The sequence below is a fragment of the Parabacteroides sp. AF19-14 genome, assembly GCF_003635485.1.
Classification (GTDB): domain Bacteria; phylum Bacteroidota; class Bacteroidia; order Bacteroidales; family Tannerellaceae; genus Parabacteroides; species Parabacteroides distasonis.
In genome coordinates this window covers 1-101,262 of record NZ_QTMJ01000019.1, presented here as the reverse complement: position 1 = coordinate 101,262, position 101,262 = coordinate 1, and the positions used below count along the sequence as shown (strand labels likewise).

77 protein-coding genes, 2 tRNA genes and 2 pseudogenes are annotated in these 101,262 nt (G+C 44.4%); 34 read left to right on the top strand and 47 right to left on the bottom strand.

Annotation, left to right across the window (positions count from 1 at the left end):
* Positions 1-98 precede the first annotated feature (98 nt).
* Positions 99-224, bottom strand: coding sequence for a LytTR family transcriptional regulator DNA-binding domain-containing protein (locus DWX33_RS23180; protein ID WP_122144066.1), 126 nt, complete (start codon positions 222-224; stop codon positions 99-101).
* 379 nt (positions 225-603) lie between these two features.
* Between DWX33_RS23180 and DWX33_RS17100 the strand changes: the two are divergent.
* Positions 604-1,188 (top strand): annotated as a pseudogene (locus DWX33_RS17100) (tyrosine-type recombinase/integrase); the annotation flags it as partial.
* A gap of 73 nt (positions 1,189-1,261) precedes the next feature.
* A complete protein-coding gene (locus DWX33_RS17095) occupies positions 1,262-2,278 on the top strand; it encodes a PDDEXK nuclease domain-containing protein (RefSeq protein WP_122380738.1) in 1,017 nt (338 codons plus the stop codon).
* A gap of 61 nt (positions 2,279-2,339) precedes the next feature.
* Here DWX33_RS17095 and DWX33_RS17090 read toward each other — a convergent pair whose 3' ends face one another.
* From DWX33_RS17090 to DWX33_RS17080, 3 genes and pseudogenes are all read right to left on the bottom strand, one after another.
* Positions 2,340-3,140, bottom strand: coding sequence for a GNAT family N-acetyltransferase (locus tag DWX33_RS17090; RefSeq protein ID WP_087880423.1), 801 nt, complete (start codon positions 3,138-3,140; stop codon positions 2,340-2,342).
* An 11-nt stretch (positions 3,141-3,151) separates the two neighbouring features.
* Positions 3,152-3,766 (bottom strand): annotated as a pseudogene (locus DWX33_RS17085) (class I SAM-dependent methyltransferase); the annotation flags it as partial.
* Between the two features lie 272 nt (positions 3,767-4,038).
* A tRNA-Leu gene (locus DWX33_RS17080) sits at positions 4,039-4,122 on the bottom strand.
* A gap of 203 nt (positions 4,123-4,325) precedes the next feature.
* Between DWX33_RS17080 and DWX33_RS17075 the strand changes: the two genes are divergently transcribed.
* On the top strand, positions 4,326-5,408 hold the full coding sequence (locus DWX33_RS17075; protein ID WP_009016577.1) for a mannose-1-phosphate guanylyltransferase: 1,083 nt from the start codon (positions 4,326-4,328) through the stop codon (positions 5,406-5,408).
* 44 nt (positions 5,409-5,452) lie between these two features.
* Here the strand turns inward: DWX33_RS17075 and DWX33_RS17070 are convergent, their stop codons facing one another.
* From DWX33_RS17070 to aroQ, 5 genes are read right to left on the bottom strand one after another with little or no spacing between them, the layout of a single operon-like run.
* On the bottom strand, positions 5,453-6,682 hold the full coding sequence (locus DWX33_RS17070; RefSeq protein ID WP_008778805.1) for an FtsX-like permease family protein: 1,230 nt from the start codon (positions 6,680-6,682) through the stop codon (positions 5,453-5,455).
* Positions 6,683-6,693: 11 nt separating this feature from the next.
* Entirely contained in the window at positions 6,694-7,029 is a 336-nt protein-coding gene (gene rbfA / locus DWX33_RS17065; protein ID WP_005859883.1) for a 30S ribosome-binding factor RbfA, read from the bottom strand.
* 12 nt (positions 7,030-7,041) lie between these two features.
* Positions 7,042-7,677: an O-methyltransferase gene (locus tag DWX33_RS17060; RefSeq protein WP_005859885.1), complete on the bottom strand. Its 636-nt coding sequence runs from the start codon at positions 7,675-7,677 to the stop codon at positions 7,042-7,044.
* Positions 7,678-7,682: 5 nt separating this feature from the next.
* On the bottom strand, positions 7,683-9,140 hold the full coding sequence (gene pyk, locus DWX33_RS17055; protein ID WP_005859887.1) for a pyruvate kinase: 1,458 nt from the start codon (positions 9,138-9,140) through the stop codon (positions 7,683-7,685).
* A gap of 60 nt (positions 9,141-9,200) precedes the next feature.
* Positions 9,201-9,617 carry a type II 3-dehydroquinate dehydratase gene (gene aroQ, locus DWX33_RS17050; protein WP_005859889.1) on the bottom strand — a complete coding sequence of 139 codons (417 nt, stop codon included), beginning with the start codon at positions 9,615-9,617 and terminating at the stop codon, positions 9,201-9,203.
* Between the two features lie 100 nt (positions 9,618-9,717).
* Here aroQ and xerD point away from each other — a divergent pair, with 100 nt between their 5' ends.
* Complete coding sequence (gene xerD / locus DWX33_RS17045) at positions 9,718-10,623, top strand: site-specific tyrosine recombinase XerD (protein WP_122380737.1); 906 nt, start codon at positions 9,718-9,720, stop codon at positions 10,621-10,623.
* 40 nt (positions 10,624-10,663) lie between these two features.
* Here the strand turns inward: xerD and DWX33_RS17040 are convergent, their stop codons facing one another.
* From DWX33_RS17040 to hflX, 12 genes are all read right to left on the bottom strand, one after another.
* Positions 10,664-11,620, bottom strand: a complete 957-nt coding sequence (locus DWX33_RS17040) for an Rpn family recombination-promoting nuclease/putative transposase (RefSeq protein ID WP_122380736.1) — start codon at positions 11,618-11,620, stop codon at positions 10,664-10,666.
* 332 nt (positions 11,621-11,952) lie between these two features.
* Positions 11,953-13,458, bottom strand: a complete 1,506-nt coding sequence (locus DWX33_RS17035; RefSeq protein ID WP_121962426.1) for a RagB/SusD family nutrient uptake outer membrane protein — start codon at positions 13,456-13,458, stop codon at positions 11,953-11,955.
* A 17-nt stretch (positions 13,459-13,475) separates the two neighbouring features.
* The gene (locus DWX33_RS17030) at positions 13,476-16,673 is read right to left on the bottom strand and encodes a TonB-dependent receptor (RefSeq protein ID WP_122380735.1); all 3,198 of its coding nucleotides are present in this window, start codon (positions 16,671-16,673) and stop codon (positions 13,476-13,478) included.
* A 151-nt stretch (positions 16,674-16,824) separates the two neighbouring features.
* On the bottom strand, positions 16,825-19,065 hold the full coding sequence (locus DWX33_RS17025) for a glycoside hydrolase family 2 protein (RefSeq protein WP_122380734.1): 2,241 nt from the start codon (positions 19,063-19,065) through the stop codon (positions 16,825-16,827).
* 134 nt (positions 19,066-19,199) lie between these two features.
* Positions 19,200-20,459: a cellulase-like family protein gene (locus DWX33_RS17020; RefSeq protein WP_122380733.1), complete on the bottom strand. Its 1,260-nt coding sequence runs from the start codon at positions 20,457-20,459 to the stop codon at positions 19,200-19,202.
* Position 20,460: 1 nt separating this feature from the next.
* Positions 20,461-21,897 (bottom strand): sugar porter family MFS transporter, encoded by a 1,437-nt coding sequence (locus DWX33_RS17015; protein ID WP_008772978.1) that lies wholly within the window; start codon positions 21,895-21,897, stop codon positions 20,461-20,463.
* A 32-nt stretch (positions 21,898-21,929) separates the two neighbouring features.
* The gene (locus DWX33_RS17010) at positions 21,930-22,718 is read right to left on the bottom strand and encodes a glucose-6-phosphate isomerase family protein (protein ID WP_044545435.1); all 789 of its coding nucleotides are present in this window, start codon (positions 22,716-22,718) and stop codon (positions 21,930-21,932) included.
* Complete coding sequence (locus DWX33_RS17005) at positions 22,699-23,658, bottom strand: ROK family protein (RefSeq protein ID WP_005863328.1); 960 nt, start codon at positions 23,656-23,658, stop codon at positions 22,699-22,701. The genes DWX33_RS17010 and DWX33_RS17005 overlap by 20 nt, the downstream gene beginning before the upstream one ends.
* 3 nt (positions 23,659-23,661) lie before the next feature.
* Positions 23,662-24,219 carry a glucose-6-phosphate isomerase gene (locus DWX33_RS17000; protein WP_005863330.1) on the bottom strand — a complete coding sequence of 186 codons (558 nt, stop codon included), beginning with the start codon at positions 24,217-24,219 and terminating at the stop codon, positions 23,662-23,664.
* 97 nt (positions 24,220-24,316) lie between these two features.
* Entirely contained in the window at positions 24,317-25,198 is an 882-nt protein-coding gene (locus DWX33_RS16995; RefSeq protein ID WP_005863332.1) for an AraC family transcriptional regulator, read from the bottom strand.
* A gap of 5 nt (positions 25,199-25,203) precedes the next feature.
* Positions 25,204-27,192, bottom strand: a complete 1,989-nt coding sequence (locus DWX33_RS16990) for a DUF4954 family protein (protein ID WP_122380732.1) — start codon at positions 27,190-27,192, stop codon at positions 25,204-25,206.
* A 21-nt stretch (positions 27,193-27,213) separates the two neighbouring features.
* Positions 27,214-28,425, bottom strand: coding sequence for a GTPase HflX (gene hflX / locus DWX33_RS16985; RefSeq protein WP_005859898.1), 1,212 nt, complete (start codon positions 28,423-28,425; stop codon positions 27,214-27,216).
* A 73-nt stretch (positions 28,426-28,498) separates the two neighbouring features.
* Between hflX and DWX33_RS16980 the strand changes: the two genes are divergently transcribed.
* The 4 genes from DWX33_RS16980 to DWX33_RS16965 all read left to right on the top strand — a co-directional run bounded on the left by DWX33_RS16980 (position 28,499) and on the right by DWX33_RS16965 (position 35,851).
* Positions 28,499-30,301, top strand: a complete 1,803-nt coding sequence (locus DWX33_RS16980) for a T9SS type A sorting domain-containing protein (protein ID WP_122380731.1) — start codon at positions 28,499-28,501, stop codon at positions 30,299-30,301.
* 49 nt (positions 30,302-30,350) lie between these two features.
* Positions 30,351-30,569 (top strand): hypothetical protein, encoded by a 219-nt coding sequence (locus tag DWX33_RS16975; RefSeq protein WP_005863339.1) that lies wholly within the window; start codon positions 30,351-30,353, stop codon positions 30,567-30,569.
* Positions 30,570-31,005: 436 nt separating this feature from the next.
* A complete protein-coding gene (locus DWX33_RS16970; RefSeq protein WP_122380730.1) occupies positions 31,006-34,194 on the top strand; it encodes a TonB-dependent receptor in 3,189 nt (1,062 codons plus the stop codon).
* Between the two features lie 25 nt (positions 34,195-34,219).
* Positions 34,220-35,851, top strand: a complete 1,632-nt coding sequence (locus tag DWX33_RS16965; protein ID WP_005863343.1) for a RagB/SusD family nutrient uptake outer membrane protein — start codon at positions 34,220-34,222, stop codon at positions 35,849-35,851.
* Between the two features lie 88 nt (positions 35,852-35,939).
* On the opposite strand, the gene uvrA is transcribed toward DWX33_RS16965, so the two are convergent.
* A complete protein-coding gene (uvrA, locus tag DWX33_RS16960; RefSeq protein ID WP_122380729.1) occupies positions 35,940-38,723 on the bottom strand; it encodes an excinuclease ABC subunit UvrA in 2,784 nt (927 codons plus the stop codon).
* Positions 38,724-38,929: 206 nt separating this feature from the next.
* On the opposite strand from uvrA, the gene DWX33_RS16955 reads away from it, so the two are divergent.
* From DWX33_RS16955 to DWX33_RS16935, 5 genes are all read left to right on the top strand, one after another.
* A complete protein-coding gene (locus DWX33_RS16955) occupies positions 38,930-40,459 on the top strand; it encodes a glycoside hydrolase family 10 protein (RefSeq protein ID WP_122380728.1) in 1,530 nt (509 codons plus the stop codon).
* Between the two features lie 11 nt (positions 40,460-40,470).
* Positions 40,471-41,325, top strand: coding sequence for a helix-turn-helix transcriptional regulator (locus DWX33_RS16950; RefSeq protein WP_036651698.1), 855 nt, complete (start codon positions 40,471-40,473; stop codon positions 41,323-41,325).
* 132 nt (positions 41,326-41,457) lie between these two features.
* Entirely contained in the window at positions 41,458-42,033 is a 576-nt protein-coding gene (locus DWX33_RS16945; RefSeq protein WP_122380727.1) for a DUF5119 domain-containing protein, read from the top strand.
* Positions 42,030-43,061: a DUF5119 domain-containing protein gene (locus DWX33_RS16940; RefSeq protein ID WP_122380726.1), complete on the top strand. Its 1,032-nt coding sequence runs from the start codon at positions 42,030-42,032 to the stop codon at positions 43,059-43,061. Before DWX33_RS16945 ends, DWX33_RS16940 begins: the two co-directional genes overlap by 4 nt.
* A gap of 53 nt (positions 43,062-43,114) precedes the next feature.
* On the top strand, positions 43,115-44,152 hold the full coding sequence (locus tag DWX33_RS16935) for a fimbrillin family protein (protein WP_122380725.1): 1,038 nt from the start codon (positions 43,115-43,117) through the stop codon (positions 44,150-44,152).
* A gap of 1,300 nt (positions 44,153-45,452) precedes the next feature.
* Here DWX33_RS16935 and DWX33_RS16930 read toward each other — a convergent pair.
* Complete coding sequence (locus DWX33_RS16930) at positions 45,453-46,370, bottom strand: Rpn family recombination-promoting nuclease/putative transposase (protein WP_122380742.1); 918 nt, start codon at positions 46,368-46,370, stop codon at positions 45,453-45,455.
* A 258-nt stretch (positions 46,371-46,628) separates the two neighbouring features.
* On the opposite strand from DWX33_RS16930, the gene DWX33_RS16925 reads away from it, so the two are divergent.
* On the top strand, positions 46,629-47,624 hold the full coding sequence (locus DWX33_RS16925; RefSeq protein WP_122380724.1) for an AAA family ATPase: 996 nt from the start codon (positions 46,629-46,631) through the stop codon (positions 47,622-47,624).
* Positions 47,624-48,103, top strand: a complete 480-nt coding sequence (locus tag DWX33_RS16920) for a hypothetical protein (protein WP_122380723.1) — start codon at positions 47,624-47,626, stop codon at positions 48,101-48,103. Before DWX33_RS16925 ends, DWX33_RS16920 begins: the two co-directional genes overlap by 1 nt.
* Positions 48,104-48,240: 137 nt before the next feature.
* Here DWX33_RS16920 and DWX33_RS16915 read toward each other — a convergent pair whose 3' ends face one another.
* Both DWX33_RS16915 and DWX33_RS16910 read right to left on the bottom strand, forming a co-directional pair.
* On the bottom strand, positions 48,241-48,747 hold the full coding sequence (locus DWX33_RS16915) for a DUF3868 domain-containing protein (protein ID WP_008772995.1): 507 nt from the start codon (positions 48,745-48,747) through the stop codon (positions 48,241-48,243).
* Between the two features lie 12 nt (positions 48,748-48,759).
* On the bottom strand, positions 48,760-49,320 hold the full coding sequence (locus tag DWX33_RS16910; protein WP_005863367.1) for a DUF3575 domain-containing protein: 561 nt from the start codon (positions 49,318-49,320) through the stop codon (positions 48,760-48,762).
* 151 nt (positions 49,321-49,471) lie between these two features.
* Between DWX33_RS16910 and DWX33_RS16905 the strand changes: the two genes are divergently transcribed.
* Complete coding sequence (locus tag DWX33_RS16905) at positions 49,472-50,602, top strand: clostripain-related cysteine peptidase (protein WP_048927035.1); 1,131 nt, start codon at positions 49,472-49,474, stop codon at positions 50,600-50,602.
* A 102-nt stretch (positions 50,603-50,704) separates the two neighbouring features.
* Here DWX33_RS16905 and DWX33_RS16900 read toward each other — a convergent pair whose 3' ends face one another.
* Entirely contained in the window at positions 50,705-50,983 is a 279-nt protein-coding gene (locus DWX33_RS16900; protein ID WP_048927034.1) for a hypothetical protein, read from the bottom strand.
* A gap of 33 nt (positions 50,984-51,016) precedes the next feature.
* Positions 51,017-53,377, bottom strand: coding sequence for a lamin tail domain-containing protein (locus DWX33_RS16895; RefSeq protein ID WP_122380722.1), 2,361 nt, complete (start codon positions 53,375-53,377; stop codon positions 51,017-51,019).
* 153 nt (positions 53,378-53,530) lie between these two features.
* Between DWX33_RS16895 and DWX33_RS16890 the strand changes: the two genes are divergently transcribed.
* Positions 53,531-54,541 carry an aspartate-semialdehyde dehydrogenase gene (locus tag DWX33_RS16890; protein WP_005859941.1) on the top strand — a complete coding sequence of 337 codons (1,011 nt, stop codon included), beginning with the start codon at positions 53,531-53,533 and terminating at the stop codon, positions 54,539-54,541.
* 96 nt (positions 54,542-54,637) lie between these two features.
* On the opposite strand, the gene DWX33_RS16885 is transcribed toward DWX33_RS16890, so the two are convergent.
* Complete coding sequence (locus DWX33_RS16885) at positions 54,638-55,858, bottom strand: DcaP family trimeric outer membrane transporter (protein WP_057326164.1); 1,221 nt, start codon at positions 55,856-55,858, stop codon at positions 54,638-54,640.
* A 22-nt stretch (positions 55,859-55,880) separates the two neighbouring features.
* The gene (locus tag DWX33_RS16880) at positions 55,881-57,110 is read right to left on the bottom strand and encodes a DcaP family trimeric outer membrane transporter (RefSeq protein ID WP_122380721.1); all 1,230 of its coding nucleotides are present in this window, start codon (positions 57,108-57,110) and stop codon (positions 55,881-55,883) included.
* 159 nt (positions 57,111-57,269) lie between these two features.
* Between DWX33_RS16880 and DWX33_RS16875 the strand changes: the two genes are divergently transcribed.
* Positions 57,270-58,631: a TrpB-like pyridoxal phosphate-dependent enzyme gene (locus DWX33_RS16875; RefSeq protein ID WP_005859947.1), complete on the top strand. Its 1,362-nt coding sequence runs from the start codon at positions 57,270-57,272 to the stop codon at positions 58,629-58,631.
* Between the two features lie 77 nt (positions 58,632-58,708).
* On the opposite strand, the gene DWX33_RS16870 is transcribed toward DWX33_RS16875, so the two are convergent.
* Positions 58,709-59,119: a DUF3836 domain-containing protein gene (locus tag DWX33_RS16870; RefSeq protein ID WP_005863376.1), complete on the bottom strand. Its 411-nt coding sequence runs from the start codon at positions 59,117-59,119 to the stop codon at positions 58,709-58,711.
* A gap of 332 nt (positions 59,120-59,451) precedes the next feature.
* On the opposite strand from DWX33_RS16870, the gene DWX33_RS16865 reads away from it, so the two are divergent.
* Positions 59,452-60,651 (top strand): LruC domain-containing protein, encoded by a 1,200-nt coding sequence (locus tag DWX33_RS16865; RefSeq protein WP_121961181.1) that lies wholly within the window; start codon positions 59,452-59,454, stop codon positions 60,649-60,651.
* A gap of 21 nt (positions 60,652-60,672) precedes the next feature.
* Positions 60,673-61,821: a BPL-N domain-containing protein gene (locus DWX33_RS16860; protein ID WP_005863380.1), complete on the top strand. Its 1,149-nt coding sequence runs from the start codon at positions 60,673-60,675 to the stop codon at positions 61,819-61,821.
* 11 nt (positions 61,822-61,832) lie between these two features.
* Here DWX33_RS16860 and DWX33_RS16855 read toward each other — a convergent pair whose 3' ends face one another.
* The 9 genes from DWX33_RS16855 to DWX33_RS16815 all read right to left on the bottom strand — a co-directional run bounded on the left by DWX33_RS16855 (position 61,833) and on the right by DWX33_RS16815 (position 74,262).
* The gene (locus tag DWX33_RS16855) at positions 61,833-62,504 is read right to left on the bottom strand and encodes a DUF2461 domain-containing protein (RefSeq protein WP_005863382.1); all 672 of its coding nucleotides are present in this window, start codon (positions 62,502-62,504) and stop codon (positions 61,833-61,835) included.
* 37 nt (positions 62,505-62,541) lie between these two features.
* Entirely contained in the window at positions 62,542-64,746 is a 2,205-nt protein-coding gene (locus DWX33_RS16850; RefSeq protein WP_122380720.1) for a patatin-like phospholipase family protein, read from the bottom strand.
* 445 nt (positions 64,747-65,191) lie between these two features.
* On the bottom strand, positions 65,192-66,349 hold the full coding sequence (locus DWX33_RS16845; protein WP_057326100.1) for a 6-bladed beta-propeller: 1,158 nt from the start codon (positions 66,347-66,349) through the stop codon (positions 65,192-65,194).
* Positions 66,350-66,380: 31 nt separating this feature from the next.
* On the bottom strand, positions 66,381-68,243 hold the full coding sequence (locus DWX33_RS16840) for a tetratricopeptide repeat protein (protein ID WP_057326099.1): 1,863 nt from the start codon (positions 68,241-68,243) through the stop codon (positions 66,381-66,383).
* Positions 68,244-68,299: 56 nt separating this feature from the next.
* Positions 68,300-70,123, bottom strand: a complete 1,824-nt coding sequence (locus DWX33_RS16835) for a TonB family protein (protein WP_122380719.1) — start codon at positions 70,121-70,123, stop codon at positions 68,300-68,302.
* 17 nt (positions 70,124-70,140) lie between these two features.
* The gene (locus DWX33_RS16830) at positions 70,141-70,503 is read right to left on the bottom strand and encodes a BlaI/MecI/CopY family transcriptional regulator (RefSeq protein WP_005859967.1); all 363 of its coding nucleotides are present in this window, start codon (positions 70,501-70,503) and stop codon (positions 70,141-70,143) included.
* A 114-nt stretch (positions 70,504-70,617) separates the two neighbouring features.
* Complete coding sequence (locus DWX33_RS16825) at positions 70,618-71,103, bottom strand: energy transducer TonB (RefSeq protein WP_122380718.1); 486 nt, start codon at positions 71,101-71,103, stop codon at positions 70,618-70,620.
* A gap of 410 nt (positions 71,104-71,513) precedes the next feature.
* Positions 71,514-72,737, bottom strand: coding sequence for a 6-bladed beta-propeller (locus DWX33_RS16820; RefSeq protein WP_122380741.1), 1,224 nt, complete (start codon positions 72,735-72,737; stop codon positions 71,514-71,516).
* A gap of 109 nt (positions 72,738-72,846) precedes the next feature.
* Positions 72,847-74,262 carry a tetratricopeptide repeat protein gene (locus DWX33_RS16815; protein ID WP_122380740.1) on the bottom strand — a complete coding sequence of 472 codons (1,416 nt, stop codon included), beginning with the start codon at positions 74,260-74,262 and terminating at the stop codon, positions 72,847-72,849.
* Positions 74,263-74,447: 185 nt separating this feature from the next.
* On the opposite strand from DWX33_RS16815, the gene DWX33_RS16810 reads away from it, so the two are divergent.
* The 5 genes from DWX33_RS16810 (at position 74,448) to DWX33_RS16790 (ending at position 80,818) form a co-directional block, all read left to right on the top strand.
* On the top strand, positions 74,448-75,140 hold the full coding sequence (locus tag DWX33_RS16810) for a succinate dehydrogenase cytochrome b subunit (RefSeq protein WP_005859976.1): 693 nt from the start codon (positions 74,448-74,450) through the stop codon (positions 75,138-75,140).
* A 48-nt stretch (positions 75,141-75,188) separates the two neighbouring features.
* Complete coding sequence (locus tag DWX33_RS16805) at positions 75,189-77,132, top strand: fumarate reductase/succinate dehydrogenase flavoprotein subunit (RefSeq protein WP_005859978.1); 1,944 nt, start codon at positions 75,189-75,191, stop codon at positions 77,130-77,132.
* 30 nt (positions 77,133-77,162) lie between these two features.
* Positions 77,163-77,918, top strand: a complete 756-nt coding sequence (locus DWX33_RS16800) for a succinate dehydrogenase/fumarate reductase iron-sulfur subunit (RefSeq protein WP_005859980.1) — start codon at positions 77,163-77,165, stop codon at positions 77,916-77,918.
* A 422-nt stretch (positions 77,919-78,340) separates the two neighbouring features.
* Positions 78,341-79,552: a radical SAM protein gene (locus tag DWX33_RS16795; RefSeq protein ID WP_122380717.1), complete on the top strand. Its 1,212-nt coding sequence runs from the start codon at positions 78,341-78,343 to the stop codon at positions 79,550-79,552.
* A gap of 33 nt (positions 79,553-79,585) precedes the next feature.
* Positions 79,586-80,818, top strand: coding sequence for a glycosyltransferase (locus tag DWX33_RS16790; protein ID WP_122380716.1), 1,233 nt, complete (start codon positions 79,586-79,588; stop codon positions 80,816-80,818).
* 205 nt (positions 80,819-81,023) lie between these two features.
* On the opposite strand, the gene DWX33_RS16785 is transcribed toward DWX33_RS16790, so the two are convergent.
* Positions 81,024-84,161, bottom strand: a complete 3,138-nt coding sequence (locus DWX33_RS16785; protein ID WP_122380715.1) for an ATP-binding protein — start codon at positions 84,159-84,161, stop codon at positions 81,024-81,026.
* 239 nt (positions 84,162-84,400) lie between these two features.
* Here DWX33_RS16785 and DWX33_RS16780 point away from each other — a divergent pair, with 239 nt between their 5' ends.
* Positions 84,401-85,168, top strand: coding sequence for a LiaI-LiaF-like domain-containing protein (locus DWX33_RS16780; RefSeq protein WP_034531861.1), 768 nt, complete (start codon positions 84,401-84,403; stop codon positions 85,166-85,168).
* A gap of 7 nt (positions 85,169-85,175) precedes the next feature.
* A complete protein-coding gene (locus tag DWX33_RS16775; RefSeq protein ID WP_087344704.1) occupies positions 85,176-85,970 on the top strand; it encodes a LytTR family DNA-binding domain-containing protein in 795 nt (264 codons plus the stop codon).
* A gap of 336 nt (positions 85,971-86,306) precedes the next feature.
* On the opposite strand, the gene DWX33_RS16770 is transcribed toward DWX33_RS16775, so the two are convergent.
* Positions 86,307-86,825: an FKBP-type peptidyl-prolyl cis-trans isomerase gene (locus DWX33_RS16770; RefSeq protein WP_005859990.1), complete on the bottom strand. Its 519-nt coding sequence runs from the start codon at positions 86,823-86,825 to the stop codon at positions 86,307-86,309.
* 4 nt (positions 86,826-86,829) lie between these two features.
* Positions 86,830-88,374 carry a glycine--tRNA ligase gene (locus tag DWX33_RS16765; RefSeq protein WP_057326092.1) on the bottom strand — a complete coding sequence of 515 codons (1,545 nt, stop codon included), beginning with the start codon at positions 88,372-88,374 and terminating at the stop codon, positions 86,830-86,832.
* Positions 88,375-88,581: 207 nt separating this feature from the next.
* Here DWX33_RS16765 and DWX33_RS16760 point away from each other — a divergent pair, with 207 nt between their 5' ends.
* Complete coding sequence (locus tag DWX33_RS16760) at positions 88,582-90,018, top strand: Gfo/Idh/MocA family oxidoreductase (protein WP_122115123.1); 1,437 nt, start codon at positions 88,582-88,584, stop codon at positions 90,016-90,018.
* A 697-nt stretch (positions 90,019-90,715) separates the two neighbouring features.
* Here DWX33_RS16760 and DWX33_RS22930 read toward each other — a convergent pair.
* A complete protein-coding gene (locus DWX33_RS22930; protein ID WP_233570201.1) occupies positions 90,716-91,516 on the bottom strand; it encodes a hypothetical protein in 801 nt (266 codons plus the stop codon).
* Positions 91,517-91,637: 121 nt separating this feature from the next.
* Entirely contained in the window at positions 91,638-92,405 is a 768-nt protein-coding gene (locus DWX33_RS16750; RefSeq protein WP_005859999.1) for a porin family protein, read from the bottom strand.
* 157 nt (positions 92,406-92,562) lie between these two features.
* Here DWX33_RS16750 and DWX33_RS16745 point away from each other — a divergent pair, with 157 nt between their 5' ends.
* The 6 genes from DWX33_RS16745 (at position 92,563) to DWX33_RS16720 (ending at position 98,075) form a co-directional block, all read left to right on the top strand.
* Entirely contained in the window at positions 92,563-92,856 is a 294-nt protein-coding gene (locus DWX33_RS16745; RefSeq protein ID WP_048927214.1) for a nucleotidyltransferase family protein, read from the top strand.
* On the top strand, positions 92,840-93,217 hold the full coding sequence (locus DWX33_RS16740) for a DUF86 domain-containing protein (protein ID WP_122380714.1): 378 nt from the start codon (positions 92,840-92,842) through the stop codon (positions 93,215-93,217). Before DWX33_RS16745 ends, DWX33_RS16740 begins: the two co-directional genes overlap by 17 nt.
* 67 nt (positions 93,218-93,284) lie before the next feature.
* Positions 93,285-96,020 carry a DNA gyrase/topoisomerase IV subunit A gene (locus DWX33_RS16735; protein WP_009016618.1) on the top strand — a complete coding sequence of 912 codons (2,736 nt, stop codon included), beginning with the start codon at positions 93,285-93,287 and terminating at the stop codon, positions 96,018-96,020.
* Between the two features lie 3 nt (positions 96,021-96,023).
* Positions 96,024-96,893 carry a DUF3316 domain-containing protein gene (locus DWX33_RS16730; RefSeq protein WP_122380713.1) on the top strand — a complete coding sequence of 290 codons (870 nt, stop codon included), beginning with the start codon at positions 96,024-96,026 and terminating at the stop codon, positions 96,891-96,893.
* An 11-nt stretch (positions 96,894-96,904) separates the two neighbouring features.
* Positions 96,905-97,921, top strand: a complete 1,017-nt coding sequence (locus tag DWX33_RS16725; RefSeq protein ID WP_122144081.1) for a S41 family peptidase — start codon at positions 96,905-96,907, stop codon at positions 97,919-97,921.
* Between the two features lie 72 nt (positions 97,922-97,993).
* Positions 97,994-98,075: transfer RNA gene (locus DWX33_RS16720), tRNA-Leu, on the top strand.
* Between the two features lie 328 nt (positions 98,076-98,403).
* Here DWX33_RS16720 and dprA read toward each other — a convergent pair.
* From dprA to DWX33_RS16705, 3 genes are read right to left on the bottom strand one after another with little or no spacing between them, the layout of a single operon-like run.
* Positions 98,404-99,522 (bottom strand): DNA-processing protein DprA, encoded by a 1,119-nt coding sequence (gene dprA, locus DWX33_RS16715; RefSeq protein WP_122380712.1) that lies wholly within the window; start codon positions 99,520-99,522, stop codon positions 98,404-98,406.
* Entirely contained in the window at positions 99,523-99,936 is a 414-nt protein-coding gene (locus tag DWX33_RS16710; protein WP_122380711.1) for a thioesterase family protein, read from the bottom strand.
* Positions 99,936-101,195: a peptidase U32 family protein gene (locus DWX33_RS16705; RefSeq protein WP_122380710.1), complete on the bottom strand. Its 1,260-nt coding sequence runs from the start codon at positions 101,193-101,195 to the stop codon at positions 99,936-99,938. Before DWX33_RS16705 ends, DWX33_RS16710 begins: the two co-directional genes overlap by 1 nt.
* Positions 101,196-101,262 lie beyond the last annotated feature (67 nt).

Here is a 101,262-nt window from a genome sequence, read left to right as displayed (position 1 = left end):
TTGGCTTTTATAGCCAGAGAGCCGTGTCGTGAAAAAGAAGGTATTTCAATCAAAAAGATACCATTCATCGCATTAAGCTGACATCCACGATTCTTGTTTTATCCCTTTGAATTAAGTCTGTCCCCAATAAATATCGGGTGAGCGTTTATTTGATTAATATTGGTAATATATGAACGATGAATCTGCAGAAAAATATCTTGAGGCAACGATTCGTCAGCAACCACGTCACTGGCTCATAGACAAAAAACGAAACGGCAGACATCTCCGCCGTCCCGCCCAAAAGAGATAGCCTTATCTCTGTTTGTACACATGTCAAGGTTGGTTATTTACTGATATCAGGGCCTATATAAACCCTGTTTTTCATATCGTGCGTAAACATAAGACTTTTTTTCGACAAAAGAGCAGATTCCTTCTTCTTTTTGGGAATACATGTTCTAAACATGCCACACTACCTCTTGGCTACTAGCGTGAGCTTCTATTATAGAGGAACTATGAAAAAGCATTTTACATCAAAACATAAAGCTAAATCCTTTCTTCTGCGAAGCATTGAACCGTTCAATCTCCAAAGAAAGGGATTTCTTTAACTGATTAGCCATAAATATTAAGAAAGACCTGCGTATGATGCAAATTGCCTTCAGTCGTTTTAAGGATTTTCTGAAAGAACAGTAGCCATTATATGAATGTAACATCAAGCCCGAACTTATTACTAAAGATATGATGGTTCTGTTTGTAGACTATTTGCAATCCCGTAGCGTTGGCGAGGGAGCAAAAAGTATCTATCAGCGTTTCAAGAAAGTGATACGCTATGCCATCGAACACGGTGTGATACTGAAAGACCTTACATATAAGAATGTAGACTACTCAAACAAGCTATTGAAGTTTGAACAGAATAAGACCAAAGGGCATTCTTCTGCTAGTGGAGTAGTCATTCCTTTGAATGACGGTTTGGTCTCTATTATTGGTGAACCTCTTGCGGATGGCAACAAAGATGTGCTTATATTTAATCTACCATCCTATGAAAGCTGCTGTAAATCAGTGAAGCGTTGGGTGAAAAGAGCCGGAATAGACAAGCACATAAGCTAGCATTGCGGCCGTCACTCATTTGCAGTGAATATCCTTAACAATGGTGCTAATATTAAAACAGTAGCCAGTTTGCTCGGACATAGCGGGCTGAAACATACGGAGAAGTGCCATTCAAGACACGCTGTAAGCACAAGCAGCACACTTTGTAAACCTTGCACTAACTTCCCGTAACTGGCTTATGGGCTGTTATATCGTGGAATTTGAACAAAACGGAGAAGACCGTGCAGCCTATGGTGAGCAGCTTTTGAAGAAGTTGGAAAAACAACTAAATACCAAAGGACTTAACGAACGTAGATTCCGGGAGTTCAGACGTTTATATCTTGTTTATCCACAGTTGAAAGAAGAGGTTTTAGGCTATGTTATGTCGGGTTCGGGAATTCGGCGGTTGCCGACCGCCGAATTTGAAACAGAGATTCGGCGGTCAGTAACCGCCAAATTGCAAATGGTTTCAGAAATTGCAAATAATGACTGGAAATTGGCTGCTGAAAAGCTATTTAACAGATTATCTTCTACGCATTTGAATGCAATATCTGCTATTGACAATCCTATTAAACGTGCCTTTTATGAAATGGAAACGATTAGGGGATGCTGGACTGTAAAAGAACTGGAACGGCAGATTGATTCATTGTACTACGAGCGTAGTGGATTATCTAAAAACAAAGAAGCTCTTTCTGCATTAGTACAGCAACAGGCAGTTCAACTACAGCCTGCGAATGTAATAAATACTCCCTTGACCTTAGAGTTCTTAGGGTTAAATGAACGGGCATTAGTTACAGAGAATGATTTAGAGCAAGCCATCCTTGATAATTTACAAAAGTTCCTTCTGGAAATGGGACACGGCTTCTGCTTTGAAGCTCGCCAAAAACGCATACTGATAGATGAAGATTACTTCTTTGCTGACCTCGTTTTCTATCACCGCATACTGAAATGCCATGTCATAGTGGATTTAAAAATTGACAAATTCCACCATGAATATGCATCCCAACTGAATATGTATCTAAACTACTTCAAAGCAGAAGTAATGCAGCCCGATGATAATCCACCAATCGGTATTTTGCTTTGTACTGAAAAAGGAGATACTTTAGTTCGTTATGCCACAGCAGGATTAGACCCAAATATTTTTGTACAAAAGTATAAAATCCAGTTGCCCAGTGAGGAAGAAATCAAGAAATTTCTTTCAAAGGAGATAGGCTAACAACTTTCAATAAAAACAAAGGTTTAGTTCATTTTAGATATACAAGAGAAATGGACTAAACTTAATCTGTAACCTTTTCATTATAAAACCTCAAAAATTCCATTTCACCCACCTGCTTTAAAAATTTCTGATTTTCAATAAAGTCTTGTCCATACTTTAACCAACGTTTTGTAAAACCTTTGAACTTAGTACAAGGAAATAGATGACATTGGTAGCAGTGTGTTATTCCTTTCTCAACGCAACACAGGTAAAATGTTCTACATTTTTCACAGCGGGTTTTGTTTTCCTCTGCTCCCTGACAAATTTTTTCATCTCGTGTGTAGCTTGGACAACCGCCACAGAACACACCACAAGCAGGAATACGACCATGATATGGTTTTATTACAGATAAGGTTTTTGCCATCCAAAAATTAGTCAAATTCAATTTATTTGCCTGTCGTTTTTGTTCCTTCTTCACCACGTATTTTTGCTTCTCAAAGAATGGACGAGCAGTTAGACTCACTTCTGATGTGATTTGTATAATACCTTCTGTAATAGCATATCGTTCTATTTCTTCCAAAAGCATAGTTGCAATGCCTTTGCCTTGAAAGTCTGCGTGAATGAACATAGAGTGCAGATAGCCTTGCGGCGTAATGGATGAAAAACCTACAATCTGAGACAGTTGATTAACAGCCACAATAAAATAGTGAGTCTTTATCATTTCCTCTATATTGGAAAGATCATCTCCGCATGATGCCCAATCTTCAACTTCATCCTGTGAATAATCACGCCTGTTTACTACAAGCACGGTATTCTTATATAAATCTCTCAGTTCAGCACTATCAGATTGTTGCGCTATTCTGATTTTAAAGTCCATTTTCATCTTTGGTTTTGTATCTTTTCGTATGAATGAAACTCGCCATTGATAAAATAGTGCCATTCTATACGATTGATTTGGGTTGTACTCTCATAACGCATTGTTTGTTTTATCAACACATCCCGTCCATCATCCGTTGTATATTCGGCAATTACTGCCTGCACTTTTTCGCTCTCGACAATATACTGGATGTTGGGATTAAAGCAATCTAACAGAAATAAGCCTCCTGCTTTGAGATGATTTCTAACGCATCCTAACGCATTGAATAAATCTTCGTTTCTGTATAAATGGTGGATTGAATTAAATGGAATAAAGATTAGGTCGAATTTTTCTTGCAAGTCGAGCATTCTAATATCTGCTTCTATGAAATCAATCACTAATTCTGCTTCGATAGCCTTCATCTTTGCTTGTTCGAGCATTGAGGGTGTGTAATCTACTCCGCAAATGCTGTATCCATCTTTGGCAATGGGGATCGTAAGTCTGCCTGTACCACAGCACAGTTCAAGTATTTCAGCCTCCTTATTTTTCGGTAGCCACTTTTTGTAGAATTGCAAATCAGATAGAAAGGTATTTAATCCATCATATATATTTGCATCATAAATCAACTCACCAACCTTGTAACCTATATTCATTTATATTCTCCAATATTCATTGTTTCATATTTATATACCAAACTTATTTCTATTCTCTTTCGTGTCCGGATGGATATGCCATAGATTAACCTTATTTTCCTTTATTTCTGCAACCCAAATAGCATGAACATTATTTAGAACCTGATCTGATTTAACATACCCACAGGGTTTTTGGACTGACCCAAAAAATTGTCTAGCCGTGGATAGTCCTGCCGAATAATTACATACAAAAAAAGCTTGACTAATTACTCAATCAAGCTTTTCAACTTCAGTACCCAGAGCCGGGATCGAACCGGCATGGAAGTGAATCCACTGGTGTTTGAGACCAGCGCGTCTACCAATTCCGCCATCTGGGCATTTTTGATTAACCTTTTAGCTTTAGCAGTAGGTTTGTTTCTCAAATGCGTTGCAAAGGTACAGCTTTTTTTTAAACCCGCAAGCGTTTGGGTAAAAATTTTCAAATATTTTTTTCACAGTGGGAATATGTATGGGATTGTTTCGCATAGAAAGATTATTTCGTTACATTTGTAAACGTATAATCATAATAACAGCCAATATCATGAAAGATAATTATTGCGTCATCATGGGAGGCGGAATCGGTAGCCGTTTCTGGCCTTTCAGTAGAGAAAGTTACCCAAAGCAATTCCTTGATTTTTTTGGGAGCGGACGGTCTTTACTGCAAATGACATTTGATCGCTTCGCAAAAATCATCCCTACTGAAAATATATACATCGTTACCAACGAATCTTATGCGGACTTAATCAAGGAGCAGTTGCCGGAATTAGCGGAAGAACAAATCCTTTTGGAACCGGCTCGTCGCAATACAGCTCCTTGTATCGCTTATGCGGCTTATCATATTAAGGCATGCAATCCGGAAGCCAATATTGTCGTAGCCCCTTCCGACCATCTGATCTTAAAAGAGGATGTTTTCTTGAGGGACGTTCAAAAGGCGTTGGATTTCGTGAAGAGAAACCGTGCGTTGGTCACCTTGGGCATCAAGCCTAGCCGCCCGGAAACAGGATACGGATATATCCAAAGCAGTGATACGGTAGTAGATGATTTCACCAAGGTGAAGACCTTTACTGAAAAACCGAACCTCGAGTTGGCAAAGGTATTTATGGAAAGTGGAGAATTCTTCTGGAATTCTGGCTTGTTCGTCTGGAACGTGAATACGATCTTGGAAGCGTTCTCTAAATATCTCCCGGATATCAGCAGCCGTTTCGATCTAGGTAAGGATAAATTTAATACCCCGGAAGAAAAAGCGTTCATCCAAGAGAATTTCCCTTATTGCCTAAATATATCCATCGACTACGGTATCATGGAGAAAGCGCACAACGTATATATGCTATGTGTAGATTTCGGTTGGGCCGACCTCGGTAGCTGGGGATCTTTGTTCGACCTAGCGAATAAAGACGAAAATGAGAACGCAGTATTGAAAAATAACGAGGCAATGCTATACGAATGCTCCGGCAATGTGATCGCATTAAATAACCCGAAACGTCTAGCCGTTATCCAAGGGCTAAAAGATTGCATCGTGGCTGAGTCCGGAAACGTATTATTGATTTGTAAGAAGGATGACGAACAACGTATCAAACAATTCGTAGCCGACGCTAAAATCAAATACGGAAAAGAATACAACTAATTAAGAATTGAGAATTGAGAATTATCGGCAAGCGGTATTCATTCTCAATTCTCAATTTTCAACTTCTTAGCAAGATATCGTACAGGATACCACGCAGCCAAAAAGCCTATCGTTAATACCGTTACAAAGACTGTTATTATATCCACCGTGACTACACGTACTGGATAAGCCTCTATAATAAACGCTCCGGCAGCTTCCCCTAGTTTTATAAAGCCAAACTCTTGTTGTAGCAAGCAAAGTACAACCCCGATCAAGACTCCGATCAAAGCTCCAAAACCGGAGATCATCCAGCCTTCAAACAAGAAAATCCGACGGATCAGACTGTCATCAGCCCCCATATTACGCAGTGTACTCACATCCTCCTGTTTCTCGATCATCAACATGGATAAAGAACCCACCACGTTGAATAAGGCGATCGCCAATATAAAAGTAAGGATCAAGAAGGTCATCCATTTCTCGACTTGCATCATCTTGAAAGAAGCCTCTTGTTGCTCAAAACGGTCTTGCACGATATATTGATCACCTAGGATACGTTGAATCTCTTTCTTTACCGGAGCGATATCTCCGCTATCTTTCACCTTCAATTCCACCGCTGTCACTTCTTTATCATAATTAAATAAAGAACGGGCCAATGACAAAGGCACGATCATATATGAATCATCGTAAACCTGTTGGTCCGTACGAAAGACAGCACCGATATAAGCATATTCCAAATTGAAAGAAGAAGCCGGATTCGCCATGTTCACCTTCTCCTCCCGCTTCGGAGCGTAGATCTCCAGCGGAGAGACAAAGCCTGCGTTTATTCCTAGCGAGAAAGCCAATCCGATCCCCATATTCGCGTAATTCGCTACCTCGTCATTCAGAAGGAACTTTCCATCGATCAAGATACTATCGATCTGCGCCAGTTTCTCATATTGCTCGTCTACACCTTTCAAGGTAGCTACACCCTGACGATCTCGATAACGGACCAAGGCATTGTCCTGCAATACCTCACTAAAACAAACAATGCCGGGCAATTCCCTCACCTTACGTATCTCTTCCGAGGTCGGGTCGAAAACCTTCCCTTTCCGGGGCATGATCTTCAACTCCGGATCAAAATTGCTGAAGAGAGAAGATACCAAATCGTTGAAACCATTATAGACCGACAAGGCGCATACTAAGGCGATCGTGGCGACAACAACCCCGCATACCGATACCATCGATATGATATTTATGGCATTGTGCGACTTCTTCGAAAAGAGATATCGCCGGGCTATATAGAACGGAAGATTCAAGGCTCCTCTGATTACTTATGCAAAAGATTGTCGATATTCTCGATATAATCCAATGAATCGTCTATAAAGAAGCTCAATTCAGGAATCTTACGAACCTGCAAACGAATACGTTGCCCCAAATCAAAACGGATCGCTTTCGTATTGCTCCGTATAGCCTCCAATAGCTCTTGCGATTTATCCGACGGGAAAATGCTTAAATAAGCTCTCGCCACACTTAAATCCGGACTTACACGAACTACGCTGACAGAGACCAATACGCCATGCATTCCTTGCGTCTGCTTCTGAAATATATCACTCAACTCCTTCTGAAGAAGGCGTTCGATCTTTTGTAATCTAGTACTTTCCATACGCTTTATTATTTACTTTTTCCAGATCATCGTCAAGCCGTCACGTAAAGGGAGGATCACCTTCTCTACCCGATCGTCTTGCTTAACCTTTTCATTAAAAACCAGTATTCCCTTCGTTTGTTTATCGGAAGGATGCACTTCTTCTACCACTTTACCGTCCCAAAGCGTATTATCCGCGAGAATCAAGCCGCCCGGACGGACCATCGGGAATACCAAATCATAATACTCGGAATACAGGCGTTTGTCGGCATCGATAAAAACCATATCGAACGTCTCATCCAAACGGGGGATAATCTCCATCGCATCCCCAAAATGGACTTTTATCTTGTCCTTATGTAGCGAGCGGGAAAGATATTTCATGATAAAATCCTCCATCTCGTCATTGATCTCGATCGTATGGATCAATGCCCCCTCTTCCATGCCTTCCGCCATACACAAAGTGGCATAAGACGTATAAGTCCCGATCTCCAAGACTCTTCTCGGACGAATCATCCGGCAAAACATCTTCAATATCCTACCCTGCAAATGCCCGGATAGCATACGCGGACGGAGAAGGTTCACATTGGCGTCGCGATTCAACGCCGACAGCAAATCCCCTTCTTCATCTATATGAGAAAGAATATACGCATCAATCTCGCCCGTAAACATTCCTCTTACTCTTTAAAAGTAGGCAACTGATATTGCGTGCCGGCATCCAGCACCTTTCCTACGTTGTTAATCTCCAAAAAGCTGGTACCGCCACCTTCGCCGAAACTACCGCTCAAATACGCTACCATATCGTTGCGAGTGATACGTCCGCTATGGATCAGCTGGTTCAACGCATCATAGAAATATCCCCTACGACTGTCGTTGTACGGCTGATGAACCGCCCATACCCCATAAGAAAGACCCAACATACGCATCACACGAGGATTATAGCATATAGCGAACACAGTAGAGGTTCCGCGGAAAGCGGCCAGATAACGTGCCGTACGACCCGTGTAACTATCCGTGATAATCGCCTTCACATGTAATTTAGAAGAAGACTTAACAGCTTGTTTCGCCAAGAAAGAAGTTACGTCTAAATCATTCCCCTCGATCGGCACACGGATATCATTCGCGGAAAGCTTAGTCTTCTCGGCTTCACGAGCCACTTTCGTCATGGTCTGTACCGCCTCGATCGGATATTTTCCATAAGCCGTCTCACCGCTTAACATCAAAGCATCCGTACGATAATAAATAGCGTTGGCGATATCCGTAACCTCGGCACGAGTAGGACGAGGATTATTAATCATGGAATGAAGCATTTGCGTAGCCACGATAACCGGCTTCTTCACCTCCACGCATTTACGGATCAGCATACGCTGGATACCCGGGATCTTCTCGGCCGGAACCTCGATACCCAAGTCACCACGAGCGATCATGACGCCATAAGCCACTTCCAAAATCTCCTCGATATTGTCTACACCCTCTTGATTCTCTATCTTAGCGATAATCTTGATAGGGCTGTTACGCTCGTCCAAGATACGTTGGATATCCAATACGTCCTGTTTGTTGCGAACAAATGAGTGAGCGATAAAATCGAGATCATGATCGATCGCCCAAAGGATATTATTACGGTCTTTCTCAGTCAACGAAGGCAAATTGATACGTACGCCCGGCACATTCACGCTCTTGCGGCTACCTAGCGTAGCGTCATTCTGGATCTCGCAAAGCAAACAATCGCCGGATTTCCCGGTAACCTTCATTTCCAGATCACCATCATCGATAAGGATGTCGCTGCCAATCGCCAAGTCGTTCACGAAATTCTTATATGACACACAAATACAATCATGCGAAGTTTCCTGATCGGGATTACCGATTACCTTCACGATCTCTCCAGTCTTGAAAGGGATCGGTTCCTTGTTTACCGTCGTCGTGGTACGTACTTCCGGCCCCTTTGTATCCATCAAGATACCGATACGGTCGGATACGGTACGGACGTTATTTACCACACGGGTCAACCCCTCTTCCATCATGTGAGCCGTATTCAGGCGCACCACATTCATTCCCGCTTTATATAACGCCTCAACGAACGCAACGTCGCAGCGCTGGTCGGAAACTGTAGCAACAATCTTCGTATGCTTTAACATATACCTTAAATTATTATAACCTAATTATTAATTCTATTTGATAACCTTCTAAACCTTCTATCACATAAACGATTCGATCGCCAACCGATACGAATCCAGCCCAAACCCAAGAATCACTCCCCTGCATGCCGCCGATATCATCGACACATGACGAAACGATTCACGGGCATGCACATTCGAGATATGCACTTCCACGACTGGCGTAGTAACCGCCTTGATAGCATCGTGCAACGCAATGGAAGTATGCGTATAAGCGCCGGCGTTCAACACGATACCGTCATATTCAAAACCCACCTCATGGATCTTGTTAATTATCTCTCCTTCCACATTACTTTGATAATAAGATATCTCACACTGAGGAAAGCGGGCACGTAACTCGCTCAAATAGTCCTCGAACGAGGCATTTCCGTATACTGTCGGTTCTCGCTTGCCCAACAGATTCAAATTAGGGCCATTGATGATCTGAATCTTCTTCATTCTTATTGTAAGTTTATTACCTTTGTACCGCCCGTTGAGGCCGGAATTATCCGGCAAAGGTAAGGATTTTATTTGACACATTCATAACGACATACCGACAATGCGACAAGGAAAAGATATAATAAACCGATATAACACCTATTTACGATTAGAAAAATCGCTCTCAGCCAACTCCATCGACGCCTATTTGACAGATCTTGACAAATTGCTACGTTTCGCAGAGGATGAGAAAAAGGACGTTAAGGAGATCAGCTACGACGACTTGCAACAGTTCATCGCCCAATTACGTGACATCGGTATCCATCCCCGATCGCAAGCACGCATCATCTCTGGTATCAAATCGTTCTATCGTTTCTTATTGCTTGACAATTATATAACAAATGATCCGACCGAATTGTTAGAGTCTCCCAAGATCGGATTGAAGCTGCCGGAAGTATTAACCGTCAATGAGATAAATAGCATTCTCGACACGATAGACCTCACGCTTCCCGAGGGACAGCGGAACCGTGCGATGCTGGAGGTTTTATATAGTTGTGGACTGCGCGTATCGGAGCTTACTGGCCTGCGTTATTCGGATATATATCCCAAGGAAGGTTTCATCCGGGTAGAGGGTAAAGGAAGCAAACAACGGCTTGTTCCTATCTCCGAAGTTGCTTTGCGGGAAATTAAAAACTATCTGTATGACCGGAATTCGGTCGTGGTTAAAAAAGGCTTCGAGGATATTTTATTTCTAAGCCGGCGAGGAACGGCCCTCTCCCGTATCATGGTATTTCATATCATCAAGCAACAGACGGAGGCCGCCGGTATCCATAAAAACGTAAGTCCCCATACCTTCCGTCATTCTTTCGCCACCCACTTGCTGGAAGGCGGCGCCAACTTACGCGCTATCCAAGAGATGCTGGGGCATGAGAAAATCACCACCACCGAGATATATACACATATCGACCGGGGATTCCTTCGCAAAGAGATACTGGAACATCATCCGAGGAGCAGGCCAAGAACTTAAAAAGAACCGATCCTGCTCCGCTAGCAAAGCCCCAAGGATGTCATAGATTATTTATTTCCTCCTCTGACAAACCAGTATAACGTACGACCATTTCCATCGAAAGCCCATCAGACCGCATACGCCGAGCTGTTTCTAGACGTTCTTCCACACGGCCTTCTTCTCGACCTTCTATTAGTCCTTCTTCTCTGCCTTCTGCTAATCCTTCTGCTAATCCTTCTTCCAGTCCTTCAAACTTAGCAGTGTTCAACACGTCATTCTGGATCATAATCGCATTCAGATGTTCGTCATAAGCATAACGTTCCTCGGGAGACATTGAGTAATAGCGTAATTTCTCTCGTGCCTCTTTCAAGCCAGGGGCTGTCGTTTCGGAAGTTATGATCGCATCTTTCAAGTATCGCACCCATTCCTCCAAGGGGGTCACGGCCACCTTATCAAACTCATTCACCCGGACCAATATATACTCCGGAAAGATCTCCGAGGGAAGACGCTTGACGATCGCACCCCTCTCCTTGGTATTTACCTGTAAATGATCATGGGTATGCACGCCGACAAATTGGTTCTGCCCGTGATACAGATAATCGGTTCCTACGCCTATATCAAAATAAAGGATACTGATGGAATAGACCTTTTTCACCCCGGAATAATCCTGTCCCAAATGAAGATGCTCGGTGACGGCCTTCGCCACGCCATAAAGCACACGTTCCAAATAATAAAGCTCGCGGGTATTCTGGATCTCGATAAGGATGATATCTCCCTTTGTGTTCTTAGCCTTGATATCCACCCGATTGAATTTATCATCGGCCATTTGCTGGTTTCCCTCACTCTCCAATATCTCCTCAATCTTGATCTGCTCGCCCAAGAACACGGTAAGAAAGCCTTCTAGCACCCCGAAATTCGCTTTTTGCCGGAGTAGGCGTTTGATGGCCCAGTCGAAACGGATATATCGATCTTGTAATTCCTTCATATACTTCTCCTCTTTTTCTGTTTTCTTTTCCATAGTCATATCATGTTTTAGTTACCCCACTATTGGGTGGCTTCAAATGTACATAAAAAGATCTGGAATACAAGCCTATCCCATCTAAAAAGAAATGTCCTTCTTTTTGGATCCGTAAGTGAATAGCCAACGAACGGGATCGTAAGCGGTCGCAAATGGGTATTCGTATACCGTTATTACTCTATTTTAATCTCATATTTTATCGATTTAAACTATTTACTTAAAGACAAAAAACATGGATGTGGACAAATGATCACACATCCATATCTAATTATCAACAAATTAAAAGCTATCAGGTTCTCCTAAAATGAACAAATGTAAATACAGCTCAATTCTTAGAAATGAGGATTCTGTACCAAATGGCCATCCGACTTATCAATCTCCGACTGAGGAATCGGCAAGTATTTCTTTGTATCATCCCAGCCTTTGATAAAATCTTTTGCTTGGTTCGTACGTACTAAATCCCAATAACGAATACCTTCCATCGCAAACTCATAACGGCGTTCCTTATAGATATTATCCAATGAAACCGCCGGAACCTTATAATCATCCCCCATCGCACGTTTAACGACTCTCGCATAATAATCCTGTGCCTCGCCTACGCTACCTCCACTTCTCAACAAAGCTTCCGATGCCATCAATAATACGTCGGAGAAACGAATTACACGGTAATTGTTCTTATAATTCAGCGCTTCCGTGCCAACCGTAGAAGAATACCCCGCACGAGGATGATATTTGCGTACGCTATATCCTGTATATTGATTCACATCCGAGCTAACCGTCCCGCCTTCCGCTCTAAACTCCTCATGATCTATGATTGTTGTCCACTTTCTAGGATCATTTGATAAAAACGCATCATTCAATGCTTTTGTTACAGGCGCAAAACCCCAACCTTCCACATATACATTATTAGGATCTTTCAAACCTCTGGCTCCTAGCATTATTATATCGGAGTTACCTTGATTAGCCTTGCCTGCCCAATCATTCGAGTTCCCGATTTCCGTATAATTGACTTCAAAAACAGATTCTTTGCACCATTCATACTCATCATCAAAAAGAACTTTATAATCCGGGATCAAATCATATTGATAGGCAGGATCGGTAATTAGTTCTTTCAATTGGCTGGCGATCTCCTTCATTTTAGTATCATCATTCTGATATAGAACGATACGTGCTTTCATCGCGATAGCGGCACCATTCGTAGCTCGTCCTTTCTCATTAGCCGGGACTATCTTAGGTAACTTCCCAATAACATTATTATCTAAATCCTCGATTAATTTCGCATAGACCTCATCCGGCTGTAACTGAGGGACAGTTGTTATATCATCCAACCCCAAATTCGTCTCGTAATACGGTATGTATCCAAAGAAACGCCACAACTGGAAATAATAAAATACACGCAAGAAATGAGCCTCAGCCACATAACGATCACGAAGCTCCTCCGACATCGTCCCCTCCGGAAGAAGAGGGCATTTCTCTATCACGATATTCGCACGGTTCACACCCTCATACGAACGCCCCCATAAACCCTCGGGTAAGTTTGTCGGTGTCACCCAATTGGTAAAATCATTCACTCGCTGCAACTGCGGTTGATCCGAGACCGTCGATCCACCGGTCTCCGCATCATCCGACATGATATTACTTACCAGTTCATAAGAGCTATACGCATTATAAGCGTTCCATTTCAACGGGTCATAGGCAGCGACCAATGCCTCGGTCAAATCCTCCTGTGTCTTGTAATAATCCGTTTCGATAACCTTATTCGTCGGAGACAACTCTAAAAAATCATTGCAGCCACTTAGTCCGAATACAACGGCTAGCAGATAAATATATTTATTCATAACACTAATTTTAATGATTAAAATGTCAAATTCAATCCAAATGTATAAACCCGGGCTTGAGGATATACACCCTTATCTATACCCATTGTCGAACCGATTTCCGGATCCATTCCCTTGTATCCCGTAATAGTCAACAAATTATCGAACGACGCATAAAACCTCAAGCGTTGTATATAAGCTTTTCGGGTCAACTGGGCCGGCAGCGTATAACCTACCTGTAAATTACGTAAGCGCAAGAAAGAAGCATCGTGAACCAACAAAGTAGACGGACGGAAGTTCTTAGGCGTATCACCCAAGACAATCCTTGGCATCGAATTGGAGGTGCCCGGTCCTGTCCATCTTTCCAAAGCATCCGACGTATAATTGACCGCCGCCAGCTCATAACGGCGTAACGCATCGAAAACATCCGCCCCGAAAGAACCTTGGAAAAAGGCACTTAAATCAAAGCCATTCCAATCAGCCGCAACAGTAAGTCCAACTATCCAATCCGGATTAGGTTTGCCTATCATCGTACGGTCCTCGTTATCATCGCTGATCACACCGTCTCCATTCAAATCCTCAAATTTCGTATCACCGGGTACCGCATTCGGTTGTATAGGCTTACCGGTAGCAGGACTGATATAGCTATCGATCTCCTCTTGTGTCTGGAAAACCCCAATTGCCTTGTATCCGAAGAAATAACCGATTGGATAACCATTTTCGTTCCTTGATACCGTACCTAAAGTTGGTAAACTCTCTTTATCAATATATCCCGTCTGATTTCCCAGATTCTTGATCTCATTCTTCACATAAGAAGCATTCGCCAAGAAAGATAGATTCACTTTATCTACACTTAATTTATAACCGACTTCAAGCTCGATACCTTGGTTTGTCAATGTCCCGACATTCGATAAAGGCGAGCCACTTCCCACATATAGGGGTATCGGACGCTCCATCAACATGTCTTTTGTATCTTTCTTGAACCAATCAAAACTAAAAGAAAGGGAGTTATTAAAGAAGCGAGAATCAAATCCAAAGTCCAATTGCTCCGATGTTTCCCAACGCAAATCAGGATTAGCCAAAGAAGTAGGCTTTGTTCCGCTATGAATGACACCGTTCGAGCTTGCCCCGAAACTATAGTTATTTCCTCCGGTCATTGTCGTAGTATATCCAAACGATCCGATTTTCTCATTTCCGTTCTGTCCCCAGCTTCCGCGCACTTTCAAGAAGTCGAACCATCCCGGTTTATTTTCCATGAAAGGCTCGTTAGTCAACGTCCAGCCCGCAGAGACGGACGGGAAATAGGCATATTGATTATTCCGGCCGAAGTTAGAGGAACCGTCCCGACGAAGGGTTAACTCAAGCATATACCTTTCGTCATAATTATAGTTCAATCGTCCGAAAACGGAGGCCATCCGATGCTCCGTCGCCCCACCTTCCGAATGCTGATCGCCGGGAGAGGCACTATTGGTGAAATCGATCCACGCTTTATGATCATCTTCCGCTCGTAAGTTCAAGGCCGTTCCCTTTACCTTTTTACTATCATACCGTTCCATAGAGGTTCCCAGTAAAACCGCGAAATTATGTTTATCGATCGAACGTTTATAACTCAACGTATTCTCCCAAAGAAGTTTCATGCCACGATTCATCGTTTGCTCCACCCTCGATTTCTCATTCTTGACCATATAACACAAATAACTAACAGGGAACCAATTCCTTTCGCCCCAAAAAGCCATATCCGTAGAGAGAGAGGTCTTAAACGTAAGATTCTCGAATACTTCCAATTCACCCCAAACAGATCCTACAAATTTATCCCAGTCCTTGTTATTGTTTAAGGTCTGCATCATAGCGACCGGATTCACGATCTCTTGATTTTCGATCACGTTATAAATACGGCCTTCGTCATCCTTGACATAACCGGGATAATTTTTTTCGTAATAAGCGAGATCTTCCGCCGAAGGATTCTCCAGATAGACCGATTCGTTCGGTGGAGTCATCACCGCACTTGCCAGCGGGCCGGAGAAGTTGTCATTCTCCGAAATACCTTTGGATATGATCCGTGTATATCCTAGGTTCGTACCGACCTTGAAACTACGGAAGAATTTATTCGTCTTATTCTCAAACACATTATAGGTATTGTTGAAACGTAAGCTATATCGTTTATAATCCGACTTATCTTTTCCTCCAACAATTCCTTCTTGATCTAAATAACCAAAAGAAAGGAAATAGCTTCCCTTATCACCACCACCACTGATGCTCGCTTGATGATTCATGATCGGGGCATTCTCGTTATAAATCTCATTCTGCCAGTTCGTCCCTACACCAGCTTTCGAAGGATCATCGTAAATAGGGTCCATCCCGGCATTCACGTAAGCCTCATTCATTATTGTCTCATATTCGGTGGCATTCAAGACCGACATTTTTCGCCAAGGATTTTGCCAACCGATGGAGAAATCATAGTTGACAACCGCTTTTCCTTTTTTCCCGCTCTTTGTCGTAACCAGAATAACACCATTAGCCGCACGTGAACCGTAGATAGCGGCTGAAGCGGCATCTTTTAAGACCTCGATAGACTGTATATCCTGCGGATTCAGATAATCGACACCTCCTTCAAGTGGCATTCCGTCCACAATATACAAAGGGTTACTATCATTGATAGTTCCTGTACCACGGATACGGACTCTCGACTCGGCTCCCGGTTGTCCGGAATTCTGCATAATGCTTACTCCCGAGACTTTTCCTCGTAACACATCCTCTACCCGGGTCGGCGTCAGCTTCTCCAAGTCATCGGAGGTGACACGACTGATGGCCGCTGTCATCACGCTCTTCTTCTGAACGCCATAACCAACCACTACCACCTCATCCAAGGCTTGCGTGTCCTCTTTCAAGACAATCTGTAAATCAGTCTGCGTACCGACCTTAACCGTATGGGAGAGATAGCCTATAAACGAGATTTCCAATATATCGCCATTTTTCACATCTAGCGTAAATACGCCATTCATGTCAGAGATCGTACCGGTAGTAGTTCCTTTTACGGAAATACTCGCACCGATAACCGGAGTTCCATTTGTATCCAAGATCGTTCCTCTCAATTTTCTTGTCGCTTGAGAAACTTCCATCGGATTTACATCAGGATGGGAAAGGCCGCTTGCCTCCAGATTGCCATTTAAGGAAGCGAGCAATAATGACCCGACACATATCCAACGCCATCGCTGATCCTTACTTTTCTTTTTCATAAACTATTTGAATTTAAAGGTTTAAACAATATTCCTAACATTACTTTTTGGTTATTCGGACTCTGAGTATTTTCAAAAAGGGGTAGCATTCCCCTCGACAGCACTCACGAGGAGTGCCGCCGTAGGAAATCAGATATAAAAGCTAACCTAACTAATTTAGTGTATACTCGAAGTAATCCTTGAAAGAGGTTACCGCATCGCCTACTTTTAGGTAACGGCGACTAAGCACTGGTTTCGAAGCCCCCTCCTCATGATACTCGGCTATCAAAAGATAACCTCCTGCTTTTGAGGGCAATTTCAGAAGGCAAGGCTGAAGCCGCTTGCCAAAAGGTTCAATCACAATAGACTCTTCTTGTGTCGAAATAATAGTTCCTTTCTCGTCTAGTAGTTTCAAGAGAACTTTTCCAGACGACTCCTTATTCAAGTCGTTCACCCCTACCAAGTTGAATACTAAATCACTACCCGGTTTCAAAGGTTCGAGATGTTTGGTATAACGACGATCCGCTAAATCGATAAAGACTGCCGAAGGGGCGAAACAATGCTTGAACCAGCGGAAAGCCGGTGAAGGTTCCAAATCCTTGATATCATTGATGAACCAATCTCCCGTGAAACCATAATTATTTGTCAAATGACAAAAAGCCAAGATTCCGCCTACCGAACGTTCCGAACGCAGCCATTCCGTCTCAAGTTCCAACCAATATGCCTGCAATTCACGACATTGTTCCGGAGTGGCATTCTCGCCAAGATAGTAATTGTAATTGTTAAGTGTCAATTTCGAGGGCCGTCCATCACGCCATAACCAAATCCATCCGTACTCATTCACCAACTGAGGAACGCCCGCATCTAGTATAGAAGAGAAACCTACCCAATTCTCATGCAATGCACCTAAGTTATAGGGATTGTTTTTGAAGTAGTCGTTCAGTTCGCTGGAATGCATCAACGTAAGCGCACGATAAGGGTGTGGCTCATCCATCTCATCGTTCGTCCCCATCTGATCTGATGTCATGTAACCGGCATCCCAGATCCGGGTCGGGTCTAATTCCTTTAGTTCGGGAATCAGCGTATTTCCTATATAACTGTCCCAGTTCTCATTGATCGCATCCCAGATCACGATACTGGGATGATTCCCATCGCTCCATACCCAATTCGTATACTCCTTACGTACCTGTTCATCCCATCCATGATTTTGCCAATATAGCCACTCATTCTGTAATACGATACCATACTCGTCGCAAAGGTCATACCAGAAGTCAGGTACAATTCCTACACATATTCGCATAGCGTTCCAATCGATTGACTTTGGCAGGTCTACCATCAGTTTCTTCACCCATTCCCGATCCCAAGCCAACGCTTGACAATCCGGGTCCTCAAAGAAACGTTGAAGCGTGATATTGGAGCCTCGTAAGTAGAATTTATCCCCATTAAGCGTAAAGAATTTGCCTTTTCTCGAAAAATCACGCATACCGAAGTTCACGGAATAACGATCTACAAGCTCATTTTGGTCATACACCGAGACCTCGCCTTCGTACAAGAAAGGGGAATCAGGAGTCCAAGCCTTCGGATTATCCAAAGAGATACTCGTTTCGAAATAAGTCCTATTATCCCGCTTAGCCTCACCTTCAATCATTTTCTTTCCTACTATCCTCCCTGTAGTCTTCTCCTTGACACAGTACTCAATCTTACAAGAATCCTTCATTTTATCCCCATACAACATTTGGGGTGGATACAAACTTCTCACCAAGGTCTTAACTGTCACCAATCCTTTAGCCAGAGAAGGCAGGAACAAAACTTTATCGACCCGCATCTTTCCAGTAGCCGTAATGAACACGTCATCCCAGATTCCGGGTAGGTAATGGACTTTCTCCTTATCCGTTCCGCCGGCGGCCTCGCTAGGCAACCACGCCCGGTCGCCCACCTGAATCAATATCTCATTGTCCGAGCCATATTTTACGGCACTCGTAATATTAAAATCCATTGGAGTATAGCATTCCATAGAAGCCCCCACTTCATGCCCATTCACGAAGACTCGTGTAACGTATTGGCTTTTCTTTATCGTAAGGAATAATTGCTCATCCTTGAATTTCTCGTCGATAAATACTTTCCGCTTATACCAATTATACATCGGCGTATAATCTCTCTCTAAGAAATTAAACTGTTCCACCAGCTCCACGCCGTCAGGTTTCTTAAAGAATTTCTCGTATTGAGAGATTTTAGGCCTCGCTAAATGCACCAATCCCGGAACCGGTATCTTACGGGTATATTTCCGTGGAGGAAAAGCCAGTTCCGTTTGATCGAAATCCCATTCCCCATTTAATGAGATCGTTGTCCTCCCATCATCGGCCCAAGCGAATACAGATAGGAAACAACACATAATTAAAATTATTCTTTTCATGACATCCGATTTATTTAACTCTTTCACGAAGGCAAGTTACAATTATTAAAGACATAAACTTTATAGAAATTTACCTCCTGCTTTTAGAATCTTATCAAAATATAAGAATGATCGTAATACATACCATCCCAAGATTAAAGTCGTTTCAACAATTTGGCCGCTACCTCATTATTCTTCATGAGAGACGCATCAATCGGAGAAGAACGGATGATGGAAGTCAAGCGTTTATGCCATTCCACATCCCGCCACATCCCAACAAACTGAGGTCCGCAAAAATTACTGGTCGCTACACCGACCCACATACCCGTACGGGCAGCCGTAATAGCTCCTAACTCGCAAAGATCCTTTATCCAATCCCATTTCAATAAAGGCCAATCCTTATAATCCACCAATCCCCAACATTCTGTCGTAACGAGAGGACGGCGATTCTTCCGGGCCACGGAAGCCATAAGCTCGATCTTATCAGTCAACAATTTCTGCCAATATTCAGGTCTTTCCCGATAAACCCGTTCCGCGTTTTTCACCACATTCTTATAATCATCCGGTGAAAAACGATTGTAGCCATATCCCACCAGCTTATAAAATTCTCCACCATTCTGTTGGGCCATCCAAATATGATGCTCATACAAATCAAGAAAAGAGCAATCCACCTCTTCATATTTCTTGACATCCCCATGATCAAAAGAATATAAGAATGGCATATCCGGATATACTTGTCGCATCTTCTCCAACGAGGTTTTCATCCATCGTAAGGATTCCTCCTTATACCAATTCCCCCAACCGACATTCGGATATGTCTTAGCGAAAAAAGGAGCCCACGAATCACCGGGCCACTCATTGCAAAGATCTACATAAAGGATCGTATCCAATAACCCATCCTCCTCGATCGAACGAAGGGTTGTCAGCCAGCAATCCGCCAATTTCTCCGGTGTATCCAATTTCAGGCAAACCTCATCCACATCGAGACGATACCAAGAAGAAAGCCCGACCTTAATATCCCGCTCCTTACATTTCGACAAGAACAAGTTCAAATTCGGTTGAACTTGTACCTCATTCATATCCGGGCTTCCCCAATCTTGCTGATTCCAAACTTCTTTAAGTAACCATTTCTTCATTGGATTCTCCGCTATTAAATGAGGATAAGCATCAATACGTATCGCATTATACCCCCGTTCCGAGAGCTCGTCCAATACTTGGTCCCAGTCCTCATAACCGGCTCCGGCCCAACGCCTCTCCAACCAAGAAAAATCCCACATGGTGATTGCCCGGGGCGAGATTTCTCCTTTCCCGGCAAAAGCCATTTCACTTTTAGCTGATGCCTTTGATAAATCAAAAGCCACTAAGCCGCCTAATGCCGCAACTGCTGTTTGTCTAATAAATACTCTTCTATCCATATTATATTATTTTATCTTTCGGGTGTCCTCCTTTTCTCCAAAAAGCCTCGATCTTCTCCAATGAAACTCCTTTCGTTTCCGGTACATAGAAATATCCCCAAATAATCGCCACAATTCCAATGAACGCATAAAATAAGAACGCTCCCGCCGGATTCCCTTGGCTTTCGCCATTGATCGTTAATTCGGTTCCCGATATTGAAAACACCTTCAATATCTTGAAGAAAGTAAACGATACGATCGCATTGAAAAACCATACGGACAACGAGCCGAGAGAAGTCCCCAACCCTCTTAGCTTTTGTGGAAACACTTCCGACACAATCAACCAACCTAACGGCCCGATGCTGATAGCGAAAAATCCCACATATAAGAAAATAAGGACGATGGAAAGCCATTTCCCAGAATCCCCTAATTGAGCGGCGAATATAAAAGAGGTAGCGAGTAGCAACAAGGAAATCACGATACCGCTCAACCCCAGAAAATAAAGTTTACGCCTTCCCAGCCGATCTACAAAGTAGACAGACAACAACGTGAATAATAAATTGACAACACCTACCCCGACAGAGGCCCCAATCGCAGAGACCGCACCATCGAAACCGGCCATCAAAAAGATTTTAGGGCTATAATAAATCACGGTATTGATACCTACAAATTGCTGGAAAAACATAATACCGATAGCGATAACTAACGCATTCCGTAACCAAGGCTGGGCCAGATCCTTAAAACATCCTTGTCGCTCATCATTCTTTCGCATCTCATTCCGCATCTGCTCAAACGAGGCATTTACCAAATCCGGATGCTCGACCATCTTTAAGACGGATAGGCTCTCTTCCTCCCGGCCAACAGACATCAACCACCTTGGAGATGGTGGAACCAGCAACATACCCACGAACAAAATAATAGCGGGAATCACCCCCACATAAAACATTGGCCTCCAACATGAAACAGACGTCTCATCCGCAAAATACAAATCCGAAAGATAAGATACCAGAAGCCCGATCGTAATCATCAATTGGAACATGGCGACAAACATCCCCCGTGACTTCGCCGGGGAAACTTCCGCAATATAAAGAGGTACGGCAAAAGAAGAGATCCCGATAGCCACTCCCAAGAATAAACGGGCGGCAATCAAGTGGTAAATGTCCGGAGCCCAACCCGATCCTAACGCACCGAAAGCGAAAATAACAGCCGAAGTCAAAATGACTTTCCTACGCCCTATGCGATCCGTCAACTTACCACAACACAGCGCTCCCAGAATAGCTCCCAGCAAACCGGAGGAAGTAACGACCTCCACCATACTATCGTCTATGCCAAAATCTTTCTGGAAGAAAGGAATCGCCCCGGAAATCACGCCGGTATCAAAACCAAACAATAGTCCTCCCATGGCGGCGACAATCGCTATCACATAAATCATCCAATATCTATAGCTCGTGTTTCTCATGTTTTTCTTGTGTATTTAATCCATCTATAAACTCAAGGCTCGAAATCACGCCAGACCTCCGCTTTCAACGCAGGATTAGGCACATATAAGAAAATCTCCGGATTTTCCTCGAATTGTCTGTAAATAGACACCCCTTTCCGAATATCTAAAGAAATATAATCCGAAGGAGATTTACAAATCAAATGAGAGGAATCGTACATCGGATTCGCGATCCATTCTAATTCATCACGTCCATTAAACACAGGAAACCAAGCGATTCCCTTGTGCTTACGAACCCCCTCATATACAAAGCCATATTCCCTATCGCACCACGCCCCGAAAGTCAAAGGCAACCTCGGATTCGCGCTAATCGTCGCATGTACCCAATAAGGCGGTACGATTACCACATCCCCCGGAAAGGCATGCACCGCATAACACCTACCCGGCTGATCCTCCGCATACTCCTGCATATAAATAATCGCCTCTCCCGACCAAATCTCATAGATTTCCGGCGTAGACCAACCGCTATAAGGAGAAATCTTGTGAATATGCCCTTGGCTTCTGACCGGTTCCTGCCCCAACTTACCAGCGCTATATGTCACTACCCCGAATAACAAATGTAACTTATTCAGCAACGCACGATGTTCTTCTTTGCCGACATCCATAGCGATCGAGTAAACCTGCTCCGGTCCCTTGCATTGAGGATCACGCAAACTAGCCCGTATATCTTCCAGCCGGCGAATCTCGACCTCCGGACCAAATACACCCGCCCCATAGGTAAACCCCATAAGCGATTGAACCGGTGTTATATCAATTCCTTTATCAAATACAAATCCGTTCATTTTGCTGTTGTTTTACCATGAAATACTCCAAGCCGAATAAAGCGGCGTCATCGCCCAAGATTGCCGGGACAATCGGGACTTTCCCGGAAGGACACCAAGCTAATTCATCCACTCGCTTACTGATATAAGGAATGATTACCTCTTGGCTTTTTAAAATCCCCCCTCCCAGAATCACCACTTCCGGATCATAAGCATGTATATAGGTTATTATCGCCGATACCCAGATATCCATGCATTCGTTTCTAATCAATAAAGCGTCTGTATTCCCCTCCTGCGCCAACCTAAAAATGCGCTTGAAATCATAGATATCCGCATCTCGCTTAAATGATTCCGATAAAAGGGCATGCTCCCGGATAATGGTCGGCAAGAAGAAAGAGGAAGACAGAGCTTCTACACAGCCTTTATTCCCGCATGAACATCGACGGCCCTTATAATCCAACACAAAATGTCCTCCCAAAGAACCCGCTTGAAAATGCTGTCCATACAGAAGCCGTCCATCAATCACGACTCCCGTACCGATACCGGTTCCGATTGTCATCATGACTACATTGTTCTTTCCCCGGGCCGCACCCTGCCACCATTCTCCAGCTACGGCCAAACGAGCGTCATTATCCATGCAGAAAGGAACTTCCCAATTCTCCCATGCCCATTTATCCAGACTAATCGAACAGGCATCATCATACTTCTCATTCGTAGAGATTACCCGGTTATGAATTGGATCTACCAGCCCGGGAAAAGCCAGGCCGATACAACGAAGCGCCGCCACATCAATACGCCAAGCGGCCAACAACCGATCGATCGCCTCCTTTATCTTAGGTAAGTTCGGAGCTAATCCCAGAGCCAGACGGGAAGGTAATCTCACACAGTCTACGATCTCACCATCAGACAATAGTCCGATCTTTACGACCGTCCCCCCTAAATCTATCGCTATCGTATACATAAGCTATCGCAATTTAGGGGTACCGTCCACTTCTACCAATCGGGCCGAGAAGCCCTTATTCGCGATCTCTTCATAATTATGCCCGGCATCCGAAGGCCAGCACGCGGCAAATGACAAGACGCTATTTCCAGTATTAGCTACCCGGTGCGCTACACCGCCCGGTATATAATGCAGGCTACCCGGCATCATCCTTTCCGCCCACGTATTCCGTTCCCGGTCCATCAAGATCAACATACCTTCGCCTTCCAATCCCCAATAATACTCCGAACGATCCTCTTGTTGATGAAAATGGCCTTTCGTCATGAAATACTCATCTCCCACCTTTCCCGGATATAATTGAGTAATACCAAAATAAAGCCCTCCCGGAGAGCCTTCCCGCTCCGGTAAATAACTATATACCTCGTATGCTAATTGATCTAATGGTAATTGGGAATAAGCATCTTGATTCTCAAAAATTCCGGCAAGCTCGCCTAAAGTTCTCCGGCTCTTTACCACACCTTCCCCCTTTAGCTCATCTTGAAAAAATGACAAGGATGGGATTACAATCTTTTTATGTTCCATGATATTCTATTTTACGATACAACTTATATCGCAAAAATAGATCGAATACCTTGGGCTTTATTTTAGTATTTTTCCAAACAACTATGAAATCCTGTCCTTATTCTCCATCCAGGCGCTCCTTATATTTTTTCTGGTACTCGGATGGAAGCATATTCGTGGTTTTCTTAAATTGGCCGATGAAGTTGGATAGATTATTGAATCCGGCCTCGGAACTAATCGTGGATATCTTCAGGTTTCCCTCTATCAATAGTTTTTTCGCGTGTCCTATGCGCATGTCATTCAGGTACTCCACGAAAGTCTTCTTGGTCCGTTTCTTGAAATAACGACAAAAAGCGGTCGGAGTCAAACCTACCAAAGCGGCGACTTCCTCCAGCTTCACTGGAGACGTGAAGTTCTTCACCAGATATTTATAGACCTTATTGAAACGCTCGAAATCATCCGAGTTGACCGTTTCCGTAAACCCCGTACTGGCTAATATCTCATATTCTTCGGAAGTCGCCATTAATTCCAGTAAAGCAATCAATTTGATCACCCTACTCGCTCCCGTCTCATTGGCGGATTGGCTGATCAGCTCGGCAATCTTCTTCCGGGACTTACCCACAAACTTAATCCCTCTACGGGAACGCTCTATCAATTCCCGGATATTATTCATCTCCGGAAGACGGATTAAATTAGGTTCAAAAATCTGACGCTTGAAGAACAAGCAAATACAAGTAGCCCGCAAGCCGGAACTCTTATCGAAATAAACAGGGTCATTTCTCCACTCATGCGGTAGTTGAGGGCCGATCATACAAACATCGCCCTCGAAATATCCTTCCACATGATCCCCGACAAAGCGAGTACCCGTACCACTTGTGATATACATTATCTCAATAGCCGGATGGTAGTGCCAAGGCACTATAAAATGCGGTAGATCCTCCACATAGAAATGAATGTGACTATCTATCGGGAATGGCAGTTCTTGAAATAATGGTTTCATAGGCTTTATACTAAAGGTTTCAACCTCTCGATCAGTTCATCCCCAAGCGCCCGTTTATTCACGATATGTTCCTGCACGGCGGTAACAAACGGATTATTCATGAAATCTCCTCGAACACCCTCGAAATCCTGTTGTTTTTCCTTGTTGGAACCATCCACACCGAAACCGATCATAGAAGTCAAAGAGAATTCCTTACGGGCATCCTCATAAAGCATCTCATCCAAGCGGATCACACATTCTTGCCAACGACGAACCAGATCAATAATCTCCGCGGCGGAAATCGAACGGAGATCCACCCCATAATAACGTTCGATCATCTCGTAGGCCCATGTCCATTCCAAGGAATAATAACGTCCGTGAACCAAACGGAAAAAACATTCCACATCCTCTAAGGAAGCGATTTCCCCCTGTTCGATATCTTGCAACAAGGCATCTAGCGGTTCCCTCGGGAGGATCAAGCCCGCCAAGTCCAGCCATTCTCCGGAGCCTTTGGATTCCGTAGGACGCAATTGCTCCCAGACCTCTTCCATAGAACAATAGGTCGTACCTTCCAAACGCTTGATTAACGAGTTACCAAAGAACTTATTAATTGCCATCCCATAAAAGTTCAACGCATTCCGGAGGGAGGAACCTTTTATACGAGTATTCTGATAATAATAAATCTCGGAAGTCTCTCCAACCAATGCCTGCAGGTTTTTCAAGATATCCACCGCTTTCAGCATCTTCTGGATCGTATAGGGACTCAATAGATTATAGTTAATCATATCCAAGCGATCCGGGTCCGTACGTTTATCACGTTTCGGCCATTTCTGGGCATCACGGATCGTACCCACGCTGCGAAGATTAATTCCCGGGACTAAGTAAGTCTCATCATCCTTCTCTATTAAATAGGAGAATGGAATATCGGAAGTATCGCTATGATGATGATGGCGGCCCATTACCAAAGAGAAAGCGCCGATACGGGCCGGCCAAAGGATATACGAGTCGCTGGTCGTCTTGGAACCACGTTCCACGATCCCTTGATGAATCGGTCCCAGCTTATACATATGATTACTCTGGTTGGAGCCACTTCCCGCATTCAAGAACGAATACATTCCCGCTATCAACAAACTACTCTTATGCATAGACACCGTAAACGGACCGGCGAAAATAGCGCAAGCCTCCCCATTCTCGAAAGCGCAGTTGCTGAACAACAAGGAATCATGGGCCGAGAAGTTATGCGTCACTTGGCAAGCCTGTCCGATAAAGCAACGGATAATCTTAGCGGCATCCGCGATCTTGGCTCCCGAAGAGACAATGAAATCTTGCGCAATCACACTATCCCCGATAAATACCGGGGCCTCTCTCTTACTATTTACGGAACCATTTTCCAGACGTGCGCTATTCTCTATGGTCGCGTAATCACCAATCTTCACGTTACGGATCGTACCGGTATTGACAATCTTGACCTTATCGCCAACCGTTCCCTCCGTAGAGGCAATACCCTCCGTATAAGCGGTAATCATATCCCGCAAGCGTTCGATCAAGGCCGGACGATGGCGGTACAAAGCGATAATATAAGCCAATGAAGCCGACAGGCCATCGTAAATCGGAACCTCACGCCCGCCGGTCTCATTCAAGACCGACACCTCGACATTATTCCCGAACGTAGCCTTGCCTTCCACCAACATAACATTTATATTCTGGATAAAGCAGTCATCACCGATCCGGTAATTAGCGATATAATTCTGTACGTTCTCGATCAGCACATTATCCCCCAACGTACAATTATGCAGGGTAACATGACGAAGCCCGCTATGCTTTACCAATCCTCCCGGCAGGGTAAACACCTTACGAAAGGCTCCTAACTTAACCACTCCTGAAAAACGTACGTGGTTCACATATTCAATATCAAACACTTCTGGAACCCAAACTTGATTCCAATCATCGGCCCGGCAAGCCTGAGATCGCAAGGTGGCGATCTCATCCGGCCGCAAATTTCTCAAATGATTCATTGGTACTAATTTTGTAAGACTCTACTCTTCATCATATTGCTGAAAGAGGAAGTCATTGTAGGGGAAACGGGTGATATGGATTTGTTTGACCCGTTCATACAACATCTCTTTCAACGCCTCTATATTCGTACGTTCCTTGGCGGAGATAAAGATGCAATTATCTTGCAATTTTCCCATCCACGTACGTTTCAGTTCATCCAGATCGATATTCTCACGACCACGAGGGGTCAAATCATCTTCCTCTTTCGGGACAAAGGTAAATGCGTCCACCTTATTGAAAACCATGATCATCGGTTTCTCGGTCTTATCGATCTCCGCCAACGTACGGTTCACGACCTCTATTTGCTCCTCAAAAGTCGGGTGTGAGATATCCACGATATGTACCAGCAAATCCGCCTCCCGTACCTCATCCAAGGTAGATTTAAAAGATTCCACCAACTCGGTCGGTAACTTACGGATAAATCCGACCGTATCAGACAGCAAGAACGGCAAGTTCTCGATAATTACCTTGCGTACGGTCGTATCTAGCGTAGCGAACAACTTATTCTCGGCAAAGACCTCACTCTTGCTCAATAAGTTCATCAAGGTAGATTTACCTACGTTCGTATATCCGACCAACGCTACACGTACCATCTTACCCCGGTTTTTCCGTTGTACGCTTTTTTGCTTGTCAATATCCACCAGCTCTTTCTTCAATCGTGCGATCTTATCCAAGATAATACGTTTATCAGTCTCCAACTGTGTCTCACCCGGACCACGCATACCTACGCCGCCTCGCTGACGCTCCAAGTGTGTCCACAGACGAGTCAAGCGGGGTAACATATATTTATATTGTGCAAGCTCCACCTGTGTCTTCGCATGGGCGGTCTGCGCACGGCTAGCGAAGATATCCAAGATCAAGCTCGTACGATCCAAGATTTTCACCTGCAATTCTTTCTCAATATTACGGAGTTGCTTCGGACTCAGCTCATCATCAAAGATCACCAAGCCAATTTCATTCTCTACCACATACTCCTTAATTTCCTGCAATTTACCGGTCCCGACAAAAGTGACGGAATTCGGGTAATCCATTTTCTGGGTAAAACGCTTTACCGCATCCACCCCTGCCGTATCGGCCAAGAAAGCCAATTCGTCCAGATATTCCTTAACTTTTTGCTCATTTTGCTCAGGGGTAACCAAACCCACCAAAACGGCCTTCTCGGTCTGTGCCTCAGATATGATAAATTCTTTCATGCCACAAAGATATATTATTTCAATTATTTACGTATATTTGCGAACATATTTACAAATATAAATCAACTTAGCTATGAAAAAGAGAATTTGGCATCTATCCAGATGCGTTGTCGCTTGTACGGCATTCCTATTCGTACAACAATTTATTCAGTCACAAGTTTCAAATCCGTCTACATGGGAAAGCTTTGTGCAAAGTAACGCAAATATATCTATTCGAGATACGTTTCGGATGCAGACATTTGAGGGACTTGCTTCTGATAATTGGGATTATGCCATTACAGGTGAAGCCCTTATTGAAGATATCTCCGGCGTGAAAGATATTCCTAACAGCCACGGAAACTACGGGTTACGAATGCCAATGAATACGCAAGTGGCTTTCGAGCATTTCACGTTAACAGATCATCAAGATATAAAAATCAGTATACGGAAAGGGGGCATCCATTTAATGCTCGGAGAAAAGATGCAAGTTAAGACTTACCGCCCTAACAAACCAGAATATGTGTCGATCATAACTTTAAATAAAGACGATGCTACTGCTTCATTCGAAAAGACGGATATAGGCAGCAATCCCCCGGGATTGGATATTATCGTCCCCACACCGGCCGCCAATACCAAAAACGGCTATTATTATGTAGACAGCGTTTACGCACACGGCATGATTCCTACCTATTCCCTATTTACCGGAAACAGCAATTGGAACCATGAGGATCGCTGGAGCCACCTACCCGCCTACCGTCACCGCAACGCCTTGATTAACGGCAATATCTCCATAAATACAAATATCAGCTGTAAAGATATCTTTATTGGCAATGGAAATATCCATATTTTACCAACCGGAAATCTATCCGCAAATAACCTTACCATCTATCCTAATGATGGTATCTTGGCGTCTTCCTCCACCTTGCGATCGTTTGGAACTATTAACATCTCCGGCAAAATAACAATCGAGAAGACCTTCGCTCAAAAAGGCAAATGGTATTTTATCTCCTTCCCCTTCGATGTATTCGCTTCCGGCATAGACCCGGATTTCCAACTGGGTGATGACAAAAGCGATACAAACGGTAATTACTTTTACGTACAAACCTATAACGGAGAAAAGCGAGCTAATTCACAAAGCCCTTCCAACAACTGGGAAGTCATACCACGAACAATAATCAATACATCCCAGCCCATCTTCAAGAAGAACAAGGGATACCTGATCGCTATTGACGCTTCCGCCGATCGTCAGAACCTTCGTTTCTCCTCGAAAGCAAAAGATATCCCTATAGATTTCGGAAAAAACGGTCAAGCCTCTATTCCGGTAAGCATTAACAACCAAAGCCAGAACCAGAATCACAACGGCTGGTATCTATGCGGTAATCCTCTGCCGGCTCCTTTAGCTCTTAGTCAAATAGAATCAAACTCGGCCTTAGACGGATACATTTATATATATGACGGCTCCACCTACCAACCCTACGTGATCGGTAGCGATTTCGCCATCCCTCCATTCTCCGCTTTCTTTGTCAAAGCGCATAAAAGTACCAGCCTATCTGTATATAATACATCCGAACCAGCCAATTATAAATTATTATCAACGAACGCACCCATATCTTTCCCGACATCGGAACCTCAAGCCCGACAAGATTCCCCTGTTTCCAATCAAGCCTTTTCATTTCCGGAATTAAGCTATCAGCTAGAGAACAAGACTTTATTCATTACTAATCTTCCATCCCCCGGTAAAGTCGAACTGTTTACTCCGGCAGGCATATTAGTATTCACGCAAGCGGTACAGGCAGGGAACCCTATCCTCCCGATTCCCCTCCCACAAGGTTTATATATCTTAATTATTCAAACAGAACATTATCGGGCACAGTACAAATGCGTTTTAACCTCCTAAAGCCCGAAACAATCTTATATCTTTGCCCTGTTTTTAGAATAAAACGAATATGAAGAAGATCAATATCACAACAATTGCCTTACTTGTTTACTTAATCGTAATGAGTATCATCGGCTGGCCGGGAAACAATCCCGGAAACAATTATACCGAATATTTCTTGATGATCGGCGCTACGCTCGTCATCATCATCCTTCTACGCTATCTGCAAGTCAAACGTCTGAGAATGCGAGATAAGTGGAATAAAGACGATGATCCTGCCAAGCAATAAAAACACAGCCTGTTTTTCTTCACAGAAGAACAGGCTGAATGAACTTTATTTTATTACACTAGTATTAATATTACTGCTTTTTCGCCTTCACAGGCTACTTGAATGTCTCGTAAAGACTACGCACAGTATAAATTATTCGATTATAAATAAGTACAATCTTAACAGGACACACACACCACTTGTTTCGCTTACTTTCTTAAAATGAGTTACTTTCATAATTCTTACATTTTATTCACTAGTACTAAAACGTCATTAACCAATACGCAAAAGACAGCCAATATCATTTTTGTAATCGTAGCCTAATCGTCATATCCCTGAAAGGCAATACAATCGTGAACATATTTTTAATAACATAGACATATCATCGTAATATAATCACACGTCCTTTGCGTTCTGAAAAAATAGATTAATTCTAATATATTTTAAGGACAAAAGGATGGACAACAGAAATTACTTTACGATGGCGATTCCCGCTCTTTTGCTAGGCGTAGCATACTTACAGCCAATCAATGCGGCACCGGCGGAGGATCTGCCAAACGTTACTGGACGAATGACGATCACTCAACAGACATTCACGGTAAGTGGCGTAGTCACCGATACGAACGGAGAACCAATTATCGGGGCTAACGTGATTGAGAAAGGGACTACAAATGGAGCCGTAACCGATTTTGACGGCAAATTTTCTCTCTCGCTGCAAAACAAGCAAAGCATATTGGTCGTTACTTATATCGGTTATAACACCAAGGAGATTCCAGCCGGGAATGGTTCTCCCCTCACGATCCAATTGCAGGATGACACCCAGAACCTAGACGAGGTTATCGTGGTAGGTTATAGTGTACAGAAGAAAAAAGACCTTACCGGTGCTGTTTCCGTACTGGAGGTAGGCGACCTGAAAGATACCCCGGTATCCAGTGTAGATCAAATGATGCAAGGTAAATTGTCCGGCGTAAACGTAATCCCGGATAATATGCCCGGAGGAGGCGTAGCGGTACGTGTACGCGGTTTCAGCACGATCCGTAACAATGATCCGCTTTATATCATCGATGGCGTGCCAGTAGAGGGCGGCATCAATTTTCTCAACCCGAATGATATCGAAAGTATGCAGGTATTGAAAGATGCTTCTTCTGCTTCCATCTATGGCGCACGTGCGGCAAACGGCGTGGTTATCATCAGTACAAAAAAAGGGAAGGAAGGTACTTTCCGGGTAAACCTAGACGCTTACGTGGGTGTACAAACCTCGGCAAAACAGATGCGTATGCTAAACGCCCAAGAATATGGCGACTTATTATGGCAGGCACAGCGTAACGACGGGAAATCACCAGTAAGCGACGTGTATGGCTCCGGCGAGACCGCCGTAATTCCGGAATTCCTTGACGCAGATCACCGCCTTCCCTCGGGAGACGTGGATTGGGTTGACGAGATCATGCAAAAAGCCATGGTCCAATCCTATAACCTCTCTCTGGCGAAAGCAGATAAAGTTAGCAGCCACTTGTTCTCCCTAGGCTATTTCAACCAAGACGGTCTTATGAAATATACTGGTTTCAAACGTATATCCGGACGTTTCAACAATGAGTTCAAGCTCTTCAACGATCGTTTGAAAATCGGTGAGAACGCCACATTATCACATGCGTGGGGAACCTCGGTCACCAATAACGCCGCACTGGGAGGTATGTTATACAACGCCTATAAGACCGTATCCATTACCCCTGTTTACGATCTGGACGGGAATTTCGGCAGCAACCCGATCGCCGACATCTCCAACCCGTTAGGCGAATTATACCGTAATAAGGATAATAAAGATCGTACCACCCGTCTATTCGGTAATCTATTCGCCGAACTGAATATCCTAGAGGGACTTTATTTCAAGACCAACTTCGGAGCGGATTATAAAAACCTGTATAAACGAAGCTTCAAGGCCAAATACAACGAATTGAACACCCAGCAACCCTTGAGTACGTTGAGCACGCAAAACCGTTGGAACTTCAATTGGGTATTCACGAACACGTTAAACTATTTACGGACATTCGATAAACATACGATCGGAGCCTTATTAGGTATCGAGACAAACCGTTATCAAGAGGAATACTTCTCCGCCTCCCGTGAAGGCTTTGCCTCGGATGACGATAACTTCCATTTCCTCGATGCGGGCGATAGTGGCTCCCAGAAGAACGCAGGTTCTGCCTTTACTTCCAAGATGATGTCTTATTTCGGTAAAATTGATTATAATTTCGACAACCGCTACTTATTCGCAGCCACGTTCCGACGTGACGGATCTTCTAAACTTGGTAACAATAAATGGGGTAATTTCCCGGCTGTCTCCGCAGGCTGGCGTATCAGTAGCGAACAGTTTTATGATATTCCGGCTATCAGCAACATGAAAGTCCGCATAGGTTGGGGACAAAACGGCAACTCTGATATCCCGGCTTATTCTACGATCGATTCTTACATGAGTAATCCGAACCACTCCAACTATCCGATCGACGGTAGCCAAAGTTCCGTGACAACCGGATACACCCAAACCCGTTACGGTAACGCAAACTTGAAATGGGAGACCACCACGCAAACTAATGTCGGGCTGGATCTAGGCTTCCTAGATAACAGCCTAACCGTTGTGCTGGATTGGTTTAACAAAGATACCAAGGACTTATTATGGGAGCGTCCCTTGATCGGTACCGTGGGGGGTACGAACCAAACGGTATGGGACAATGTCGGGAAAATGCGTAACCGGGGTTTCGAAGCTGAGGTCAGCTACAATAAGAGCATCAATAAAGATTTCGGGTTCAATGTCGCCTTCAATATGTCCGCTATCAAAAACAAGATGACGGAATTAGACGGTGATGTCTCCTATATCGGACTGCCTACCAGCGTGATTCACTCCCTCAACTTCGACCAAGAGGTTTCTCGTTCCGCCATCGGACAACCAATCGGCTCTTTCTACGCTTATAAAGAAGACGGTTTATTCCAGAGCGAGGCGGAGATCAAATCATATACCAATAATAAAGGCGAACTACTCCAACCCAACGCAAAACCGGGTGATATCAAGTTCGTAGACGTAAACGGAGATGGCGTAATAGACGGTAACGACCGTGACTATATCGGTAACCCGCTCCCCGATGTCACAGCAGGCCTTACATTAGGAGTCAACTTCCATAATTTTGACCTCAGTCTATTCTTTCAGGGAATGTTCGGAAACGATGTATACGACTTGACCCGTTATGTGGGTGATTTCTACAATCAATCGCAATACAACAAAAACAGCCGTGTCGTTAACGCATGGACACCGACCAACACGAATACGGATATACCCCGTGTCACCATGGACGATCCGAACAATAACATCCGGCCCTCGTCCTACTATGTGCAAGACGCCTCTTTCGTTCGCTTAAAGAACATGAAAATCGGTTATTCCGTACCTCAGTCCATCCTATCCAAGATTAAGTTCAATAGCTTGTATATCTATGCGCAAGCAACCAACTTATTCACGATCACCGGATACGACGGTATCGATCCGGAAGTGGGATTGCAAAGTTACTCCAGTGACTACCGTAACCTAGATATGGGTGTGGACCGCGGCATCTATCCGTTATCCCGCACCTTCACCTTTGGAGTAAACGTAAGTTTTTAATCATCAAACAACAACAAACAAGAATATGAAGAAAATGATTATAGCGGCCTGTGCCGTATTCGCATTGACATCATGCAGCGATTTTCTGGAAGAGACACCTGTAGGCGAACTGACTCCCGAACAAGCACAAGATCCCAATAACATCGAGGGATTGATTATCTCCGCCTATTCCATCCTAGACGGGCAGATGGACGATGCCAGCTCCGGCTTGAATTCAGGATGCTCCAACTGGCAATTTGGCGATGTGATCTCAGACGATACCTACAAAGGCGGAGGTGGTACGGGAGACCAAAACCCGGTTCACTTAATGGAAATCTTCCATATCGACCCGACTATTCAAGATTACAATCGGAAATGGCTAGCCTTATACGAGGGCGTGAACCGCTGTAACCAAGCGATCCGTATCCTCAAAGGCAGCGATTATGATAAAAAGGAGACCCGTATCGCCGAGATGCGTTTCCTGCGTGCCCATTTCTATTTCAACTTAAAGATCATCTATAACCAGATCCCATATTTCGACGAGAGTGTCAGCGATCCTTCCGCGTTCGCCTCTATCTCGAATAAGGAGTATACATCCGATCAATTATGGGAGAAGATACTGAATGATTTTAAGGCCGCCTACGAAGGTCTCCCGGATTCCCAGCCGGATGTGGCACGTCCATGTAAGATGACGGCCCGGGCTTATATGGCTAAAGTTTACTTGTTCCAAGGCAAATGGCAGGAATGCGCTACAGCGACGGATGAGGTGATCAATTCCGGCAAATACCAGCTACTCCCCGACTTCCGGAATATCTTCTTGCCGGAAAATGACAACTGCTCTGAAATTTTATTTTCAGTCCAAGCCTCTATCAACGATGGCTCCCCGAACAACTACAACGGAAATCCGGGCGACCGTTTGTTACCTCCGGGAGGCCCTTATCCCAACTATGGTTTCCTTCGTCCTTCCCAAAACCTAGTAAACGCTTATAAGACCGACTCCAACGGCTTGCCTTTGGAAGACGGCATAGACGTTTCGGAAAATGATTATGTAGACACCCGCCTAGACCACACAGTAGCCCGCCCCGGAATCATGTTCCTAGATGTCCAACTCTATGACTGGACTCCTCGTGAGGCTACGGTTTACGGTCCGTATAGCCCGAAAAAACGTATTGTCTCCAAGAACTCAAGTTACTATTTGGCTATCTGGCCATACGTAAACGCATTGAATGTTTATATTATTCGATATGCGGACGTGTTATTGTGGCGTGCCGAAGCTGCTATCGAACTAGGCGATTTGGCTACCGGATTGAAATACATCAACCAAGTTCGCGAGCGTGCCATGAACAGCCAGACCGTAAAAACCGCTGACGGGACAGCGGATGCCGCCAAATACCGGATCGGATTATATCCGTCATTTTCCGACAAAGAGGAGGCGATCCGAGCCTTACGTACCGAACGACGTCTGGAATTCGCCTTAGAAGGTGAACGTTTCTTTGATCTAGTCCGTTGGGGAATCGCCTCAGACGTGATGAATACTTATTTCGAGCATGAGAAGACATTCCGCTCTCATCTCCAAAATGCCCGTTTCATCAAAGGGACCCACGAATACGGCCCGATACCGCAAGCGGTTATAGACCTTGCGAAAAATGGAATCATCGAGCAAAACCCAGGATATTAATGGGAATGCTCCCATTCTTCTTAAAAGAAATAGCTCCTATCCGAATATTCGGGCAGGAGCTATTTACATTTGTCTTTATATCGTCTCTTTATAACTTATCCCTTAAAAACCTTCCGGTATAGGATGCCTCGCAAGCCGCTATCTCCTCCGGTGTACCGGCACAAACCAGCTGCCCGCCGGCCTTTCCGCCTTCCGGTCCTAAATCGATCACATAATCCGCACATTTGATCACATCCATATTATGCTCGATAATTACCACGGAGTGACCTTTCTCGATCAAGGCATTGAAAGCTTTCAACAAAGTCTTGATATCATGAAAATGTAAACCGGTCGTAGGCTCGTCGAAAACGAACAAGGTAGGTTGCTGCTTCTCTTGGCCTAAGTAATAAGCCAGTTTCACACGTTGGTTCTCACCACCGGATAAAGTGGAGGAAGTCTGTCCCAGCTTGATATAGCCCAAGCCCACGTCTTGCAGCGGTTTCAAGCGTTTCACGATCTTCTTTTCTTGGGAGCCGGAACCTTTCTCGAAGAACTCGATCGCTTGATTCACGGTCATTTCCAATACATCGTATATGTTAGCGCCTTGATACTCTACATCCAATACATCCTGCTTGAAGCGTTTGCCGTGGCAAGCCTCGCATTCCAAGGTGATATCCGCCATAAACTGCATCTCTACCGTGATTTTGCCCTCGCCCTTACATTCCTCGCAGCGACCTCCTTCTTTATTAAAGGAAAAATAAGCGGCGTTATATCCCATCTGCTTCGCTAAAGGCTGCTCGCCGAATAGTTTACGGATCTCGTCGTAAGCACCGATATACGTCACGGGGTTCGAGCGAGAACTCTTTCCGATCGAGTTCTGATCTACGAACTCGATCGCCTGAATCATATTCAAATCTCCACTGATACCGGAGCAATCTACGGTCAGACGGGCGGCATCATCCAAATGGCGTTTCACGCCCTCGTAGAAAATATCACGAACCAAGGAACTTTTACCCGAACCGCTCACGCCGGTAACCACCGTCATCACGTTCAAAGGAAACTTCACGTCCACGCCCTTTAAGTTATTCTTCCGAGCCCCTGTCACTTCTATATAATTATTCCACGGACGGCGATAAGGCGGGATCTCGATCTGATCCTCTCCCGTCAAATAACGTACCGTGTGGCTATCGGTACATTTCCGGAGGTTATTCACATCGCCTTGATAAACGACCTCGCCCCCCAAACGCCCTGCTTTCGGACCGATATCGATGATATAATCCGCCGCACGGATAATCTCCTCATCATGCTCCACCACGACCACGGTATTCCCCAAGGCTTGCAACTGTCGCAATACCTTGATCAACAAATCCGTATCCCGGGAATGCAGACCGATACTCGGCTCATCCAAAATATACAACGAACCCACCAAGCTACTACCCAACGAGGTAGCCAGATTGATACGTTGGCTCTCTCCTCCGGATAAAGAGGCCGAGAGGCGATCTAAAGCCAGATAACCCAACCCCACATCCAGTAAGAATTGCAAGCGATTATTGATTTCCGTGAGCAAACGTTTAGCGATCGCCGCATCCGTCTCGTCCAGTTCCAGCTGATCAAAGAAAACCTTTGCCTCCGAAACCGGCATCGTCACCAGCTCGGCGATATTCTTACCGCCCACTTGCACATACAGCGCTTCCGGCCTCAAGCGGCTCCCCTTACAAACCGGGCAAGTCGTCTTTCCCCGATAGCGGGCTTGCATCACCCTGTATTGTATCTTATAAAGATTCTCTTCCACGAACTTAAAGAAATCGTCGATGCCGTGTAAACCTCTCGCCCCATGCCACAACAAATCCTTCTCTTTCTGTGTCAGGTCGTAATACGGGCGGTGGATCGGGAAGTTATATTTCTCGCTCTTCATGATAAAGTCTTTCAGCCATTCCCCCATCACCTCACCTTTCCAGCAAACCACGGCTCCTTGGTAGACAGACAAGCTTTTATCAGGCACCACCAGATTCTCATCGATACCCAGCACCTTACCGAACCCCTCACAAGTCGGACAAGCGCCCAACGGATTATTAAAGCTAAACATCATATCGGTAGGCTCCTCGAATATCATGCCATCCGCCTCGAACTTCTTCGAAAATTCCTTCACGACTACCCCTTCCTCCGTATAAATACGGATCAAACAGGTACCATGGCCCTCAAAGAAAGCGGTCTCGGCCGAGTCTGCCAAACGGCTTTTCAAGGTCTTATCGTCCGATACCGTCAGGCGGTCCACCAACAACTCGATCGGGTAAGACAGCAACTCCTCGCTCGCCAGTACCTCCGAGATACGATATACCGTATCATTCACCGACAGACGGGCATATCCTTCTTTCCGCAAGATCTCCAGCTGCTCCTTCATATCCCGGCCTTCCGGCAAGACAACCGGAGCGAATACGGCAAAACGAGTCCCTTCGGGATATCGCATGACCTCCTTGATAATATCGCTCACCTGATGTTTTTTCACCTCGGTGCCAGAAACTGGCGATATCGTCTTCCCGACGCGAGCATATAACAAGCGTAAATACTCATAAATCTCGGTAGATGTACCGACTGTGGAACGCGGATTACGGGTATTCACCTTCTGCTCGATAGCGATAGCGGGCGGTATTCCCTTAATATAGTCGCATTCCGGCTTACTCATCCTTCCCAAGAACTGGCGGGCGTAAGCGGATAAACTCTCTACATACCGGCGCTGTCCCTCCGCATAAAGGGTATCGAACGCCAACGATGATTTTCCACTCCCCGACAGCCCGGTTATCACCACCAGCTTGTCCCTCGGAATCTCTACATCTATATTTTTCAAGTTGTTGACACGTGCCCCCTTGATGAAAATCGAATTGCTCTCAGACATATTACCTTTATCTTTTTCTTTAACGCAAAGATAGCCAAAACTAACCGATTCTGCCCTATCTTCATCGAACTAATTCACACAGTTAGACAGGGTGTGCCTCGTCTCTACTGCCAAGTAAATAAAATAACAAGGGTGAAATATTTCATATTTACAGGGAATCTTCTACATTTGTTGAAAATTTCATAGACAAACACAGCAAGGCACCCATGTATATTAAATATTTTCGCTTCTTAGTAGCGATTCTCTTTTGTGCGATAACCTCATGTTCTACGGTTCGCGAGAAGCCTCGTCCGGCTACGAGTACGGGCAAGGAGGCCAAGCGAGAGTTTAGGGGAGCATGGATACAGACCGCTTTTCAAGGCGAATACAAGGATATGACTCCCGCCCGGATGAAAAAAGACTTCATCCGCAAGCTTAATTACCTGCAAGCATGCGGCATCAACGCCATCATCTTTCAGGTGCGCCCCGAGGCGGACGCTTTCTATAAATCCGATATCGAGCCGTGGAGTCGCTTCTTCACCGGAGAGCAGGGCGTAGCCCCGGCAGGTGAGTTCGACCCGATGGCCTTCCTAATCCAAGAATGCCATAAACGGAACATGGAGTTTCACGCTTGGTTGAATCCTTACCGGGCGAGCACGGCGGGAAACACCCGTTTCGCCGATTCCCACATCTATCATAAGCATCCCGAATGGTTTGTCACTTATAATAAACAAATCCTTTTCGACCCGGGATTGCCGGAAAGCCGTCAGTTTATCTGCCGGGTAGTGCGTGATATCGTCGGCCGTTACGACGTGGACGCTATCCATATGGACGATTATTTCTATCCCTATCCCGTAGCGGGTATGCCTTTCCCTGATGATAACAGCTTCCGGAAATACGGCTTGCGAAAAGGATACAGCGAGGCGCAAAGGAACGATTGGCGCCGGGAGAACGTGAATACCCTGATCCGGGAATTGAAACGTACCATCCTGCTCACCAAGCCTTGGGTACGCTTCGGTATCAGTCCCTTCGGCATCTACCGCAACAAGAAAAGTACCGCGGACGGATCGGGTAGCAATACCAACGGCCTGCAAAACTACGACGACCTCTACGCCGATATCACCTATTGGGTACAGCAAGGTTGGATCGATTATAACATCCCCCAGATCTATTGGGAGATCGGACACCCGGCGGCGGATTACATCACGCTTATCAAATGGTGGGACAAAAACGCCAACGGAGGTCATTTATATATCGGGCAAGACGTGGCCCGCACCATGAAAGCGGACCAATTAACCCGCAAGATGCGTTACGAGCGTGCCTTGCCGCACGTGAGCGGCAATTGCTTCTGGCCCGCCAACGAGATTCTATGGAACAACAAGGGCGTAGCCGACAGCCTACGGCGGAACTACCACCGTTACCCGGCCCTTATCCCGGCCTATACCCATATGCATAACCGTCCGCCAAAAGACGTAAGCAAGCTAAAGACCGAATGGACGCCCAAGGGCTTCCTCTTGCACTGGAAAGCGGAGCAAAGCCCCACGAATCCGGAGCTAGCCTCTTATTTCGTGGTTTATCGCTTTAACGACAAAGAGCCAATAGACACGAGCGATCCCTCGAAGATCGTGGCTATCACCCGGGAAACCGGCTACTTGATGCCTTACGAGAAAGGTAAGGTAAAATATCGCTATGTAGTGACCGCCGTAGATCGCTTTCACAACGAGAGCGAGGGCAAGACAAAGAAAGTAAAATTATAAAGACACCAATTATGTTAACCGACCATCGCTGCACCAAATATACCGATTGTTCCTCTTGTGGTTTCTACCAGAGGGATATATTCAAGTATCGTCTTTATCCGAAAGGGTACGTGATCCCTCAGACAAGATGCATGCAGAACATGGTATTCTTCCTGATCAAGGGAGAGATCTGGCTGAACAGCGAGGAGCACCCGGACACTACGTTCCGGGGCGGACAGTTCGTATTGCAACCGATCGGCTCGAAAGTGGAATGCAAGGTACTCGACTACACCGAATGTATCATCTATCTCTTCGAGCGTCCGCAAAACATATGCGACAACCGTTTCAATAAAGGCATCTCCATCGTGGAGAACGAACGCCAGCAGCCCATCGTCATGACGATGGTCCCGCCGATACAACTCTTCATCGAGGGCATGAAGCTCTACCTCAACGATGATTTAAGATGCTCCGGACTGATGCAAGCCAAACGCTCGGAGATGGTCTACTTGCTGAACTGCTACTACCCCATCAAGGAGCTAGCCGCCTTTTACGCCCCGATTTACCGGTATAGCCACAGCTTCCAGTATTTCGTGATGCAGAACTACCAAAAGGCGAAAGACGTGGAGACCTTCGCCCAATTGGGAGGCTACAGTGTACCCACCTTCCGCCGTATCTTCAAGGATACGTTCGGAGAGCCCGCCTACCAATGGATGCTGAAACGCAAATGCCAAGACATCCACAATGACCTTATCATGACCGAGCTTTCCATATCCGAGATTTGTTACAAGTATGGTTTTGAATCGCTTTCTAACTTCTCGCACTTCTGCAGGGCTAATTTCGGCCAATCTCCCCGCTCTGTCCGTTCTCTAAAGGATGAAAATACATAATATTCAATGATTTTTTTAAAATCTCTCAACTTTTGCAACTCTTTGGACAAAAATAACAATTCTCCCCTTTAGCATTACCTATACATTTGCGTCCAGAAGGTCAATCATAATTGATTTTCAAAGAAAAATAAAATGTATAGGTACAATAAGACAAGTATTATCTTAAAGGTCACGATCGCAGTTTTATTCATTATCGGCATGGTGCTGGAATGTAGTTGCGAGAGATCTGAGGAACCGGAAAAAGTAGGTACGGGCTACATCACTTACACCCTTCGTTGGGACAGCGTGGTACCCGGTTTTTCGGCACCGGAGAAACTTCGTTATTGCATCTACCCGTCGGAGGGCGGACCGATGATACAGACAGATGGAGACGCAAAGGGCATCACCCTATTCTTACCACCGGATAAATACAATGTATTGATTTTTAATTACGACGCGAAAAACATAGATTTTCGCAATATGTCAAGGTTCGAGGAGGCGGAAGCGTATCTTTCCTCAATAGGGAATGAGAAAGCACGTCAAGAGGAGGCAATCCCATTATATGTCGCTTCAATCCGTTTAGAGGAGATAAAGGCAGATATAAAAAGCCATAAGGTATTGACTTTGTCGCCTGTTTTTCTATCAAAGGATAGTTCTTTGAGCTTAAGTAATAATAAGAAAGAGATCGCGAGCAATATCAACGGGCTAACGAAAACAAGTATCCGATGAAAGAATGCCGATTATTTATCATCTTATTCTCGCTCATCCTTGGATTAGCGGGATGCTCGAAAGAGACAATGATCGGCGAGTATGTAGACCGTTGCGCTGTACGCCTCGATATAAACTGGAGTCCTTGTGGCATTGAGTTGGATGGTATGACCGCACTTTTTTACCCCGTTGAAGGAGGAGAGCCAAGTCGTTTTCTAACCAACATGGTTACAGGAGACAAGGTACAATTAAAGAAAGGGATCTATAACGTAGTGATATTTAATCAGGCGGCTGAAGAATACAGTTATCTTACGATCGAGGGGCAAGATCAATATAACACCCTACGGATCGTGATGAAAACAACGGAAAGCGATTGGTATACGCCCACAGAGGGAGAACAGTTAATCTACGACCCGGAACCTTTCGCAGTAGCTACATTAGAAGGTTTCGAGGTTACGCAAGAGATGATACGGGCGAGTCTGAAAGAGGGAAAAGAGTTTTCCTTAGCTTGCCAACCCACAAAGGTAATCTTTACGACCCATTTGTCTTTGCAGATAAAAGGATTGCACAATGTCCGGAAAGCAAGGGGATCGATCAAAGGGATGGCAGATACATATTGGATAGCGGATGGCAAGACCGGAAATAGCATGGCAACGCAACTAGTGGACTTCACAGAAAAAACCTTTCACGAGAATTCCACGACCGACGGTATCTTATCCGGCTCTTTCCTAACACTCGGTACGCCGGGTATTACATCGAAAGCCACGGATGAGACCGGTAATTTACTTACGTTATCAATCCTATTGGTCGATAACAAGACGGTGATTACGAAACAGTATAACGTGACCCAACGCGCCTCTATTAATAATGATACGAAAGAGGTTGAAGTGGCACTCGGTACCGGGGCTGATCCGGATATGGAGGAAACTCCCGAGGATATTCCGCTGGAACTGCCGAATGTGGAGCCGGAAAATAATGGAGGCGAAGGGGGATTCGACGCAAGTGTAGACAATTGGGGAGATGAGACGAATATCGTAATCCCCGCATAACTATAGAATGATAAATAGTAACAACATAAAACAACATTAAAAGACTAAGCATTATGAAGACAAATTTATTCATCGCAGCATTAAGCCTAGTAGTATTGGCTGGCTGCTCAGGCGAAGATGAGATTGACACATTGGTAGCAAAAAGTGATAATGCGATTAATTTCGGGACTTATGTGGGGAAACAGACGAAGGCGTTAGAGAAATCAGAATTTACAGATAATGATACATTTGGAGTATTTGCATTCTATACAAAATCAGAGAATTACGACAATACAGCTGACACTCCTAATTTCATGTATGATCAATCCATTAAAAAAGAAACAGCAGGATGGACATACAACCCTGTAAAGTATTGGCCTAACACAAGTGGAGAGAAAATCACATTTTTTGCATACTACCCTACCACAAAGACTGGTATGACATTCCAAAATACAGGAGCTGAGACGGCATATACCAATGCCTCAAAAGGTTTCCCCGATATCAAATTTGTGGTTCAAGATAAAGCCACTGAACAAGTTGACCTTATGTATTCTACTTTGCTGAACAAAGAAAAACCAGCAAGTGAAACGAAAATCGAGTTCGACTTTGCTCATGCCCTATCGAAAGTTAATATTAAGGCTCAAATGCAAAAAGCCCTAAATAGCGAAACAACTGTAAATATAAAAAGCATCACTTTAAATAATATATACAATACAAACACATTAAAATATACAGGATCAACTCCTAGCTGGGGATGGGGTAATGCGAGCAATGGAGTAACGTATACAATAACTCTCACTAATACTAGTTTGGCCACTGCAAATGGAACAACTGCTATTGATATCACAAGCGGAGCAAGTTTCTTGATGGTTCCCCAAACATTATCAACTACAACTGGCAAAGAAGCTAGTATTACTATCACCTATGATGTCGTTACAAAGGATACAAATCTTTCAGGAGAGAGTACTACTATTACAAACACAGTAACTAAACAAATAGCTACTGAACCAACTGCATGGGCCATGAATAAACAATATGTATATACTATAGAGATATCCTTAACTGATGTAAGTGTTGACTCTAAGGTTACAGGTTGGACAGCAATAGAATAGTAAAACTAAATACAATTCTTTTAAAGTATTAAATAAGCCGGGAGAAAAACTCTCGGCTTATTTAATGTAATAAAAAGTATACTCTTCTACGACATTCTGAAACAACCACAAAAAACGTCCCATTATCTAAACAAATAATAATCCACCTTTTTGTTCGATACACAACACATATCGTGACAAACCCATTCCTCCAGAATCGCAAAACAGCGAGAAAAAGATAGCCACAAACAGCCTTTTCCACTTCAAAAAGCCCCCTTTTCACACACAATAGGTCACAAAAGCCAACGCAAAAGGTTGCATCAGGCAACACATATAGCCGCATTGGGTCACTGAAGAAGGGCATAAGTTAACCAAGAGCGTTAAAAGTATTATCCCACACTAAAATCTCGACAATTGCAACTTATCCACTTTCACAAGGGCCAATGGATACAGGTCACTTATTTTTGCGAGGTAGGGAATTAACGGCTCATGCGAAATAGTCCGTGGATGAATCAGCTACTTACTAATATTGATTTTATGAAAACATCTACCATATCTGCCACTATATCATATACCACTTTATCAATAAGAACATTACCTATTGGTTGTAGATATCCAAACATCTACAATTATCATTCATCATCTACCACTTATACTTGATATTTGCGCTTTTTCTTTACTTTGGATGAGAAAACGTGTTATTTTCGAAAAACATTGATCCGTCAGTTTTTTCGGACATATGGGAATAAATGAGGAGCCGGTATTTAACGCTTGGCAGAGTGGCTATCGATGGACAAAGCGATATGGCTAATAAGTTTCCTTTGAGAATAGTTTCTCCTAAGGAAAACTAAAGTTTCGTAAGCACAAAACAAGAGTTTCTTCCAAGGGAAACAAGAGTTTTCATACCGGAAAACTCTTGTTTTATACCACAAAAACTATAACCATCTGTATGTTAACGTTTTTAGTTGACTACTTAGCGTCTTATTTATAAAGCAGGTGACTGGTTTACAAAGCCTAAAATAATCAAGTAGCCGGTATGCCGGCATACCGTTGCGCAACGGGCGATGCGTTAGGGCTAATGATGCGGTTGGTGAGTAAGGGGGACAGCTGTATTTAGTGGTTGAGAAATAGCAAATGGTGGTAGATACAAACTGATAGTGGTAGATGGCAAGCATCTACCACCACTCGATAAATTAATTATAATCAATTATTTATACATGCAGTGGTAGATATGGTAGATGATTTTGGATTATTTAGTTAGCCATGAGACTAAACCTTTCTCAGTAAGCAAAACAAAGTGATGAAAGAAAAGCAATAAGACTCAATCATATTCACCCGAACCAAGACCGGTTACTTGCCGGATCATCTCGGAGTCGAAGCCTAAGGCTTTCATTCTTTGGGCGGTTCGCTCTAGGCCTTCGACCAATCCTTCCTCACGACCCTCCTTTAGGCCCTCCTTTCGACCTTCTTCACGACCTTCTTCACGACCCTCGATCCTACCTTCTAGCTTAGCGGAATCAAGTACGTCGTTTTGGATCATGATAGCGCTCAAGTGCTCATCGTAGGCGTGACGCTCGGCGGGGGGCATGGAGTAGTATCGCAATTTCTCGCGCGCCTCGCCCAAACCGGGAACCGTCGTGTCGGGACGGATACGGCCGTCCTTCAAGTAATCCATCCACTCCTCCAAGGGAGTGACGGCCACCTTGTTGAACTCGTTCACGCGTATTAGGATATATTCGGGGAAGATCTCGGAGGGCAGGCGGGAAACGATCGCCTCTCGCTCCTTCGTGTTAACCAGCAAACGGTCCTTCGAGTGAACGCCAATGAACTGGTTCTGCCCATGGTACAGGTAATCCTCGCCGATGCCAATATCGAAATAGAGAATGCTGATCGAATAGATCTTCTTCACCTTATAGTAAGCCTCGCCCAGATAGATATGCTCGGTGATCGCCTTCGCGACACCGTAGAGGATGCGTTCGAGGTAATAAAGCTCGCGCGTGTTCTGTATCTCTATGATGATGATTTCCCCCTTGCTGTTCAGGGCCTTGATGTCCACACGGTTGAACTTGTCTTCCGCAGACAGTTGGTTGCCCTCGCTCTCCAGCAGCTCCACGATCGTGATCCTCTCCCCGATGAATACCGTGAGAAACCCCTCGAGCACATCGAAATTGGCCTTCTGACGAAGCAGACGCTTGATGGCCCAATCGAAACGGATATACTTGTCTTGCATCTCGTTCATAAACTCTTGTTCCTTTTTTGTTTTCATAGTCAATTGATTTTGATTCGCTATCCACTATAGGACACTCTGCCAAAGATAGTCCTTAATTCGGAAAGAAACAATAGCAAGAACTTTCTTTCAGCGAAAGACGAACAATCCTTTTCTAGAATTCGCAAAGTAAGTTAACTTCGTTGGCAAAGTAAGCCAGCTCAAATCGCATAAAGTCATAGAAAAATCATTATCTTTGTCAATCCTGTTTAAATCACATAAAGTCATAAAATGGAGACTATCATAAATCATATTCATATAAGCAACTTCAAGTCAATCAAAGATGTGACTTTAGACCAATGCCGGAGGATCAACTTGATTATTGGCAAGCCGAATGTGGGTAAAAGTAATCTATTGGAAGCGATGTCCTTGTTTTGTCTGCCCTATTTGAAATATACCCGGAAAAGAAGCATCCAGCAGTTTATCCGTACGGAGAACGATGCAGAGTTATTTTTCGACGGCCATGTAGATAGCCCAATTTCTGTGAAAACGAACAAGGTGAATGTAGAAGTAAAAATGGATAACATGGGACTTCTTTATTCGCAAACCAATCCGGCTCATCCCGCACAAGATGTAGCTTTTACTATTTCCAACTTGACGATACCCGCCAAGAAAAATATAGATATTCCAACGGCAAACCCTTTCAAATGCTATTTTTATCCACCAGCATTCGATAAGGAGAAATTACCGATTCCTTTCCTATTACCTCCGGGAGGAAGCAATTTGATGAATATCGTTTCCATGATGCCCAAGTTGAAAGAAGAATTAAGAACTATTTTCAACGACTATGGCTTGAAATATGTCTTCGATACCAATAGCCAGGAGATTAAAGTAATGAAAGAAAAGAAACCGGGAGAGATATTTTTAATTCCATTTCATTCCATAGCCGATACCCTGCAGCGTATGATTTTCTACAAAGCGGCTATTGAAAGTAACAGTGAGTCCGCATTAGTTTTTGAAGAACCGGAAGCCCACTCATACCCTCCTTTCATATCAAAGGTAACGCAGGATATTATCCAATCGGACAGAAACCAGTTTTTTATAACGACACACAGTCCTTATGTGGTTAACGACTTTCTGGAATTACCGAGTGACGAACTTGCCATTTACCTAGTTGACTTCAGGAATGGGGAAACTTTCGTGAAAAGAGCCAGTGACACAGAAGTACAAGAAATGTACGAATATGGCATCGACCTATTTTTCAACACCGAAACCTTCTTAAGATAATGGCAGAACTCTACATAATTCCGGAATGCTACGTCGATACAAACCTAATCGAGACGTTGGTTCCCACCGCTAAAGGATATAATCATCAGAAAGGCTGTAACAACGTCGTAAAAGTGATGAAAGAAAAGTTATCGGATAAATTCGCGGTTGGAATAGTGGATAAAGACAAACGACAGGTCAGTTACGTCAACGAATTTGCGGAAATAGGACATACGGACTCCCTATATTTTTACAAACACCCGGACAAGGCTCATTTCTTAATAATGATCGATCCTGCCGTAGACCGCTTTATCCTAAAATGCGCTAAGGAAGAGAAAGTTGAGATGAAACAATTCGATCTTTCAGATGAATTGAGATCTTTTACAGCGCAGACAAAGCAAGTATCGAGCAAAGAGGATACGAACTTCAAAAAGTTATTTCACGAAATTAAGAGCGCAGAAATGAAAGCTCTTATTGATGGGCAAACATCAAAACTGTAGCAAGCTTCTTGGGATATTGTGGACTGAAACATAGCGAAAGATACAGAACACATTGCAGGCACAAGCCCATACCCAAGTCTACCGCCTACGCTTATTCGACAGTACTTGCAAGATAACGGAATGCGTTAAAAACTATTTTACGGAATGTCCAAATGTTCTGTCAATACGTTTACGAATGTTCGTAATGGCGCACCTTCATAATTATCCAACTCCCCAACCAAGATCAGAGCGGCGTTCTTCATCCATGGGTGGTATGGAATGGATAGTTCATAGGGGATTTCCCGGATCAGTTCCGGGGTGTTCTTGATTACCGTATAAGTGTCGCCATCGGCGGCTTTCTTGCCTTCGAAAACTAAGGTACGGTCGTACATTTTTTGCTTGTTTGCCCCGTTTAGTACTACCGGGGCCATGACTACGGAATCTCTGTCGCTACGCAACATCGGCATCAAGGACAGCGTTTGATATCGTCCCACGGAGAGTCCGCAGACACTGATCGTTAGGTCTAGACGCAAGGAGTTGCCCTCCCGCTCGATGCGGTTTTGCTTCACGGAGACTTGCCCCCGGTAAGATTGTATAGGCACCTGCGCTCCTGCCGGAAGAACAAGGCCGATCACAAGCAAGCATATATAAATGAATGTCTTCATAGATTTATCTCTTTATTTGATGATGTAAACGATACTGATACCCGCCTTTGTTAATCCCCAATACTCGTTGCGGAACTTGCCGATAGGCGCATCTCCTCTAGGAAAAGCGTACTTATCATATTCGAAATGCAAGTATCCGAAACCCGCCGTGAACTCCACGTTCCAACGGGGCGACACGTATAACTGATAACCATAAGAGATACCGCCGCCATAAGCGTTACCGTTATAACTATTCTTTTTCTCCATCCCATACAGGAGCTTCAAACCGGCGAAATCGTAATCCATATACTGGGCATGAACCCCGAAGAAATGTCCGTTGAAACGCTCGTGTATCCAGTAGCGCGCCTCTGGTTGTATCATCCAATGCTTAAAGGACTTATCGCTCGAGAATGTCCAACCGTTATAATACCCCGATGCCTCAACCGACCAATGCTTGTTGAACGCGACCTCCGCCCCTACGTTCGGCGTAGTGATCGCGTCATAAAGCACATTGGTCTTCACGGCCACGACCTGTCCTTGAATATCCATAAAGGTTGACAAAAGAAATACTAACAGTAAATATAGTTTATTCATATCTCCCGGTTCATTAGGTTTGTTTATTTAAGAGGCAAAACCGTACAAATATAAATATTATTTATCAGTTCATTTGTACGTTAACTTATATAATATCCATGATTTCAAATGAAAAACGTTATCTTTGTAAAATAAATCCAGAATATGACTCATGAAGGCTAAATATATCGTGATTTTTTTCCTGTCACTCCTTTCGTTTGTCGCTTGCGATAAAGAGGAGGTCGTTATCCCTACTACTGCCCCTCGTACGGTTCTTATCTATTTCGCGGGGGATAATAGCTTGAGTGGATACGTGAGCCAAAACCTGAGGGCGATAAAGGAAGGGATTGAGCGAGATGGATTAAACAACGGCAATTTGTTGATCTATACGGATAAGCAGAACGAGGCTCCCCAGCTTTTTCAATTAAAGCTGGAAGCGGATACCATCCGGCAGATCGTGCTCGAGACCTACGACTCGAACCAGAACTCGGCCTCTACCGAGACGCTGACGCAAATAATCGACAAGGTACAAAAGGAATATCCGGCGGATAGTTACGGGTTGGTGCTGTGGAGTCACGGAACGGGATGGCTACCTTCGGATATCTATAGCTATCTGCGTTCTTTCGGGCAGGATGGGAAGAATAATTTCATGGAGATCAATGATTTGGCCTCCGCTTTATCGAAGTATCATTTTGATTTTATTTTGTTCGACGCTTGTTATATGTCGTGTGCCGAGGTAGCTTACGCTTTCCGGGGATGTGCGGATTATATTATCGGCTCGCCAACGGAGATATTGGCGAACGGCTTCCCTTATCAATCGATAATGGGGGATATGTTCAAGAAAGAAGCTGATGTGGTGGGGATAGCGACAAAGTTTTATACGTATTATCAAAGTGAGGCAGGAACGATCTCGGTCATGAAAAGCGATGAGTTGGATGAATTGGCTGCTACTTGCCGTACCCTATTCCATGATAAGACGGAAAGAGATCTTTTCGCCGTACCCGTTAGCGAATTGCAGATCATGGAGTATTTGACGCCGAATTATCATGCCTTATATGATTTTGATGATTACGTGAGCCGTCTGGCCACGGAAGAGCAATATAACGCATTCAAGCGGAGCATGGAAAAGGCGGTTATTTACAAGGCTACTACACCCAAGGCGGTTTACGCTTATCCGTATCCGTATGGAAGCTATCTGCCGGTCAATAAATATAGCGGCTTATCTATCTACATCCCCCAAGAAGCCTTGCCCAAACTAAATGAGTGGTACAAGGATCTTGAGTGGTATAAAGCGGTCTATTAATCACCTCTTATCCAACGCTTTCCGCGAGGAGTGTGAAGAAATAGTAAGATACTCCCTGCTATTGCAGCAACAATTGTAAAAAACACAGCCACTACTATCATACTAATCTATTTTAAGTATTAAACTTCCAATATATGCGAACCATACGGTAGCAACTAAGCCAACTCCAAAAATATACCAAATGATCAAAGGTATAGTATCAACATATGATAACCTTTCCCAATTACCTATATTAAAGAAAGCTCCACCTAATCCCAACACTAAAGCCGCAAATGTCAACTTTGACAGGTCAAAGAAATACTTCGCGATATTCTCCCTCCGTATCTTCACTAACTCTCGTGCCTCTTTATTCTTTTCTCTCCTTCTTTCAAAATCACTCATGACAAAAATAGTATTTATATTTCACATCCCATTCTATTTCACTAGGAAAACTTCTTTATAACGTTCAATTTTTCCTTGAGGATGAACGAGTTCCGCATAGAAAATATAGACTCCTGTTCTCACCTTGGAACCATTCACCGCAAGGCCGTTCCAAGCCAATTCACCTTCTATCCCTAATAAGTCATGATTTACCACCTCACTGATACGCCTTCCGGAGATATCAAATATCCAGGCCCTACAGGTATAGCCGGATTCATCAAGATGGTAGGAGATCGTATATTCCTTCGTTGCCTCAGAATAAACGGGAGACTCTATGCCCGTGACCTCGCCTTCATCTTGCTTTCCATATTGGGAATTCCGATAGCCGGGCGTACCGTATCCCGCCGTGGCCGAAGCCGAGGTCCAATTCATCTCATCCTGCGTATCGCTATCAGGATTAATCCGCTCCAAGGCAATCCCCTTCTCGTTTTTCACGGATGGAGCATGCCATTTAGAAGTATAACGAATCTCATCGATCATAACCTCATCTTCTGTACGAAACAGGACTAGCGTAGCGGAGGTATTTGCCAAGACCGGAAGTTTTAATTCATGCAAAGCATCCGGCGAAGATACCAGATAAAAGTCGCTCACTCCTTCTATACTTTTAGTCAGCAACGCATAATCTTGTGGTTCTACCGGAGAGACTATAGAAGATAAAGGATAATGCGTACTCAATGTACCATCGGATTTACGGGTAGCAACAGACAGTCCAGCCAAAGGCAATGCTCGGTCCGAACGATTATAAAGCTCGATATACTCACTCCCTTCCGGGTAAGGATTCGGCAACAACTCATTAAAAACGATCTCATTGGGTAAGACTATAATGTCCGTGGGGATACCCGGTTTATGGGGAGTGTCCGGACGATCCGGATCTTCTGGTTCATCGTCAGGAGAAGAGTTCGCGGAACCCGGCGTGCCTCCTCGCTCATCCGTTGATAAATAAAAACCGATTTCAGAACGTTCCCAAGCGATACCGGCTTTCGCTTTCTCATAGGCAATCCGGTCGATCTCCTTACCGGAAGGATCGAATAACGCAAGCTCCTTCCCCGTGTTCGCCAAGGACGCCGGGAATTTATCCAAGGGCATATCTTGTCCCGAATCGTCAATATGTATATCCCTACCAGACCGATAAAGCACGATATATCCATCCGCTTCCAGAGAGGCGGCGGTTAGTTCCGTAGATTTAGCGCCATATAAAAACATCCAGCCTTTCAAGGAAATCGTCTCTTCAGTCGTATTATGTAATTCCACATATTCCGTCTCGGGAAAAGCGGTTTGCCCTTTCGGATCAGCCATCACTTCATTAATACGGATACTACCGAAAGGGAGAGAAGGGGTTTCCGGGGTTTCCGGAACATCAGGAATATCTGGGTCTTCTTCATATTCCAATAAGATAGTAGCCACATCATCCGGCATCTCATTCCCTTTAGCGTCTTTCAAGCCGGAACAAGACAAATGATATTCCACTCCCAGATCCAGCTCCTCATCGAAACTTATATTCACGTTCGCTTTCGTTTCATCCGCATAAACGATACGAGAAGCCTCCCCCATACCGGAAATGGAAAATACGGCATCCTCGATATTCACCGGACTATCATATCGCAATTGAAAAACAGATACGGAAAAAGGTTGAATAGCGATTAGCTGGGGTGAGACAGGTTTCTCCTCCGGAACATCCGGTTCGGACGGCCTCTCCGGTTCCGAAGAGATTTCTTGAGACACACTAACATGAGTAAAACCAAAACCATTCACTCGTGTTTTGGTATAACGACATTCCAGACGTAAATCCCCTCCCTTACAAGAAGAAGAAACCTTAGACTCGCAACTCCCTATCAAGACATAACCATCACCATCAGATTCAAGAACATACAAACTCCAATCCTTACGGTCATTCAGCGTAAGCTTAATCTGCATAGTAACCTCTTTTGTCAAATCTTCAAGTACTTTTTCGATCAAGACTTTAGGCTTTTTCTCTGTTTCTACCTGTCTTCGCAGGGTAATCGTTTTCTTATTGCTTCCAATCTGTATATAATAATCAGCTTTAAGCCCAGAAATGCTCTGGTTATCTTGAAATACATGGAATCGAACGTGATTTCGATCGCTGGGTATAAAATCCATTCCAACACATAACTCCCATTGCATAGTAGCCGAATAGGTAATCGGAATCTCTAAGGACACGCTTCCCCGGGCAGGATCCGCACATGAGACCAGCCAACCGTTATCTATCACAAAACAATCCAAGTCTCCTCTCCAAGGATTAGCCGATGTTATCTCCGGTCCATCAAACGGTTCTTGTAACTGGGAAAACGCACAAACAGGAAGTAAAAATGCAAGAATTAATAATAATTGTTTCATAGCTATATCGTTTTAGTTATAAATTTCTCTATCTTTGCACCTCAATAACTTACAACTGTAAACTAAGGGGGCTAAAAGGCTTAAAATCGAAAGCCCTTTTGCGCAGCAAAGTTATAACTATTTTACATTATTCAAATTAAATCAGTGCTCAAAATGAAAGTAGCAATTGTTGGTGTAAGTGGAGCCGTAGGACAGGAGTTCCTGCGTGTACTCGACCAGAGAAACTTCCCGATGGATGAGCTGGTACTTTTTGGCTCATCTCGTAGTGCCGGACGTGTTTATACCTTCCGTGGTAAACAGTATACCGTTAAGGAACTGAAGCATAACGACGACTTTAAGGGAATCGATGTTGCTTTTGTTTCAGCCGGAGGTGGTACTTCCAAGGAATTTGAGAAGACGATCACGAAACATGGTACGGTGATGATCGATAACTCCAGCGCGTTCCGTATGGACGAGGATGTTCCATTGGTCGTACCGGAAGTAAACCCGGAGGATGCCTTGAATCGTCCTCGTGGCGTGATCGCTAACCCGAATTGTACCACGATCCAGATGGTTGTAGCGTTGAAGGCGATCGAGAACTTATCTCATATCAAGCGTGTTCACGTATCTACTTATCAAGCTGCCAGTGGAGCGGGCGCTACCGCTATGGCTGAGTTGGTAAAACAATATGAGCAATTATTAAAGGGCGAGGAGCCTACAGTGGAGAAATTCGCTTATCAATTGGCATATAACGTAATCCCTCACGTAGACGTATTCACGGAAAATGGCTATACGAAAGAGGAGATGAAGATGTATAACGAGACCCGTAAGATCATGCACTCGGATATCGAGGTGAGCGCTACCTGTGTTCGCGTACCGGTTATGCGTGCGCATAGCGAATCTACTTGGGTAGAGACAGAGCGTCCGATCAGCGTGGAAGAGGCTCGCAAGGCTTTCGCCGAGGCTGAGGGTGTGGTATTGCAGGATGAACCGGCAAACAAGGATTATCCGATGCCGTTGTTCGTAGCGGATCACGATCCGGTTTACGTAGGCCGTATCCGTAAGGATATCAGCAACCCGAATGGTTTGACATTCTGGACCGTGAGCGACCAGATCAAGAAAGGCGCCGCTTTGAACGCCGTGCAGATCGCCGAGTACTTGCTAAAGGTGGGTAATATCAAATAACAGACAACTTTGTAAATTCTATATACGTGGAAGCGGGATCAAGAGAATACTCTTATCCCGCTTTTTTATTCCTTAGCGTAATTCCTCCATGCCTTCTCAAAACGTATAAATCAATACGCCCAATACCCGATGGTTGGTTATCGAATGTGTGTCATGAATCCGTCCGCCATCTTGCAAATCCACATGGCCATACCATGCGATGGAAGGGCTATATTCAACACCTAATTTCCAGTGCGGAAGATTATACGAAAGCTGCAGGTTGGTCGTAAATACCTGATCTACGTCCAGACCTACGCCATAGGTTTTGCCTACCAGTGCCTCATTCGCTCCCAAGTTCTTCAAATAGCCTAAGAACAAACCCGGTTTCCATTTCTTTCCGTACACGATATTCAACCAAGAAGTAGAGAAAAGATACGGTGAATATTCCTGTTCGCCGGTACGTGGGTCGATAGAGGTGACGCCGTAACCACCCAACATACAAGTTTGCGTCAAGTTAGAAGCCAGCAATGTTTTCGCCATCACCAACCAATTCGCGTCCTGATATTTCACGTGCGCCTCGCCGGATACGGAAGAAACCCGCTCGCTGACTTTATAAATCTTGCCATCCACCTCGTTCTGCGTTCTCGGCACCAACGACAAGATCTCCATACCGGCTCCTACCTGCCAACCGGGTTTCTTATAATCCACCCCGAGATAGACTTCCGGCACGCAACTATTCTTGATATATTCCTCGCTCTTTCCGTTCGGTCCGGCCGATAGATATTGCAACTGCCATAGAACCGACCCGGTCAATTGCCACCCATTGTCCGTATAACGATAACGAATTTGCGGGCTGCGGTTAAAGGGCTGGAACGGAGCGCCGGTAGAAAGATTCAACATCTGTGGAAAGACCTCGCCAAATAGCGGATGCCATGTCTGTCCGATCAAGACAGCGGACTTGCCCCAATCCAGATTCACATAGGCATGACGGATACGGAGCACCGCCCAATTGCTACCCGAACCCCGGAAATCGGCCTCCAGTTTCAAGGAAGTCTTGGCCGAACCAACCTTCGGTCCTTGTACATCGATTCCCAAACGGGAGTAAAGCAGGTAAAAACTACCGTTCGGACTAGCGTTCAAGTCCTTGCCATCCGCATCCAACGCCACGTCCTTCGGATATAGGTGGAACAAACCATCCACGATCTCGGCGTTCGCACGGGAATTATAGAACAAGTCTCCACGTACCTGTCCGTAAAATTTGTAAGAGAAGTTTTTCTTTTGCGCCTGTACGCATACCGCCATACATAGGCCGATCAAAAGAAGCAAGTTGCGTTTCATTTCCATTCCGGTCAATCTATCTTTAAAAATAATACATCATCAAACCTAATATACGATGATTCGTTATCGCATGTGTTTGCTCGATACGTCCGCTCTCTAAGTCGGTCGTGCCATAATAAGCTGTCGCCGGACAATACTCGAAACCGAACTTCCAATGCGGTAAATTATACGATACGTTTAAGCTGACGGTTATTAATTGATCGATATCCAATCCCATACCATACACCTTATCCGCTGAGACCAAGGACTTCCCGGTTCCCAAATTCTTCGTATATCCGACGAAAACTCCCGGTCTCCATTTCGTTCCGTAGGCGAAATTCACCCATGTCGTAGAATGGCGAAAAGGCGTATATCCCTGCTCGCCCGTACGGGAGTCCACCGAGCTCACCCCGTAACCGCCCAATAAAGCGGTATGATCCAAGGCTGAGGCCATCAAGGTTTTCGCCGCAAAGGTATAGTTTCTTCCGCTATACTTCAAATGTGCCTCGTAAGAGAATGCGGTCATTCGCTCGTTCACCTTAAAAGTTTGCTCCTTCCATTCTGTGGAAGTACGGGGTTTCAAGGAGATCATATGAGCGCCGAGCCCCATCAACCAACCATCCGCAGGGGTAAAATCCGCCCCCACGAACATCTCCGGAATGCAACTATTCTTGATATAATCCTCGCTCATGCCTTTCGGTCCGCTGGAAAGGTATTGTAATTGCCACAACACGGAAGCCGTCAATTGTACCCGGCTATTCGCCTTATACTGGTAACGGATCTGAGGGCTACGGTTGAAAGGCTGGAACGGCGCTCCGGTGGAAAGATTCAAGACATCCGGCATCACGGCGCCAAACAAGGGATGCCACGTGATCCCTACTAATACCGCCGATTTTCCCCAATCCAAGTTTACGTATGCCTGCCGGATACGTAACATCGTATTACTACCGGAAAAACCGCCAAAGTCCGTCTCTATCTTAGCGGAGGAACGAGCCTTGCCGATATCGGGACCCGTCACGTCCAAGCCCAAGCGGGAAGTGAACGTATAGAAACTGCCATTCGGCGTGGCGTTCAAATCCTTGCCATCCGCATCAAAACTCTTATCCAAAGGATAGAGATAAAAGTTCCCATCGATCGGAGCCATATTAGCCCGGGAATTGTAGAAAAGATCTCCACGGACGAAGCCGTAGAATTTGTAAGTGAAGTTTTTTCTTTGCGCTGTCGTAGAAAATAAGGCTAGCATCCCCACGAGCAACAGGGCAATCCGTCTCATTATAATTCAGTTTGTTATTTTTCTTACCTTATAAGCCGCGAATGTATATATTTTTATGGATTCAATTTGAAGAAACGAAATATTATTTGTTCCTTTGCTTCCAAGTTGTAAGCCTTAAAGGTCAAATTAGATTAATATTGTAAACACCAGATAAAGAAAATGAGTACTAAAAAGTTTTTGCTAGAAGAAAAAGATATACCTACGGCATGGTATAATATCGTAGCGGATATGAAGAACAAACCGCTGCCGATCTTAAATCCACAAACTAAACAGCCCTTAAAGGAGGAAGATTTATATCCTCTATTCTCGAAAGGCGTCTCTCATCAAGAAATGAACACGACAGACACATGGATCGAGATCCCCGATGAAGTACGCGAGCTTTATAAGGTATGGCGACCGACTCCGTTGGTTCGTGCCACTGGATTGGAAAAAGCGCTGGATACGCCCGCCCATATCTATTTCAAGAACGAGAGTGTAAGCCCGATCGGTTCACATAAGTTGAATTCGGCCTTGGCTCAGGCTTATTATTGTAAACAAGAGGGTACGACAAATATCACGACCGAGACAGGCGCCGGACAATGGGGTGCCGCTCTTTCTTACGCGGCAAAAGCTTTCGGCTTGGAACTTGCCGTTTATATGGTAAAGGTTAGTTACCACCAGAAGCCCTACCGTCGTTCGATCATGCAGACTTTCGGAGCACAAGTTGTTGCCTCCCCAAGTATGAGTACGAAAGCCGGACGCAAGATCTTGACAGACCATCCTAATTATCAAGGTAGCCTAGGTACCGCTATCTCCGAGGCGGTAGAGTTGGCCATGCAGACACCGAACTGTAAATATACATTAGGTAGCGTATTAAACCACGTTATGCTGCATCAGACCGTTATCGGACTGGAAGCTGAGAAACAAATGGAAATGGCTGGCGAGTACCCTGATGTCGTTATCGGTTGTTTCGGGGGTGGTTCCAACTTCTCCGGTATCACATTCCCATTCCTGCGCCATAAACTAACGGAAGGTAAGGATATCCGGGTTATAGCAGCGGAACCGGCATCTTGCCCGAAACTTACAAGAGGGCAATTCCAATATGACTTCGGAGATGAGGCTGGCTATACCCCGCTAATCCCGATGTTTACGTTGGGACATAATTTCTCTCCAGCGAATATCCATGCGGGAGGTTTGCGTTATCATGGCGCCGGCTCCATCGTCAGCCAGTTGATGAAAGACGAATTGATGAGCGCCGTGGATATCAAGCAATTGGATACCTTCAAGGCCGCTACTTTATTCGCGCAAGCGGAAGGAATCATACCGGCCCCGGAATCATCCCACGCTATCGCCGCGGCTATCCATGAGGCAGAGCAAGCCAAGATCGAAGGTAAACCTCGTACGATCTTGTTCAACTTATCGGGCCACGGCTTGATCGATATGGCCGCTTACGACCAATATCTATCCGGTGATCTAACAAACTATGAGGTAACGGATGAGGAAGTAGCTAACAATTTGAAAGATTTGGAGAAAATCATCTGATAAAAACAAGAAAAGGGGCGATACCAAATCGCCCCTTTCCCTTATTTGTCTATGAAAGTCTTAATTTAAAGTATGTATTATGAGAAAATTTCTTCGTAATTAGTACTCGGGATAATCATGTTCTGGACATTTAAGCTAAAGTTTTTCTTCTTCTTATCCCACATACCGTAATTTGTCTTTATCTCTCCACTTCGATCATCATATTGATAAGTGATCTGATAGAATGGAACCCATTCGTCGTTTGTCCGATCCCAACGAAACGCTTTCTTCTCGGAAACCTTGCCGTTCTCGTTGTACTGGAACTCATATCTTACCTGTTTGTTCAACAGTCCGTTTTCCTGTAAGAATACCACTTTAGAGATAATCTTACCATTCTCCTCTTTTGTATCATATAGATAATCTTTAGGAGACGCTGCGCTTATCGCTAAACTACACATGAAAGTAAAAACTAGCGCAAGAATACTTTTACCCCAAACTGATGTCTTCATACTATTTTAATTTATAAGGTTACTATCATTTTGTACCGCGAAGTAAGGAAGTTTCCCGACAATCACCAAAAGCAAAGTGACAAATCGTTAGCAATATCACAATATTTAACACATTCAAGACCTTCATTCCCTTCGATTCCCCCATGTTTACTGACATATTGTAAACCAAATCGTAAGTTCCCCCGATTTTTAAATATCTATTATTTACCACCAGCCGGATGTAACTTTCAAAAGAAAACTTTAGACACCGCTTTTTTAATAAATTAAAAATCTATTGATTAATAAATATATTCTTACCTTTGCAAAGGCAGAATGCAAATTGATTTCTTGACATGCGACAAATAATGAAACTATTTATCACATCCTTTCTTTTTATCCTATTCTCAGGATGTACAAAGGATGTATATGATCCTTCCGATAAAATTCCGGGAGAAGGTACTAATCCATTCTCAAAGGTAACAATTTCCTCTAATTTCGATTGGTCGATGATACAAATATCCCACCTTACCGTACAATCTTTCGACCCCTATGATGGCACCTATAATTATCTGGTAGAAGTATTTGATAAAAGTCCGGAAGATCAAGATGCGAATCTTCTCGCTACCGGGGTTTGCTCAAAGAAAACGCTTTTCGATAAGAAAATTATCTATCCAAAGGGAGAGTCGGATCAAGTTTACATACAATTGACGACCCCTACCGGATATCAAGTTACCGCTCCTGTCACCTTAACACCGGGTAATGATAATGTCTGTGCTTTCGATTCGTTAGCCGTATCGCAGGAAACAACCGCTACTCCGGTTAGCCGTACCCCGACCCGAAGCGTGTCTTCCACCTATACATTTATAATAGAAGACTCTTTCCCTAATTATGGAGATTATGATTTTAATGATGCCGTGATAAAAGTCCAGATGAAAACTTCCATGAAAGACGATTATGTACAATTCGCCAATATAAAACTGACTTTCCGTGCATTAGGTGGAACTAAGCGGGCCGGAGCTTTCATCCATCTCCCCTGCATAAAGTCCAAAGACATCCAAAAAGCCGAGTTAAATGGCTGGACCACGACTCCAGAATCGGAAACCGAGACTCCGGTTTATGCCCTATCGGATGATATACATGGATTATTCTCTTTTCATGAAATGATTAATACAGATAATGACCTTCCATATAGGGGAAAGCAAGAACGTTTGATCACCTTTTCGTTCGCAGCCGGTGCCTTAAAAGATTTGACCATTGATGACATCGATCTTTTCACGACCGTATTAAAGCGGGAAGGAGAGGTCTTACGCACGGAAATCCACCAACGTAATTATAGCTATACCCCCAAAGGGGTCAGATACCGTTATTACTCAAATGATAATTGCATATGGGCCTTAATGATACCGGATGATTTCAAATACCCTGTGGAACATGCTTTTATTGGTGATGCCTATCCGGATCTATTGAAATGGGTAAGTGGAGATAGCAAACATGTACAATGGTATAAAAGTAAGAATACGGTTGATAAGTGGATTTATACCCGAGAACAATAACAACCTAAAATCCTCCGTAAAATGAAAACGACCGCCATCTTATTTCTTGCCTATCTGGCTTTATGCGTTCAGTGCTCAGTGCCGGAAAACAAGAGCACGAAAAAAGAGATTAGTACTCAGCCGATAAAGGTGGGTGTATTCGATGGGCATGGAGGAGCACAGACCTGTATTTGGGAAACTGTCGCCGCTATCCGGCTAGACCCGGAAATGGAGGTATGTACCATTACTACAGCAGATATAGCTAATAATGTGCTCGATTCGATCGACGCTATTATTATCCCGGGAGGAAGTGGCAAAAGTCAGTACTTAAACCTAGGGACCTTAAATCAACAACGTATCAAGGACTTCATCGCTAAAGGTAAAGGGGCTGTCGGGATCTGTGCCGGAGCCTATCTATTCTCGAATACTCCTGATTACACCTGTATACAGCTAAATGGACAGCAAGCGATCGACATCGAGCATGACAACCGAGGGCATGGATTAGCGAAATTCACCTTATGCGAGGAGGGTAAGAAGATATTCCCCGAATTAGCCGACCGCGATACGAGTTTCGTCATTTACTATGAGGGACCGGTATTTATAAACAATCCGGCTGATACGATCCAAAGCAACACGCTTGCCATCATGGAAAGCGATGTGCATGAGGAAGGAAACGCCCCGGCTAATATGACAAACGGTAAGCCATTCTTCGTAGCCAATAACTACGGGAAAGGGCGTGTTTTTAGTTCCATCGCCCACCCCGAAGGTACTCCCGGCATGATGTGGATGATCCCCCGGATGGTACGTTGGACCTTGAATAAGCCTTTTATCCCTTATCAATCCTCCGCCGTACGTCCAGACCTGTTCAATCATGAATCATTAATGGCTACCGATGATTTAAAGCAGGAAGAAAAAGCCTTTCAAATCCTTTTAAGCGGAGAAAGCGAGCAAAAGGTTGCCGCCTTGGATTGGCTGGAAGCACATCATTCATGGGACGCCAAACGATGGGTACAAGGATTGCTTTATGACGCTTCACCCGCCGTCCGTATCCGGGCAGCCCGATATATAGCGGATACCCATTACTTACCTTTCTTACCCAACTTACAGGCGGCTTACCGGACAGAAACCGATAAGGCGACCCAAGAAGAGTTAAAGACGCAGCTGGAGAAACTAACAGCCCTACTTCCTTAGGCTAGGGAGATTTAAACTCTCCCTAGATATTCATCTACCGTATAGTTTAAGAAACGATTGAATGGTAATAACAATTTAAAGTCATCCACCGCCTTATCCATCCAATCCGTAGCGTAAAAGAAATTATCCGGCTTATAAGACACCACGCTGAAATCCTTATGCTTCATGATATAACCATAAGGGGAATCCATTGGATAGCCGGCAGGCATGCGTTTCAGCATCTCCCCCTCTAACACCGGGAATGTTTTCTTAAATGTAGGTTCCTCGATAATAGCCGTAAATTCCTCGATATGATCGTATATATCCTGACGAAGTTTCTTTAATAGCGCAGGTGGCGGGCACCATACACCTCCGGAAAGCAAGCAACCTCCCGGCTCCAGATGGATATAATAACCACTCCGTTCGCTGGCACGACCACCTTGGGAGATGTAAGCGGCGAAATGACATTTATAAGGAGTCTTATCCGGAGAGAAACGGATATCCCGGTATATCCGGAACAAACAATCTTTCGCCTCCAACCCGGCTACCTCGGGATCGAATAAGGAGATACGACCTATTAAATCTTGTACCTCATCGATAAACCCCTTACGTAGCGCATCGTAACGATTTTTATTGTCTTGGAACCATTCCCGATTGTTATGGCTCCTCAACTCTGTCAAGAACTCTATGATCTGTTCATTCATAACTTTCTATTTTTAATCCTTACAAATGTAAGAAATATTAGAAACTGTAACCCAGATTCAGATAAAATTGCAGGTTATTATTCCGGTTCGACAATCCGAAGTTCGTATTCATCGGACCGAACATACTATTATAGGCATAACCGATGCTGCCTCCCCATACACTTTCTCCCTTGAGCAGGTCGAAGAAATTATCCTCATGGATCGCATAGTTGGCTATCAATGAGATATAGTGCCGCTGCCCGATACGCTGACGTAAGTTCAAACGGACGATCGCCACGGAATTATCGAATATCTCCATCCGATTGATCCCCGCGAACGGTAACTGCTGGGGAAGGTACCTTTCCGGCATATCGCCTCCCACCACATTCAAAAAGGGATAAGCCGGATCTTTCCCGATCAACACGCGACCATCGATAGACGGCAACAGACTCAAATGGGAAGTCAGCGGCAATACTGAAAGGAAACTGAGTTTCAAAGCGGAGAAGAAGGTATGTCCCTTATAAGTCACGAAGTTATCCGTATAAATGGAATAATCCGCTTGCAGAGAAACGCCTTTACTCGGGAAGTAACGGCGGTCCAAGGTTTCCAGATGGGCCTGAGCGAAGTAACTGATAAAGCCTTCCGGTTTTACTTGATACTTTTGGTTTTCCGCCGTATAAAGGAATGAGTTATAATCAAAATACTCATAACGGGCTCCTAGCTTCAACTTGAAATTCAGCCAGTTCATGTCCGAATATCCAAGTTCCACGAAATGGTGGCGATACGTCGTATTTACGATTTTATCCCCCCGGTTATAGACGTCGAGATCATGGTACGTGAACATGTAAGACAGATTGATGTTACGCAAGGGATTACGCTCTATCGCATAGTCCACTCGCCCATACATACGTTTCCCGATCCTTCCCGTTACGGAGAACTTCGAATGGTAACGAGCCCGATTGTCAAAAGTAGCATTCAGCAACAGGGCGACGATATCCTCACTATTAAAATTCAAGCCCACATTAATTGCGCTATTTGATTTTTCCTGTACCGTAAGCACCAAATCCTCCTGCCTCTCACCGACCAATTTATAGCTCACATTCGAGTAAAGATTTGTACCGATCACGATAGACATGGCTTCCTGCAATTTCTTCACGGTAAGCAAGCTATTCTCTTTCAAGCCGCTGATTTGCGTCAACCATTTCTCATCACGAGGATCTATACCTTCAAACAAGACACGCCGGATATGAAACGTATCGGTAGGGGCTACCGGATAGGAATGTACTAATCTGTTTCGGTGCATATCCGAACTATCGGATAAACCAATCTTCTTCTTTAAGGCAAGAATCTCATCCCATTGCTTGCGGGCGACTTGCTCACCCCGGTCAATCAAGGTATCCAGGGCCGTCTCCCCAAAACTAGCGGAATTATAAGGGTCTGTATTCGGGCGGAACAACAGATCGGTCTGTTCCTTATTCGGTCCGTATTTCTCATAACCATGCAAGGCGATGATCTGCCCTACGATATCCCAAGGGGTATTTATCCGCTCCAACTGTTTCAAGTCGCTAGTACCCAGATCTACGCCAATAATGATATCCGCCCCCATATCCCGTGCGACATCCGCCGGATAGTTATTCTTGATCCCACCATCTACCAACACCATGCTATCCAAACGTACCGGCGCGAACACGGCAGGAATCGCCATACTGGCACGCATTGCCAACGGAAGACTTCCACGATGGAAAACATATTCTTGCCCGTCCACCACATTCAACGCCACACAAGCGAAAGGTATATTCAATTGATTAAAATCTACGGAATCATGATAACCGATCGTTAAATCAGAGAAAAGGTTCTGGAGATTTTGACCTTTTATCATCCCTTGGATCGTTATCTCTTTTTTACTCCGGCCAAAAGGAAGGGAAAAGACATATCGCTCGGAATTCTCTTTCTCCGGAAAAGTAAGGTTACTACGTTTCACACGGTCACTTAGCAACATGCTCCAATCCTGCCAACGTACCATGCTATCGATCTCAGCGGCAGTATAGCCAACGGAATACAAGCCACCAACGATAGCTCCCATACTGGTTCCGGCAATATAATCAATCGGGATGCCGGCCTCCTCCAATACCTTCAACACCCCGATATGAGCGACACCTTTCGCCCCACCGCCTCCCAGCACCAAGCCAACCTTTTTCCGCTCAGCCATCACAGAAGGCACCAACATCAACCCAACCAACCACAATAAAAGGAACTTCCTCATCTAGATATTCTTTCCGGCAAATGTAGCTGGTTTACTCGAAAACGCAAACGGATTCATCTAGAATAAAACGTATGTTTACCTATATATAAAGTTTATCGCTATCTCATCTATTCTATAAACCATGCCGTGAACTGTATAAACCAAGGCGTGGTCTGCACATTCCACGGCGTGGTTTATACAGTTCACGGCGCTGATTTAAGAATAAATACTTATTCGCTATGGAATGTATAGGTTATCGGAGAACTATTTCAACAGGAGAGGAACATTTTATTTCCGGAACATAAGTGGGCAATAGATAGTATTTGATACAGTCTCCCTAGAATTAATAGGCATTTCTCTCTAAAATCGATTTACGTATTATGAATCAGGTATGTACGTGTTTATCAAAAAATAATATAGCCATCAACTTACTTTTTTCCAGCAAGGTAGCAGCCGGAGCAATATATTACTTTTTCTTTTTCAGCAACATGACCACAGGATTCGACTCTTCATCCAAGTTTGCGGCGATCTCCTTCAACTTTCCTTTTAGCTGGCCTTTCTCGTAAGCCTCAACTAAGTCCGGGGCATCTAGAGTTTGGCAGATAGCTATTTCGGGGTTTCTTGGCTCTGATGTTAGAGAGACTTCTTCCTTATTGATGAAATCATCATTGTATAGAATATAGCTGAATAAGGCATTTTCTTGTTTATCATACACCAGATCTTCACCAAGGAAACCTTTAAACGTCGTAAAGTCAACCTCTTTTCTCATGGTTCTCATGAAACAGTAGCGATCGGTGATGACGGTTGGAAAAAGAAATACTTTAGTATCCATGGAGGATATGGAAGGGCTTCTTACGATAAAAGGACTCAGATTACCATCCGGCAAGTAATGGAATATGGTATCAGACGATGTATTGACAAGTATCCATTTATCCCGATCCGGAAACGTAAGATAAAATTCCGGCGTAATGATAAACTCCCCTTCTGTTACAACCGGAGTCTCAGTCCCCTTAGAGGGAATTTGGATCTCATGAATGATACGGCCATCTTGCTTGGAAATAATCAAATGACACTCCCGCTTGCCTTTTTCCGATGGATAACTCTTATAGCAAATCAAATGATCACGATCATAATTAAATATATAATTATAATAACTGGTATCCGTGAACTTAAAACTCCTTTTATAGTTTCCTAATAAGTCATAGACACCTATTTTTCTCGCTGGATTATCCTTGACGAATATCTCATCGTTATCCTCATCCAAGACAAGCCCTGTAAGCTGCGTGTATTCCTCACCGCTTTGCCCTAAACGGTTTATCTTCCTTAGTCCCTTTCCGTTTCTATCGAAAACAAGAATATCCCCATCACTGCCCCGATTCGTCACCAGCATGATATCCTTTCCGATCGCTTTCACGGCACCTTTAGTTATAAAATCATCCGTGGTTTCCAACGCGATGTATTCCACGTCCATAAGGTCTTGAAGTATCAGTTCCTTTTCCGGATAATCGGCCATGACATCAACCCTAATAAGGTTATCGACAGAGGAAGCGGACCGATTGCCACATCCCATACATCCGACTAAAGCGAGCAGCATAGCCACTGCGTTCGTAGTTAATTTTCTCATTTTCATGATGTTTAAAGTCTTTCGTTCGATGTCATTTCTTGCTCTTTAGCGCTTTCTCTTTGTTCATCATCCGTATCATCTCTTTTACCTCATCGGATGTCTCTGGCAGTTGTTGGATCAGAGATTGGAGTTCATCTATAGAAAGCTGGCTTTTCCGGTTATCTGGAGCCAGCATGGTTTGCTCCGTGATACCCCGTTTGGACATATCCGAATTTAATGACTCCAAGAAAGGCCGGGTAAAAGTCAGGTCACTCAGATCCGACTCGTTTTTCAACAGTTCCTTTGCGTAAGTCACTTGAGCGAATACACCTCTCTGTAGCTCCTCCGCATTCTTGAATCCGGAGATATCCGGATGGCTATATAGGTTCGCGATCTCACGAAGCAATTCTACACGAGTACCCTTCACCTTCCACGCCCGATAAAGCAGACGGGCCGCCTCCTCTATCTTACCCGAGCTTCTGGCGCTCATGGCACGAATCTCCATGACCATCTCCGATTCCTCCGGCAATTGATTGATCAGGTTACGCAAATCCACGATAGAAATCTTGCTCTTTTTCCCATCCGGGTCTATCATAGTCTCCTCCGCCACATTACGGAAAAACATATCCTCATAGAAGGATTGCAGAAGCGCCCGGCTAAACACCATCGTCCTCTCGTCCGCTTTTTTCTTTAAGCTCTCATTCATATAAAGTACCAAGATAAAAAGACCTCGCTGACGATCCTCCTCGCTCTGGAATTTAGACACGTCAATCTCACTATACATATGCGAGATCGCCGCTAGGAAATCCAGTCGTTCCGGATTCTTCTTCCATGCCTCATAGTAGAGACGGGACGCTTCCTTGTATCTCCCGTCTTTTTGGTAAGTCTCCGCACGGAAGGCCAATAATTGATTTACCAAGAAACGATTGGGCTCCAATCCCTTTTCCGCCCGGTCAAATAAGTCGTAAGCCCGTTTCCGGTCATACGTCTTACCCAAGGCGGAACCCAATAAGAGGCATACCTCGACCGAGGTCGTATCCTGCTCATAAGCCATATCCAGAATATCTACCGAGGGCATATACAGACCGGCATAATACTTCGAGGCTCCCCCATATTTCAAGGTAAGGTAAGTAGAATCACCATCAGCCAACAAACCAGAGTAAATGGAATCAGCCTGAGCGAATTGTTTTGCCATATACAAACCCAAAGCTTTACTGCGTAATAACTGGCGATTCCCCGGATTGTAGATCAAGGCGGTATCGCAAATCGCTACCCCTTCTAATATATAGTCCGGACTACCGACACCCATACGATATAATGTATTTACCAAAGCACCCGCCAGTCCCGCATTCTCCCGGTTCAAGTTATACGCTTGAAAATAGGCGATCGTCGCGGACGGGTATTGCTCCAGCCGGGAATAACAATCGCCGATCGCACGGTATAAGGCCGTATTGTCCTCATTCCGGGCTTGTAGTTTCTCATACGTATCAACCGCCCTCTCATATTCGCCCAACTGGAAATACAACCGGGCCAATTGATAATTAGCATAGAAGTTTAGGCTATCGGCCGCTAATACCTTGTGGAAATACCGCTCAGCGTCTTTCGCCTTGCCCAAGTTCGTAGCCGTTCGGGCCAACGTATTTAAAATATCCAGATTAGTCGTGTCCATGGAGAGGCAAAGACGATAATAGTCGTAGGCTTGCCGGTAACGAAGCATCCCCTCGTAGGCTTGCCCGATAGCATTCATCACCTCATAATCGGAAGAATCAGCCGGGGTAAGGCTATCGGCACGGGCGATCACAGCCGCATATTGCTTACGGTTCACCAAGTCTTGCCAATTAAACTCTTGAGCATTCCCGGGAAAAATAAGGCAACAAAGTAACAGAACTGTAACTAAATTACATTTCGCATTCATATCTGTATATTTTTAAGATTACTGATTAAGCGACTAACATAGCCTCTATTCTTATTTCACTGTAACCGGAAAGTAATAGGCACCGTATATAAGACACGGACCGCCTTTCCGTCCTGACGACCGGGAGTCCACCGGGGCATCATTCCGATGACTCGCAAAGCTTCCGCATCCAAGGAGGGATCTATCCCCCGTATGATTTTAGGTTCCACGATATTTCCTTTCTTATCTACCACAAACGAACAGATCACACGACCTTGCACTCCCGCTTCCTGCGCATCCGTCGGATACTTTATGCTTTGAGCGATAAACTTTAATAATTCATGATCCCCTCCGGGATATTGCGGCATCACGTCCACTACCGTCAAAGTCTCTTCCTTCGTTTCTTCTACCGGACTTTTCAAACGGAACGTAATCGGGACCGTATATTTCACGGCGACCGCCTTTCCACGTTGCATTCCCGGATTCCAGCGAGGCATAGTGTTTATTACCCTTACGGCCTCCTCATTCAATAAAGGAGTCACTCCCCGAAGCACCTCCGGATTATTGACGGAACCATCACGCCCGACGATAAACGAGCAGATTACACGACCTTGTTCCCCGTTATCCTGACTCTCTTTCGGATACTTTATATTCGTGGCTATGTATTTCAACAACTCCGCATCCCCACCCGGGAAACTAGGCATCTTCTCTACCACGGTAAATACTTGCTCGTTCATCTCACGGGATTTGGAAGATAAGGACAAATGGGTATTATTTGTCATATCAGCAGCCAAGACCTCTTGAGACTCCCTTCCTTGATAGCTGCATCGCAAAATCGCATTCGCAGGGACCTCCAAAGAGAAAGCCCCTTTCCTATCCGTGATAGTCCCCTCTTTACCGCCCTTCACCACAACTGATGCCCCGATCAAAGGCTGCCCGGTCTCATCAACCAGAATGCCCGTAGCCGTCACCATAGCGTTCGAGACCGTAGCCTCATTCGCCAGACGGACAGTCAAACGCGCTACCGCCTCGATATTACTTAACAGCATCAAGATCCCTACCAATGGAATAAATATCAGATATTTCGTACGTACGATACCCGGGCTCCGCTTCTTGTTCATCATCATAATCCGGTTCTTCAGATGCAGCACATTGAAACTATTATACAAAGTAGTAACGGACTGATGATGAGCCAATCCCAATAAATGGTATTGATAGCTCTTACTATCGTAACCAGACTGGATCACCGTGTTATCCGCCAGATACTCCAGATTATGCCTAACCTCACGCTTCAATAACCATACAAAAGGATTAAACCAGCAAGCCATACACATCATCTCGCTCAAGATCACGTCAATCGAGTGCCATTGGGATACGTGCGTACATTCATGTGTCAATATCTCATCCGTTTCCTTATCCGAATGACTCTCCGGATGCAAGAAGACCATACGGAAAAAGGAGAATGGTCCGGCGGCCTTCCGCAACGCATAAACCGGAGTTTCATGAATAACAACACGCTCACTGGTATGAGCCAACCATAAGATACTGCTTAATTGCACGAGAAAACGTCCGCATAAGAACGCTACAATCCCCCAATAAATAAACCCCAAAGATCCCAGCAACCATCCATACCAATCCACGGACGCCGCGGCATCCGCTTTCGCCGTCGCCTCAGGCAACATAGCGGAATACATATAAATCACGTCCACTATAGGCTCTTGTTGCCTTACCCAATCTTGGATGTTCAGCAAAGGATAAAACAGAGCCAAGCCAAAGAACGCCAGCAATATCGCACGACGTAGCTTGAAGAACGTGTCCTTATAGAAGAACAACCGGTAGAAGGCGTAAAAGAGTACAAAGGCTACATTTACCTTCAATAAGTAGGCAAATTCCGGTGTCATGGTATGTGGGATTTAGGTTATTCTTTTCCTTTCTCAATCAAATCGATGATATCCTTTAGATCATCCGTAGAGATTTTCTGATCTTTCGCAAAGAAAGAAACCATTTCTTTATACGAGTTAGCGAAATAATTCGTTACCACGCCGCCAAGGAACGTACGTTTATATTCCGTTTCCTCTATCAAAGGACGGTATTCATACGTATTTCCATAACGTTTCGCCTTCACGTACTTCTTTCGCTCCAGATTCTTGATCACGGAAGCGAGCGTCGTATAAGGAGGTTTCGGGTCCTCGTATTTGGCCAGCACATCTTTCACAAAACAAGGACCGATCCGCCAAATCCAGCGCATCGCCTCTTCTTCCTGCATCGTTAGCTTCTCCATAAATCTTATCCTTTTATTAATGTATATCCACAAAGCTACGAAATAGTCGTAAACGGCATGCGGAAGGCACGTTAATTAACATTAAATAAGAATCACAAGACCTGCAATCGTGAATTATTGCAACTTAAATGTGATCGGCACCGTATATTTCACGGCTACCGGCTCGCCTCTTTGCGTGCCCGGTGTCCAACGAGGCATCATTTGCAAAACTCGAACCGCCTCTTGGTCTAATGCCGGGGAGATTCCTCTAATGACCTTGTAATTCGTAAGTGTTCCATCCTTCGTTACCACAAACGAACAAATCACACGGCCTTGCTCTCCTTTGTTTTGGCTTTCTTGTGGATACTTTACATTCTTGGCTATAAATTTCAAAAGCTCCGCATCACCGCCGGGAAACTTCGGCATCACCTCTACTACCCTAAATACCTGCTCTCCATTTTCCAGCGTATCTTCGTCCTCCGCTTCCACCTGTACTTGCTCTTTTTCCTTTGCAACATCTGTCGGTACACTGTCTTCTTTTTGTTCCGAAGACTGCCCACATCCTACACACATCGCCAAAGCGAACAGGATGATCATTGTGTTCATAATTGCCTTTTTCATTTTCAATCAGTTTTAATGTTATTTATACCGTTATTACACATACTTACCAACCTCTAAGCATATCCGGATATTACGTTGGTTTCGCAAATATACGAAATACTCGTAATATAAATATAAACAATACGTTAATTAACACTAATAGCCATCAAAGGCATAGAAAAGATAAAAGAACACGATTATTTACCGAACAGTTAAAATACACAATATGCCCACTTTGCACGTAAATATTAGTATATGGCTGATATCTACGCAGTTATACATACACGCCTATTACCGATCCAATTACTATCTATAATAAATCAGATTACTATCAATAGTAAATCAGATTTTCTATAGATAGTAACCATGAATACTATAGCTTCTATCGCTAGATTATTACAAGAAGTACAACCGAGCGATACATATCGAAGTCAGATAAGCGAATAAAACACAAAAACCGGATTGCCCTCCTCTCCTTTTAAGTTCAACTCCTGCGGAATCGTGATCGAGCGAAGCGATTTATATAAGTTTAGCTCATACGGGGTCACTACTTGTACCAGCTCATCTTTTATGACCCTCCCCCAGACCGGGAAATTCCGATAACTTCTCGTACCCTGCATGCCATGTTGAAGGTTCGCATCCGCCAGTTCATAGATAGAACCCGGCATCTCACATTTTTCCACAAGTGTCTTTCCCGTCTTTTTATCTACAGAGGCTATATAATAGCCTTGGTTATACAATAAGCGGAAATAATAATGTTCCGGAAACTCAATCATATCTTGCACAAAGATATCCTTGGGGTCCTTTTTTTCAATTCGCAAATTACTCATGTCCGTAACATCCAACGAACGAATCACTTCCGCATCCGAGTTTTTCAGATCAAGGACACAAGCCGCACTTATTCGATCCGCCGAGATACAGAAGACCGTATCATTACTACCGGTCTTAAACAACACGGAGTTTTGCGCATCAGAATAAGCGGGGGCGATACTTGTCGTGAACCCGCTCTTCTCATGAGGTAATAAAAAGGAATAAAAATCATTCTTGATCGCTATCGTATCCCCTTTCCTCGAAAATAGGCCTAATCCGAATCCTCCTCCGTTGAAAGGCTGAAAAGGGAATGATATGGCGGCGAAACGATCCTTTCCGATATGACGCATATAGATTACAGAATACTCATGGGTGGATTGTCCGATAAATTCACCTTCCAACGTATATTCCCAAACTCGATTATTACTAAATAAAAAAAAGCGGTCATTACGTTCGTCCACTTGGATACATGGCAGAATACCGCTAAATTCACCCGGCCCCTGCCCTTCTTTTACCAACGTCCGGATAAAACGCCCTTGCCGATCGAACAGGACGATACGGGGCTCTTTTACGGGAAGCACATAGATATATCGATCTGTCACGGCATAATCATAAACTCCGTCTATCAACGAGGCATCATCCGTGGTCACCTCTAAAGGGACAAAAGTAACCTCCTTGATCTCATCGCCTAATCCCAATAGCCCCGGTTTATCCATCCCCCCTCTTATATCTGCGGTTAAAAGAGAGGGCGCTTCCGTTGGCGAAGAACCGCATGACACGAAACAAGAAACGACAAAAACACTATTTAAATAAAACAAGATAGAGGCTAACTTTACACTTTTCATAACCATGCTTTTTTGCCTCCAAAAATATCCCGCATATCTCACAAATCACATGATAAATGAGAACAAAAATGAGAACAAACCTGCCAAGACCGCTATAAATACATAATAATCAAAAACTTGAGATAAACTCCACAAATGTCTCCGTAGAACCTTCTTTCTTAAAAATCTTCCGGAATAGACGAGGACGAAGTACCGAACTATTATATTTCAATACCCGTGTGATCTGGTTGGCGGGAACGCCGATCTTCGTAAGCATACAGACCTTCAACTCCGTATCGGAAATAGCAGGATATAGTTTTTTCAGCCGTAAGGTAAAGTCATCATAAGCCTTATTCAACAGCACCTCCAAAAGCTCCCAATCCTCAGAGACAATCTTGCCGGCATCCCGATCGTGGAACTTCTCATAGACCTCCGATTTCCGCAAGATCGCGACAGATAATAAATGCTTACTCTCCTTATTATGAATCGACTCGTTACAAATCTCCAGCCGTTGTTTTTCCAATTGTAAGGAAACCAACATCAACTCTTGATCCTTTTCTTCCTTTATTTTCGTAATTCTTTTTTCCAAAAGGGTGATTTGCCGTTCATTCTCTTCTTTTTCTTCTCGCATACGTTGTTGCTGGCTAGCAATCGAACGTCGCAAGGCTTCTTCCCTTCGAAGAGCGTTTTCCTGCGTATTTCTCCATCGCCGATAAAGGAGGAAGCAAATAAATAGGATTATGCCGATAATAAACGCATACAGATAACGCTCCTGTCCCCTTTGCGATAACATCAATTCTTTCCTATATAAGTCCTCACGAACCGGCCTTACATCATACCGGGAAGTGATCTGATAAATCGATTCTCTCGCTGACAGCGATCCGATAGAATCCCGTAACGTCTCGTATTTCTTGACTTCCTCCAGTATCCGGCCTTGTCCGGCCGTATCATTCAAGAGCTGATATTGGGCACTCGCTTTTCTCAAAAAAGACATAGCCTTGCCATATAATTCCTGCTCGGCGTACAGCCTCCCTATCTGGTTATATAACCGTCCCCAAAATTCGTAATCCCAATTCCCTCCCTCATATTCCAACGCACGTAAATAGCATTCCAAAGCTAGGGACGGTTGATCCATATCCTCATAGACTTTCCCCCGGTAAAACCACGCTTTGGGAGGCCAGTAACAGCCTCGTGTCGTCCTATAATAATCCGTAGCGATAGAGATTATGGAATCCGATGTATGCCTCAATCCCGCCTCATCCCGTGATTCGGTCCATAACAGACAATAACGGGCTTTCTCTCGAAGCGATAATCCATTGACATCCGTCACTTTCTCTAATAACACCAAAGCGCTGTCCGGATGATGCGGAATCAATTTCTCTACCTGCCAGAACAGGTTGCCATGCTTGTCGCTCCTATACGAAAAAAGCACAAGAACCAAGATCGCGATCGTAAACAATAAGATCGTAAACTTGATCCCTATAGAAAAATGCCGTGCCCCATTCAAATCCTTACGCATATAGGCAAATGTATATAAATTATTCATAAGGAAAGCCTTTTCCTTCCGCATTATTTCATGTGTCGGGGCACATGCCCTGACCTCTCCCATTAATGCAGAAATATTTCTTTAATCGTTTGCGCGATATATGGATTTAGCATACCTTTGCGTGATAATTACATAGTTTAAGTAGAAATTTCTAAATACAATTAAATAACTTAAATTATTATCTTATGTGGTTACTTAATTCTTCTATCGGGAAGAAGCTGATAATGAGTATATCAGGCCTCTTTCTTGTTCTGTTCTTATTGTTCCACCTGTCGATGAACGTGGCGGCCGTTTTCTCCGGAGAGGCTTATAACATGGTTTGTTCGCTGTTGGGCTCTAATTGGTACGCTGTGGCAGCTACTCTCGTATTGGCCGCAGGCGTTGTGATCCACTTCGTGTACGCTATCATTCTTACCTTGCAAAACCGTAAGGCACGTGGTAACGACCGTTACGCTATCAACGCTCGTCCGAAAGGCGTGGAATGGGCATCTCAGAACATGTTCGTTTTGGGTTTGATCGTTATCCTGTTCATGCTGTTGCACTTCAGCCAGTTCTGGTATAAGATGATGTTCGCCGAATTGATCGGTCATCACGAAGTTGCATTGGGGTCAGCTATGGTATCTCCACAAGACGGAGCCGCTTTTATCAACTATTACTTCCAAGGTAATGCCGTGATCACCGTTCTTTATTTGATCTGGTACGTGGCTTTGTGGTTCCACTTGACTCACGGTTTCTGGAGCGCTATCCAAACAATCGGTTGGAATAACACGATCTGGATGAACCGTTGGGAATGTATCTCTAAGATCGTAGCTACGGTTATTTGCGGACTTTTCGCGATCATTACTATCATTTTCTTCCTAAACGGAGTAGGTGCTTAATTGCAAGCTACAGGTTTTATAATTAAGAACTTTTGAAATTAAATCATTATGTCTGAAATAAATTCTAAAATACCTCAAGGCCCGTTGGCTGAGAAGTGGACTAATTATAAAAATCACCAGAAATTGGTGAACCCCGCTAACAAGCGTCGTTTGGATGTTATCGTAGTCGGTACAGGTTTGGCTGGAGCTTCCGCTGCCGCATCTTTGGCAGAGATGGGATTCAACGTATTGAACTTCTGTATCCAAGATTCTCCCCGCCGTGCGCACTCTATCGCCGCTCAAGGTGGTATCAACGCCGCTAAGAACTACCAGAATGATGGTGACTCTGTTTACCGTTTGTTCTACGATACGATCAAAGGTGGTGACTACCGTGCTCGTGAGGCTAACGTTTATCGTTTGGCTGAGGTTTCTAACTCAATCATCGACCAGTGCGTGGCTCAAGGCGTTCCTTTCGCTCGCGAATATGGTGGTTTGTTGGATAACCGTTCATTCGGTGGCGCTCAGGTATCACGTACGTTCTACGCCCGTGGCCAGACGGGTCAGCAGCTTTTGTTAGGCGCTTATTCAGCGTTGAGCCGTCAGATCGGTTTGGGTAAGGTTAAGATGTACACTCGTCATGAGATGTTGGATGTAGTTAAGGTAGACGGTCGTGCTCGTGGTATCATCGCCCGCAACTTGATTACAGGTAAGATCGAGCGTTACGCCGCTCACGCTGTAGTTGTAGCTACGGGTGGTTACGTTAATACGTTCTTCTTGTCAACCAACGCTATGGCATCTAACGGTTCCGCCGCATGGCAATGCTACAAGAAAGGCGCTTACTTCGCTAATCCTTGTATGGTTCAGATCCACCCGACTTGCGTACCGGTGAAAGGTGACTTCCAATCTAAATTGACTTTGATGTCCGAATCCTTGCGTAACGACGGTCGTATCTGGGTTCCGAAGAAACTGGAAGACGCTAAAGCTCTACAGGCCGGAACGAAGAAAGGTAAAGATATTCCCGAGGCAGACCGTGATTATTATTTGGAGCGTCGTTATCCGGCATTCGGAAACTTGGTTCCTCGCGACGTGGCTTCTCGTGCCGCTAAAGAGCGTTGCGACGCAGGTTTCGGCGTGAACAGCACGGGCTTGGCCGTATTCTTGGATTTCTCCGACGCGATCAATCGCTTGGGTAAAGAGGTCGTTAAGCAGAAATACGGTAACTTGTTCGATATGTACGAAGAGATCACGAACGATAATCCATACGAGACTCCGATGATGATCTACCCGGCATTGCACTACTCAATGGGTGGATTGTGGGTTGACTATGAGTTGATGACCTCCATTCCGGGTCTGTTCGCTATCGGTGAGGCAAACTTCTCCGATCACGGAGCGAACCGTTTAGGTGCTTCCGCTTTGATGCAGGGATTGGCCGATGGTTATTTCGTATTACCATACACGATCCAGAACTATTTGTCCGACCAAATCCAAGTTCCTCGCTTCAGCACGGATCTGCCGGAGTTCGTCGAGGCAGAAAAGGCCATCAAGGATCGTATCCAAAAATTGATGAACGTCAAGGGTAAAGAAACCGTAGACACTATCCACCGCAAACTAGGTCATATCATGTGGGAACATATCGGTATGGCACGCGACGCAAAAGGTTTGCAAGAAGCTATCCAGATGCTGAAAGACTTGAAGAAAGAGTTCTGGAGCAACGTATTCATCCCAGGCAACGCAGACAACTTGAATACCGAGTTAGAGAAAGCATTACGTGTAGCCGACTTTATCGAGATCGGTACATTGATGGCACACGATGCTTTGGACCGCGCTGAGTCTTGTGGTGGTCACTTCCGTACGGAGCACCAGACAGAAGAAGGTGAGGCCTTGCGTCATGACGATAAGTTCATGTACGTATCTTGCTGGGAGTACCAAGGCGAGGACAAAGATCCTGTCATGTTGAAAGAGGATTTGAACTATGAGTTCGTTGTTCCTCAAACACGTAACTACAAGAAGTAATAATCATCAATCTCAGAAAAAATTAGAATCATGGATAAAGATATAAGTGTAACACTTAAGGTTTGGCGTCAGAGAGGTCCGAAGGAGAAAGGACAGTTCGAGACATACAAAATTGAGAAGATCAATCAGAGTGTCTCTTTCTTGGAAATGTTGGATATCTTGAACGAGCAGTTGGTCAACGAGGGTAAGGAACCGATCGTATTCGATCACGACTGCCGCGAGGGTATCTGTGGCATGTGTTCATTGTATGTAAACGGACACCCGCACGGACCGGCAACTGGAGCTACGACTTGCCAGTTATATATGCGTCGTTTCCACGATGGAGAGACGATCACGATCGAACCGTGGCGTTCCGCAGGTTTCCCTGTTATCCGCGACTTGATGGTAGACCGCTACGCTTACGACAAAATCATCCAAGCGGGTGGTTTCACATCTGTCAACACAGGTGGTGTACCCGACGCTAATGCGATACCTATCCCAAAGAAGGACGCAGACTTAGCCATGGACGCTGCCGCTTGTATCGGTTGTGGCGCTTGTGCTGCCGCTTGTAAGAATGGTTCCGCTATGTTATTCGTATCCGCTAAGGTTAGCCAGCTGGCTTTGTTGCCTCAAGGTAAAGTCGAGGCTGCTCGCCGTGCCAAAGCTATGGTCGCTAAAATGGATGAGCTTGGCTTCGGTAACTGTACGAACACACGTGCTTGCGAGATGGAATGTCCGAAGAATATCTCCGTTAGCAACATCGCTCGTTTGAACCGCGAGTTCATTTGCGCTAAATTACAAGACTAATATTTGATTAGTATATCATGGAAAAGGCGTCTTTCTCTAAAAGAAAGGCGCCTTTTTGTTTTTGTTATATGTCGTAAAACATAATTTAGCATTATAGCCCTTGACAGGAATTGAAAAGTCCGTATATTTGCATCGTGGTTTTTTCATAATAGTATTAGATTTAAGGTTAACAAAGTTTGGTTAGGGCTTGTCGTGAGACAGGCTTTAATTGTTTATAGACCTACCTTTTAAACATGGACCATAAAATACTGCAAATAGAGATTGTTTAGCGTCATTTTATCGTCGATCTTTGCCTTTAAAGATCATATAGTATATGCTAATAAGTATTTTATTTGGCTTCTTATGTTATTTTCTCCGGGTGTTGATCAAACACAAGGAAAAAATCATGCGCCAGATAAGACAAATGGTAAAACAAAAATAAAATGGACAAAAAACGAACCACCAGTTCTTTCAGGGCAATGAGCACGGAAAGAAAACTCGAGTCGATCTTCCTTTTCGTAACAGGCCGATGCAACGCCAAATGCGCGATGTGTTTCTATGCCCAAGAAATGGATAAGAAGCAACCCGACCTCACTTTCGATGAAATCAAGAAGATATCAGAAACCGCCGGGCAATTCAATCGATTATGGATATCCGGGGGTGAGCCTACCTTGCGTGAGGATCTACCGGAAATATTGGAGTTATTCTACAAAAACAACCATATCAAAGATGTGAACATCCCTACGAACGGCTTAAAACCAGACCGGATCGTCGAATGGGTAAAACGGTTCCGCCAGAACTGCCCGGATTGTAATATTAACGTAAGCCTTTCCTTGGATGGTTTCAGTACGACCCACGATACACAGAGAGGCGTACCGGGAAACTTCTATAAGGCCTTGGAAACCCTGCGTAAGATACAGGAGAATTTCGGAGATGACGGCAAAGTCTTAAAAAATATAGCAACCGTTATCACGAAATACAATATAGACCAGATAGAAGACTTCATGACTTGGGTATACGGACGTTTCCGTACCTCCACGCATACGATTGAGGCTGCCAGAGGCATGACCCGTGACGATGGCGTGAAAATCCTAACCGAGTCAACGCTACGCAAAATACAAGATGACATATCCCCTATCTATTCTGCTTATGCAGATCGGATGGAAGCGGATACCACCGGCTTAAGGAAACCGATCACACGCTTCTTCTATCTCGGCCTTATACGTACCTTATATAATGTGCGTGCCAGCAACATAGATCACCCGACCCCTTGGGGGATGGATTGTACGGCCGGAGAGACTACCTTGGTAATCGACTACGACGGACGTTTTCGTGCCTGCGAGCTACGGGAACCGCTCGGAAATATAAAAGAATATGGTTGCGATATAAGTAAAGTGATGAATAGCGAAGCGATGAAACAGGAAATAGCCGCTATCGGACATGGGTATAAAGCCAACTGTTGGTGTACGCACGGCTGTTGGATCACCTCATCCGTCATTTTCAATCCACGTAAGATGATTCGCTCCGTATATAAAGGATACCGGGAAACGAAACGATTGAATCATCCCCTAGCCATCAATGAGCAGAAACTACAAACGATGGAAGCCAAATACCATCTGGACATCGAGCGTTTGCGTCAACTGAATATCCGGTAAACAAGACCCTCATAGCCCATAAATAAACGTAGCATGAAAATACTATTAGTAACCAGAGGCTCACAAGGCGACGTCCTTCCTTATTTGGCCATAGCGGCCGAATTGGAAAGACGTGGCCATGAGGTGACCATCAATCTCCCTCAAATATTCGAGGAGACCGTTAAACCCTACGGATTTAAATACGTATTGCAGCAGTTTGACGATATCGGCGGCATGATCGATAGCGCAGCGCAAAACTCACATAAATTCCGGCCATTCCTTAAATGGATGAGGAACGTGATCGATAAACAGTTCGATCAATTGATTCCCCTACTAAAAGAGCATGATATTTTAGTATCGACCAACTCGGAATTTGCTGTCGCAAGTATCGCCGAGTATTGCAAGAAGCCCTTGATACGTACCGCCTACGCCCCGTTCTTGCCGGGTAAGAAGATTCCCCCGGCCGTATTGCCATTTCCCAAACCCAACCCGATCATCACCCCTGCCATCCTATGGAAGTTGATGAACCGGATGACCAATTTCATGGTCAAAGACACGATCAACAAGAACCGGGCTAAATACGGACTCGCTCCGATCCGCAATTTTGGCTATCACGCGGGAGAGCGTTCATATAATTACTTGCTTTTCAGCCAGCACCTAGGAAACATAGATCCGGACTGGACGTTCGAATGGTCGATCGGAGGCTATTGCTTCAATGACACTTTTCAATATGATGAGAAGGCTTACGAGGAAATGATATCATTCGTCGACAGCGCTCAAAGCCCTATTATCTTTTTTACCCTCGGGAGTTGTAGTTCCAAGGATGGTAACCGTTTCAGCAAAGCCTTGGTCGATATTTGCAAGAAACATGATTATCGGCTCATCATCGGTTCCGGTTGGGCAAAGACAGGAATCACCTTACAAGCGGATAAACATTTATTCTTAATGAAGCAGCCGGTTCCGCATAATTTGATATTCCCGCACTGCGACGGCGTTATCCATCATGGAGGTTGCGGCACGACCCATAGCGTAGGAAGGGCGGGAAAGCCCCAATTAATCACTCCGTTGATTATCGATCAACCCTATTGGTCCTATCGAATCCACCAATTAGGGTTAGGGCCGGAAGGGGTTAAGATAGCGAAAGCGAGCGAGCAGGAGATCGAACGCAAGGTTTGTGATCTGGTCACCAATCCGCTTTATAAGAAAAATGCCGCTCATATAGGCGAGATGATCCAAAAAGAGGGAGGTATAAAGAATATATGCGACTCTATCGAAAGATTTCAATGAGGCATAAGTTCCTATTAGATTTTATTACATGTTACAAAACACAATTTAGCACTTAAACCATTGACAAATAACAGTAACTCCGTATATTTGCATCGTGGTTTTTTCATAATAGTATTAGATTTAAGGTTAACAAAGTTTGGTTAGGGCTTGTCGTGAGACAGGCTTTAATTGTTTTATAAGGTCTGCTTCCCGCAAAGCCCTTCGATTACATCAGAATAATCCGATGCGTCAATAAAGTTGATATCTTGTCTTTTAAGATCTTCCCATTAATCGGTTTCGCCGTATAGGCATCAAATCCACTATTAATGATCCGTTGCTCATCTTGGGCGAAAGCATAAGCCGTCACCGCAATAATAGGCACGCTAGCAGAAACCTTACGAATCTCTGCGGTAGCCTCGTATCCATCCATGACCGGCATCTTTATATCCATCAAGATCAACTGCGGTTTGTGCTGATGAAATAGCTCCACAGCCTCCTTTCCATTCCATGCATGAATCAATTTATATTCAGGCTTCAATATAGACTCAAACAGGCGATAATTACTGGAATTGTCCTCAGCGATCAAGATCGTAACCTCACTTCGGGCGATCTTCTCCAAAGTAACAGGCTTCTGCTCTTCACTAGGAAATAATTCTTTCTTCGGCTGAAAAGGCAATGTAAACCAGAACTTAGAGCCTTTCCCTTCCATAGAATCAACCCCGATCGTTCCTTTCATCTGGGTAACAATCATCTCACAGATGCTTAAACCCAGTCCTGTTCCTTGAGCGAAAGTATTCAGTTTTACAAAACGTCCGAAAATATCTTTCCGCTTATTCTCCGGGATTCCGCAGCCCGTATCCTCTACATAGAACCACAACGTATTATCATCCTTCAACTTATAGCCAAATAAAATCGATCCTGCCAGCGTAAATTTCATGGCATTGTTCAACAGATTGATCATCAGTTGAGACAGACGATTTCGATCCGTATAAATCACGCAAGGCTCCAGATAATCCTTAAATGAGATCTGTACATCCGGATTCTTATTCTTCAAATGAGCCGATTGCTCCAAATCCCTCAATACAGCGTTAATATCCACATAGTCATAAGTAAACTCCAAGGTACCCGCCTCGATCTTTGACAAATCCAAGATATCGTTTATCAACTGCAACAATAGGGAATTATTATTCTCGATAATATCAGCGAATTCCTTCTTATCCTCAAGGTCATCGGTCGAGGCAAGGATATTAGAGAAACCTACGATCGCATTTAACGGTGTACGTATCTCATGGCTCATATTTGCTAAAAACGCTGATTTCAATTTATTCGACTCTTCCGCCTTATCCCTAGCCATTCGAAGGTCATGTTCCAATTGCTTACGCTCGGTAATAGATATCGTAGAACCGATCAACGCTTTCGGTTTACCGGAAGCATCATATTCGGCCATTACCTGTATCTCCTCCCACTCATGGCGATCTTCTCCCGGAATCAACCGCTCCAGACAATATTCTTTTCGTACTTTCTTTATTTTCCCATTACACAAATCATCGAAAGCCTTTTCCACGCAAGCCCTGAAAGACGGGTGTATCTTGCTGAAATATTCCTTCAACGAAACCTCATGGGTATGTATCTCGGCAGTCTCTATATTATCTTCCGGATGTACTTTCGACTCATAGATAATCTTCCCTTCAGCCAGATTATATCGCCACGGTAAAAGATCTGCCGCCTCTAACGCCATAGCCAGCTTATGATTCATGGCTTTCAAATGCGTCTGGAATTTATGGATATCCGTAATATCAATAAAAAACGCGTCAACTACATTCTCTTCCGAGGTAGGCATGATGATAATCGTATAGTAAAGCCCTGTCGGCTCAAAATAATACTCACAAGTAAAGGATTTCCCACTCTCCAGAACTGTAGGCACAGCCGATAGAAGCAAAGGATAACTTCCCCCAATTAAATTAGCGATCTCTTTTCCATGCTTATTTACCACGAAATCTTTAGGAGCGATTTTTTCCTCGAAAGCATGGTTTACATCCAAAACCTGCACATCGATTTGCGTACCTTCCCGAATCAGCCGCTGCCGTATATAAGGCAATGGCATATTATTAAATAAATCACGGTAACGGGATAATAGCCTCAACTCTACTTCCTTCATCTTTTGCTTAGAACGATACACGTAATGCCACGCTAAAAACACTACTACCAGAAAGAATATCAGAAAGCCTAACAGTTGCATCCAATATTTTTCCAAGAAAGAGGGAGGTGCATTCAAGTAGATCGCATCACGCGGGAAATTATCTTCATTAGATATCGCACTTATCAACGAAGCATAATTCAAATATTTATGAGGATCATTTACCGTCGAAACCGGAATCTTGCCCATATCTTCACCGTTATAAACTTGTTGTAGCAAGGGGATTAGAGCAGTCTCAATCGTTTTAGCGCTATTATAATATCCACCAATCGTATATCCTTCTTCCACGCCCATATCATATAAAGAAAAAACAGGATGCCTAGAAATGCCGTTTATACCTTGATACAAAGTACTATATAATAACGAGTGATTCAAGAAAGGTTTCTCGGTAATCCACGAGTAATACATCACGGCTGTCGCTCGATGCGGATCTTTCTCCGACAGAACCGCCAATAAACTATCCATGGAGCAAGAACCCTCCGTATAAAAATCCACTTTCCCCTCAGGGAAAGAAGTTTCCATATGTTTCTCCATCTCATCCCGAAGCCATGTGGAAACATAACGTCTGTCGGATATGAAAATCAGACGTCTCAAACCCGGGATTAATTCCTTAACCAAGTCGATCGAACCTTTAACATAATAAGGGATAACCAATCCCGTAGCGTTATACCCCTTAACCGCCTCTTGTAAAGGAATCACCCTATCAGAGGAATGCCTCTGATTAAAATAGCATTCATCTTCTGCCATTTCACCCGTTTCCGAACAGACCAGAGTGGGAATATCCCCCCATTTCTCCCGGATCTTATCCCGCATAAAAGCCCATCCATTTACGCCTAAGTAGATAATTCCATCCGGCTTCTTCTTATTAACTTCAAAGAAGGCCTCTTGCTTCTCTTTTAATTTCTCTGGCGTATCAACCAACATCACGCTCATATGATCTATCCGGAGGGTGTACTCCTCCGGGGTAGCGAACTTCGAGATCATGTTTAATAAATTGCCAGACCAGCGTTCGCCATCCACATATGAATTTATTACCAATACATACGATTCATCCTTGACCGGATATGAAAAACTCCCATAAGCCGGAGTCGGCATACCGGCTATCAAGCATAAAATCAATCCAAAATAAAGTATTATTGCCTTTAAATTTATAATATTTCGTATCATTCCCTACATTCCTCTATTGCAGTTGTAAAGACAAAGATATTCCTTAATTATCAACTAATCTTATCAAACTAGTTTTTTTATCAAGTTTTGGTGTCAAATTCACGTTTCTTACAAACTAAAGGCTTTTTTAATCGGGATTATTCGGTTATTTACCGATACTCGTATAGAAATCAGCGGTATTTACTTGTGTATAGAATGACGAACCCGTACATTTGATAAAAAACAAAAAAATGGAACTTATGGATATGAAAGATTATGACATCGATTTTAAAGAGAAGAGGACAAACGGGTATCTGATCGCTACCTTATTTATCATTGTCGGTATATTATTTTTACTGCGGAATCTAGGAATGATAGATCCATCCTTATTTGACTTGCTTGTATCTTGGCCGATGCTGCTTGTCGTGTCGGGCATCTTTACGATTTTCCACCGTAATCCGGTAGGAGGTATGCTCCTCGTAGGCGTGGGAGTCTATTTCCTTTTCCCGCAGTTAAATTGGATCACGAACGATTTTTTACGTGTATATTGGCCGTTAGGATTAATCCTGTTAGGATTGGTCATCATGCTGAAGCGGAAAGATTCTATCCGCACGAAAAAGCATAAACGTCCCTTTAACCATCCCCCTTTCGGGCACAGAAAGCCTAACGATGAGATCAACTACGAGACAGATAACGGTTTCGTATCGGTTGACACCACTTTCAACTCGGTAAGGCACATCGTACTGGACCCCGTATTCAAGGGGGCGGACATAGACGTATCTTTCGGCAACGTGATCCTCGATCTTAAAAAAACAACATTAGAGGCTGATGAAACCATCATAAACATAGATAGCTCCTTCAGCGGCGTAGTAATATATGTCCCTAAAGGATGGCTGGTTCGTCTAAAGGTTGATTCCTTCTTGGCTGGATGCCAAGACATGAGGGACCTGACAGAAACAACCGACATGACGCACACGTTGTATATATGTGGAGACTTGTCGTTCAGCGGCCTTGAACTAAGAGACTAAACTCATCATGCAAGAACATCCTATTACAACATCCATATTACATAAAGGGCTGGGAAGCCTATTATTATTTTTAGCCATAGCGATCCAATGCGCATTATTAACTCTTTATGGCGATCTTCCGTTGAGCATCACTTTGGTCGATAGCTTACTTTCCATCGCATTGTTCGCCGTAGCGGGATATTATCTTTGGTATGTACAATGTACGTTACATATCATGCAAGCACGAGTGGCTTTCGCCGTACTCGTACAAATCGCTTGCATAGCCGGATGCTCGATCTTGCTACAAATATTCGGATTGGAAGATTGGGAGGAATTCTCGATCACGATTCCTTTTCGATTCCTGTTCGGCCTAATGGCATGGATCATTCTATCCCAATGGTATGCCAGCCGGGAAAGAAAGAGTGAGGCGGAGCTTATCGTGAGACAAATGGAGGAAAAGACGGCACCTCCCCCGGCTACCGTTCCGGAGGAGATTCTAGATCGTATATCCGTAAAAGACGGGACACGTATTCATATCATCCCGATAAAAGAGATATTCTATTTGCAAGCATGTGGCGACTATGTGACCTTATTCACCACTTCCGGTCAGCACGTAAAGGAGCAAACCATGAAGTATTTCGAGCGAAGCCTTCCTTCTCCGGAGTTCGTTCGTATACATCGCTCTTATATCGTTAATACGGAACAGATATTGCGAGTAGAACTATTCGGAAAAGAAACCTATCAAGTACGATTAAAGGATGGAACCTATCTTCGTGCCAGTAGCGCTGGCTATAAGCTACTCAAAGAACGTCTTTCCCTTTAGCAGTCCTATAAAAGGGACCTAATCATCGTTAAAATTAGAAGATTTTGATTGTAATATATAGAGTTTTGTGTTGTGTAACACTTTTTGGCAAGCATCGATATGTTACTTAACATATATTAGTTGCAAAAGACTTGACAAATGGTCTTGACGAACGTATCTTTGCATCGTGGTTTTTTCATAATAGTATTAGATTTAAGGTTAACAAAGTTTGGTTAGGGCTTGTCGTGAGACAGGCTTTAATTGTTTATAGGGGTTTGCTTCCCTAGATTTACATATAACTATAAAAAACGGCCACCCCTAAAAAGAGGCGGCCGTAATTATTCTTAATGAAAGAACCTACTCTTTGACAATCCTTGTAACTTCCAAATCAAAGATCAAAGTCGTATAAGGCTTTATTATGACACTTCCCGAAGCACTCCTTCCAGCCGAACCGTATCCCATCTGTTGAGGAATCCAAATCTCCCAACGATCTCCTGGGTGCATATTCTGTAACGCTGTAGCAAAACCATCTACCATCTCAGAAACAGTAAGCTCGGCAGGGGCACCTGCCTCAAACGATTTATCATCAAAAACCGTTCCATCAATAAACGTCCCTTTATAATAACATTCCACCTTGCTCGTATAATAAATCGGCTCCTTACTCTCTCCTGTCTTCAAGACCTTGTAAAGGATAAATCCGGCATTACTTTGAGAACTCAATTGCTCGAAACCCGGAACCAGCATCTGGGCTTGAAAAGCCTCCTCATTCTGGACCTTCCAAACCTCATCCACCTCTAGTGCCTCATCATCATCCCCACAAGAGGTGATCATGAGCACGCAAAACAACATCAACGCAATATGCCAGTACTTCTTCATTCGTTTACTCTATTACCTTTTTCAATAAATTCTTCATGCTCACCTTCTCCGTGATAATATCGTGAAGCTTATCGATGCTTACGCGCTCTTGCTCCATCGTGTCACGGAAACGGATCGTTACGCAATTATCCTTCAAGGTGTCATGGTCTACCGTAATACAATACGGGGTACCGATCGCATCCTGACGACGATAACGCTTACCGATAGAATCCTTCTCGTCGTATTGGCAACGGAAGTCGAAACGCAACATATTTATAATCTCCTCAGCTTTCTCGGGCAGGCCATCTTTCTTCACCAATGGCAATACGGCCAATTTGATCGGAGCCAAGGCTGCGGGCAACTTCAATACCACACGGCTCTCGCCATTCGCCAACGTCTCCTCGCAGTAAGAACCCGCCATGATGCTCAAGAACACACGGTCTACACCGATCGAGGTCTCGATTACATACGGAGTGTAACTCTGGTTCAACTCCGGATCGAAATATTGGATCTTTTTACCGGAAAACTTCTCATGCTGACTCAAGTCGAAGTTCGTACGGCTATGTATACCCTCCACTTCCTTAAATCCGAACGGCATTTCAAACTCGATATCCGTAGCCGCGTTAGCGTAGTGAGCCAATTTCTCATGATCGTGATAGCGATACTTCTCATCGCCCAAACCTAGGGCTTGATGCCATTTCAAACGAGTAGACTTCCATTTCTTAAACCACTCGATCTCCTCACCCGGACGAACGAAGAATTGCATCTCCATTTGCTCGAACTCACGCATACGGAAGATAAACTGGCGAGCCACGATCTCATTACGGAACGCCTTACCGATCTGGGCGATACCGAACGGGATCTTCATACGGCCAGTCTTCTGCACATTCAAGAAGTTCACGAAAATACCTTGGGCCGTCTCCGGACGAAGATAAACCTTCATCGCTCCATCAGCGGTAGAACCCATATCCGTAGAGAACATCAAGTTAAACTGGCGAACCTCCGTCCAGTTACGAGTTCCGGAAATCGGGCAAACGATCTCGCAATCCAAGATCAATTGGCGAAGATCCTCGAAGTTAGACTCGTTCATCGCCTTGCTATAACGCTCATGGATCTCATTCCATTTCGCTTGATGCTCCAATACACGAGGATTCGTCTCACGGAATTTAGCCTCATCGAAAGCGTCACCGAATTTCTTAGCGGCTTTCGCCACTTCCTTATTCATTTTCTCCTCGATCTTGCCCAAATGGTCCTCGATCAAAACGTCCGCGCGGTAACGTTTCTTCGAGTCCTTGTTATCGATCAACGGATCATTAAAAGCGTCAACATGGCCGGAAGCTTTCCAGATAGTAGGGTGCATAAAAATAGCGGAATCAATACCCACCACATTCTCATGCAGCAAAGTCATGCTATCCCACCAATATTTCTTTATATTGTTCTTTAACTCAACACCATACTGGCCATAATCGTATACCGCTCCCAAACCGTCATAAATCTCTGAGGAGGGAAATACGAAACCATACTCCTTACAGTGTGAAACTAATTTCTTAAATACATCTTCTTGTGCCATAATCTAATAATTTGCCAATTTTGTTAATATGCCAATGTGCCAATGATAAGTCCATCGGAGACCCGCCTGAGTGGCACATTAGCACATGGTCTCCTTTATGAGGTTACAAAGTAAATGATTTTTTCCGTAACTATAGAAAGTTTTGTATATTTACGACGTAAATCATTAGTGTTTGCGCAAACAGTATAATTTAAACAAGATAATACCATGAAATCAGAAGAAATCTCACGCCGCTCGTTCCTTAAGCGAGCGCTAGCCTTATCGGCAGTATCGGCCATCCCGTCGTTCTGGACACCCGCCCACGGACGTGTTCTACCTACTTCCCCGCTAATCAGCGCCAATGACCGGGTAAATATAGCGTTCATCGGCATCGGACAACGAGGGGGCGAGATCGCCAAGGAATTGTATAACACAGGTCTGTGTAACGTAGTAGCTCTCTGCGACGTGGACATGGGAGCCCCTCACACGCAAGAGATTATCAACATGTTCCCGAAAGCGGCCCGTTTTCAAGACTTCCGCACGATGTTCGACCGGATGGCGGACAAGATCGATGCCGTAAGCGTAGGCGTGCCGGATCATTCCCACTTCCCGATCACGATCGAGGCGATGGCGCACGGCAAACATGTATATGTAGAGAAACCGATGGCCCGCACATTCCAAGAGATAGAGATCATGATGCGTGGGGCCAAGAAATACGGCGTTGTCACCCAAATGGGTAACCAAGGACATTCCGAGGCGAACTATTTCCAATTCAAGGCATGGAAAGAGGCCGGTATTATCAAGGATGTTACCGCCATTACCGCCCATATGAATAATCCGCGTCGCTGGCACGGATGGAACCCGAATATTAGGCATATGCCTATGGGAGAACCGGTTCCCGAGACGATGGATTGGGACACATGGATCGGCGTAGCTCAATATCATGATTACAACCATGACTACCATTTGGGACAATGGCGTTGTTGGTACGACTTCGGAATGGGTGTCTTAGGAGACTGGGGAGCGCATATTTTGGATACGGCACATGAATTCCTAGATTTAGGATTGCCTACAGAAATAAATCCGCTTTATTTGAAAGACCATAACCCGTTCTTCTTCCCGATGTCATCCACCCTTCTGTTTAAATTCCCGGAAAGAGGGAATATGCCGGCCGTGGATATCACTTGGTACGATGGACTGGACAATATCCCCTCCGTCCCGGAAGGTTACGGTGTTTCCGAGCTCGACCCGAATATCCCGACCGTAGCCGGCGGCAAGATACAACCGGCGAAATTGAACCCGGGCAAGGAAATCTACTCGAAAGAATTAACCTTCAAGGGTGGTTCTCATGGAAGTACCTTATCTATCATCCCGGATGAGAAAGCGAAAGAGATGGAATCCCGCTTACCGGAAGTGCCGAAAAGCCCGTCTAACCATTTTGCGAACTTCCTGCTAAGTTGTATGGGTAAGGAGAAAACCCGCTCACCGTTCTCGATCGCCGGCCCATTAAGTCAGGTATTCTGTCTCGGCGTATTAAGCCAGCGCTTGAACCGCAAGCTCGTCTTCGATCGTGACACGAAACAGATCACGAACGATCCGGAGGCGAATAAGATGCTGTGTGGTTTGCCGCCTCGCAAAGGATGGGAACAATATTATACCATTTAATTGTAAAATGGAGAATTGAAAGTTATTTGTTTATCGCTTTGACTTTCAATTCTCCCATATAATTTACAAGCCCATTTGCTACAATATCTACAACTATCCCTGCAATCATCTGGCCTTAGGATATTTAGTTCATGGTGGTAGATAAAAAACATCTACAATTATCTGGCTCTATCTACCACTATTTACTGCTATTTACCACTTTTCCTTCACCTAACACAACGATCCTCTACACTCACCATATAGCATTATCCAATCTCCTTTCAACATATATAAAATATTAGCATCTAGTCATTTGTAGTTTTTCAGCCTAAAAAACAAAAGTTTTTCCATATGAAAACAAAAGTTTAATAAGCGGAAAACTTTTGTTTCTCTATAGGGAAACTAAAGTTTCCTCAGTATGAAACTTTTGTTACCTCTAAGAGAAACCCACTTTTGCTTTTAATCCCGACGCTACGCTCTGCATTTTTTGTTATATTTATGGCAAATATAGAAAACCATAAGAACTAAAAGAATTTTCAAATTACCGAAGGAAAAGTACAAGGAGTGAGAACAACTACGGAAGGGGTCTTATTGTATAAGGGTATTTCATGAAGACCGGAAATCCGAACGAACAAGGATTGGACGAATAGGCACCCTATACGAAGGAAAAAACATTCGTGATGACATTCCATATCGAATAAAGTCATCACGAACGCCTTCAAATATACTCATAGGACTCCGAGAAACTCGACTGGGAACTAGAAGAAGCCAATTCTTCAGAGACTAATTGAAGCAGATTGCCATTCTGATCATAGGACTTCGTGATCCGACGAAGCTCTATGGATTCTTTTTCTGTCGGAAGGTCGGCATAAACCATGACCTCCATGTTCAATCCGTTCTCATTGCGATACTCGCTATATCGGAGAACCTCGGACGTTTCGGGATCACGAATCGTTTCTTTTGTCAACAACCCTGTCTCATCGTACTCATAGTCCGTATAAGTAAGCTTCCGGCCGAGTTCGTCGTACTCAACTTTCCGTTCCAGAAGATTATTCTTATAAGAAAAGACTGTCACCTTGCTCTTGCCAATAACCGGATATTCAGTAATCTCCTTTATTTTCCGGCCTTGTTCATCATACTTATAATGAAGCGTAGACAAATTATGATACGTCTGATCTAGGTTTCTGTTGAAGTAAACTTCTTTAGACAAAAAACCCCACTCGTCATAAACATATTCAACGTAGCCAATCAAGTATCCTTCTCCATCCTCCGTATTCAATGGATATAATACCTTGGAGATACGTCCCGACTCATCGTACACATATTCCTTCGCTAGACTCAGAGGAGAGGAAATACCCGCACCGTACCAAACTCGTGCCAATTTAGCTCCCTCCGGATAAACAACACTAGGACAAATCACCGGCTTAGCCTCATCTTGAAATGAGTCCTCGCTACACCCCAGAGTGCCCAGCAAGACAAAAAGCAGGATGATCCCACCTATCGGATTGATGATTCTCACAATATCTTATTTATTTAAGTTTCTATAAGTTATAGATGATCAAACAATCTCAAAAGCTGCGTATCTATTAAAAAAAGACACCGAATATTCGTCAGATTCGTATCCTATGAGTGATTTGCCGTTAAAGCTTGAACTTATACCCAACCGTCAGACTCATCGTATTGTAATTGGCACCGACACTTCTTACCTCATACAGAGAGAAATTATCGCCATCGATCTTATAGTTACCGCCCTCATCACCTAGAGAGAGATCATACCCCAGATTCATCACCCAGTTATTCACCTCTATACCAAAAGAAGTTGTCAATCCCCAATCAAAAGAATTCACGTCTCGAAATGGATGATCGGCGTTTTCAGCCTCATCATATCCCGAATGGCCATAACCATAACTATACCCTAGGCCAGTAGATTTGACATATTTACCAAGCGCCTGCGGCTCCTTCGAATACCCCATCGTAAACGAAGATCCCCAATTCGTATCATTCTTGACAGATACACCGGCATACATACCGACCGCTAAATGCATACGTACCTCTTTCGACACTTTCCATGAGAAATCAGCCATCACGGGCAATTGCAAAAAATGTTGCGTGATACCACCGGTCATCATCTCTTTCAAGACATACGTAGCAGACTCCGTCGTTCTCGGATAATCTCCCAACGAATACCCTCTATTCGCATAATATAAACCGGATTTCAATCCAATCCATCCCGGTTCAAACTGGTAAGATACACCAACGCCTACCTTAACCCCCGCACGCCAGCTAGAGCCCATTCCAACACGATTAACCGCAGCAAATCCACCCTCCGGAGTAATCCCCCAGCGTGATTGAGCGCTCACCATCAAGCCACTCAAAGCGCATAACACAAATAAAATCAGCTTCTTCATATCATTATTCTTTTATATGTAAATATCAATTGTTATTGATAAGACAAAAGATTCTGAAAAACCCCTACTCCAACACCTAATTTTATAGTTACCTTATACCTAAAATAGCATATATCAATTTTTTTACTATATTTGTTACTCAATAAATTACATGGTCATGAAAACATTAAATGAAATCATAAGTATTCTCAAAGAATACAAAAAGACTATGTCTTCCCAATATGGTATAAAGCGATTGGGAGTATTTGGTTCCGTTGCCAGAGGAGAACAAACAGAATCAAGCGATTTGGATATCTGTGTCGAGATAGAAACTCCTAATTTCTATATTCTATGTGATATTCAAGAAGATTTGGAAAAATTGACCGGATATAAAATCGATCTACTACGTTTAAGACAAAACTTGAATGAATTGTTAATGAATAATATACGACGCGATGGAATATTTGCTTAACCAAGAAATACTGCAAATCCTTCATAGAGTTCAATCTACAATTGAAACGGTCTTACGCAGAAATAAACCGATCTCTTCCGTAAATGACTATTTGCTGAGTGAGTCCGGCATGGAAAAGCTAGACGCCGCTTGTATGTTAATACAGGCCATCGGTGAAAACCTAAAATCCATTGATAATAAGACCCATGGAACACTATTTTCTAAATACCCACAAATACCTTGGCGAAATATTTTTAGAATGCGCGATTATATCTCTCATCATTATGATGGTGTCGATGCTGAAATCGTTTTTGATGTCATTAAAGATAAACTACCCCCATTATTAGTTACAGTCAGCCAAATTATCAAAGAAATAGAATAGAATTTGCTATATTTACACCCTGTTAGCAATTTGGCGTAATAGCGTTGTGTAGAAAGAACTGGATTTTATGAGACCGGAAGATAAAGAAGACGATTATATCGAGGATAAGGAAAACGAGGAAATTGAGGATATAAATAGTGATACCCAAGATAACGAGACTACGGAGGAAGAGGCGAATACCCATTCCGACTATAAAGTCCCGGGGAAAGGGGATACACGTGTCACGACCTATCATTTGTCTGGGATGTACCAAAACTGGTTCCTAGACTACGCTTCTTATGTGATCTTGGAACGGGCCGTTCCGCATATCAACGATGGACTGAAACCCGTACAACGACGTATCCTGCACTCCATGAGAAGGTTGGATGACGGGCGGTATAACAAGGTTGCGAATATCGTAGGTCATACGATGCAGTTCCACCCTCACGGAGACGCCTCTATCGGAGATGCCTTGGTGCAATTGGGACAAAAGGATCTGTTGATCGATTGCCAAGGAAACTGGGGTAATATCCTGACGGGAGACGGAGCCGCCGCTCCTCGTTATATAGAGGCTCGCCTTTCCAAGTTTGCCTTGGAGACCGTATTCAATCCCAAGACAACCCTTTGGCAGCTTTCTTACGACGGACGTAATAAGGAACCGGTTACCTTACCGGTAAAATTCCCTTTATTGCTGGCACAGGGCGTGGAAGGTATCGCCGTAGGCCTGTCTTCCAAGATACTCCCTCATAATTTCAATGAGTTATTAGATGCTTCCATCGCCTATCTACGGGGAGAGGAATTCGCATTATACCCGGATTTCCAGACAGGAGGCTCTATCGACATAGCCAAATATAATGATGGAGAACGGGGTGGATCGGTGAAAGTCCGTGCAAAAATCGGCAAGCTCGATAATAAGACATTGGTGATCTCGGAGATCCCGTATGGAAAAACAACCTCTACCGTGATCGAGTCCATCCTAAAAGCGAACGATAAAGGAAAGATCAAGATCAAGAAGGTAGACGATAATACCGCCAAGGATGTAGAGATCTTGGTGCATCTCGCTCCGGGGGTCTCTTCAGACAAGACCATCGATGCCTTATACGCCTTTACGGATTGTGAGATCAGTATCTCCCCGAACTGTTGCGTGATCAAGGAGGACAAGCCGCATTTCCTTACGGTCAGCGATGTGCTTCGCCACTCTACGGATCGTACGCTGGAGCTTTTACGGGAAGAGCTCAAGATCCAGAAACAAGAGCAAGAGGAGGCCCTGTTCTTCGCCTCCCTTGAAAAGATATTTATCGAGGAACGTATTTATAAAGACCCGGAATTCGAGAACGCCAAAAACATGGACGAGGCGATATCCCATATCGACCTTCGTTTAGAGCCGTTCAAGCCCCGATTTATCCGTGAGGTTACCCGGGACGATATCCTGAAACTCATGGAGATCAAGATGGGACGTATCTTAAAGTTCAACTCCGACAAGAGTAACGAGTTCATCGCCCAGACCTTGGAACAAATCGCCAAGATCAACGATAAACTGGAACATATCGTCGACTATACCATCGATTGGTTTACCATGCTGAAAGAGAAATACGGCAAGGCTTACCCTCGCCATACCGTGATACGCAATTTCGACACGATCGAGGCGACCAAGGTCGTAGAGGCGAACGAGAAATTGTATATCAACCGTCAAGAAGGTTTCATCGGCATGGGACTGAAAAAGGACGAGTTCATATGTAACTGCTCGGATATAGACGATGTCATCATCTTCTATCGCAACGGTACTTATAAGATCGTCAAGGTAGCGGATAAGATCTTTATCGGTAAGGATATTCTATATGTCAACGTATTTAAGCGTAACGACAACCGGACGATTTACAACGTCATATACCGGGACGGTAAGTTCGGATATAATTACATCAAACGCTTCGCCGTCACAGGCGCTACACGCGATCGGGAATACGACCTGACCAAAGGTACGGAAAACTCCCGTGTCCTTTACTTCAGCGCAAACCCGAACGGAGAGGCGGAGACCGTCAAGGTAATCCTGAAACCCAAACCCCGGCAGAAACTACTCGTCTTCGAAAAGAACTTCAGCGAGATAGCCATTAAGGGACGGGGTTCTCAAGGTAATATCCTGACGAAAGCGGAAGTGCACAAGATCAGCCTCAAGCAGAAAGGCTCTTCCACCTTGGGAGGCCGGGAAGTATGGTTCGACTGGGACGTACTCCGGTTAAATTACGATGGGCGAGGAGAAGAGCTAGGCGAGTTCCATAGCAACGATCAGATATTGGTGATCCTGCCGAACGGCGATTTCTACGTCACGAATTTTGACCTTAGCAATCACTACGAGTCCAATATCATGGTCATCGAGAAATACCAGCCGAGCAAGATATGGACTGCCGTATTATACGATGCGGATCAGAAATATTATTATATCAAACGATTCCTGCTGGAGGTAAACACCCGGAAGCAGAATTTCCTAGGAGAGAATCCGAAGAACCGCTTGATGTTGCTTACGGATGAGGTCTATCCTCGTATCGAGGTGATTTTCGGAGGCCATGACGCCTTCCGGGAGGCTCTCGTCCTCGATGCCGACGAATTTATCGCGGTGAAAGGCTTCAAAGCCAAAGGTAAACGAATCTCTACATTTGAGGTCGAGACAATCAATGAGCTGGAACCGAATCGCTTCGTCCCTTCCGAAAACGCATCGGAATCAGACGATACCGAAGGCAATGAGGAGGGAAACGACACTGACGACGGGCAGAGTACCACGGATATTATCGATGAAATTACGGGACAGATGAAATTGTTTGACGAATAACCTATGAAAGCTATCACCTGTTTGATTGGTTTGTTCCTGCTGTTTCTCGCGTCACCGGCCAAGGCCCAGTCCGATGGAGACGAGATCCCTTGGTCTATCAACAGCGGAACCATGGTCGGTATAGGAAGCTACAACCTAATGGACACCTATTTATCTCCCAGCATGGAAGATAAGAAATATACAGGCCCCGGATTACGGGTAATGAATGAACGGATGAAGAGGGTCCGGCTGGCAAACTATCGGGTATCCAGACAGCAAACCATAAGCGTCGATCTGGCTAGCACGGATAATGCTGCCTCTACCGCTACGGATTTCGCGGGCTTTATCGATTATACGTTGGGTTACCATTATCATTTGCCCACGGTATTGCCGGATTTAAAGCTTCTGGCGGGTGGTGCCGTGCATGGCATGGGTGGTTTTATATACAATACCCGCAACGGAAATAACCCGGCCTCGGCGAAAGCGGATATCGATTTGAACATCTCCGCCATGGCGATCTATAAGTTACGCGTCAAGGAATATCCTATGACGCTGCGCTACCAGTTCACGATCCCCTTCGCCGGTGTTTTATTCTCCCCCCATTACGGGCAATCGTATTACGAGATCTTCAACCTAGGGAATGCTTCGGGAGTGGTGCAATTCAATTCCTTCCATAATAAATTCGCCATGAAGAACTTTTTCACGGTCGATTTCCCGGTTTGTAATTTTACGATACGGGCAGGTTACCTAAACAGCTCTTACCGTACGGATGTCAATGGGATACAGTCTCATATAATCTCTCACTCTTTTATGATCGGCCTCGTGAAAGAATTCATCTCTTTCGGAGGAAAACGCCTAAAGAATACCCAGCGGTTCAGAAGCGCTTATTATTAAAAGGAAATCAAATGAAACGATACCTTATATATATATGTATATCTCTCGGATTCCTGTTTACCGGATGTGAGAAATCGGACGAATACGTGGCCTCCCCACAGGAGAACTTTGAGGCGCTTTGGAAAATATTGGATGAGAATTACTGCTTTTTCGAATACAAGGACATTGATTGGAACGAGGTTCACGACCGTTATAAGACACAGATAAGCGATACGATGAACCAATACGTCCTATTTGACGTATTAGGCGATATGCTAAACGAGCTGAAAGACGGGCATACCAATTTGATATCCACCTTCAATATGTCCCGCTATTGGGATTGGTACCTCGATTATCCGGATAATTTCGACTCAGACATACAAGAGAATTATCTCGGAAGGAACTACTCGATCGCCGGAGGACTTAAATACACGACATTGAGTGACGGTCAGATCGGGTATATTTACTACGGTAGCTTTTCCAGTTCGGCCGGTGAAAGCGGCTTGGATCACATATTCTATCAATTCAAGGATTGCAAAGGTTTGATCTTCGATATCCGGGATAATGGCGGTGGCATGTTATCAAACGCCGATCGCATCGCTTCTCGTTTCTTGGAGGAAAAGATACTGACCGGCTATATCCAACATAAGACGGGTAAAGGGCACGATGACTTTTCCGAACCTTATCCCCTTTATCTCTCACCTTCCGAGCGTATCCGCTGGTTACGTCCTGTCGTGGTCTTAACGAATCGTCATTGCTACAGCGCCGCCAACGATTTCGTGCAGAAAGTACGCATGATGCCTTATGTAACGACGATGGGAGATCGCACCGGAGGCGGTAGTGGTTTCCCCTTCAACTCCGAGTTGCCCAACGGCTGGGGTGTCCGTTTCTCCGCGTCTCCCATGCTGGATGTAAACAAACAGCATACGGAATTCGGTATCGATCCTACATATAAGATTTCTATGACCCAAGAAGATATCGAGAAAGGTAAAGATACGATTATCGAGGCGGCGATCACCCACCTCTTGTCCGAGACCGAGAAGAAATAAGGTTTCGCTAAAAAAACAACGCAAATATTTGCAAGTTTATAAAAAAGCATTACCTTTGCACACGATTCCAATGCGGCTGTGGTGTAATTGGTAGCCACGTCAGACTTAGGATCTGATGCTTCACGGCGTGGGGGTTCGAGTCCCTTCAGCCGCACAAATCCAGAAATCCTTGTAAGTTCGCTTACAAGGATTTTTTAGTATGGATAAACCTCCTCCATATATACAAGCACTGTGCAGATCAAGGATTACAAACAACATCCAAATTGTTAATTTTAGAAGATTTTGCGCATATTCTGTATAGTTTCAAATTCAAAAACATTTTTTACACCGGACTGGCATGTTGTTTAACACAAGTTATACTCAAAACCCTTGACAAAGGGGCTTTACAAGCTTATCTTTGCATTGTGGTTTTTTCATAATAGTATTAGATTTAAGGTTAACAAAGTTTGGTTAGGGCTTGTCGTGAGACAGGCTTTAATTATTTATAGGGGTTTCATTCGTTTATAGATGCTTCCCGGCATCGATTTTATCTTTCCATCCAATTCCAACTCAAAGAGCAGAGAAGATAATTGATGTACCGGAAGATTCAAGGCTACGGACAATTCATTGATATGAGATTCCTTTTGCGTCTCCAAGAACGACAAGATCCGTTCGCTCTCCTCGTTCTCCGGAAACAATAATTGGGTTTGGACCGGTAACGCGTCTGTCTTTTGAGCGACATCCCAACGCATCGCCATGATTAAATCGTCAGCGCAAGTGATCAAGCCTCCTTTATTCTGCCGGATTAAGCTATTACATCCCTTAGAGTTGATATCCGTTACCCGGCCCGGAAAGGCATAGACATCCCGGCCATACGAGAAAGCGATATCCGCCGTGATCAAAGAGCCTCCTTTCTCCGCTGATTCAATAACGATCGTGGCATCCGCCAGACCGGCTACGATCCGGTTTCGCCGGATAAAGTTCTGCCGATCCGGATTCGTCCCGCTAGGAAAGTCGGTCAACAAACCTCCCCGATCCAACATTTCGATCGCCGTAGAGCGATGCACGGGAGGATAGATACGATCCAAACCATGCGCCAATACGCCCACCGTGGGCAATTGGTTCTTCAACGCATTCCGATGGGCACAAATATCGATGCCATAAGCGAGTCCGCTAACGACCAATAGATCCGGGAAACTCACGGACAAATCCCGCAATAAACGCTCGGTCACTTCCTGCCCATAAGCGGAGGCCCTACGAGTACCCACAACGCTGATGATATGGGCGGCGTTTAAATCCGCGTTCCCCTTGAAATAAAATAAAACCGGAGCGTCCGGGCATTCCCGCAGACGTTCCGGATAATTTATATCTTTCAAGAAATAGATAGAGATACCGTTCTTTTGGGCAAAAGCCAATTCTTTCTCTGCCCGTAAGAGCACATCCGCCCGCTTAATCTCGGTGATAATCGAATCGCCGATACCCGGTATCTTCTCTAGCGACTGGCGCTTTTCCGTAAACACGGCCTCCGCATCTCCCAACGCTTCCAGAAGATGGCGGGCTAGGATATCTCCCACCCCATTAATCATAGTAAGGCCAATTTGGTAAATCTGTTTGTCTGTCATTTATGCTTGTTTTGATTCTATTCGCTCTAGCATCTCATCGAAATATTCCCCTCTGGTTAATTTGCCATTCTCTACGACAACGGATTCCACGACTCCTTTAGTAGCCAGCGCCCCATCGGATTCCCGGTAAATATCTTGCTCGAACACCAGTTTCACCCCTTTCTTATATACATTCAGGCAAGAAGTATACCGATCGCCGCTCCGCAAGGAGTTCTTGAACTGGATATCCACACGGGCCACAAAAGCATCGATGCCCTTCTCATGCATGGCGCCGAAGTTCTCACCCAACGACTCCAGAAACTCATGCCGGGTATGCTCCATATAATGTTGGTAATTGGAGTTATTCACCACGCCTTGCAAATCGCACTCATAATCGCGAACCTTGTCTGTCAGTTTAAAAATATATTCCTTCATTATCGTAGTTCTTTTTCGATTTGTACTTTCTCCATTTTATAAAGACGATCGGACGGGCGGATCTTCTCGGACATCTTTATCGAGAAGCGTTCCCCTTTCACGGTCTCCTCCACCGGTTTCAGGTCTACCCGGATCTCATCGACGGTCTGCATAACGGCTCCGGTCGTGGGCCCCGTTACCAAGATCTCATCGCCTACTCTCAAGGAACCGGACTCCATCTCAAACTCGGCGACACCGATTCCGCTGAAGTATTTGATACCCCGTGCCACGTACACTTTCTTACGGGTAGCACCGGAGCCATATTTACTGCTCCATTCACCCAATCGTTGTCCTAGATAGTAGCCATCCCAGAAACCGCGATTAAAGACCCTGCGCAGACGCTCGTCCCAAACCGCTACCTTCTCCTCATCGAAGGTACCTTCGCAATAGGCCTTGACCGCCTCTTTATAACATTCGGTCACGAGACGCACATACTCCGGCCCGCGGGCACGCCCCTCCAGCTTGAACACACGTACGCCGGCATCCATCATCTTATTCATGAAATGAATCGTCTTCAAGTCTTTCGGCGACATGATATACTGATTCTCCACATCCAGCTCGATCTGGCTATCCTTGTCATGCACCGTATAGGCACGACGACAAATTTGCATGCAAGCCCCCCGGTTGGCGGAAGCGTTCATCTCATGCAAACTCAAATAGCATTTACCGGACACGGCCATGCACAAAGCCCCGTGAGCGAACATCTCTATGCGGATCAATTCCCCTTTCGGGCCTTTGATCTGCTGCTTCACGATCTCCTGATAAATCTCATACACCTGCTTTAAGTTCAATTCGCGAGCCAATACGACCACATCGGCGAAGCGGGCATAAAACTTCAACGCCTCCACGTTCGAGATATTCAACTGCGTGGATAAGTGCACCTCTTGCCCGATGCTATTCGCATAATTCATAGCGGCCACATCGGCGGCGATAATGGCGGAGACACCCGCATCCTTAGCGGCGTCTATGATCTCCCTCATCAACGGAAGATCCTCACCATAAATAACCGTATTAACCGTGAGATAACTCTTGATACCATGTTCCCCGCAAATAGCGACGATCTTGCGCAAATCCTCCGTCGTGAAATTATTCGACGAGCGAGAACGCATATTCAATCCTTCGATACCGAAATAAATGGAGTCGGCCCCTCCTTGTATAGCAGCCATCAACGATTCATAGGAACCGACAGGCGCCATTATTTCAAAATCCTTCTCTTTCAAGGTTATATATTTTAATATTACGGTAGCAAACTTACATAAAAAACTCGATTTTTATGCAAGTCAAATA

Excerpts from the sequence above, each read along its gene's own strand:
- DWX33_RS17095 (WP_122380738.1), top strand. The coding sequence starts at position 1,262 with ATGGGCTGTTATATCGTGGAATTTGAACAAAACGGAGAAGACCGTGCA.
- DWX33_RS17090 (WP_087880423.1), bottom strand. The coding sequence starts at position 3,140 with ATGAAAATGGACTTTAAAATCAGAATAGCGCAACAATCTGATAGTGCT.
- DWX33_RS17075 (WP_009016577.1), top strand. The coding sequence starts at position 4,326 with ATGAAAGATAATTATTGCGTCATCATGGGAGGCGGAATCGGTAGCCGT.
- rbfA (WP_005859883.1), bottom strand. The coding sequence starts at position 7,029 with ATGGAAAGTACTAGATTACAAAAGATCGAACGCCTTCTTCAGAAGGAG.
- DWX33_RS17060 (WP_005859885.1), bottom strand. The coding sequence starts at position 7,677 with ATGTTTACGGGCGAGATTGATGCGTATATTCTTTCTCATATAGATGAA.
- pyk (WP_005859887.1), bottom strand. The coding sequence starts at position 9,140 with ATGTTAAAGCATACGAAGATTGTTGCTACAGTTTCCGACCAGCGCTGC.
- aroQ (WP_005859889.1), bottom strand. The coding sequence starts at position 9,617 with ATGAAGAAGATTCAGATCATCAATGGCCCTAATTTGAATCTGTTGGGC.
- xerD (WP_122380737.1), top strand. The coding sequence starts at position 9,718 with ATGCGACAAGGAAAAGATATAATAAACCGATATAACACCTATTTACGA.
- DWX33_RS17040 (WP_122380736.1), bottom strand. The coding sequence starts at position 11,620 with ATGGAAAAGAAAACAGAAAAAGAGGAGAAGTATATGAAGGAATTACAA.
- DWX33_RS17035 (WP_121962426.1), bottom strand. The coding sequence starts at position 13,458 with ATGAATAAATATATTTATCTGCTAGCCGTTGTATTCGGACTAAGTGGC.
- DWX33_RS17030 (WP_122380735.1), bottom strand. The coding sequence starts at position 16,673 with ATGAAAAAGAAAAGTAAGGATCAGCGATGGCGTTGGATATGTGTCGGG.
- DWX33_RS17025 (WP_122380734.1), bottom strand. The coding sequence starts at position 19,065 with ATGAAAAGAATAATTTTAATTATGTGTTGTTTCCTATCTGTATTCGCT.
- DWX33_RS17020 (WP_122380733.1), bottom strand. The coding sequence starts at position 20,459 with ATGGATAGAAGAGTATTTATTAGACAAACAGCAGTTGCGGCATTAGGC.
- DWX33_RS17015 (WP_008772978.1), bottom strand. The coding sequence starts at position 21,897 with ATGAGAAACACGAGCTATAGATATTGGATGATTTATGTGATAGCGATT.
- DWX33_RS17010 (WP_044545435.1), bottom strand. The coding sequence starts at position 22,718 with ATGAACGGATTTGTATTTGATAAAGGAATTGATATAACACCGGTTCAA.
- DWX33_RS17005 (WP_005863328.1), bottom strand. The coding sequence starts at position 23,658 with ATGTATACGATAGCGATAGATTTAGGGGGGACGGTCGTAAAGATCGGA.
- DWX33_RS17000 (WP_005863330.1), bottom strand. The coding sequence starts at position 24,219 with ATGGAACATAAAAAGATTGTAATCCCATCCTTGTCATTTTTTCAAGAT.
- DWX33_RS16995 (WP_005863332.1), bottom strand. The coding sequence starts at position 25,198 with ATGAAACCATTATTTCAAGAACTGCCATTCCCGATAGATAGTCACATT.
- DWX33_RS16990 (WP_122380732.1), bottom strand. The coding sequence starts at position 27,192 with ATGAATCATTTGAGAAATTTGCGGCCGGATGAGATCGCCACCTTGCGA.
- hflX (WP_005859898.1), bottom strand. The coding sequence starts at position 28,425 with ATGAAAGAATTTATCATATCTGAGGCACAGACCGAGAAGGCCGTTTTG.
- DWX33_RS16980 (WP_122380731.1), top strand. The coding sequence starts at position 28,499 with ATGAAAAAGAGAATTTGGCATCTATCCAGATGCGTTGTCGCTTGTACG.
- DWX33_RS16975 (WP_005863339.1), top strand. The coding sequence starts at position 30,351 with ATGAAGAAGATCAATATCACAACAATTGCCTTACTTGTTTACTTAATC.
- DWX33_RS16970 (WP_122380730.1), top strand. The coding sequence starts at position 31,006 with ATGGACAACAGAAATTACTTTACGATGGCGATTCCCGCTCTTTTGCTA.
- DWX33_RS16965 (WP_005863343.1), top strand. The coding sequence starts at position 34,220 with ATGAAGAAAATGATTATAGCGGCCTGTGCCGTATTCGCATTGACATCA.
- uvrA (WP_122380729.1), bottom strand. The coding sequence starts at position 38,723 with ATGTCTGAGAGCAATTCGATTTTCATCAAGGGGGCACGTGTCAACAAC.
- DWX33_RS16955 (WP_122380728.1), top strand. The coding sequence starts at position 38,930 with ATGTATATTAAATATTTTCGCTTCTTAGTAGCGATTCTCTTTTGTGCG.
- DWX33_RS16950 (WP_036651698.1), top strand. The coding sequence starts at position 40,471 with ATGTTAACCGACCATCGCTGCACCAAATATACCGATTGTTCCTCTTGT.
- DWX33_RS16945 (WP_122380727.1), top strand. The coding sequence starts at position 41,458 with ATGTATAGGTACAATAAGACAAGTATTATCTTAAAGGTCACGATCGCA.
- DWX33_RS16940 (WP_122380726.1), top strand. The coding sequence starts at position 42,030 with ATGAAAGAATGCCGATTATTTATCATCTTATTCTCGCTCATCCTTGGA.
- DWX33_RS16935 (WP_122380725.1), top strand. The coding sequence starts at position 43,115 with ATGAAGACAAATTTATTCATCGCAGCATTAAGCCTAGTAGTATTGGCT.
- DWX33_RS16930 (WP_122380742.1), bottom strand. The coding sequence starts at position 46,370 with ATGAACGAGATGCAAGACAAGTATATCCGTTTCGATTGGGCCATCAAG.
- DWX33_RS16925 (WP_122380724.1), top strand. The coding sequence starts at position 46,629 with ATGGAGACTATCATAAATCATATTCATATAAGCAACTTCAAGTCAATC.
- DWX33_RS16920 (WP_122380723.1), top strand. The coding sequence starts at position 47,624 with ATGGCAGAACTCTACATAATTCCGGAATGCTACGTCGATACAAACCTA.
- DWX33_RS16915 (WP_008772995.1), bottom strand. The coding sequence starts at position 48,747 with ATGAAGACATTCATTTATATATGCTTGCTTGTGATCGGCCTTGTTCTT.
- DWX33_RS16910 (WP_005863367.1), bottom strand. The coding sequence starts at position 49,320 with ATGAATAAACTATATTTACTGTTAGTATTTCTTTTGTCAACCTTTATG.
- DWX33_RS16905 (WP_048927035.1), top strand. The coding sequence starts at position 49,472 with ATGAAGGCTAAATATATCGTGATTTTTTTCCTGTCACTCCTTTCGTTT.
- DWX33_RS16900 (WP_048927034.1), bottom strand. The coding sequence starts at position 50,983 with ATGAGTGATTTTGAAAGAAGGAGAGAAAAGAATAAAGAGGCACGAGAG.
- DWX33_RS16895 (WP_122380722.1), bottom strand. The coding sequence starts at position 53,377 with ATGAAACAATTATTATTAATTCTTGCATTTTTACTTCCTGTTTGTGCG.
- DWX33_RS16890 (WP_005859941.1), top strand. The coding sequence starts at position 53,531 with ATGAAAGTAGCAATTGTTGGTGTAAGTGGAGCCGTAGGACAGGAGTTC.
- DWX33_RS16885 (WP_057326164.1), bottom strand. The coding sequence starts at position 55,858 with ATGAAACGCAACTTGCTTCTTTTGATCGGCCTATGTATGGCGGTATGC.
- DWX33_RS16880 (WP_122380721.1), bottom strand. The coding sequence starts at position 57,110 with ATGAGACGGATTGCCCTGTTGCTCGTGGGGATGCTAGCCTTATTTTCT.
- DWX33_RS16875 (WP_005859947.1), top strand. The coding sequence starts at position 57,270 with ATGAGTACTAAAAAGTTTTTGCTAGAAGAAAAAGATATACCTACGGCA.
- DWX33_RS16870 (WP_005863376.1), bottom strand. The coding sequence starts at position 59,119 with ATGAAGACATCAGTTTGGGGTAAAAGTATTCTTGCGCTAGTTTTTACT.
- DWX33_RS16865 (WP_121961181.1), top strand. The coding sequence starts at position 59,452 with ATGCGACAAATAATGAAACTATTTATCACATCCTTTCTTTTTATCCTA.
- DWX33_RS16860 (WP_005863380.1), top strand. The coding sequence starts at position 60,673 with ATGAAAACGACCGCCATCTTATTTCTTGCCTATCTGGCTTTATGCGTT.
- DWX33_RS16855 (WP_005863382.1), bottom strand. The coding sequence starts at position 62,504 with ATGAATGAACAGATCATAGAGTTCTTGACAGAGTTGAGGAGCCATAAC.
- DWX33_RS16850 (WP_122380720.1), bottom strand. The coding sequence starts at position 64,746 with ATGAGGAAGTTCCTTTTATTGTGGTTGGTTGGGTTGATGTTGGTGCCT.
- DWX33_RS16845 (WP_057326100.1), bottom strand. The coding sequence starts at position 66,349 with ATGAGAAAATTAACTACGAACGCAGTGGCTATGCTGCTCGCTTTAGTC.
- DWX33_RS16840 (WP_057326099.1), bottom strand. The coding sequence starts at position 68,243 with ATGAATGCGAAATGTAATTTAGTTACAGTTCTGTTACTTTGTTGCCTT.
- DWX33_RS16835 (WP_122380719.1), bottom strand. The coding sequence starts at position 70,123 with ATGACACCGGAATTTGCCTACTTATTGAAGGTAAATGTAGCCTTTGTA.
- DWX33_RS16830 (WP_005859967.1), bottom strand. The coding sequence starts at position 70,503 with ATGGAGAAGCTAACGATGCAGGAAGAAGAGGCGATGCGCTGGATTTGG.
- DWX33_RS16825 (WP_122380718.1), bottom strand. The coding sequence starts at position 71,103 with ATGAAAAAGGCAATTATGAACACAATGATCATCCTGTTCGCTTTGGCG.
- DWX33_RS16820 (WP_122380741.1), bottom strand. The coding sequence starts at position 72,737 with ATGAAAAGTGTAAAGTTAGCCTCTATCTTGTTTTATTTAAATAGTGTT.
- DWX33_RS16815 (WP_122380740.1), bottom strand. The coding sequence starts at position 74,262 with ATGAATAATTTATATACATTTGCCTATATGCGTAAGGATTTGAATGGG.
- DWX33_RS16810 (WP_005859976.1), top strand. The coding sequence starts at position 74,448 with ATGTGGTTACTTAATTCTTCTATCGGGAAGAAGCTGATAATGAGTATA.
- DWX33_RS16805 (WP_005859978.1), top strand. The coding sequence starts at position 75,189 with ATGTCTGAAATAAATTCTAAAATACCTCAAGGCCCGTTGGCTGAGAAG.
- DWX33_RS16800 (WP_005859980.1), top strand. The coding sequence starts at position 77,163 with ATGGATAAAGATATAAGTGTAACACTTAAGGTTTGGCGTCAGAGAGGT.
- DWX33_RS16795 (WP_122380717.1), top strand. The coding sequence starts at position 78,341 with ATGGACAAAAAACGAACCACCAGTTCTTTCAGGGCAATGAGCACGGAA.
- DWX33_RS16790 (WP_122380716.1), top strand. The coding sequence starts at position 79,586 with ATGAAAATACTATTAGTAACCAGAGGCTCACAAGGCGACGTCCTTCCT.
- DWX33_RS16785 (WP_122380715.1), bottom strand. The coding sequence starts at position 84,161 with ATGATACGAAATATTATAAATTTAAAGGCAATAATACTTTATTTTGGA.
- DWX33_RS16780 (WP_034531861.1), top strand. The coding sequence starts at position 84,401 with ATGGATATGAAAGATTATGACATCGATTTTAAAGAGAAGAGGACAAAC.
- DWX33_RS16775 (WP_087344704.1), top strand. The coding sequence starts at position 85,176 with ATGCAAGAACATCCTATTACAACATCCATATTACATAAAGGGCTGGGA.
- DWX33_RS16770 (WP_005859990.1), bottom strand. The coding sequence starts at position 86,825 with ATGAAGAAGTACTGGCATATTGCGTTGATGTTGTTTTGCGTGCTCATG.
- DWX33_RS16765 (WP_057326092.1), bottom strand. The coding sequence starts at position 88,374 with ATGGCACAAGAAGATGTATTTAAGAAATTAGTTTCACACTGTAAGGAG.
- DWX33_RS16760 (WP_122115123.1), top strand. The coding sequence starts at position 88,582 with ATGAAATCAGAAGAAATCTCACGCCGCTCGTTCCTTAAGCGAGCGCTA.
- DWX33_RS16750 (WP_005859999.1), bottom strand. The coding sequence starts at position 92,405 with ATGAAGAAGCTGATTTTATTTGTGTTATGCGCTTTGAGTGGCTTGATG.
- DWX33_RS16745 (WP_048927214.1), top strand. The coding sequence starts at position 92,563 with ATGAAAACATTAAATGAAATCATAAGTATTCTCAAAGAATACAAAAAG.
- DWX33_RS16740 (WP_122380714.1), top strand. The coding sequence starts at position 92,840 with ATGGAATATTTGCTTAACCAAGAAATACTGCAAATCCTTCATAGAGTT.
- DWX33_RS16735 (WP_009016618.1), top strand. The coding sequence starts at position 93,285 with ATGAGACCGGAAGATAAAGAAGACGATTATATCGAGGATAAGGAAAAC.
- DWX33_RS16730 (WP_122380713.1), top strand. The coding sequence starts at position 96,024 with ATGAAAGCTATCACCTGTTTGATTGGTTTGTTCCTGCTGTTTCTCGCG.
- DWX33_RS16725 (WP_122144081.1), top strand. The coding sequence starts at position 96,905 with ATGAAACGATACCTTATATATATATGTATATCTCTCGGATTCCTGTTT.
- dprA (WP_122380712.1), bottom strand. The coding sequence starts at position 99,522 with ATGACAGACAAACAGATTTACCAAATTGGCCTTACTATGATTAATGGG.
- DWX33_RS16710 (WP_122380711.1), bottom strand. The coding sequence starts at position 99,936 with ATGAAGGAATATATTTTTAAACTGACAGACAAGGTTCGCGATTATGAG.